Below are 115,343 nucleotides of genomic sequence, written 5' to 3'. Positions count from 1 at the left end.
CCACGGTGGCCGAGGTGCGCAAGGCGCTTAAGGACGTTGTCATCGTGGCCAAGGCGCCCAGCGAGGGCTATGGCGTGGCCCAGCTGCACTGGCTGGTAGGCGATGGGAAGGAGTCCATCGTCATCGAGTGCCAAGCCGACGGCATGCACGTGTACGACGACGGGCTGGACGTGCTGACCAACCAGCCGCCCTTCCCCTGGCATACCGAGAATGTGCGCAACTATATGCACATCGAGACCGCGCATCCCGAGCCGGTTGCGTGGACGCGCGACACCCTGTGCGCGTTCGGCAGCGGCGCGGGCATGATCGGGTTCCCGGGCGGCTACGATCCGGCCAGCCGCTTCGTGCGGGCCGCTTTCCTGAACGCGCATTATCCCGCAGAAGAGGGGGAGGCCGCCAATGTGACGCGCCTGTTCCGCACGCTTGAGGGCGCGTCCATGTGCAAGGGCGGCGCGCAGATGGCCGACGGTCGCTTCGAGTACACGATGTTCTCCGACGGCTACTCGGCGGCCACCAAGACCTATTACTGGTGCACCTACGACGAGCCGGCGCGCCAGAGCGTGTGCTTGGACGATTACGACCTGAGCGGCGCCGAGCTCATCCGCGTGGCGGCCTAGCGCCACGGCGCCTCGGCGGCTCGGGCGTGTCGGGCTGACGGGGCCGATGGTGCGGCTCTTGACAGGAGCGGCGCGCCCGCTAGAATAAATCGACAACCCTTAAAGGGGGCGACTGGTTTCGACATGGTAAGTTCGAAACGAGGAGCAGGCCGTGGTCTCCTCGCCACGCTAAACAGGGGTACCGTCAAGTTAATTGGCAAAAACACTTCTAAGACCGGCTACTACATGCCGGCCGCCATGGCTGCCTAACAGCAGTTCTGGTGATCACCGACCCCGGTGCTTCCCCGAACCGGGCAAGGTGTCATTTGAGGGGAATGCCCTGCGGCACGTAGTCGGTATGGCCGCGGGAAAGACTGAACCGACTAGGAGCGGCCACGTTGGTCTGCGAACCGATCCGCTCCGAAGCCCGATCGCTGACTAAGCCTGTAGCGCCTTGTGGACAATTTAGTATGGACCGGAGTTCGATTCTCCGCGCCTCCACCAAGCTTTTCGCGGCCGCTCTTCGGGGCGGCCGCTTTCCTCTCCTCGCGTGGCTTATTCCTTACGAAAACGGTCATGTTCTGGGGAAATGGGCTGAAAATCCTTTAAGTTCTGTGGGGGAGTCGTGGGGAATGGCGTGCAGGGTGGCGCGCGGGGCGCGGTCTGTGGGAAAGTAGCGCCGAACGACGTATCCGCCGACGGCCGCGGGCTCCTTGGCTTATAATGGGCCTAAGGCGCATCCGCCGACTTGCGCGGCGGCCCCAAAGTAAGTTGAATCGCACCACGGAAGCGCACTATGCCACGACACAGCACATCTGACAATCGAATTTCCGAAGCGGGCGCAAGCGCGACCCGCGGTTTCGTCATGCCCGAGGGCCGCTTCGGCGCGCCGAGGCCCGTGGGGCCCCAGGCCACGGGCGCGATGCCGCCCCAGCACGACCAGGGAACCGCCGCGATGCCCCCTCAGCCTTCGCGCCCCGCAATCAGCGGCACCGGCGCCATGCCCGTCGTGCCCCCCATGGGCCCGACGTCCGGCGGCTACGTGCCCGGCTACCAGGTGAATGCCCGGCCGCCCAAGAAGCATCGGGGGCTCAAGATCTTCGGCATCGTGATGGCCTCCATTCTAGGCGCCATCGCCCTTGTCTACTTCGCCGGCGTCATCGTGTTCTCCGGGCGCTTCTTCCCGCAGTCCACCATCATCGGCATGGACATCTCCGGCAAGACGCCCGAAGAGGTCCATCAGATGCTCGACGAGGTGCTGGGCGACTACACCTTCAAGGTGGAGGGCCCGGGTCTTTCCCTCACGCTGGACGCCACGGACATGGGCATGGCGCTCGACAGCCAATCTATCGCCGACGGCCTTCTGGCCGAGATGAACCCCTGGGCGTGGCCCTACGAGGTGTTTCAGCGCCACGACGACACCGATGACTTGGTCTCCACTCTGGAGAACTCGAAGCTGGCCGACACGCTGACCGCCGCCGTGGAGGAGGCCAACGCCCGCGGCACCGCTCCCAAGAACGCCACCGTGGCCTATGACGCCGACGAGGGCGGCTATGTCGTCGTGCCCGAGGAGGAGGGCAACACCCTTTTGGCCGACGTCGTCATCGACGAGGTGACGCGGGGCACGGTGAACTTCGCGCCGAAGGTGACGCTCTCCGACGCCGTGCTGGCCAAGCCCACGGTGACGCGCGACGACCCCGCGCTGGCCGAGGCGCGCGATGCGGCCAACAAGTACCTCGGCGGGGCGCTTTCCCTCACCATGGCGGGCGCCGAGAAGATGGCCATCACCGCCGACGAGATCGCCGAGCACATCACCTTGGGCGACGATCTCTCCGTGACCTTCGACCCTGAGCCTTTGGTGGCGGCGGTGAAGGAGAAGGTGAACGCCATGGACACCACGGGCGCTACCCGCACGTTCACGCGTCCCGACGGCAAGGCCGTCACGGTGAAGGGCGGCGACTACGGCTGGATCACCGACAGCCAGGCCACCGCCGACGCCGTGCGCGAGGCGCTCACCTCCGGGGCGGGCGGCACGCTGGAGATCATCATGAAGCAGAACGCGGCCCAGACCCCCGACGAGGGCGGCCGCGACTTCGGCACCCGCTACATTGACGTGGATCTCACCGAGCAGCACGCGCGCTTCTACGGCGAGGACGGCGCCATTATCTGGGAGAGCGATATCGTCAGCGGCAAGCCCGCCGACGGGCGCGACACGCCCCAGGGCACCTACTACATCAAGACCAACGACGGCAAGTCGGTGCTGCGCGGCTACAAGCCCGACGGCACCAAGGACTACGAGACCGAGGTGGAGTTCTGGATGCCCTTCAAGGACAACTCCGTGGGCTTCCACGACGCGGGTTGGCAGGAGAAGTTCGGCGGCGACTGGTACGTCGAGCACGGCAGCCACGGCTGCATCAACCTGCCTCCCGATAAGGCCGAAGAGCTCCACGGGCTTCTGTCGGTGGGCGACGTCGTCGTCGTGCACGAGTAGGGCGCTGTGGATACGGAGCATTTCGACAACCGCCCCATCGGGGTGTTCGATTCCGGCTACGGGGGCCTCACGGTGGCCCGCGCGCTGCAGAAGCGCCTGCCGGAGGAGTCCATCCTATACTTCGGCGACTCGGCGCGCTGCCCCTATGGGCCCCGCGATCAGGCCGAGGTGGACGGCTTCGTGCAGCAGATCTGCACGTGGCTCGTCGGCCGGGACGTGAAGATGATCGTCATCGCCTGCAACACGGCCACGGCCGCCGGCCTCGCCCATGCCCAGGAGAACTTCTCCGTGCCCGTCGTCGGCGTGGTGGAGCCGGGCGCCCGGGCGGCGGCCCATACGACGCTCAACCGGCGCGTGGGGGTCATCGCCACCAAGGGCACCGTGGATTCCAACGCCTACAGCGACGCCATACGCCACATCGACGCCGGCATCACCGTGTTCTCCACGGCGACGCCTCGGTTCGTGGAGATCGCCGAGATGGGGCTGAAGCTCTCCGACGGGCCCATTGAGGACTACATGGCCGACACCACCAAGGTCTACATCCGCCCGGAGTTCGAGGACATCGCCCGGCAGTACCTGGAGCCGCTGCGCCGCTGCGACATCGACACGCTCGTTTTGGGCTGCACCCACTATCCGCTTCTGAAGGCGCTCATCGGGGGCGTGGTGGGGCGCAAAGTCACGCTGGTGAACTCGGCCGACGAGACGGCCCGCGACGTCGATCACATCCTGCGCCGGCGCCGCGCCCACGCCCGCTCGGGCAACGTGCCCGTCCACTCGTTTTTCACCACGGCCGACGACGTGGAGGAGTTCCGGCGCTTCGGCGGCCGCGTGCTCGCCCGCCCCATGGACGTCGTCGCGCACGTGGATCTGCCCGCACTGTAAGCAACTGCCCGCACCGGCGAGGTGCCCGTCTGCAAGGAGGAGCCCGTGAAGGAAGTGCTCATCGCCACGAACAACGCCCACAAGGTGGAGGAGATCCGCACGGCCCTGAACTTCGAGGGCTGGACGTTCACGACGCTGGCCGAGGCGGGGGTGACATCAGATCCGGCCGAGGACGCCGACAGCTTCGAGGGCAACGCCCGCATCAAGGCCCGGGCGGCGCGTGCGGCGGCACGGGAGTCGCTGGGGCGCTTTGTGGCGGTGCTCGCCGACGACTCCGGTTTGGAGGTGGACGCCCTGGACGGCGCGCCGGGGGTCTTCTCGGCGCGCTACGCGGGACCCGACGGGGACGATGCGGCCAACAACGCGAAGCTTCTGGCCGAGCTTGCCGCCGTGCCGGACGCCGAGCGCACGGCGCGGTTCGTGTGCACGCTCGTGTTCATCGACGAGGACGGCACGGAATCGGTGGCCCGCGGCACCATCGAGGGTTCCATCGGGCGCGAACCCCGCGGCAGCGAGGGCTTCGGCTACGACCCGCTGTTTTTGCCCGACGAGTACGGCGGCATGCGGGCGCTGGCCGAGGTCTCCCAGGCCGAGAAGAACGGCATATCTCATCGGGGAAATGCCTTGCGCGTGCTCAAAAAGGCCCTTTCCCAAAGCGTTGACGAACGGTAAAAATGGGCTGTGTGCGGGGCTTTTCCGTGGGATATTATTTTGATCTATTGACTTATAGCATACTCCATATGGTCTAATGGACACGCAGGCTGCGCGAACGTGAGATGCGCAGCGGCGCGTTTCAAAGGGGACGGCATGAAGATTGCGGAAGTCAGCAAGCGCTACGGTGTTTCCACCGACACGCTGCGCTATTACGAGCGCATTGGCCTGTTGCGCCATGTGCCTCGCAACAAGAGCGGCATTCGCGATTACGACGAGGCCAGCTGCAATGCCGTCGAGTTCGTCAAATGCATGCGCGATGCCGGCATGTCCATCGAGTCTTTGGTGGAGTACATGGAGCTTCTGGAGCAGGGCGACGAGACGACGGCGGCCCGCAAGGAGCTTCTTTTGAGGCAGGGCGACGAGATCCGGGAGCGCATTGCCGGCCTGGAGCGGGCCTTGGCGCGGCTCGAGTACAAGATCGAGCACTACGACGAGGTCATGACGGCCACCGAGCGGACTCTGCGCACGGGGGAGTAACCGCCGCGAATGCGTTTGTTCCGTGGGCGTTGCCCTCGAGTCTTTTATTGGAGCTGACTCCAACATTTATCATGGCTTTCCGAGAAACCAACTGAGAACGAGTGAGGGCGTTCGTCGGAAAGCGGGGTGGCCGTGGCCTTTCACCAGAGCGAGAATTCTGAGAGCCTTTGCGGCGGAGCCGCGTTTGCGCGGCCCGACTACGACCGTGCGATGCGACAGGGCGCCGGCGAGGTGATTTACGGCGAGGGAAAGACCGCCGAGCAGATCGCCGCCATCGCCTCGTCGCTCATGGGCGCCGGTCAACCGCGCGTTTTGGCGACCCGCGTGGACGCGAAGAAGGCCGATGCCGTGGCCGCTCTATGGGGCGACGACGGCGGGATCGTCCCGTGCGCCTACTACGAGACGGCGCGGCTCGTCGTGTTCGGCGGCATGCCCGCGCCCGACGGGGACGGAGTGGTGGCCATCGCCTGCGCCGGCACGAGCGATCTGCCCGTGGCCGAGGAGGCGGCGCTCACCGCGGAGTTCCTCGGCAACGAGGTGCGGCGCTTCTACGATGTGGGCGTGGCGGGCATCCATCGACTCTTGGATGTGGCCGACGAGCTGCGCGCGGCCCGAGTCGTGGTGGCGGTGGCCGGCATGGAGGGCGCGCTCGCCTCCGTGGTGGGGGGTCTCGTCTCCGCGCCGGTGATCGCGGTGCCCACCTCGGTGGGCTACGGCGCCTCGTTCGGCGGCGTGACCGCCCTGCTCGCCATGTTGAACTCGTGTGCGAGCGGCGTGTCGGTGGTCAACATCGACAACGGCTTCGGCGCCGCCTTCCAGGCAAGCGCCATCAATCACTTGAATTCCCGACAGGGATAAACCTGCGGCGGTTCCCGCCGAACGCGGGCGCCTCGAGGGCGGCACCATCATGAAAGGCGATGCAATGACGAAACTTCTCTACTTGGAATGCACCTCCGGTATCAGCGGCGACATGTGCGCGGCGGCCCTGCTGGATGCAGGCGCGAGCGAGGAAGCGGTGCGCCGGGCGCTGGAGAGCCTGCCTGTGGAAGGTTTCGCTGTGGAGATATCCCGGGTGAAGAAGTCGGGCTTGGACGTCTGCGACTTCAGCGTCGTGCTGGATGCCGCCCACGAGAACCACGACCACGATATGGCCTACCTGCACGGGCAGGGGGGCGCAAGCGAGCACGGCCACGACCATGACCATGGTCACGCCCACGATCACGACCATGCCCACGGTGCCCCCGGTGGCCACCACCACCGCGGTCCTGCGGAAATAGCGCAGATCATCGACGGTGCCGCCATGGCCGACGGCGCCAAGGCCATCGCGCACCGCATGTTCGGCTTCGTGGCCGACGCCGAGGCGCGGGCTCATGGCGTACCTGTTGGGGAAGTTCACTTCCACGAGGTGGGCGCCGTGGATTCCATCGCCGACATTATTGCCATCGCCGTGGCGGCCGACGACTTGGCGCCCGACGGCGTTGTCGTGTCCGATCTGCCCTGCGGGTACGGCACGGTGCGCTGCCAGCACGGCCTCATCCCCGTGCCCGCCCCGGCCACGGCGTTCATCGCCGAAGCTGCCGGATTGACGCTTTCCCCGGTGGACGTGGAAGGAGAGCTCGTCACCCCCACGGGCGCCGCCGCGGCCGCCGCTCTGCGCACGGAAGCCGCCCTTCCCGAGCGCTTCTCCATCAAGGCCATCGGCATGGGCGCCGGCAAACGCGCCTACGACACTCCCGGCATCCTCCGCGCCATGATCATCGAGCCTGCGGAGTAATTCCAACCGTAGGCGAAAATCCCATTGCTTTAGCACTCTACTGTGATAAAGTACTAGCATCGATGCGAGATCCTCGTGCGTTCTTTGCGCGGGAACTCTGTCGATAATTCGCCGTTTGCCGTCCCGGTGCGTCGGGAGGGGAGAGGGCGTGTAACATGACAATCTCGGTAATCGAAGGCGCTTGCGACGAGACGAGCCAGGCGATGGCCTCGGCTGACTGCGAGCCAGGGCGAAAGCTCCGGCTGCATGCATGCCGGGTCACAGGTCTTGGGCCGTTCGCGCGTCGTTTGCGCCAGTGAGGAATGTGCGTTGAACGCTGTGACACCATCGGGCTTCCGCGACGTGCTCTCCGAGGAGGCGCGCGTCCGCGAGGCCATCACCCGGGCCGTGGCCGACCTGTTCGCCTCTCGCGGCTACGTGCCCATCGAGACGCCCACCCTGGAGGTGATGGACGTCCTGCGGGCCGGCGGACGGGTGCCGGCCACTCCCTTCAAGTTCTTCGACTCCCGGGGCGACCTTCTGGCCATGCGCCCGGACGTCACCCTGCAGATCGCGCGCATGTGCGCCACGCGCCTGGCCGGCGTGCCCGGCCCCTTGCGCTTCCGCTACACCCAGCGCGTCTTTCGCGAGGCCGAGACGGAGAACCAGGTGCAGGCCCGCGAGCTCACCCAGTGCGGCGTGGAATGCATCGGGGAAGTGGGACCGGCGGCCGATGCCGAAATCGTGACGCTCTTCGCCGAGGCGCTGCGGCTGGCCGGGGCGACGCAGTTCGTGCTCGCCATGGCCACGGTGGGGGTGCTCCGGGCGCTGCTCGAGCGCTCCGGCGCCGCCGAGCCGTGGAAGGCCGCGGTGCTGGACGCCTACCACAGCTCCGACTTCGTGGCCCTCGACCGTTTGTGCGACGTCGCCATGGGGTGCGTCGTGGAAGGGGAGACCGTTGATGCGGGGGCTGCGGCGCCCGCTTACACCGAGGCCATCCGGCAGCTCGCGCGCATTCGGGGCGCCCAGGACGCCATCGATGCGGTGCGCGCGCTCGTGACCCCACTTGGGTGCGTTGCTGACCTGGACGACTTCCAGGCCACCTACGACCTTCTGGGCGAGGCCGGTCTGGCCGACTCCGTGCTCGTCGATTTCTCGGTGGCCAGCTCCTTCAACTACTACACGGGCCTCGTCTTCGAGGCCTGCTCCCCCTATCTGGGCTCGCCTCTGGGATCCGGCGGCCGCTACGACCGCATGATCGGGGCCTTCGGGGCCGATCGTCCCGCTGCCGGCTTCGCCTTCTCGCTGGAGCAGGCCATGGCCGCCGCCTCTGCCGAGGCCGACGCCGCGGCCGCCTCTGGCCGCCCGTTGCGCATCGCCGTGCCCAAAGGCTCCCTGAACACCGAGGCCATCGCCTGTTTGGAAGAGGCCGGGCTCGACGTGACGGGACTTGCCAATCCAGGCCGCGCACTCGTCATTTCCAACCCCGGGGTCGACTACATCATCGTGCGGCCCTCCGACGCGCCCGTCTTCGTGGCCCTGGGCGCCGCCGACTGCGGCATCTGCGGCAAGGACTCGCTTTTGGAAGTGGGCGCGACCGTGGAGGAGCTGGTCGATCTGCGCTTCGGAGGCTGCCGCTTCGTCGTGGCGGAGTCGGCCGGCACGAGTGCGGCCATCGAGGAGCGCTACCGCAAGCTCGGAAGCATCCGCATCGCCACGAAGTACCCTTCCATCACCCGTGCCCACTTCGCGCGCACCGGCACCCAGGTGGAGATCGTCTACCTGCACGGCAACATCGAGCTGGCGCCCATCACCGGCATGGCCGAGCGCATCGTCGACATCACCGCCACGGGAACCACCCTGCGTGAGAACAACCTGGAGATCGTGGAAGAGGTGCTCGCCTCCACGGCCCGCTTCTTCGCCAACGGCTGCGCCCTGCGCACCGACGAGCGCATCGTGGCGCTGGCCCGCGTGCTCGCCGAGAACGCTCCCAAGCACACTTACGCGCCCATCGCCGGCGCTTCCAACCCTGCCCAACCGACCCTGTCCTAAGGAGTGCGCCCCATGACCATGAGACGAATCGACCTGCAACCCCTCGAGCCCTTCACGAGCGACTTCATCGACCGCACCGGCGCCTTCAACCCCGGTGCCCTTGAGGCGGCCACCGCCATCATCGAGCAGGTGCGCCAAGAGGGCGACGGTGCCCTGCGCGCGCTCACCGAGAAGTTCGACGGCGTGGCCATCGAGAACTTCCGCGTGCCGCGCGAGGCCATCGATGCCGCGATGGCGGAGGTGGATCCGGACACCCTCGAGGCCCTGAAGCACGCCGCGGCCCAGATCCGCGACTTCCACGAGCGCCAGAAGCAGCAGAGCTGGTTCTTCGCGCGTGAGGACGGGGCCATCGTGGGCTCGAAGGTGACGCCGCTCGAATCCGTGGGCATCTACGTGCCCGGGGGACGGGCGCTGTACCCCTCCACGGTGCTCATGAACGCCCTGCCCGCCCAGGTGGCCGGCGTGGAGCGCATCGTCTGCGTGACGCCGCCCACCAAGGACGGCACGCTGGACGCGGCCATTCTCGCCGCCTGCAAGATCGCCGGCGTGACCGAGATCTACACCGTCGGCGGCGCCCAGGCCGTGGCGGCGCTCGCCTACGGCACCGAGACCATCCGCCCGGTGGCCAAGATCACCGGCCCGGGCAACGCCTTCGTGGCCGCGGCCAAGAAGCTCGTCTCGGGCGATGTGGGCATCGACATGATCGCCGGGCCGTCGGAGGTCTGCGTCGTGGCCGACGAGACGGCCGACCCGCGGCTGGTGGCCATCGATCTCATGGCCCAGGCCGAGCACGATCCCCTGGCGGCCTGCTACCTCGTCACCTTCTCGGACGCCTACGCCGACGCGGTGGAGGCGGCCATCCAGGTGCACCTGGCCGATTCCACCCGCGCCGACATCACCCGCACCTCCCTTGAAGATCACGGGCTCATCGTCGTGTGCACTTCCATGGAGCAGGCCCTGGAGGCAGTGAACGTCATCGCGCCGGAGCACTTGGAGATGCACGTGGAGGGCGCCATGGAGTATCTGGGCGCCATCCGCAACGCCGGGGCCATCTTCTTGGGCGCGTGGACGCCGGAGGCCGTGGGCGATTACGTGGCCGGCCCCAACCACACGCTGCCCACCGGCGGCACGGCCCGCTACTCGTCGCCCCTTTCCGTGGACGACTTCGTGAAGAAGTCCTCCATCATCCAGTACAGCCCGGCGGCCCTGAAGAACGACGCGCGCGCCGTGGTGCAGATCGCTACCCACGAGGGGCTGTGGGCCCATGCCCGCTCGGTGGCCCTGCGTCTTAAGGCGCTGCTGGATGCCGAGCAGGCGAGCGTGGCCGGCTCGGCCGCGGCGGGCGTGGAGGACGGCGAGGCGCGCGGTGAATAAGGTTCGCGCGTCGGCGCCCCAGCTTGAGGGACTCGTTCCCTACGACCCGAAGTACCTGCCGGCCGAGGCGTACCTGTCGGCCAACGAGAATCCGCGCGACGTGGACGCCGAGGTGCGCGCCGCCATTGCGCGTCGCATTGCCCAGGTGCCTCTGAACCGCTATCCCGATCCTCTGGCCAACCGCCTGCGCGATCTCATCGCCGAGGCCAACGGGCTCGACCGCGCCAATGTCCTTCTGGGCAACGGCGGCGACGAGCTTTTGTTCGATGTGGCCCTCGCTTGGGGCGGCCCGGGGCGCAGCTTCCTGAACCTGCCCCCGACCTTCTCGGTGTACGCGGCCAACGCACGGCTCACGAACACCCGCTGCGTGGATGTGCCGCGTCGGGCCGACTTCTCCATCGACGAAGCGGCAGTGCTTGAGCGCGTGGGGAAGGGCGACATCGATTTCGTCATCGTGACGAGTCCGAACAACCCCACGGGCCAGAGGGCGTCCACGGCGTTCATCGAAGAGCTGCTCGACGCCACCGATGCGCTCGTGCTGGTGGACGAGGCCTACTTCGAGTTCTCGCGCGCCACGGTGCGCCCTTTGCTGGCGACCCACGAGAACCTCGCCATCCTGCGCACGTTCTCGAAGGCGTTCTCGCTGGCTGGTGCGCGCCTGGGCTACGTTTTGGCGAACGCGCCGGTCATCGAGGAGCTGTGCAAGGTGCGCCAGCCCTATTCCGTGGACGCCGTCTCCCAGGCCATAGGAGAGGTGGTCTTCGAGAACCGCGCCCGCTTCGAGCCGGGCATCCGCGAGATCATCGAGGAGCGGGGCCGCGTCATGGAGGCGCTGCGCACCCTGCCCGGCGTGACCGCCTACCCGTCGGATTCCAACTGGATTCTGTTCTCGATGGAAGATGCCGGGGCGGCCTGGCAGTACCTGTACGACCGCGGCGTGCTCGTGCGCGATTTCAGCAGCGCCCCCATGCTCGAGGGCTGTCTGCGGGCGACCATCGGCACGCCGGAACAGAACGACGCGTTCATCCGCGGGCTGCGCGACTTTCTCGCCGAGAGCCGTGCCCAGCGCGCGCGGGCTATGCAATAGGGAAGGAGAGCAATGACGAGAGAGGCCACCATCCTCCGCGAGACGGCGGAGACGCGCATCGAGGTCACGGTGAACCTGGACGGCGCGGGACGTGCGGACGTGGCGTGCGGCATCGGGTTCTTCGACCACATGCTATGCGCTTTTGCGCGTCACGGCCGTTTCGATCTGAAGGTGTCGGCGCGCGGCGACTTGCATGTGGACGGCCACCACACGGTGGAGGACACGGGCATCGTGCTGGGCCGCGCTCTGGCCGAGGCCTTGGGAGAGAAGGCCGGCATCGAGCGGTTTGGCAGCGCGTTCGTGCCGATGGACGAGGCGCTGGTGCTGGCGGCTCTGGATATCTCCGGACGCGGGCAGCTGCACTGGGACGTCGAGGCGCCGTTCGGCATGGTGGGCGATTTCGACACTCAGCTCGCCCGGGAGTTCTTCATCGCGCTTGCCGCTAACGCGGGCATCACCCTGCACATCCGGCAGCTCGCTGGCGACAACGTGCACCACATCTTCGAGGCCGCCTTCAAGGCGGCAGGCCGCGCCCTGCGCCAGGCCGTGGCCGTCGACCCGGCCCTGGGTGGCGCGGTTCCCTCAACTAAAGGCGTGCTATGAGCATCGTCATTGTCGACTACCATAAGGGAAACCTGCTCTCGGTGGAGCGGGGACTTGTAGGCGCGGGGGCAGACGTCGTCGTGACCGACGAGGCGGATGTCATCCGCGCGGCCGACGCCGTGGTGCTGCCCGGCGTGGGGGCCTTCGCCGATGCCGCCGCGTCCATGGAGGAGATGGGCCAGATGGAGGCGGTGCGCGCGGCGGTGGCCGGCGGCGCGCCGTTTTTGGGCATCTGCCTTGGGATGCACCTCATGTTCGAGGCGGGCACCGAGCACGCGCCCGCTGACGGCCCGCTGCCACGCGGCCTCGGCTTCATCGAGGGCGTGGTGGACGCCATGCCCCGCACCGACGCTGCCGGCCGCGCCTACAAAGTGCCCCATGTGGGATGGAACTCCGTGGAGTTCTCCGAGCCGAATTCGCTGTTCGATGGAATCGCGCCCGGCGAGTTCTTCTACTTCACCCACAGCTTCGTGGCGCCGCCGAGCGTGGCCACCATTGCCGAGACGGTGCACTCGGTGACCTTCCCCTGCGCCGTGCAGGTGCCGGGCCGTCCCGTCTTCGGCGTGCAGTTCCATCCGGAGAAGAGCTCGGATGCGGGCGCGCGCCTGCTTGCCAACTTCGCAACCATTGCACGAGCCGCGCGCGCCGGCAGCGCGCACGCTGATAAGGTGGCGGAAAACCCCGTCGCGTCAAAGGAGTAGCCATGTACCTTCTTCCTGCCATCGATCTTTTGGACGGGCGCGCGGTGCGCTTGGCCAAAGGAGACTACCACGCCGTCACCGTGTACAACGACGACCCGGCGTATCAGGCCCAGCTGTTCGAGGAGGCCGGTGCGACGTGGCTTCATGTGGTCGATCTGGATGGCGCGAAGTCCGGCAATCCCGACAACTTGGAACTGGTGCGCGCGATTTTGGCGCGCACGAGCCTGAAGGTGGAGGTAGGCGGCGGCGTGCGCTCCCTGGAAGCGGCCGACCGTCTGCTGGATGCTGGCGCGACCCGCGTCATCTTAGGCACCGCACTTGTGCGCGATCCTGATTTCGCCCAGGCTGCTATAGAGAAGTTCGGCCCCGATGCCCTGGTTGCCGGCATCGACGCGAAGGCCGGCGAGGCCGCTGTGGCCGGCTGGACTGAAGGGTCGGGCGTGGCCGCCGCCGACCTGGCCCGCCGCATGGCGGCGCTGGGATACGAGCACCTCGTCTACACCGACATCGCCCGCGACGGCATGCAGACCGGCGTGGAGAACGAGGCCTACGCGAAGATGGCCGCCGCCTTCGGCAATCCGGTCATCGTTTCCGGCGGCATCGCCACCGCAGCTGACATCCGGGCGCTGGCCCCCATCGCCGACGCCGTGGAAGGCGTCATTACCGGTCGGGCCATCTACGAGGGCACTCTTACCGTGGCCGACGGCGTTGCGGCGTGCGACGGCACCTTCCAGCTGTCCGACCAGCTAGAAGAGGAGGAGCGTCCCCTGACCATCGAAGAGCTGGAAAGCTAGCAAACAAGGAAGAGCAGCCCGGGCGACGCCGGGTGCCTTGACCGAGCGAGTTCCGCAGATGGTATCGAAGGCCAAAAGGGAAAGGGAGCAGTTGGCCTTGACGCCTTCGATACCAGCGAGGACTGTCTGAGCGAATCAAGGTACCCGGCGGCGCCCGGGCGGACGGGTTGAAGAGAGTATGTTAACAAAGAGAGTAATCCCCTGCCTGGACGTAAAGGACGGCCGCGTCGTGAAGGGCGTGAATTTCGTGGGCCTGCGCGATGCGGGCGACCCCATCGAGCTGGCCCGCGCCTACGACGAGCAAAAGGCCGACGAGGTCATCTTCCTGGACATCACCGCCACGAGCGACGATCGCGCCACCACGGTGGAGCTCGCGAGCCACGCTTCGGCCGAGCTGCATCTGCCCTATTGCGTGGGCGGCGGCTTCCGCAGCGTGGTCGACATCCGCAAGATGATCGCCGCCGGCGCCGACAAGGTGTCGGTGAACTCGGCAGCCGTGGCGAACCCCCAGCTCATCACCGATGCAGCTCGGGCCTTCGGCACGCAGGCGATCCTCTGCGCCATCGACGCGAAAGCGGTGCCCGGCAATCCCAACAAGTGGGAGGTCTACGTGGCCGGCGGTCGCAAGAACACCCATATCGACGCCATCGAATGGGCCCGCGAGGCGGCCCGGCGCGGAGCGGGGGAGATCCTGCTCACCTCCATGGACCGCGACGGCAGCCGCGACGGCTTCGACTGCCACTTGACGCGCTCCGTGGCCCGGGCCGTCGATATCCCCGTCATTGCCAGCGGCGGCGTGGGCAAGCTGGAACACTTCGCCGAGGGCATCATCGAGGGCGAGGCCGACGCCGTGCTCGCCGCCAGCGTCTTCCATTTCGGCGAGCTTACCGTGCGCCAGGTAAAAGAATCCATGCGCGCCGCCGGCATCCCGGTACGGCTTTAGGCGAGCTTAGGATTTCGCATAAAGAAGATTTCTGTCTTTCAGGTAGCGCTGTTGAGCGCGCGGGTGGAAGGAATTGCTGCCGCACACGACATCCACGGAGCGACCGAGGGCAGCCTCCAGAGCAACGCCGGGTCCTCCCAGGGAGAAGAGCGTGATGGAGTCGCCGCATTCGATGCAAATATCGACGTCTGATTCCTCGTCGGCCTCATTGCGAGCATAGGAGTCAAAAAGATAGGCTTCGGTGATGTCGTATCGCGGCATCACCTCACGAACGGCAGAGGAAATGGTATGTTCATCCAGCGTCTTCATAGTGCAAGTTTAGCATAACCAGCCAGGGGATCGTCGATGGGCAGGAAGTCGTTGTGGGATGCGACGAGGTTTCCTCTTTCAGATAGATGCTCGTGTTGTTGAGGTTGTTGCTGTTCGACTTTTGCCGCAGAGCTTCGTGCTTGGAGTGAGAATTCTCCCATGCTTGGATGAACTCGGGATCACGTTTACTTCGCTTCTGCACATAACGCTCAATGTCATTAGTCGTCATTCGCGCTTTCCGGCCTTTGGCCTTCCCGCTGGGGCGCGGGAGGCAAGGCGCGCGTCGATGCTGGCTTTGGTCACCCAGGTGTTGCGGCCGTCTTTCCAACCTTCTAGAAGGCCCGAATGCAGCATAGCCGTCACGCGGCTGCGGCTGACGCCGAGTAGTTCCGCCGCCTGAGCAGCGCTCACTTTCTCGATGTCGTCCAGTGTGACATCGACGGACACGATGAGTCTCACGCCTCCGTGAGAGGGCTCGTGGTCGAACGTTGCCTTGGGCGGTGTCTCGCCGCGCATCAGGTATTCCCGAGCGAGCTCCCTCAAAAGGTCGGCCGCCGACTCGCAGACATCTTCCACGTCGACGCCCTGGGTGATGCCCACAAGATCGAAAGGTGCAGCAATCCACGCGAACTCCCCGCGCCACATTTCGAATTCATAGGTATATTGCATCTCTTGCTCCTTGATCATCTGGCTGATCTTCTATAAAAGGCCTGCCTGCTTCTTCAACTCCCTGAATACCTCATCCTCGATTTCTCGGTGTCTCTTGATCATGATGGTTGTGCGGCCGTTGGTGAACTTCTCGTGCTTCGTGCCGCCGACGGACCAGAACCCGTGATTTTCGAAATACCTTATGACATCCCTTCTCTTTGTCATGCTCTCTCCTTAGTAAGATAATTATGAATTGAATTTATAAAAAGTCAACTGCTAACGTGGTTTCGCAACAAACTTGCGTTTGAATCGTAGTCGAACTATAATGCAACCATCGCTTTAGCAGATTACGAACTATAGTGCAATAGGAGATTTGAATGGCTAAGGAGAACAGCGTTATCGATTGGGAGGCCTACGGGACGTTGCTGAAGGCGGCGCGGCTGGCCAACGGGTACTCGCGAGGCAAGAAGCTCACCGACGCGGTGGAGGAGAAGACGGGCATGAGGATCTCGGAGCGCACGATTTACGCGCTGGAAGACGCCTCGCGCGCACCTTCCGCCGATATCTTCCTCGCGTTGCAGCAGGTGCTGCCCGAGCTGTGCGATCCGGAATACATGCGCCCGGCCTTCCGCAAGGCCGACATCAAGGTCATGCTCGTCACGCTGCCCTAGGAGGAGAGGTGGATCTTCCCGAGTTGAAGTACAACGAGGCGGGGCTCATCCCCTGCATTGTGCAGGACGCCGACACGGGCGAGGTGCTTATGATGGCATGGATGAGCGCCGAGTCGCTGGCGCTCACGTTGGAGCGCGGCGAGACCGTGTTCTGGAGCCGTAGCCGGCGCGAGCTGTGGCACAAGGGGGCCACGAGCGGCAACACCCAGAAGCTGGCGGATCTGCGCTACGACTGCGATGCCGATACCCTGCTCGCGCTGGTGCATCCGGCCGGCCCCGCCTGCCATACCGGCGAGCGAACCTGCTTCTACCGCTCGATGCTGGAGAGGTAGCTGGTTGCTCGCGTTTTGCGCTCGTCGAGCAAAGGCGCGAGGGGCGTTTTAGGTGGATGAGTCCAAGGATCAATGCTCAGAAGCTGGAAAGCTTGTCCCGCGAGGCTCGGTGATGCCGGGTGCGGCCTAGGCCGCGTGGTGCAGGACGCGACGCTGGGCGCGCACGAGGCGCACGTAGGCGCGGCGCATCCGGCGTCGCTGGGCAGCCGGCATCTTCACGCGCGCCTCGCCGACAAGCGCGCCGCCGATGATGCAGCAGGCACCGGCGAGCTGCACGGGCGTCATCATCTCGCCGAGCACGAGCGCCCCCAGCACCACGGCCGTGAGCGGCTCGGCGTAAGCGCACACCGACACGGTCTGCATGGGCAGCTGGTCGATGGCCCGGTAGTAGAGGAAGTAGGCCAGGGCGGTGAACACGGCGCCCAGGGCGATGACGGTGGGCCACGAGCTTGAGGGGATGCGGCCGATGAAGGCGAAGCCCTCGCCAGCCGCGGCCACGGCGAGGGCCACCGCCACCGCCGTGGCGAGTTGGATGGTGGTGCAGGGGATGCCGGTGATGTCGCGGGCGAGCTTGTTGAAGATGACCATGCCAGCGGTGCTGGCGGCCGCGGCGAGTCCCATGAGGATGCCGGGAACCGACAGCGTGCCCTCCAGAGCGGACGCATTCAGCAAAAGCAGGCCCCCCACCACGATGGCGAACCCGACCACCACGGGAATCCGCAGGTGCTCCTTGAACAGGAGGGGGGACAGCGCCATGGTGATGACCGGGGCCGTGGCGGCCAGAACGGCGCCGAGGCCCACGCCGAGCAAGCGGTAGGCAGCAAAAATGGTCATCATGGCGAGACCGAGGCAGGCGCCGGAGAGGGCCACGAACAGGTACTGGCGACGGCCGACGTGCCGGGGCAGTCGCTGGCGGGTGACGACGAAGATCAGGCCCATGGACAGCGCGCCAATAATGAGGCGCATGAGGCAGACCTCGAAGGCCGACAGCGGCAGCGTGCTGGCAACGATGCCCGACGATCCGAACATCATGACGGCTGCAATGAAGCACAGAAGGTACTTCATCGATGCGATCTTCGTGCGCATGGCAAGCCTCTCCTTCTCGGTGCAGGGCGCGGGGCTCGCAGGCTCAGCGCGCCGCCTCCTTCCTTTTGATGCAGCTGCATTATGGCGCTTGACAAATCCCTTGAAAAGCGAAACTATTTCATAGTTCACATGAGAAATTCTCATAATATGAGGCAATGAGGCACGAAGCAACGAGGGGAAGAGGGAGCTGTGGACGCCAACATTCAGAAGTACCAGGCCTTCGTGGAGGTGGCCGATGCCGGCAGCTTCACCAAGGCGGCCGAGACGCTGGCCTACTCCCAGTCGGGCATAAGCCACATGGTCTCCGATTTGGAGCGCGACTGGGGCGTGGCGCTGTTCGAGCGGAGCCGCCGGGGCGTGGTGCTGACCGGCGACGGCGCACGGCTTCTGCCTGAGGCCCGCGCCCTCTGCGAGAGCTTTCGAGCCCTGGAGGCCACCGTGGACGAGGTGCGGGGCCTCGAGACCGGTCTCATCCGCATCGGCGTGTTCCCGAGCGTGGCCGCCCATTGGATCCCGCGCATCATCAAGCGCTTCAACGCCGACTACCCGGGCATCGACTACAAGCTGCGGGTGAGCGATTACACCGAGATCGAGGAGTGGATCGCCGCTGGCACCGTGGACTGCGGCTTCGTGATGCTGCCGTTGCGCACCGATGCGCGGCTTGTCGTGCGGGCCTTGGAGGAGGACGAGTTTCTGGCCGTGCTCCCGCGCGACCATGAGTTGGCGAGCGCGGAGGTGTTTCCCGTGGAGCGCCTGGCCGAGCTGCCGCTGCTCTCGCCGGCATCGGAGTCCGACGACGAGCTTTTAGAGTTTCTGGAGCGGTGGGGCGTGCGGCAGAACCCGCATTTCACCTCATGGGACGATCGGGCCATCCTCTCCATGGTGGAGTACGGCATGGGCGTGAGCGTGCTGTCGCGCCTTATGCTGCGGGGCCTGTCCCAAAACGTGGTCACGCTGCCCTTGTCCGATCCGGTCTTCCGCACCATCGGCGTGGCCTATCGCAGCGCCGGTCACCTTCCTTTGGCCACCCGCCGCTTCCTCGATTACTTGGAATTTCGCAAAGAAGAGGAGTGAGCGCGGACGGCCTGAGCGAATTGGAATGCCGTCGGAACGCCGACTGGCTCCCCTCCGAGTTGAGTCGCGGGCAGTCTGTGCTTTTTCTTGTGCGGCGCGGTCGGTTGCGCTACTATGGTTCCAGCTCTGAATCTTGGGCGCGATGGCGCCCCACTTCCTTCCCATAGTCCCGTATCGCCCATTTTCAACGTTCTCTCGGTTCGGGTTCGCAGTGCGCTTTACCGCGGTCGATTCGAGCGCCATTCCCATTCCTTTGCCTGTAAACCTCAAGAAGGAGGATGAACGTGAAGTTCTTTCTGGACACGGCCGACCTCGCCGAGATCGAGGAGGCGGCCAGCTGGGGCGCTTTGGCCGGCGTGACCACCAACCCGACGCTGTACTCGCGCATCGGGGGCAAGCTGGACGACTTCCACGCGCACATCAAGCGCATCTGCGACATTGTGGGGCCGGATTGCCCGGTGTCCGCCGAGTCGGTGGCCATGACCCGCGACGAGATCGTCCGCGACGGCCGGGAGCTCGCCGCCATCGCGCCGAACGTCGTCGTGAAGATCCCCACCATGGTGGAGGGCCTGGCCGCCACGCGCGCGTTGGCCGACGAGGGCATCCCGGTGAACATGACCTTGTGCTTCACGGTGCCCCAGGCCATTTTGGCCGCTCGCGCCGGTGCCCGCTACATCTCGCCGTTCGTGGGCCGCTTCGACGACATCTCCGAGGACGGCCTGGCGCAGCTGGACGACGTCGTGCGCGCCATCGGCAACTACGACTTCTCCGAGGACACCGTGAACGGCGAGCAGATCGAGATCATCGCCGCCTCTATCCGCAGCGCCAACCATGTGACCCAGGCCGCTCTCATGGGGGCCGACATCGCCACGGTTCCCTTCGGCATTCTGAAGAAATGCGTGCAGCATCCGCTGACCGACCGCGGCCTTGAGTCGTTCCTCAAGGACTGGGAGAAAGTGCAGAACGCATGAGCGATACCCAAGAGACGATGACGACGGAAGCGGCCACCCCGGAGGCGACCCCCGAGAAGCCGAAGCGCGGCCGTCCCCGCAAGAAGGCAGAAGAGGCCCCGGCGCCGGCACCGACACCGGCTGCCGAAGGTGCCGAGGCGTCAGCCGCTCCGGCCAAGAAGACGACGCGCCGCCGTGCTGCGGCCAAGCCCGCCGACGAGGCCGCATCTCCCGCAGCCACCGAGGCGCCGACGGCCGAGGAGGCGCCGAAGCCGCGCCGCACCCGCGCCCGCAAGACGCCCGAGCCGGCGGCGGAGGAGGGGACGGGTGCCGCGACCCACACAGCACCTACGACTTCCGAGACTTCCGAAGAGGCTCCCAAGCCGCGCCGCGCCCGCGCCCGTAAGGCGGCATCCGAGCCGACGGCCGGCGCGGAGGAGAAGGCCCCGCAGGCCAAGGAGCCCGAGGGCGCCGAGGCGTCCGCAGCGGGCACCGGCACGTCCGAGGCGCCCGCGCCCGCCGATGCCCCCGAGTCCAAGGAGGCTCCTCGCCGCGAGCGCACCACCACGACGGTGATCCGCCGCCGCGACCGCGAGGAGCGCCGCCAGAACCAGAGCGGCCAGAACCAGAACGGCCAGGGCCAAGGCAAGAACAGCCAGAACAAGCAGAACGCCCAGAACAGCCAGGGCGGCAAGAAGAACAAGAAGAACCGCCACGAGAATCGCAACCGAGAGCCTCAGCCCTCCGTCTCCAAGGAGGAGCTGACAGAGCTCAAGGTGGCCGACCTGCGCGCTCGCGCCGCCGAGGCGGGGGTGGATGCCGCGGGCCTGAAGAAGGCCGAGCTGGTGGACGCCATCTACGAGGCCGTCTGCAAGGCCGAGGGCTTCGCCGAGGTCACCGGCGTGCTGGACATCATGGGCGACGGCTACGGCTTTTTGCGCACTTCCGGCTACCTGCCCGGCGAGAACGACATCTACGTGGGACTCGCCACCATCCGCAAGAACGGCCTGCGCAAGGGCGATATGGTCACGGGCACGACGCGCCCGGCGCGCCCCAACGACAAGTTCGCGGCCCTGCAGAAGGTGTCGGCCGTCAACGGCATGGCCCCCGAGATCATGGCCCTGCGGCCGAAGTTCGCCGACCTCACGCCGGTGTTCCCCGACGAGCGCCTGCTCATGGAGCACGGGAAGAACACCACCACGGCCCGCGTCATCGATCTGACGGCCCCCATCGGCAAGGGCCAGCGCGGCCTCATCGTCTCGCCGCCCAAGGCCGGCAAGACCACCGTGCTCAAGGACATCGCCGCCGCCATCACGGCGAACAACCCGGACGTGCACCTCATGTACCTGGGCATCGACGAGCGTCCCGAAGAGGCGACCGACATGGAACGCTCCATCCGCGGGGAGGTGGTCTCCTCCACCTTCGACATGCCCTCCGAGAACCATATCCAGGTGGCCGAGCTCGTCATCGAGCGCGCCAAGCGCCTGGTCGAGCAGGGGAAGGACGTCGTCATCCTGCTGGACTCCATCACGCGCTTGGCCCGCGCCTACAACCTGGCGCAGCCCGCGAGCGGCCGCATCCTCTCCGGCGGCGTCGATTCCACGGCCCTCTACCCGCCCAAGCGCTTCCTCGGCGCCGCCCGCAACATCGAGAACGGCGGCTCGCTCACCATCCTCGCCTCGGCCCTCATCGAGACCGGGTCGAAGATGGACGAGGTGATCTTCGAGGAGTTCAAGGGCACCGGCAACATGGAGCTGAAGCTCGACCGCTACCTGGCCGATCGCCGCATCTTCCCGGCCATCGACCCCATCTCCTCGGGCACCCGCAAGGAGGAGCTGCTCATGGATCCGCAGGAGGCCCCGCTCATCTGGGGCGTGCGCCGCATTCTGGCCAACACGAACTCCACCGAGCGCGCCATGGACATGCTCATCAAGTCGCTGAAGCAGACCAATTCCAACCAGGAGTTCCTGCTGCGCATGGCGAAGAAGATGCAGGCTCAGCAGGGTCGTGCGGACGATGGCATGGAACTGTAAGCCCGACGAATCCGGCCCGACGAAAGAGGCATCATGAGCGATCAAAACCAATGGCAGAACGCCGCCTGGGGCGCACCGCAGGAGGGCGCCCCGTCCTCGGGCGGCACGTCGGCGGGGCAGGGGCAGGGCGCCCCATCGCAGCAGGCCGCTCCCCAGCCTCCCTATCAGGTGGCTCCGCAGCCGCAGGCGCAGGCAAATCCCTACGGCTACGCCGCTGCCCAGCCGCGCCCGACTGCCGCCTATGCCGCCCAGTCTCAAGCCGCTTATGCCGCGCAGCCCCAGTCGCAGCCGGCTGCCGCCTACGCGGCGCCGGCCCAGGCTCCCTACGGCACCGCGGCTGGGGCCGTCCCGGCCCAGCAGCCCAAACGGCGCGGTTGGATCGTCGGTCTGGCCGCCGTGCTGACGGTGCTCATCTTGGGGGTGGCCACCATCGGGTCGTGCACCTCGGTGTTCACCAGTTCCATGGGGGCCTTCTCCTACGAGTCGCCCTCCTGGGCCGACACGGTTACCGGAGACACCGTGGGCATCATCAACATCAGCGGCACCATCCAGTACGACGGCACCACCTCAAGCCCCGAGGGGCTTAAAAGCCAGTTGGACGCCGCCGAGCAGAACCCGCATATCAAGGCGGTCGTGCTGCGCGTGAACTCCGGCGGAGGCGTGGCCACGGCCGGCGAGGAGATGAGCACCTACATCCGCGACTTCTCCAAGCCCGTGGTGGTCTCGAGCGCCTCCATCAACGCGAGTGCCGCCTACATGATCTCGTCCCAGGCCGACTACATTTTCACGGACAAGACGACCTCCATCGGCTCCATCGGCGTCATCATGTCGGTGACCGACCTGTCGGGGCTCTACGAGAAGCTGGGTATATCCGTCGAGAACATCACCTCGGCCGACGCCAAGGACTCCGGCGCCGGCAACCGCCCGCTCACCGAGGAGGAGCGCGCCTGGTACCAGGATCAGGTGGATCAGATCAACGAGGTGTTCATCAACTTCGTCGCCGAGGGCCGCGACATGCCGGTGGAAGACGTGCGCGCGCTGGCCACGGGCCTTACGTTCACCGGCATGGACGCCGTGGAAAACGGGCTGGCCGACGAGTTGGGCACCCAAGAGGCCGCCGTGGCGAAGGCCTGCGAGCTGGCCGGTATCGCCGATGCTGATACCGTGTATCTGCAGTCGTCCACGAGCGATTTGTCGCGCCTTCTGGATATCATGGGCACCGAAGATTCGCTGGATGTTTCCGGGACACTGAAGGAGTTGGAGAACCGTGTCGGACTTGAATAGCAGAGAGCGGGTCGAGTGGCCCGCCCGCGCCGTGGTGACGGCGGGCATGCCCTATGGGAACAAGCCCTTGCACTTCGGCCACATCGGCGGTGTGTTCGTGCCCGCCGACGCCTTCGCGCGCTTTCTGCGCGACCGCATCGGCGCCGAGAACGTCCGTTTCGTCTCCGGTACCGACTGCTTCGGCAGCCCCATCAACGAGGGCTACCGCAAATTGGTGGAGGCCGGCGAGTTCGACGGCACCATCGCCGACTACGTGCTCGCCAACCACGAGCGCCAGAAGGCGACCCTCGAGGCCTTCCAGGTGAGCCTGGACATCTACGAGGGCAGCGGCATCGGGCACGCGGGCGACGTGCACCAGATGATCTCCGACCAGTTCATCGAGCGCCTGCACGAGAGCGGCCACTTGAAGCTGGACTCCACCCTGCAGTTCTACGACGCTAAGGCCGGCACCTTCCTGAACGGCCGCCAGGTGCAGGGCCACTGCCCCGTGCAGGGCTGCAAGTCGGAGCACGCCTATGCCGACGAGTGCGATCTGGGACATCAGTACGCCCCGGTGGACCTCATCGCCCCGGTATCCACGCTCACGGGCACCGTCCCCGAGATGCGGCCCGTGGAGAACTGGTACTTCGATCTGCCCGGGTTCGAGGACTTCCTGAAGGGCTACGTGCGCGAGCTTGAGGCCGACGACGAGGTGCGCCCGGTGGTGACCAAGGCCATCGCCGAGTTTCTGGCGCCGCCCGTGATCTTCGTGAAGAACGAGCACTTGGAAGAGTACGAGGCCATGGCCGCCGAGCTGCCGCCCCACGAGTTCCGTCCCGCCGAGGGCAACAAGCAATCCTTCGAGATAGAGTTCGCCTCCATCGGCGAGCGCGATCGGGCCCGCGACGCGCTGGCCGCGGCAGGCCTGCGCTTCCGCACCTCGAAGACGCTCGTGCCCTTCCGCATCACCGGCAACATCGAATGGGGCGTGCGCGCTCCCGTCATCGACGGCGTGGAGGGGCTCACGGTGTGGTGCTGGCCCGAATCGCTGTGGGCGCCCATCTCGTTCACCATCACGATCAACGACGAGCAGGGGATGCCGCGCACGAGCTGGCGCGACTTCTGGTGCTCCGACGACGCTCGGGTCTACCAGTTCATCGGCCAGGACAACCTGTACTTTTACGGCGTGGCCCAGCCGGCGCTGTGGGAGGCTCTGCGCCCCGGCGGCCTGTTCGCCGAGGGCCCCGACTCCCAGATGCGCCAGACCACGCTCGTGGCGAACCACCATATGCTCTTCGGGAAAAAGAAGGCCTCCTCGTCGGGCGCGGTGAAGCCGCCCACGGGCGAAGAGCTGCTGGAGCACTACACGCCCGAGCAGCTGCGCGCCCACTTCCTGGCGCTCGGGCTCGACCAGAAGTCCGTCGGCTTTTCCCCGAAGCCCTTCGACCCGGACCCGGCCAAGCGCGACGATCCGCGCTACGCCGACCCGGTGCTCAAGGAGGGGGCGCTGCTCACCAATGTGTTCAACCGCCTCGCCCGCAGCTGCTTCTACGAGGCGCAGAAGAACTTCGACGGCTGCATGCCTTTGGGCGCCGTGACGCCCGAGGTGCGTCGTCGCGCCTTCGAGGCGCTGCTCGACTACGAGGAGCGCATGCACAAGGTGGAGCTGCACCGGGTGATGTCGGTGTGCGACGAGTTCATCCGCTGGTCGAACAAGTGGTGGGCCGACGGCATCAAGGCCGCCGAGGCGTCCGAGGACGCGGATGCGCGCCGCCAGGTGCTTGTGGACTCGTTCTACCTGCTGCGCGTGGCCTGCCTGCTCATGCATCCCGTCGTGCCCGTGGGCTGCGAGAAGATCTGCGACTACCTGAGCTTCGATTTCAACGACTTCTTCAGCTGGAACTTCGACTTCGACTCCAACGAAGAGCTCTGCCCGGCCATCGAGACGGATGCCGGCGCCCACCGCATCCACGAACTCCCTCCGCGCTTCGATTTCTTCCGCAAGCACGAGAGCCAGTACAAGTAAGGCTATCTTGCCAGAGCAATGATCCTCGAGAGCCCGCTTTTGCGCGGGCTCTTTTTCATCTGGCGCACTGGCCGCGCAAACGGGAGCGCGCAAGCGAGAACGCGAAGGCCGGGCATGGGCGGATCGGGTGAGGATGCGGGAGCGCGAGCAGATCGGGTGAGCAAACCAGGGCTCCGTTCAAGCCAGAGCTTCGGTTTGCGGCAAGCTCCCGTTTGCTTTGGTTTCGGGATTGTTGTGCGGTTGGGACGGTCGAGGATGCCGTGCCACGATTCCCGGCGATCAAAAAAGCACATTTTCCAAGTATTTTTGTTGCGCGATTGAGCTAGTCAAGATAGAGGTATGGAATAATACCAGTTCAACAAGGTGATTGAATAAGGCAATATATGATCCGCATTTGGCAGATTTGGAAAATGTGATATTTTGGTCAGCAGAAGTTGGAAAATGTGTTTTTCTGAAAGGCGAAATTGATGACCGCGCTGAAAGTGACCAAATTGGCACATTTTCCAAATTCGGCTCCGCGATGAGCTCCCGGTACTGCGGGTCCAATGTGTCGAATCGGGGGTCGTGGCCGTTGTTGCGTGTCGGATGTTGCTGACAGGGATGTTGCTGACAGGGATGTTGCTGACAGGGATGTTGCTGACAGGGATGTTGCTGACAGGGATGTTGCTGACAGGAGATTATGGCCCATCGTTGCGTGTCGGGCGCTGCCGACGGGAAGTCGTGGCCCGGTGCTGCCGACGGGAAGTCGTGCCCCGGTGCTACATGCCGGTTGTTGCGGGCTAAGAAGCGCGGCTGGGCTTCTTAGCGAAGGGGGAGAGGAATGGCTACGATTGTCGAGGGTCTTACGGCGGCGCAATGCTGGACATGCGATCGCTTTTATGGTTTGTTCTTCGGGGAAACTGTTAGCTTGGAGATGGGAAATCGGATTCCCAAACTGCGTCCTCCGCTGGGGAATCCCGACACTGAAGAGCGTGCATGGTGGCTGGCGAGCGATCGGCTGGGGGTTGTATACGAGGAAGCTCTGGCGTACGCAGAAGCTGCGGAATCCGGTATGGCGTTCAAGCCGTCGAAACCTGTGATCGAGAGGGTGCTCGAACAGGGTGCCGGCATGGTGGACGCGCCGATCCGTGTGATGGTGCCCAACAAGGCGTCGCGTCTGTCGGCGGCTGATTTGACGTGCTGCCTGAGCAGCACCGCGCCTGCGGAGGGCTCCTTCGTTCGCGGCCCTGGGGAAGGGCTGCTGATAGCCGGCCCCGAACTGGCGGTGCTCCAACTGGCCCTCAAGCTTCCGATGCCGAAGCTCGCCGAGCTGATTTGCGAGCTGTACTCCACCTATTACTACGATCTCGCCGAAGTGCCTCAGCTGAGTCGCAACGAGGACGGATTGCTCAGTCGGGTAGAAGTGCAGGAATGCGCGCGCAGCAACCGACCAGTTCCGGTCTCGTGTCTTCGCGCCATGGAGTGGTTTAGCGCGCAATCGGCTAGCTCGAAAGCGGGCCGAGCCATGGCCCGTGCGGTGCGCTACGCTGTCGACGGCTCCGCCTCTCCCATGGAGACCGCGTTGGCGCTCATGCTGTGCCTTCCGAAGACAGCCGGTGGTTACGGGCTTCCCAAGCCGCAGATGAATCGCGTGCTGCCTCTCGATGCGGAGACGGGGCGGGTGCGCGTGGCCGATCTATTTTGGCCCGAAGCTAAGATAGCGGTGGAATACGACAGTGATGCCTTTCATGCGGAAAAGGAGAAGTTGCGCCGCGACGCGCTCAGGCGCAATCAGCTGGAATCCCAGTCGGTGACGGTGCTCACGGCGACGGCGGAGCATTTGTCATCGCTTGCGGCGCTGGATGAGCTGGCGGGGCAGATCGCCCGCGCCTTGGGGCGCAGCCTGCATCGCGGACGCCTCGCGGCTGCGGGAGAGCGGGCGGCACTGCTCGCATCCTTGAAGCAGCGCAGCATAGAGGGACTTCGCTGATCGGCTGAGGATTTTCTTGCTGCGCGCGGGGACACCCGGCGACTGGGTTGAATTGCGCGTACTTTCTTTGCGCAATCCCTTGCATTGGCGGGGGATTGTGCTATTTTAGACAGGCTGTCTTCGCAGGCGTGCGATGGGCAGCGGCAACTATCACACATGCTCGGGCGACCGAACTTCGCGAGTGGCCACCGGAAAAGGCTGCGAAGGGGCGGGATGACCTCGGGCAGAGGACTAACGAATGGAGTGATCATGACGAAAGTCAGCATTACCACGCTGCTCGATGCCGGTGCGCACTTCGGGCATCAGACCCGCCGCTGGAACCCGAAGATGAAGCCGTACATCTTCGGCAATCGCGGCGATATCTACATCATCGACCTCAAGCAGACCCTCTACGGGCTCGATGCCGCCTACACCTTCGTGAGCAACCTCACCCGCAAGGGCGGCACCGTGCTGTTCGTGGGCACCAAGAAGCAGGCCCAGGAGGCCGTCTCCGAGGCCGCCAACCGCTGCGGCATGCCCTATGTGAACGCCCGCTGGCTCGGCGGTATGCTCACCAACTTCGCCACCATCCGCACCCGCGTGAAGCGCATGGAGGAGCTGGAGGCCATGGATGCCGACGGTCGCATGGCGCTGCTTCCCAAGAAGGAGCAGATCCTGCTGCACAAGGAGCTCGCGAAGCTGCAGACCAACCTCAACGGCATCCGCAACATGAAGAAGGTGCCCGACGCTATCTTCGTGATCGACACCAACCGCGAGGGCATCGCCCTGCACGAGGCTCATCGTCTGAACATCCCCGTGGTGGGCACGCTCGACACCAACTGCGATCCGGACGACGTCGATTACGGCATTCCGGCCAACGACGACGCCATCCGCTCCGTGCGCCTGCTCGCCGACTTCATGGCCGACGCCGTCATCGCCGGCACCGGTGCCGATGTGACCGCCGCCGAGATGGCCGGCGAGGCCGCTGCCGCCGACGCCGTGGCCGAGGTGGCCGTCGAGGCCGCCGCCGACGTGGCCGAGGGCGCTGGCGCCGAGGTCGTTGCCGACGTGGTCGCTGACGCCGAGTAACCGACTCAGTAAGATACTCATTCCCCAAAGGAGGAATTCATGGCTAACATCACCGCTTCCATGGTGAAGGAGCTCCGCGAGATGACCGGCGCGGGCATGATGGAGTGCAAGAAGGCCCTGGCCGAGGCCGAGGGCGATATGGAGAAGGCCGTCGACGTGCTGCGCACCCGCGGTCTCGCCGCCGTGGCCAAGAAGGCCGGGCGCGCCACCAACGAGGGCACCGTCATGGCCATCGTGAACGATGCGTGCACCACCGGCGCCGTGGTCGAGCTGAACTGCGAGACCGACTTCGTGGGCATGAACGAGAAGTTCAAGGCCTACGCCGAGAAGATCGCCAAGGCGGCCCTCGCCGCCAAGCCGGCCGACGTGGAGGCGCTCAAGGCCGCCGTCATCGATGGCGAGACTGTCGAGGACGTGGTCACCGACTGCATCCATGTGATGGGCGAGAACACGCAGCTGGCCCGCGTGGCCGTGGTGGACGCCCAGGCCGTGTCCGCCTACATCCACGGCGGCGGCAAGATCGGCGTTCTGGTGACCTTCAACGTTGAGGGCATCGATCCGGCCTCCGACGCCTTCCAGAAGTGCGGCCGCGACATCGCCATGCAGGTGGCCGCTCTGAACCCCGTGTCCGCCACCCGCGAGGACGTGCCCGCCGACGTGGCCGCCCACGAGATGGAGATCTACAAGGCCCAGGCCGCCGAGTCCGGCAAGCCCGAGGCCATCCAGGAGAAGATCGCGCTCGGCCGCATGGACAAGTTCTACAAGGAGAACTGCCTCGCCGAGCAGGACTTCGTGAAGAATCCCGACCTCACGGTGGCCCAGTACGCCGATGAGTGCGCCAAGGAGATGGGCGGGAAGATCGCCATCACCGGTTTCGTGCGCTTCGCTCTGGGCGAGTAGCCGCAACTGGATGGATTTATTTCCAAAAGGAGGAAAGCCCGCGCGGGTGCGCGGGCTTTTTTCTATAATAGGGGCACTTGTGAATATTTGCATGACGCGGGGCGCTCGGGCGTTCCGGCAAAAGGACTAGAAATGAACCAGGAAGTCATCATCGTTCGGGGAAACCATACCCTCAAAGGCGACGTGCGCGTCTCCGGCGCCAAGAACTCGGCCTTGAAGCTCATGGCCGCGTCCATTCTGGGGCAGGGGGAGACGATCCTGCACAACGTGCCGCTCATTTCCGATATCGAACTTATGAGCGAGGTGCTCGCGCGTCTGGGCGCCACCGTGGTGCGCGAGGGGCATACCCTGCGCATAAACACTGCCGACGTCGACAGCTGCGAGACGCCCTACGAGCTCGTCTCGAAGATGCGCGCCTCCATCTCGGTGCTGGGGCCGCTCATCGGGCGTTTCGGCGAGGCGCGGGTGGCCATGCCCGGCGGCTGCCAGATCGGCGCCCGCAAGATCGACATGCACCTGGTGGGCTTGGAGGCCCTGGGCGTTGCGTTCGACGTGGATCACGGCGTTCTGGCCGCCACGACGCCGAACGGCCTGCGCGGCACCCACGTGTACCTCGAGTTCCCCTCGGTGGGCGCCACGGAGAACATGCTCATGGCCGCCGTGACCGCCGAGGGCCACACGGCCATCGAGAACGCCGCCTGCGAGCCCGAGATCGAGGATCTGGCGAACATGCTCAACGCCATGGGCGCGCGCGTGGCCGGCGCCGGCACCTCGCTCATCGAGATCGAGGGCGTGCCGCTCTCGACGCTCCACCCCTGCGAGCATACGACGGTGGGGGACCGCATCGAGGCGGGCACCTTCCTCGCCGGCGGCGCGCTTACCGGAGGCCCCCTCACCGTGCACGGCATCGACCCCGCTTTTTTGCGCATGGCCATCATGAAGCTTCGGGCCATGGGCTGCGATGTGGAAACCGGCGACGACTGGATCACCGTGCGCCGCGAGGAGCCCCTGTCCTCCGTGGACATCCAGACGCTGCCGCACCCCGGGTTCCCCACCGATCTCCAGGCTCAGTTCATGCTGCTGGCGGCCCTGGCCGATGACGTGTCGGTCATCACGGAGAACGTCTTCGAGAACCGCTTCATGTTCGCCGCCGAGCTCATGCGCATGGGGGCCGACGTGACGTTGGACGACCACCACGCCATCGTGCGCGGCGTCGATCATTTGGAGGGGGCGCCCGTGTCCTCCACCGATCTGCGGGCGGGCGCGGCCCTCGTGCTCGCGGGTATCGTGGCCGACGGCGAGACGAGTGTGCATCACCTCGAGCACATCGACCGCGGCTATGAGGACTACGTGGGCAAGCTGGCCTCCCTCGGCGCCGACATCCGTCGCGTGTCCGCGGATTCTCTCCGCTAGGGGCGTCCATGGCACTGCATGGCAAAAAGGCCCCTTCGGCCTCCCAGACCCGTCGCGTCTCCCGACGCGTGAACGATTCCATGATTGGCTCCCATGTGGAGCGCGGCTCCTCCGCTCGGGGGCGGCACGCTGCCGGCGCCGACCGTCCGGCCCGCGTCGACTTCTCCGACGGACGCCGCAGCCGCCGAGCCGACCGCGGCATGGTGGACCAGGTGGACGTGGGCGCCACGAGCGGCGAGAGCGACTCCGATTACGCTCGGCGCCGCGCCCGGCGCAGCTACGCCGAGGAGATTCAGGCCAAGGGGCGCCGCCGCAAGATGATCTTCTTCGGGGCGGTTGCCCTGCTCGTAGTCGTGGTGGCCGTTGTGGCGGGCACGGCGGCGTTCTTCGCCTGGTCCGATTCTCAGCTGTCCTTGGGCGACTCGAACGCCAAAGAGGCGCTGGCGGCTCCCGAGGAGGGCGCGCCCTATTACGCGCTGCTCGCCGCCGATCTCGCCAAGAACACGGCGGCTCCCTCCGCGTCTGACGAGGCCTACCTCGCCGTGCGCATCGACGAGAGCGCCCGCACGCTTACGTTCATCTCGCTGCCGCCCTCGGTGTCCGTGGAGCTTTCCGACGGCGAGCGCCACGCCCTGCGCGACGCCGCGTCGGTGGGCGGCGACGCTGAGCTTCTCCGGGCCGCCGGGTCGCTGCTCGGGGTTCAGTTCGCCCACTTCGCGTCCACCGATGCCGAGGGTCTCGCCTCCCTGGTCGATCTGGTGGGGGGCGTGCCCGTGGAGCTGTCCGAGGAGGTGGACGACCCTCGGGCCGGTATCCATGTGCTGGCCGCCGGAGCCCAGACGCTCGACGGCGCCCAGGCGCTCACGCTTCTGAGGGCGGCCAACTACAGCGATGCAATGGGAACGCAGGCGAAGATGCGGGCCCTGTTCACGGTGAACCTGGCCGAGCGCGCCACCTCGGGCGAGGGCCTTTCCTTCCCGAGCGTGATAGCCGACGGCGCGCCCTTCGTCTCCACGGACTGGACGAGCGGCCAGCTCATTTCCTTGGGCGATGCTCTCAGCCCCCTCACGGAAGCGACGGTGTATGCTGCCGTGGTTCCCGGGCGCCTTACGACTTCCGACGAGGGCGAGGAAACCTACGAGGTGTCCGACGAGGATCTCGCCGCGATGATGGAGGCGGTGAATGCGGGCAACTCGCCGGAGAGCTTCGAGGGCAACCTTGCCAATGTCGATCGCAGCCTCGTCACCGTGGAGGTGCGCAACGGCAGCGGCATTCAGGGAGCGGCGGCCCGCTGCGGCGAGCTTCTGACCTCGGCGGGCTACGACGTGAAATCCGTCGGCAACGTGGACGACGGCACGGTGTACCCCGAGACGCTCGTCATCTACAAGGACGAGGCCTTCGAAATCGCCGCCAAGGCCATCGTGAGCGACCTGTCCGCGGGGCGGGTGGTGAACGGCGGCGACTTCTACACCTTCGACACCAACGTTTTGGTGATCATCGGCACCGACTGGATCGGCTAGGCGCCCTCTGTGTTATGATGCTGGCCGATATAAGAAAACCTCTCACGATAGGAGTGACTCATGGTTGAGAAGTCCGATGTGGCCGCGGTGCTGGAGCTGATCCGCCCGAGCCTGCAGGCCGACGGCGGCGACGTGCAGCTGGTGGACGTGTCCGACGACGGCGTCGTCACGGTGGAGCTGCAGGGCGCCTGCAAGGGCTGCCCCATGTCCCAGATGACGCTCGCCAATGGCGTTGAGCGCATCCTGAAGGAGCGCGTGCCCGGCGTTACCTCCGTGGTGCCGGCGATGTAGGCGGCAACAGATCTGGAAGATGAGCGGGCTCTGGCGGGCCCGCTTTTTTGCGAGAGAGGCTGGTGTATGGAAGGGTGCTGGAGCCGTCGCGGGTGCGATGACGAGATGCAGGGGCGCTGTCCGCACAACGTGCCGGGGGAGCCGTGCCCGGCAGACTGCCATTACGCGGCGTGCCATCGACCGACCCATGTGGTGTGCGAGGACTTCGGGGTGCTTCTAAACCCGAATCGCGATTACGACGCGGCGGTCAAGCAGGTGTGCCGCTTCTGCGAGCATTTCCTTGTGAACGGGCCGGATATCGATCCGGAGACCCGCACGCGCGACAAGTTCAGCGGCCGCAACCGCTTCCTTCTTTAGGGTTCAGCCGAACCCAGAACTCGATTTTGTGACCATTTTCTCTCGACTTTTTGCAAAGAACGAGAAGGCGGTTGGGTGAGAGGGCTTGCTTTTGCGTGATTGTCGAGGGGCTCTGCTACAATGCGGTTCGGTAAAGGTTCAAGCGCGAGCGAAGGCGGTGAGAGCGGTGAAAGCGAAGGTGACCTGTCCGGCCTGCGGGGCCGATGACGTCGATGTGCGATCCTACGAGTCGCTCATGGCCCTGCGCTCCGACCTGGCGCTGTTCACGCTGACCTGCCCCCATTGCGCCGCCCGCATCTCGGCGCTTCTGACCATTCCGCCCGAGTTGCGGGAGGAAGTTGTATTTGCCGCTATCGAGCTGGGTGCTGGTATGGGCGCCCATGAGGGAACATCGTAATGCTGAACGACATTTATCAGGGGCTCGACCCCATCGCCTTCTCGCTGGGGCCTCTGGTGGTGCGCTGGTACGGCCTGGCCTACGTGCTCGGGTTCGTCTGCGCCGCCGCCATCATCTACTTCGTGGCGAAGCGCTGGAAGCTCGGCATGAGCGAGGACAACCTGCTCACGCTCATGGTCTGCGCCATCGTCGGCGTGGTGCTGGGTGCGCGCATCGGATACGTGCTGTTCTACGGCGACGGCTACTACCTGTCCCATCCGCTGGAGATACTCGCGTTCAACCAGGGGGGCATGAGCTTCCATGGCGGTCTCGTGGGGCTGCTTATCGGCGGCGCCGTAGCTGCCCGTATGACGCGCATCCCGTTTCTCACGTTGGCCGACTTGGGATCCATTGCGGCGCCGATTGGCCTGTTCTTCGGCCGCTGCGCCAACTTCGTGAACGGCGAGCTGTGGGGCGCGCCCACCGACGGGCCGCTCGGCGTGGTGTTCGGCGGCGCGGCCGGCATGATGCCGCGGCATCCCAGCCAGCTCTACGAGGCGGTGCTGGAGGGGCTCGTCATCTTCTGCGTCCTGTTCGCGCTCTCGCGCAAGTACCCGCCGAGGCCCCAGGGCACCTTCCTCGGCGCATTTCTGGTGCTCTACGGCATCTTCCGCTTCCTCATCGAGTTCGTGCGCGAGCCCGACGTGCAACTGGGATACCTGTGGGGCGGCTGGCTCACCATGGGCCAAGTGCTCTCGGCGCCACTCATCGTGGCCGGCATCGCGTTGCTCATCTATGCGGCGAGGACGCGGCATCCCCAGGCCGGACCGCAGGAGATTCAGCCGCCGTCTGTCCCTGGCGATGCGGCTTAGGCGCTCCGTCGGGTTTTCTTGTAACGACGTGGTGTCACCCGGCGTTGCGGAAATCGGGGTGGCACTCCTTCCAGTACAATATTTCAAGGCCGCGGACAGCGCGTCTGCGGCTCTTTGTAACGAGCAGCTACAAGAGATATGAGGTAGAACATGGACGTGAAATTCTACAAGTGCATGCATTGCGGCAACATTGCCGTTAAGGTCTTCGACGCGGGCGTGCCGCTGGTGTGCTGCGGCGAGAAGATGGTTGAGCTGGTCGCCGGCTCCCAGGACGCCGCCCTGGAGAAGCACGTGCCCGCCGTCGAGGTCGAGGGCAACAAGGTCGTCGTGAACGTCGGCTCGGTGGATCATCCCATGCTGGAGGAGCACTGGATCCAGTTCATCTGCCTGGTGACCGACAAGGGCTACCAGATTCACCCGCTGAATCCGGGCGAGGCGCCCCACGCCGAGTTCGTCATCGCCGAGGGCGAGACGCCGCTCAAGGTCTACGAGCACTGCAACCTCCACGGCCTGTGGGTGACCGAGATCTAAACACCCGCTCGCGGAGCGAAATGAAAAAGACCCGTGTTGCGCGGGTCTTTTTTCTTGCATTCGGCGAAAACGGTGCTAATATAGACAAGCTTGTCTCAGGGCTTGGTCGGAAACCAAGCCGCATTCGGCCCCTTGGTCGGAAACCAAGGAAGTTAGGAGAACCCAATGAAGCAAGGTATTCATCCGGAGTACGTGGACTGCGTCGTGAAGTGCAGCTGCGGCAACACCTTCACCACCCGCTCCACCAAGCCCGAGCTGAAGATCGACATCTGCAACGCCTGCCATCCGTTCTACACCGGCACCCAGAAGCTCATCGACACCGGTGGACGCGTCCAGCGCTTCGCCGACCGCTTCGGCGCCGCTAAGGACGTCGTGGCCGAGCGCGAGGCCGCCAAGAAGGCCGAGCGCGCCGCTCAGATCGCCGAGCGCGAGGCCGCCAAGAAGGCCGAGCGCGAGGCCAAGGCCGCCGCTAAGGCCGAGCGTGCCGCCGCCTATGCCGCCAAGGCCGCCGAGGAGGCCGCCCGCGCCGAGGCTCAGGCCGACGTTGACGCCATGGAAGACGCCGCTGCCGCCGGCACCGCCGAGGAGGCTCCCGGCGTGGAGCTGACCGACGCCGAGGTGACCGAGGCCGTGGAGGCCGCCGAGTAGCACGTCATCGCATTCGGTGAACGCAAGGCCCGCTCGCACTCCGGTGCGGCGGGCCTTTTCTTTTGCCGTCCTGTGAATTCCCGCAAAGGGGAGCGGGCGCGGTTTTATAATGCTAGGGAGTTGAACGCAACGCGACCGATGGGAGTAGATATGGTTGCGAATCCGGAGCAGGACTTCGTCCTGAAAACGGTTGAGAGCAGAGATGTTCACTTCGTTCGCTTCTGGTTCACCGACGTCTTGGGCAACATGAAGTCCTTCGCGGTGGTGCCCGGCGAGCTGGAGAGCGCCTTCGAGGAGGGCATGGGCTTCGACGCCAGCTGCATCGAGGGCTTCTCGGCGGCGCAGGAGTCGGACATGCTGGCCTTTCCCGACCCTTCCACCTTCGAGATCTTGCCCTGGCGTCCCCAGGCCAACGCCGTGGCCCGCATGATCTGCGACATCCGCACGCCGGAGGGGGAGCCCTACGCGGGAGATTCGCGCCATGTGCTGGAGCGGGTGGTGCGCCGCGCCGCCGAGGACGGCTACTCGTTTATCGTAGGGCCCGAGCTGGAGTACTTCTACTTCAAGGACGCCGAGGGCACCGACGTGCTCGATCATGGCAGCTACTTCGACCTGACGTCGCTCGATTCCGCCTCCGATCTGCGCCGCGACACGGTGCTCACTTTGGAGAAGATGGGCATTCCCGTGGAGTACTCCCACCACGAGAAGGGCCCCTCCCAGCACGAGATCGACTTGCGCTACGCCGACGCGCTCTCCATGGCCGACGCCGTTATGACCTACAAGCAGGTGGTGAAGGAAATCGCCATGAAGCACGGGGTGTACGCCTCGTTCATGCCCAAGCCCATGGCGGATGCTCCCGGCAACGGCATGCACGTGCACCAGAGTCTCATGGATCGCTCCGGCAACAACGTGTTCTTCGACCCGGACGATCCGTCCGGGTACAACCTGTCGGCCACGGCGAAGAGCTACATCGCCGGCCTTCTGAAGTACGCGCCGGAGTACACGCTGGTCACGAACCAGTACGTGAACTCCTACAAGCGCCTGCAGCCGGGAGGGGAGGCGCCCACCTGCATCAGCTGGGGCGCGCGAAACCGCTCGACCTTGGTGCGCATCCCGGGCTATCGCCCGAACAGCGAGTCGGCCTGCCGGGTGGAGCTGCGCAGCCCCGACCCGGCGGCGAACCCCTATCTTGCCTTCGCCGTCATGCTGGCCGCGGGGCTTGCGGGTATCGAAGAGGGGCTTGAGCTTATGCCCCCGGCCGACGAGGCCGCGCCCATCGGCTGCACCCGCTACGAGCATCGCGCCCGGGGCATCGAGACGCTGCCGGAATCCCTCGGCGAGGCCGTGGAGCGCTTCGCGGAGAGCAAGCTGATGCGCGAGACCTTGGGCGAGCACATCCACGATTACCTCGTGCGCACCAAGCGCGAGGAATGGGAGGCCTACCAGGGCATCGTGACCGCGTGGGAGCTCGAGCGCAATTTGGCGGTGTTGTAGCATGCAGCGCAAAACGGTAATCTTCATCGCCGACAGCCTCGACAACGCCCACAAGTTCCAGCAGGTACTCTCGAAGTTGGACGTGGACGTGGCTGCGGGCTCGTCGGTGCAGTTCAAGAAGCTACTCGCGGCGCACCCGAGCCACGATCTGGTCATCTACGAGGCTCGGGGCGACGCTCTGGGCACGGTGGCCTCGGTGGAGGCGGCGCTTGCCGAGGAAGGTGCCACTGCCATGCTCGTCATCGTGAACGAGGACCAGCTGGCCCAGTTCCGTCTGCCGGTGTCCTGCAAGGCCGACTTCGTCGTGCACGGGGCGAGCGCCGCCGAGTGCACCACCCGCATTCGACAGCTGCTGTGGCCCGGCAACGAGGGCAGCTCGGCCGACTACATCACCGTGGACAACATGACCGTGAACCTTGCCACCTACCAGGTGAAGGTCGGCGGCGAGCCGGTGGACCTCACCTATTTGGAATACGCCCTGCTCGCTTTCCTCGTCACTCACCCGGGCCGCACCTACTCTCGCGACGCGCTGCTGCGCCGCGTGTGGGGCTTCGACTACTACGGCGGCAGCCGCACCGTGGACGTCCACGTGCGCCGCGTTCGCGCCAAGCTCGGCCCGGAGCTCGCTCAGCGCCTGGAGACGGTGCGCGGCGTCGGCTATTTGTGGAACGCCTAAGACTCGAAAGGCTCGAAATGTCAAAAAAGATTGCCGTTATCGACGGAAACTCGCTCATGCATCGCGCCTACCATGCAGTGCAGACGCCCATGACCGCCAAGGACGGCACCCCCACCAACGCCGTCTTCGGCTTCCTCACCATGCTCTGCAAGTTCATCGAGATGGCCTCGCCGGACGCGGTGGTGTGCGCCTTCGACGCCGGCAAGCCGGTGCACCGCATCGAGGCCATGGCCCAGTACAAGGCGCAGCGGCCGCCCATGGACGAGGAGCTACACGTGCAGTTCCCCGTCATTCAGGAGCTGCTCGAGTCCATGGCCATCCCTGTGGTGAAGGTGCCCGGCTGGGAGGGCGATGACATTCTGGGTACCATTGCCGCCCGCGACGAGGCGCTGGGATACGAGACCCTGCTCGTCACCGGCGACAAGGACGCCTATCAGCTGGCGAGCGAGCTGACGCGCATTGTGACCACGAAGAAGGGCATCACGGACGTGACCATCAACGGACCGGCCGAGGTGGAGGAGCGCTACGGCGTGACGCCGGCCCAGTTCATCGACTACCTGGGGCTTATGGGCGACAGCTCCGACAACATCCCCGGCGTGCCCGGCATCGGGCCCAAGACCGCCACGAAGCTTCTGCAGACCTACGGGTCGATGGAGGGCATCTACGAGCACGTGGGGGAGCTCAAGGGCAAGCAGAAGGAGAACATTGAGAACAATCGCGAGACGGCGTTTCTGTCCCGGGAGATCGCGACCATCGTGACCGATCTGGACTTCCCCCTCGACTTGGAGGCGGTGAGCTTTCCCGCCTTCGACGCGGCGGACGTGGAGGAGGTGTTCGGCAAGTACCAGCTGGCGAGCCCCTTGGCCCGGGTGCTGGCCATGATCGATGCCGAGCCGCCCTCGCGCGAGGCGAAGTTGGAAGTGGCGCCGGTGCTCGAGGGGGACGCCGGCGCGGCCGAGGTCGCCCGGGCCGTGAAGGCGGGGGAGACCATCGGCGTCGCCTTCGTCGATCCGGAGCAGGTGTCGTTGTTCGACGAGGGGGCGACCGGCGCGTTCGCCACCGACGAGGCAACGGTCGTCGCGGTGGGAGACGACGCGCTGGCGCTGCTCGCCCAGGTGGTTCGGGAAGGCTCGTTCGTGGCCCTGGATGTGAAGGCGGAGCTGCATCGGGTGTACCCGGCCGACACCGCCGAGCCGGCTCTCGTGAGCGATGGGGAGGTGCTCTCTGCCGACGGCTTCGACCTGTCCGTGGCGGGCTACGTGCTGAACTCGTCGCTTTCCGCCTACACCTACGACTCGCTCATGGAGGCCCTGGCCGCCTCCACGCTGCCCGAGGCCGAAACCGACGCCGAGCGCGCGGCCATCCGCGCCACGGCGGCTCGTCTGCTGAAGGGGCTCTTGGAGGAGGCGCTGAAGAAGGACGGCAGCTGGGACGCCTACGCCGACATCGACTTGCCGCTCGTGGGGGTGCTCGCCGTCATGGAGCGCGTGGGCGCCGCCATCGACGCGGAGCGCCTGGAGGCGCTGGGGCGCGAGGCCCAGGCCGAGGTGGACGGTCTCACGGCCCAGATTTACGAGCTGGCCGGCGAGCCCTTCAACTTGAGTTCCCCCAAGCAGCTGGCCCACATCCTCTTCGAGGTGCTGGAACTGCCCCCGGTGAAGAAGAACCAGCGCGGGTACTCCACCGACGCCAAGGTGCTCACGGAGCTGTCGGCCATCCATCCGTTGCCCGACCTCATCCTGCGCTACCGCGAGTTCTCGAAGATCAAGAACACCTACATTGACGCCCTGCCCCGTATGCGGGCCGCCGACGGCCGCGTGCACACCCAGTTCAACGAGACGGTCACCACGACCGGGCGCCTGTCGTCATCCGACCCGAACCTGCAGAACATTCCCGTGCGCACCGAGTTCGGCCGCCAGATCCGCAGTTGCTTCGTGCCGCTGCGGGCGGGCGAGCTGTTCCTGTCGGCGGACTACTCGCAGATCGAGCTGCGCCTGCTCGCGCATCTGTCCGGCGACGAGCACTTGGTAGCGGCGTTCAACTCCGGGGCGGATTTCCACGCCTCCACGGCCTCTCGCGTCTTCGGTCTGCCGGTGGAGGCGGTGACACCGGAGCTGCGCAGCCGCGCCAAGGCGGTGAACTTCGGCATCGTCTACGGCCAGCAGGCCTTCGGGCTCTCCCAGACGCTGGACATCCCCGTGGCCGAGGCCCGCGAGATGATCGACCGCTACTTCGAGGCGTACCCCGGCGTGCGCACTTACTTGGACGAGACCGTCGCCGAGGCCCGCGAGCGCGGCTTCGCCGAGACCATGCTCGGCCGCAAGCGCCACATTCCCGAGCTGAAGAGCTCCAACGGCCAGCAGCGGGCCTTCGGCGAGCGCACGGCCATGAACCATCCCATGCAGGGGAGCGCCGCCGACATCATCAAGATGGCCATGAACGAGGTGCAGCGCCGTCTTCTGGCCGAGGACTTTGAGGCCCAGCTCATGATCCAGGTGCACGACGAGCTGGACTTCTCGGTGCCGGCTGGGGAAGTGGAGCGGTTGGCCGCCATGGTGAAAGAGGTCATGGAAGGCGTCGTCAGCCTGAAGGTGCCCCTCATCGCCGACGTCAGCTGGGGCCCCACCTGGGCCGAAGCGCACTAGCGAGTCGATCGAGTCAGCCGAGTAATCCATGCGCCGGGAGGTCGGGAGGAGGTATCCCCAGACCTCTGCGCGCCCCCTGGAGAACGCGGCCGTTAAGAAATAGCTTCCACTTCAGCAGCAGCGATGCGGGGATGGTACCGGCCTATGTGCGTTCCTTCCGCTATTTCTTTTGCCGCGTTCGCAGGGGGATAAAGCGCGCAGCGGGCTGGGGATACCTCCTCCCGACCTCCCAGTCAGAGGAGTCCCTTACACCGTCTTCCAGGAATCCTGGATGAGCTCCTGGCGGTTGGTATGCCCCGTCTTTTGCAGGATGTTGTGCACGTGCACCTTCACGGTGGACGGGGAGAGCGACATCGCCGAGGCGATGTTCTGGTTGTCCTGATCGCGCAGGATGTAGTCGAGCACCTCCTGCTCGCGGGCCGTCAGCTGGTGGCGCTTGGCGTAGACGAGCAGATCCTCGGCTGTCTGACGATAGCGGAGGGTGTCGTCCACCACAGGCGCCTTGTTGGAGTGAATATCCAGCTGACGCAGGGCGAACCAGCAGGTCATGGCTGCGCAGACCATCATGAGTACGTTCTCGGCGTAGTTTCGCTCCGCCGAGAACGTGAACGGTCCTATTGTGAGCGTGTCGGTGGAAAGCACGAGGAAGAACAGCGCATCCTCGGCCACCATGACCATTCCGAGCAGGGCGAGAGCGATGCAATGGTTCTTGTAGCGCCCAAGCCGTTGCCGCTCGACCGGGTCTTTCGTACGCAGGTAGTGAACGGCGCCATAGGCCAGGATCCAGAACATGAAGGCGGCGCGGCAGCTGTAATAGCAGAACCTCAGCACCTTGCTCTCGCCGGAGATGGCGAGCAGGATCAGCGAGAGGATGGCATAAACGACGATGGGCGTGATGCGGATGCTGCGACGGCACTCACCGATGTACTCGCAGACCATGAACCAGAAGGCGCCGAGAAAGCCGGCTCCAGTGACCATCGTGTAGAGCGAGCGGATGAAATAGTACTCCTGGGTCAGCCCCGAGGCCAGCTCGCGCGCCGCATAGTCGTCCTGCAGGATGGAGGCCACGTCGAAGAAGTAGAACATGAACGCGATGCAGGCGAACAGCATCGTCTTCCGCTTCGTTACCAGATACGAGGAAAGGCAAACCGCCGCCGTCAGTGCCGAGACGAGAATAACCAAGAGCGTCTCGTAGAAAATCGCCAGTCCCATAGACCCCTTCGTTCCAGCCAGCCTGCATCAAACCCTCTTTTTAAGCTCATTATATCGCTTCGCGGGGAATTTCGAGGGCCGGGGGAAGCCATCGAGAGCGATGGGGGCCTGGATGGCGCTCTGCGTTCCCCGAATGCGTCGCTCGAAGGAGAGTTGTGGAGACGCGCCTGGGCGAAAACTCTTGAGCAGAAAGCTTACGAAACGGTAACAGCGCTTAATTGCCTGACGAAAAGTCAATAATCAGAGTTTTTAAAAAGCGTAAGTGACCTGCGGTTTAGGTTGGTTGTAGAAGGAACCCGAAGGAAGGCGCTTGGCTGATGGGGCCGAGCTACAACTGGTTTAGACCTTTCGCAAACTTCATAGTTCCTGCACATTGGATTCATGAAATCGCGAGCCAGTTCCTTCGGGACTCGCGTGGCCGTGGAGGGAAACCGCGGCAGCCGGCAATCGAGTGGCGCGGACGCGCCAGATCGGAGAGTCACATGCAAGGAGTAAACGTCAAGAGCGAGATCGGCAACCTCAAGAAGGTTATCCTTCATCGCCCGGGGAACGAGCTTTTGAACCTCACCCCGAACACGCTGGAGGAGCTGCTGTTCGACGACATCCCGTTCTTGGAGGTCGCTCAGGCCGAGCACGACGCCTTCGCGGGCATTCTGCGCGAGGAGGGCGTAGAGGTCGTCTATCTGGAGGACCTTATGGCCGAGGCCCTGGACACCGACCCGGGCCTGCGCGAGAAGTTCCTCGACCAGTGGATCTACGAGGCGGGCATCCGCACCGACCTGTACACCCAGATCATCAAGGATTACATCAATAGCGAGTACGCCGGCACCAAGGACATGGTCATGAAGACCATGGCGGGCATCAACCTGCAGGAGCTGCCGCAGCAGCACACCAACCTGCTCGTGGACATGGTGTCCGACCGCACGAAGCTCGTGTGCGCCCCGATGCCGAACCTGTACTTCACCCGCGATCCGTTCAACATGATCGGCAACGGCGTGGGCATCAACCGCATGTACAGCCAGACGCGCAACCGCGAGACCATCTACGGCGACTACATCTTCAACTATCATCCGGATTTCAAGGACGTGCCGCAGTACTACAGCCGCGAGAACACCTTCCACATCGAGGGCGGCGATGTGCTGAACATCAACGACCACGTGCTGGCCATCGGCATCTCCCAGCGCACCGAGCCCGACGCCATCGATCAGCTGGCCCACAACGTGTTCAGCGACGAGACCTCGACCATCGACACCATCCTGGCGTTCAACATCCCGGTGTCCCGCGCCTTCATGCACCTGGACACGGTGTTCACCCAGATCGACTACGACAAGTTCACCATCCATCCCGGCATCATGGGCCCGCTGACCGTCTTCGAGATCACCCCGGACGGCAACGGCGGCACCAAGATCCGCGAGCGCGACGAGGATCTGGAGTCCATCCTGACCGAGTACGTCGGCCAGCCCGTGAAGCTCATCCCCTGCGGCGGCGGCGACCGCATCGCGGCCGAGCGCGAGCAGTGGAACGACGGCTCCAACACGCTCTGCGTGCGCCCCGGCACCGTGGTGGTGTACCAGCGCAACAACGTCACCAACGACGTGCTGTACAAGAACGGCATCAACTGCCTGGTCATGCCGTCCGCCGAGCTCTCCCGCGGCCGTGGCGGCCCGCGCTGCATGTCCATGCCGGCCTGGCGCGAGGCTATCTAGGCTTTCTTCCTGTCCAAACGGCGGCCGATCTCCCTTATCGGCCGCCTCTCCCTTAAGGAGAAACTCCCATGGCTGATACTAAAAAGAAGAAGCGCGCGAGCCTCTCTTCGTTCACTATTTTGCTGATCATCCTGGTGGCGCTTGCGGTCATTACCGTTATCATGGCCGCCTGCGGCGTCGAGGGCATCGAGGGCGCTACGCTCTCCGGCGTGCTCACCGCGCCGGTCTTCGGCTTCCAGGACGCCATCGGCGTGTGCCTGTTCGTTATGATCCTCGGCGGTTTCCTCGGTATCGTCACCGAGACCGGCGCGCTCGATGCCGGCATCGCCGCGCTCGTGCACAAGCTCAAGGGCAACGAGCTCGTGCTCATCCCCATTTTGATGTTCATCTTCTCCATCGGCGGCACCACCTACGGCATGTGCGAGGAAACGGTGCCCTTCTACCTGCTGCTCGCCGCCACCATGGTGGCGGCCGGCTTCGACAGCCTGACCGGCGCGGCGGTCGTCCTTTTGGGCGCCGGCTGCGGCGTTTTGGGCTCGACCGTGAACCCGTTCGCCGTGGGCGTGGCCGTCGATGCGCTTTCCGGTATCGGCATTGCCGTCAACCAGGGCATCATCATCGCGCTCGGCGCTATTCTCTGGCTCACGACGACGATCATCTCCATCATCTTCGTGATGCGCTACGCCAAGAAGGTGAAGGCCGACAAGGGCTCCACCTTCCTGTCGTTGCAGGAGCAGCAGGACATGATGAACGAGTGGGGCATGACCGACTCCGAGGCCGAGGCTACTGACGGTCAGGATATGGCTCCGAAGATGACCGGTCGCCAGAAGGCCACCCTCATCGTGTTCGCGCTCACCTTCGTCATCATGATCGTCTCGTTCATTCCTTGGGAGGATCTGGGCTTCGACGGCTTTGTGGCCGGCCAGTCCTACGAGGAAGTGACGACGACGGTTGCGGGCGATGAGGTCATTGCCGCCTACGACGAGGCCAACGGCACCACCACCGAGGTTGCCGCTCCCTTCGAGGCCACCTCCGTTGCCGAGGAGGAGGTCACCCCGGCCTGGTCGAGCTTCCTGACTGGCATTCCTCTGGGCCAGTGGTACTTCGACGAGGCCTCCACGTGGTTCCTGCTCATGGCGCTCATCATCGGCGTCATCGGAGGCGTGTCCGAGAGCCGCTTCGTGAAGGCGTTCATCAACGGCGCCGCCGACATGATGTCGGTCGTGCTCATCATCGCGCTGGCCCGCTCCATCACCGTGCTCATGGCCTCCACCGGTCTGGACATGTGGATCCTGAACAACGCGGCCAACGCGCTCGCGGGCATGTCGGCGATCATCTTCGCGCCGCTGTCCTTCCTGCTCTACATCGTCCTGTCCTTCCTGATCCCGTCCTCCTCCGGCATGGCCACCGTGTCCATGCCCATCATGGGCGGTCTGGCCAGCCAGCTGAACTTCTCGGTCGAGACCATGGTCATGATCTACTCCGCCGGCAACGGCCTTGTGAACCTGTTCACGCCGACCTCCGGCGCCATCATGGGCGGCTTGGCCCTCGCCAAGATCGAGTACTCGACCTGGCTCAAGTTCGGCGCGAAGCTGTTCGTGGTCCTCGGCATCGTCTGCATGGTGATCCTTACCGCTGCGATGCTCATTCTGCCTGGAGCAGCCTAGGATGTACCGATAACAGCCTGCCGGCTGTCATCCTTCCGGGAGGGCGTCCCCTGCGCGGGGCGCCCTCCTCGTGTGTTCCGCCTGGCTCTTCCTCGTTTTGGAAAATGTGCCATTTTGGCCCAAATCTGGAAAACGTGCTATTTTGGCTCGCGAAATTTGGAAAATGTGCTTTTCTGTTTTCGGGAAACACCTAGTTTGACCTGGTATAACTCCAGATTTCCCAGGTCAGAGGCCTGAACAAAAAAGCACATTTTCCAGATGAAAAGCTCGCGGCTCGGTAGTTGCGCGCGATGGGCCGATGGGCTGCTGGGTGAGGAAAGAAGCTCGGCGAGGGTCGCAAGGCAACTCCGTCGTTTCCTGCATATGTAGATGCTCGGTGAACGGCGGGTTTTTGCGGGAGAAAATCATTGACTCGCGCGGGGGTGTCGGGTAAGATATCGCCTTGCGTTTAGTCACATTCAAGGAGAAACTTACATGTACGCAATCGTGAAAACGGGCGGCAAGCAGTACAAAGTCGCCCCCGGAGACAAGATCAACATCGAGAAGCTCAACGTCGAGCCTGGCGACAAGGTGGAACTTGAGGCCATCTGCGTGGTAGACGGCGACAAGGTGGAGGCCGACCCCGAGAAGGCCGCCAAGACCAAGGTCGTGGCCACTGTGCTCGAGCAGTTCAAGGGCGACAAGGCGCTGGTCTTCAAGTTCAAGAAGCGCAAGAACTACAAGAAGCTGCGCGGTCATCGTCAGAACCTGACCCGCGTGAAGATCGAATCCGTCGGTACGGCCAAGGCCGAGTAACGGGTTAAGGAGGAATCTCTCATGGCACACAAGAAAGGCTTGGGCTCTACCCGTAACGGTCGCGACTCCCACGCGCAGCGACTGGGCGTGAAGAAGTTCGCCGGCGAGGCTGTGAAGACCGGCAACATCATCGTCCGCCAGCGCGGCACCCACTTCCATCCCGGTGAGAACGTGGGCCGCGGCAAGGACGACACCCTGTTCGCCCTGTGCGATGGCACGCTGAAGTTCACGCGCGGCCAGAAGCGCAAGATTCACGTCATCCCGGCCGAGCAGACCGCCTAAACGCTTCAAGTCTCAACGACTGCGTAACATCAACGGTAACCCAATGCCCTCTGAAGTTCCAGGGGGCATTGTTGTATCTCTCCCAGTTGTGGTGCCGGGAGTGCGTGATCGCCGCCCGCTGATCGCTTCATCCCCTTCCGAACGCGGCAAAAGAAATAGCGGAAGGAACGCACATAAGTCGGTACCATCCCGACACACCTGCTGCTGACATGGAAGCTATTTCTTAACAGCCGCGTTCTCCAGGGGGCGATCTGAGGTCGTCGATCACGCACTCCCGGCACCACCTCGCGAGGTTCTTCGTCAGAGTGTGCGATAATCTGCACACTGACCAATAAGGAAAGGCTCCTATGTTCATCGATAAGGTTCGCATCAATGTGAAGGGCGGCAACGGCGGCGCCGGGTGTATGTCGTTCCGACGCGAGGCCCACGTGCCCAAGGGCGGCCCCGACGGCGGCGACGGCGGTCACGGCGGCAACGTCATCGTTGTGGCCGACGCCTCGGTCTCCTCGCTCATCGAGTACCGCTTCAAGCACCACTTCAAGGCCGAGCGCGGCACCCATGGCCGCGGCAGCCGCATGCACGGCGCTACCGGCGAGGATCTCGTGCTGAAGGTGCCCGTGGGCACCGTCGTGCGCGAGTATTTCGAGGAAGAGGGGGAAGTGGGCGAGATGATCGCTGATCTGACCCACGACGGCGAGTCGGTCACCGTGGCGCGCGGCGGCATGGGCGGCCGCGGCAACATCCACTTCGTCACCTCCACGCGTCGCGCCCCGGCCTTCGCCGAGCTGGGCGAGCCGGCCGAGGAGCGCTGGATCGAGCTGGAAATGAAGCTCATGGCCGATGCGGCCTTGGTGGGCATGCCGTCGGCGGGCAAAAGCTCGCTCATCGCGAAGATGAGCGCCGCGCGGCCGAAGATCGCCGACTACCCGTTCACCACGCTCGTTCCCAACCTCGGCGTGGCCACCTCCGGCGACCTCTCCTTCGTCGTGGCCGATATCCCGGGGCTCATCGAAGGGGCCTCCGAGGGCCGCGGGCTGGGACACGAGTTCCTGCGCCACATCGAGCGCACGGCCCTCATCGTGCAGGTCGTCGATTTGACCGGCGACTGGGAGGGCCGCGATCCTTTGGAGGACTACGAGATCATCAAGAACGAGTTGGCCCTGTACGCCGACGAGCTGGCGGCGCGGCCCCGCATCGTCGTGGCCAACAAGATCGACGTGCCCGGCACCGAGGAGGCCTGCGAGGCGCTGGCCGCCCGGGTGCGCGAGGACTCCATTGCCGCGGCCGGGGGCAACGAGTTCGTGGAAAGCCCCATCGATCCGAAGCTCTACCGCATAAGCGCGCTGACGGGCGCCGGCGTGGACTCGCTGAAGGCCGCCATCGCCACCAAGGTGCACGCCCTGCGCGAGGCGGCCCGCGAGCAGGCGGCATCCGACATGCAGTACGACCACGTGTGGGAGCTGCGCCGCGAGGCCCGCGAGAAGCGCTTCGACATCATCTCCGAGGGCCCCGGCGCCTGGCGCGTTTCCGGCGTGCAGGTGGAGCGCATGGTGGTGCAGACCGACTGGGAGAACGAGGAGGCCGTGGCCTTCTTCCAGCACCGCTTCAAGCGCATGGGGGTCGATACGGCCCTCGAGAAGGCCGGCGCCCGCGACGGGGACGAGGTGCGCATCCTCGGCTTCTCGTTCGCTTTCGAATCTCCCACGGCCGGTGCCGTGGACGTCTACCAGGAGCTGGATATCTGATGAGCGACGCGACGCACAGGCGCAAGCGCCTGGTGGTGAAGATCGGCTCGGCCACCCTCACCACCTCCGAGAGTTCTATCGACTACGGGTTTCTGAACGATCTGGCCGATCAGGTGGCGCGGGTTCGCGCGGCCGGATGGGACGTGGTCATCGTCACGTCGGCGGCCATTGCCTGCGGCCTGGAGGCACTGGGCATCGCCAAGCGCCCGACGGACATGCCGAGCCTGCAGGCGGCGGCCTCCGTGGGGCAGAGCGCCCTTTCCACGGCCTATGCCGAGGCCTTCGGGGCGCAGGACATGCTGACGAGCGTGGTGCTGCTCACCCGGCGCGACACGGCGGACCGCTCGGCCTACCTGCACGCGCGGGATACGCTTGACCGGCTTCTGGAGCTGTCCGTGGTGCCCATCGTGAACGAGAACGACACGGTGTCCGTCGAGCAGATCCGCTTCGGCGACAACGATACCTTGGCGGCGCTCGTGGCCTGCCTCATCGACGCCGACCTCATGGTGATCCTCTCGGATATCGACGGGCTGTACACGGCGAACCCGCAGATCGATCCGGCGGCCACGCTCATTCCCGTCGTGGATCGCGTCGGCCGCGACATCTTGGCTGCGGCCGGCGGCGCGGTGTCCGGCGTGGGAAGCGGCGGCATGATCACGAAGATCAAGGCGGCCCGGGTGCTCATGGCCGCAGGCATCCCCATGGTCATCTGCCAGGGGAGGCGCGCGGATTGCATCGCTCAGGCCGCTGCCGGAGAGGCAGTCGGCACGCTGTTCACGGCGCCGGATCGCCCCCACGAGATCACGGCCAAGAAGCTGTGGATCGCGCTCGGGGACTCCGTGCACGGCACCGTCGTCGTGGACGAGGGGGCCCGCGATGCTCTGGTGATGCGCGGCAAGTCGCTCCTTTCCGTGGGCATTCGCGCCGTGGAGGGCGACTTCGGGTTGGATGACATCGTGGACGTGGCCGACGAGACGGGGCACGTGTTCGCGCGGGGCCGTGCCGCGGCGGCGAGCGACCTTCTGAAGCTGGCCTGCGGGCGCAGCCGCGAGGAGGTGGCGAGCAACGCCATCCTGGCCGTGCTGGCCGACCGCCCCGTCATCCATCGCGACGAACTGGTTCTATTCGAATAGGAGAGGCCCATGACTTTGGAAGAGGAAGTGCGCGAGCTGGCGAAATTCGCAAAAGCGGCGAGCGTGAAGTTGGCTCAGGCGACGACCGAGGAGCGCAACGGGGCGCTGCTCGCCATGGCGGCGGCCCTGCGGGCGCAGGCGCCGGCCATCGTGGAGGCCAACGGCGAGGACATGGAGGCGGCCCGGGCGGCCGGCACCACCGAGGCGCTGCTGGACCGGCTCATGCTGGACGAGCCTCGCGTCTTTGCTATGGCCGACGCTTTGGAGGAGGTGGCGGCGCTGCCCGATCCGCTCGGCGTCGTGTCGCTGGAATCGACCCTCTACAACGGCATCGAGCTTCGGCGCGTGTCGGTGCCCCTCGGGGTGGTGGCCATGGTCTACGAGGCCCGGCCCAACGTGACCGCCGACGCCGCCGGGGTCTGCGTGAAGTCCGGCAACGCATGCATCCTGCGGGGCGGCAGCCTTGCGGCCCGCTCCAACGAGGTCATCGCCGACGTGCTGGCCGCGGCTGCCGTGGAAGCGGGGCTGCCGGAGGGCTCCATCTGCGCGGTGACCACCACCGATCGGGCGGCCACCGATGTGCTCATGGGGCTGCACGGCCTGGTGGACGTGCTCATCCCCCGGGGTGGCGCGGGCCTTATCCGCCATTGCGTGGAGCATGCCAGAGTACCGGTCATCGAGACGGGCACGGGCAACTGCCACGTGTACGTGCACGCCTCCGCCGACCCCGCGATGGCCCGCGCCATCATCAGGAACGCGAAGTGCCGCCGCTTTGGTGTGTGCAACGCTGCCGAGACGCTCTTGGTGGACGCGGCGGTGGCCGATGCGGTGCTGCCGTCCATTCTCGCGGACATGAAGAAGGCCGGTGTGCTCGTCCACGGCGATGCGCGCGTGCTCGCCATCGCCGAGGCGGCCGGGCTTTCCGTGGCCGGCGATGCGCCCGATGCCGTGCTCGCCGGCGAGGCCGACTGGGAGACCGAGTATCTGGGGCCCGAGCTGGCGGTGAAATGCGTGGAAGGGTTGCAAGAGGCCATCGACCACGTGAACCGCTACGGCACGAAGCACTCCGAGGCCATCGTCGCCTCCGACGAGGCGGCCCAAGACGCCTTCCTCGCCCAGGTGGACGCGGCGGCGGTGTACGCCAACGCCTCCACGGCCTTCACCGACGGCGGCCAGTTCGGCCTCGGCGCCGAGATCGGCATCTCCACCCAGAAGATCCATGCGCGGGGGCCCTTTGCCGCCGACGCGCTCACCTCTTACAAGTATGTGCTGCGCGGCGCGGGCCAGGTGAGGGCCTAAGGGCGATGGACGGTGCCGTGGACGCGCTGGCGCAGCGGGCGCGGGCGGGCACGCTCGCGCGGCTGGGTATCATGGGGGGCACCTTCGACCCTCCTCACCTGGGGCATCTCGCCTGTGCCGAGGAGGCCCTCGAGGCTTTTGGCCTCGATGCGGTGCTGTTCGTGCCCACGGGCCGTCCCGCCTTCAAGCAGGATCGTCCCGTGACCCCCGGCAAGGTGCGGCTGGCCATGGTGGCCGCCGCCGTGGCCGGCAACCCCGCCTTCGCCGTGAGCGCCCTGGAGGTGGAGCGCCCCGGCATCACCTACGCTGTGGACACGTTGCGCGAGCTGCGCGAGGAGCTGCCGGGGGTGGAGCTCGTCTTCATCGTCGGCGCCGACGCGGCCCTCACGCTGCCGCGGTGGTACGAGAGCGCCGAACTGGGCCGCCTCGCGATGTTCGCGGCCGCCACGCGCCCCGGCTTCGAGCTGGGGGAGGAGGCTCTGCGCGTCCTGCGAGAGCGTAGGTTCGATGTCCGGCCCTTCGTCGTGCCGGGTATCGACATTTCCTCCAGCGAGCTGCGCCAGCGCGTGGCCGAGGGACGAACCATCCGCTACCTCGTGCCCGAGGCGGTTCGCGAGATCATCGAGGAAGAGCAGCTGTACCGAAAGGAAGCCGACCATGGCCGATTGGCGTAGCGAGGAATTCTACAAGGAGCGCCGAGACGAGCTGGAGAAGCGGGTGGGCCCGCGTCGTTTCGAGCACAGCCTCGGCGTGTCGGAGACGGCCGAGGCGTTGGCTCGCGTCTACGGGGCCGATAAGACCGCGGCCCGGGTGGCCGGCCTTCTGCACGACTGGGACAAGGGCTACGATGACCCCGGCATCCTCGCACGGGCCGACGAGCTGGGGATGGAACTGGACGCCGAGCTTTCCGCCATGCCCCGAGTCCTGCACGGCCTCACGGCCGCCGTGGCCCTGGGCCGCGCCTTCCCGGAGCTGCCGCCTAAGGTACTCGCCGCCGTCGAGCGCCACACCTTGGGCGCGGTGGACATGAGCGATTTGGACATGATCGTCTATATCGCCGATGCCCTGGAGCCGGGGCGCAAGGGAAAGATGGTGCAGAAGCTGCGCGAGAAGGTCGGGGAGCTTGAGCTGCGCGATCTGTTCCTGGAGGTGTACGCCTACTGGGTCCAGCTCATCATGGAGCGGCGCCACCCTATGTACTCCAAGACCACCGAGATATGGAACTCATACATGCCCGAGCAGGAGGTCTACCGCGCCGAGGCCAACCCCGACCCGGTACCTTACGGGAGACCTTAGCCCAGCGAAGGCAACGTAGGGGAGAGCTCCGGAAGGGGCGCGCGGAGACCTCTGAGCGCTCCCGGAGAACACAGTTATTAAAGAAATAGCTTCCACTTCAGCAGCAGCAATGTTGGGATGGTACCGACTTATGTGCGTCATCTTCGCTATTTCCCTTAACTGTGTTCGCAGGGAGAGAAAAGCGAACCGGGCTCCGCGCGCCCCTTCCGGAGCTCTCCCCGGAGAGACTTGTGCTAAGGTATGCAAGCAAAATCTGATGTTCCCGAAAGTGAGGATAGCTATGACCGATGCTGTAGAGCAGCAGGCCGCCTTCTCGCGGAAGTGCGCGCTCATCGCCGCCAAGGCTGCCGATGAGAAGAAGGCCACCGATATCATGGTGCAGGAAGTGCGCGACCTTATCGGCGTGACCGACTACTTCGTCATCGCCACGGCCGCCAACTCCCGCCAGGTGGACGCCATCATCGACGAGATCGAGGACAAGCTGTGCGAGGAGGCGTCCATCAAGCCCACCCACCGCGAGATGTCCGCCGACGGAAGCTGGTCGCTTCTGGATTACGGCAACATCGTCGTGCATGTGTTCATGCCCGAGACCCGCGAGTACTACCGCCTCGAGGCGCTGTGGAACGACGCGCCGGTGATCGACCTGGCCGCCGAGGCGGGGCTTGAGAACCTGCAGTACTCCGATCGCATCGCCAAGCTGCTCGGCCGCGAAGCGGCCCAGGGCGAGGAGGCTTAAAGCTCCGAGGGCGTCCGACGGGCGATTGGGCCGGCGCGGCAGCGCGAAGAAAGGCAAGGGGCGCGAGGTGCGCGTCCCAAGAAGAGGGACCCTTCCGCAACGCGGAGGGGTCTTTTCTTATGCCCGCGTCGACCGCTTCGGTTTCGCGGAAGTGCTCTCGCCTGACGCCCGCGCCGACCCCCACGGTTTCGCGGGAACGCTCTCGCGCGAACCGTGGAGAAACCGTGGCGGCGTCCCGATTTCTTGTCGGCGCCGTCCCTCCTGGGGCGGCAATGGGCGCTGGCGGCTTTCTGCCGGTGGCGCGAGAGGAAGGCGAGGGCCCGTCGCGCGGGTGCCGTTCGACTGCTTGTCGCTTGCACGGAGCGCGAATGGCGCTGGAGCTTTTCCGCAGATGACTGGAGGCGCCTGCCACGGGCCTTCCTCGCGCGTTCCTTGTGCTTGCGGGTGCCTTTTGCGAGGCTGCCTGCATTTTGCGGGCGGTTTGTCTGGGCGGCAATGGAAGGGGATCGGCGGTCTTATGTTCCTTGCTGGTTGCCCGGACAGTCGGGGCCTCGTAAGGTGCGACCTGTTGTTAGCGAGGGCCGAAAGAAGAAGGAGATGCCCATGACCCGTTTCATCCAGCAGAGCGCTTGCGAGGGGAGGCGCCCCCACGGAGTGGTTCCCGACCGTCTGAGGAGCCGACCGCGCCTTCTGTCGCGGCTCCTCGAGGATCGCGGCGCCCTGCGCCTTGTCGTCGCGCCGCCGGGGTTCGGCAAGGCGACGCTCGCATTTGAGTACGCATCCGTGATGTTCCAGTTCGAACACGTATTCTGGCTGCGCGGCTCGTCGCCCTGCTTCCTGCGGGATTTGGATGCGGGGGTGCTGGCCGAGGCGGTGCTTGAAGCCGACGAGCACGCCGCGCTGATGGTGGTGGCCGATCTTCCGCTCCTTACCGATGATCGCGCCGAGGCCTTTGCGGAGGTCGTGGAGCGCTTGGCGGATGCAAGCTGCGAGGTGATTGCCACGACAACGCGGGCCGATGCGCCGATGGAGCTGTTCGGCAGACGCGTCGTCATCGAGGCCGCGGAGATGCTGGTAGCGCGGGAGGATTTGGAGGAGGAGCCCGAAGGGGTGACGGATCGGCGCCCCTTGGGGTTGGCCGAGCGCATTGCCGCCCTGCGATGGGGGTCTGCGACGCCGATCCAGCTGGTGCTCGGCGCGAGTCGGGCGGGATGCACTCCGGAAGAGGAGCTTGCCCTGTGGGCCATGACGGTGCTCGGAAGGGGCACGATAGACGACGTGCGAGCGCTACTCGGGGCTCGCCGAGCCGAGAAGGCCTGGGATGCTCTCGCCGCGCGCTGCCCTCTTGTGGGCATTTCCGCAGGCGAAGAGAGCTTCGCCGCACTTTCCGTATCCCTTGGGGAGGTGAGGGATCACGGGCGGGCGCGTCTTCAGGCGCTCGCCGAGACCTGCGGGTTCGCCGGCAGGGAGGAGGCGATAGAGGTTTTGGCGGAGCGCTTGATGGAGCGCGGGGAATGCGGGCGCGCCGTGAGCGCGATGACGCTGCTGGCGCGCCGGCGGGCCCACGGCCGGTGGCTGGCGGCGAACGGCTGGGCGGCCCTGTGGGGCGGCGCGGCCGTCGAGGTGTGCGAGCTCTACGAATCGGCGACCCGCACCCAAATGGCAGCCCGGGCGGATATCAACGCCATGATCGCCTGGGCCTGGGCGCAGCGGGGCGATCGCGCGCGGGCCGTTCAGTTCGCCCAGCGCAGCCTTGCCTCGGAGAGGAGCACGCCGCGAACGGTTCTCTCTGCGGCGTTGGCGGCCTGGGAGGTGGGCAACGCGGCCACGCGCCGGGCCATGGAGGAGACGGTCGCCTCCTGCCTGGCTGAACTGGATGGCGCCGGGGGAGTCGAGCGGGAGGACGGTCTGGCCGAGCTGGTCGTGGTGGCGCATGGAGTGCTGGCGCTGGGCCGTGGCGGCGACGTCCTGGCGGTCTGGGCGTCCCAGGTCGGCGAAGCGCTGGACTGGGGAGGCGGCTCGCGCATCGACGTGGAGCGCAGGCTGCTCGGCGCCGCGGCGGCGCTGGAGGGCCTGGAGGCGACCGGAGCGCTGGGCGCCGGCGCCGATACGGCCATTGCCGGCCGACCCGAGCTGGTGCGGCTCGTTGCTTGCAGCCATCGCGCCCTGGACGCACTCGTGGAGCGCGGCTGGAGCCTCGGCTTCGGAGCCTACCGGGCGGCCGCCGCACTGGAGCGGGCAGGGGAGGTGCTCGAAGGCCTCGGCCTGCCGCGGCTTTCTGCCCCTGTGGCCGCCGCATTATTTGCGGCTCACGTCGAGAAGGGGGCAGCCCGCTCGCGCCGCGAGAAGTCTTCTGGAGCCCCTGTCGTCGAGGATCCCGAGCGCGGGCGCAGTTTGCCGGTGCCCAGCGCGCCCCGGACGGCGATGGCCGTCGCGCCCGAGGTGTCCGTGGAGCCGCTGCGCCTGAAGTTGTTCGGCACAATGGAAGTCGCTTTGGGGCGCCGCGACATCACCTATCAGTTCGAGGGCCGCCCGAAGACCCGTCTTCTGCTAGCGCTGCTCGCCCTGCACCGCGGGCGCGAGCTGGGACGCGACCAGATCGTCTCCATGTTGTGGCCGGCCGCCGACAAGCGCACGGGGGCGAAGAGCTTCTACCGCGTGTGGGGAGATCTGCGATCCCTCCTTTCCCAGCAGGGGTCGTGCCCCTACCTCATCCGCAGCCGCTATGGCTGCCGGCTCGATCCCGATTTGTTCGAGAGCGACTTAGACGAGTTCGAGGAGCTGATTCGCTGCCTTCTGTTCGGCCCTGCCGACGATATGGCCTGGGAGAGGGCCATAGCGACGATCCAGGGCTCCTTCGGCAGCGTGCTTCTGCCCACCGAGCGCAAGTGCGAGGCCATCGTCGTCTTCCGCGATCGCCTCGACGCGGAGTTCGTGGACGGCCTGGTGGCAGCTTCGCGGCGTCTTCTTGTCCGGGGGGAGCTCCAGGGGGCGCTGTGGCTCGCTCGGGAGGCCTTTCAGCGCGATGCGGGGCGCGAGGACGCGGCAGCGGCCCTCATGCGCGCGCAGATGGCCACCGATCAGCGCTCGGCCGCCGTGCAGACGTTCTTCGCCTGCCGCGACCGCCTGTCGCGAACGCTGGGACTCGATCCCTCGCCGGCGTTGGCCGCGCTCTACCGGCAGCTGTTGGAAGGCGAGTTGTCTTTCGCCTAGGGGTGAGGCGGGCGAGGCGGCGAAACGGGCAGGAAGTGACACCAGGTTGACACGCTGCCTTCCGCAAAGAAGGAGTACCATGGAACCTGACCGTTCCGCTTAGGGATGGGAACGTATTCGATTGCGCCCAGGGGCGGCCGCATCTCGGCCGCGGGCGCGCAGAGAAAGGGGGTGTGCAATGGAGGCTTTCGCTGATGTGGCGGTGCTCTCGCGCATTCAATTCGCGCTGACGGTGGCGTACCACTTCCTGTTCGTGCCGCTGTCCATCGGACTCGGGCTCATTCTGGCCATCAACGAGACCCGCTATTACCGCTCGCGCAAACCTGAGGACGCTGCGGCGACGAAATTCTGGGTGAAGGTGTTCACCGCGACTTTCGCCATCGGAGTGGCCACGGGCATCACCATGGAGTTCTCCTTCGGCACCAACTGGGCGAACTACTCGCGGTTCGTGGGCGACATCTTCGGAGCTCCCTTGGCCGCTGAGGCGCTGTTCGCCTTTTTCCTGGAGTCGGTTTTTCTGGGCGTGCTCCTGTTCGGGCGCGAGCGGGTGAGCCCGAAGTTCTACATGGTGTCCTCGTGGCTCGTGTGGGCCGGGTCGTGCCTATCGGCGCTGTGGATCCTCATCGCGAACTCCTGGATGCAGACGCCGGCCGGCGCGGAGCTTAACGCCGACGGCACCGAGGCCGTCATCACCGACTTCTTCTCGGCGGCCTTCAACCCGTCCATCTTCGCCCGCTACACCCATACCGTGGACGCACTGCTCATCATGGGCGCGTTCGTGGCCATGGCCGTGGCCGGCTGGTATATGCTCAAGGGCCGCAACGCCGAGTTCGCCATGAAGACCATGCGCATCGCCGCCGTGGTGGGCATCGTGACCTCCTGCGCCATGATCGTGTTCGCCCACTCTTCGGCCGTGGTGGTGTGGAACGAGCAGCCCACCAAGCTCGCCATGATGGAGGGCATGTACGATTCCGAGGTGCCCCCGCTGTACGCCGTGGGCATTGTGGATGAGGACAACCAGGAGGTCATCGCTCCCTTCGCCATTCCCGGCGGTACGAGCTTTCTGGCCACGGGCAACTTCGAGACGGAGTATCCGGGCTTAAACGAGCTCGCCCAGACCGAGGAGTACGGCGACATGGTGGTGGAGGACATGCCCGTGGGGCTCGTGTTCCAGAGCTACCACCTCATGGTGGCCATGTACGGGCTCATCATGCTGACGAGCATTCTCGTGCTCGTGTTCACCTTCAAGGGCGGCCGCATCGCGAAGATGCGCTGGCTGCAGTGGGCGGCGGTGCTTTCGCCCATCTGGCCGTTCATCGCCATTCAGACGGGTTGGATCACCGCCGAGGTGGGGCGCCAGCCCTGGGTGGTGTACCCGTCGGTCACCGGCCCCGACGGCGTGTCGCTGCTGACGGCCGACGGCATCTCCATGTCGGTGTCGGCGCCGGAGCTGTGGCTGACGCTGGGCCTGTTCGTGCTCGTGTATCTGGTGCTGCTCATCGGGTGGGCGCGGGTCATCGGCCGCTTCATCAAGGAAGGGCCGGTTGCCGAGGGCGCTGCTGCCGCCGATGCGGCCGCAGTCGTCGTGGTCGCTGCCGACGCCGAGGGCGATGTCGTCGTTGCGAAGGCCGTCGCCGCCGCGGGCGATAGCGGGAAGGAAGGTGAGTAGCCATGATGGAGTTCTTAAGCGTGCTGTGGTTCTTCCTCATCTTCGTGCTCATCGCGGGCTATTTCGTGCTTGACGGGTTCGACTTGGGCATCGGCGTGCTGTCGCCCTTCATCGCGAAAAACGACGAGGAGCGCGCGGTGCTGCGCCGGGCCATCGGTCCTGTGTGGGACGGCAACGAGGTGTGGCTGCTCACGGCGGGAGGTGCGCTGTTCGCCGCCTTCCCGGACGCCTATGCCACGACGTTCTCCGGGTTCTACCTGGCCGTCATGCTGGTGCTGTTCGGCCTTATCGTGCGCGCCGTGTCCTTCGAGTTCCGTGCTGGCGATCCGTCCTGGGGAAAGCTCTGGGACGCGTGCTTCTTTGTGGGCTCGCTGCTTCCGGCGCTGCTGCTCGGCGTGGCGGTGGGCAACATCTTCGCCGGCATCCCCATGGACGCCGCGGGCGATTACGCCGGCGTGCCTCTGATCGGCCTCATCACGCCTTTCACGCTGCTGACGGGGCTTTTGGGCCTGGCGATGTTTTTGGCCGCCGGTGCCTGCTGGGCCGCGCTGAAGGCGCCGCTGCCCTCTTGCCTTCAGGCCCGCGCCGCACGGCTGCGCCTGCCCCTGCAAGTGATCGCGCTTGTTCTGTTCGCCGTGGTGTCCGTGTACGCCCTCGTTCTTGTCGGGCCCGAGATGGATCCGAACTTGGGCATCCTGCGGTGGCTGTTCGCGGCGCTGGTGGTGGTGGGGCTGCTGGCCTCGCTCGTCGTGGGCAAGACGTCCGGGGACGACCTGAAGGCGTTTCTGGCTCAGTCCGCGTCCATGATCGCGCTCGTGGCGCTTCTGGCCTGTTCCATGTTCCCCGTGCTCGTGAACGCCACGGCCGATTCCGTGGGGCCGGCCATCACCTTGGCCAACGCCGCATCGTCGGAGCTGTCGCTCACCTGGATGACCATCATCCTGTGCATCGGGCTTCCGCTCGTTCTCGTGTACCACGTGGTCATCTACCGCACCTTCCGCGGCCGCGTGAACCCCGCCGATCTGGAGGAGTACTAGTCTCTTCCGCGGCATTTACCGGGGCGTTGCGGGGTGCTCGCTTGCATGGGCCGAAGTCTCCGCCATCATGTTTCGGGAGGGGTTGCCGCGATGCCCGGGCCTTGTGGGTCTCACATTGGTGGGCGGCGATGTCTCGTCGGGAGAGGGGCCGCCATGATGCTTGGGTCTCGCAGGATGCTTCGTCTTTGTTGACGTACTTTCGGGGAGGACCTGCTATGGCGGGCCCTCCCCGTTTTTCCGTGGTTCTGTCCGGGCTACTTCGCACTTGTCTGCAGCTTGCGTTTGGCCTTGCCTGGCCCCCTCTGCCTGCAGCTTGCGCCCGGGCTGCCCCGGTTTCTCCTGCCTGCAGCTTGCGCCCGGATCCTTCTGGCCTATCTGCCTGCAGCCCGCGCCCGGGCTGCCCCGGTCCCGCTGTTGACTATTTTGCCTCTGGCGGTCTTGCTCCTGCCAACTCCCGCCAAATTCTCGGACGGTAATTTCGAGTTGTTAGACTTTTGTTCGGCGCTATGCCGAGGTAGGTCGCCATGACGTTCGTCAATGTATCCGAATATGGTGAATAGCCCCAGGTCAGAGATGTGATGTGGAAAACGAGACACCGTAGGGGGGGTGGGGCTGCTGTCTGCGAAACTCTAACAACTCGAAAATCTTGCGCCATTTTAGTTCACTGATTGAAATGCTTTGAGCCCAGATGGCATGGGCTTCCGCTTGCCCTTGTGTGCTTTGATCCCGGACGGAGTGGGCCTCCGTTTGTCCTTGTCCTGAGTTTGCCTCTGTGACCAATTGCTCGACTACCGCATCTTTCGCAGACGAATTTCCCTCTGGTATATTTCGCTCGATTGTGATATAGCATACAGTAATACACTACTAAGTAAAGGAGGGGAAATGCGGTGCATCTGCTTAAGTCATGAGACTGCTTTGGAATTCTGGAGGTTGTGGTCCGCTCGCAATGGCATTGCCTTGCATCTTTTCCATTGCCGTAAGACGATGCAGACCGATGATCTGCCTTTTCGGATCTTTCCGTCATCGGCCGTTCTGGTGGATTCGTCCTCAGCAAAACGCACCGTTGTCGAAATCATTGATGGTGCGCTAGAGGATGGTGTGCCGGAAGAACTCGCTGAGCTGCTTGGCGCTTGTCGCGTTGTCTTGTCGGAGACGCATTCGTCGAAGCGCTCGGAAGAGTCTGGAATCGCTGATAGTTCGAGTGGTGCCGGAAAAGTTCTCCATGTGCTCGGACATCGCAAGCCCGGGGTGCGTACTGCGGACGGGTTGACGTATCACCACAGCTCGGCAACATATCCGAAAGGGTCTTTCCTGAAAATCACGCGGGGTGTGTACGTTTGTGTTCCGGAACTCGTTTTTGCCCAGATGGCATCGTTGCTTCCCTTTGGCGCGCTTCTGTCATTGGGTTATGAGCTATGCGGTTGCTATCCTGTCGAGGCCAGCGAGTATCTTGTGCGGCATCCGCTCTGCTCGCCGAATCGGCTGGTTGCCTTCTGCAGCCATTTGCGTGGCTTCAAAGGGTCGGCGGCAGCGAAGACGGCTGCGCGATACGTTCTGGCAAAGTCGGCTTCGCCAGCTGAGACGTCCTTGGCGATCATAGCGACTGCGCCACGTAATTACGGCGGATTCGGCATGAGGGGTGCGCGTCTTAATGAGCCGGTCAAGTTGAGGCGAGAGGCGGAGCGCATTGCCCATGACTCGTCGTTGGTATGCGATGTGCTATGGCCCGAGCGCGGTGTGGCACTTGAATACGATAGCTCGCAGTTCCATGGGAGCAGCTTGAGCCTTTCCCGTGATTCGCGTCGCAGGAGCGCGCTGGCTGCTCAGGGATTGGAGATAAGATCAATCACGGCGAGTCAGCTTGAGAATGTTTTCGAATTCCAAGAGACAATTCTGCATGCATTTCGCGCAGCTGGTTGTGATTTCAAGCGGCTCAACGGAAAGCAACTCGATCGCCATATGAGGCTTCGCAGCGAACTGCGCAAGTGCGTGTGAGGAGGTGGGGCGAAGCGGGCGGCCGAGGCGAAAGGCCGAGATGCGAGGCTGAACCAAATGCACTAACGCCATGACTTTGTTCATTTGTCATACCTGAGACAATGTCTGGTTTGGTTTGAGGCAAAAATTTTGAGTTGTTAGACGTTTGCGGAGCTCGCATAAATCTGAAATCTAAACGACTGTATATGCTAAAGTATTTAAAAAATATCTTAATACGTATATCAATCTCAAAACCACTACGGGGTAGAGTGATGTGAATTGGCTCTAAACTCTAACAACTAGAAAAAAAGAAGCATCTGGTTAGGAGAGATTGGCCGGTGGTCGATTTCCAGCGATTTCCGCGAAGACTGTAAGGCTGTATGAGAGTGGGCTTTCGAGGGAGATGTCGTCGGGAAAAGCAGTGGCAACGATTGAAGAAGTGACGCGAAGGGCCGGGGTGTGACGGTGCAGGAGTGCGAAGGGGCCGGGGTGCGATGGCGCTGGAGCGCGAAGGGACTGGAGTGCGAAGGGGCCGGGGTGCGATGGCGCTGGGGTGCGAAGGGACTGGAGTGCGACGGGGCTGCGCCGCGAAAGGGGCCGGGTGCGACGGTGCGGGATGGTGCGGGACGGCACTGGACGGCACAACCGGGCGCAACCGGGCGCAACCGGGCGCAGAAGGGGGTCTCGCCGCCTTGCAAACCCTGTGAAATTGGGCGCGCCACCTGCGCTCTGTGGTAGAGTGGAGCAGATTTGCACCGAGGCGGCCCGCGCGGTCGCCCAATGAAGGCGACGGGAGTTGTTAAAAGGGAGGCGATCGCCGACCCCATGACCGCTCGCCGACCACAGAAAGAAGACGCAACCTATGGGATTTCTCTCCAAACTGCTCACGATGGGCGAGGGCAAGCAACTGAAACGCTACCAGGCCAAAGTCGATAAGATCAACGCGCTGGAGCCGGAGTTCCAGGCGCTTTCCGATGAGGAGCTGGCCGCCAAGACGCAAGAGTTCCGCGAGCGCTGCGCTGCCGGCGAGAGCCTGGACGACCTGCTGCCCGAGGCCTTCGCCGCCGTGCGCGAGGCTTCCGTGCGCACCATCGGGCTTCGCCATTTCGACGTGCAGCTCATCGGCGGCATGGCCCTAAACGAGGGGCAGATCGCCGAGATGAAGACCGGCGAGGGCAAGACGCTCGTCTCCACTCTGGCCGGCTATTTGAACGCCATTCCCGGGCACAACGTGCATATCGTGACCGTCAACGACTACCTGGCCCGGCGCGACTGCGAGTGGATGGGCCAGATCTACCGCTTCCTCGGCATGAAGACTGGCCTTATCCAGAACGGCATGCCGCCGGCGGCGAAGAAGCCCGCCTACGAGGCCGACGTCACCTACGGCACCAACTCCGAGTTCGGCTTCGACTACCTGCGCGACAACATGGTCACGCGCGGCAGCTCGCGGGTGCAGCGCGGGCACCACTTCGCCATCGTCGACGAGGTGGACTCCATCCTGATCGACGAGGCCCGCACCCCGCTCATCATCTCCGGCGCCGGCACCCAGGCCGCCGACACTTACAAGAAGTTCGCCCGGGTCATGCCCGGCCTCAAAGAGGGCGTCGACTTCGACATGGACGAGGCCAAGCGCACCATCAACGCCACGGAGAGCGGCCTTGAGAAGATCGAGGTCATGCTCGGCATCGAGAACATCTACGCCGACCCGTCCGGCCAGCTGGCGAACCACCTGCAGCAGGCGCTGAAGGCCCAGTTCCTCTTCCACCGCGATGTCGACTACGTCGTCATGGACGGCGAGGTGAAGATCGTCGACGAGTTCACCGGCCGCATCATGGAGGGCCGCCGCTACTCCGAGGGTCTGCACCAGGCGCTCGAGGCCAAAGAGCACGTGCTCGTGCGCGAGGAGAACCAGACGCTGGCCACCATCACGCTGCAGAACTACTTCCGCCTCTACGACAAGCTCTCCGGCATGACCGGTACCGCCATGACCGAGGACGCGGAGTTCCGCCAGATCTACAAGCTGCCGGTCATGGCCATTCCCCCCAATAGGCCGGTCATCCGCGTCGACGAGAACGATCTGGTGTACCGCACCATTGACGGCAAGTTCAACGCCGTGGCCGACGACATCGCCGCGCGCCATGCGAAGGGCCAGCCGTGCCTGATCGGCACCGTGTCCATCGAGAACTCCGAGAAGCTCTCGCGGCTGCTCGACAAGCGCGGCATCAAGCACGAGACGCTGAACGCCAAGCACCACGAGCGCGAGGCCCATATCGTGGCCCAGGCCGGGCGCCTCGGCGCCGTCACCATCGCCACCAACATGGCCGGCCGCGGTACCGACATCCGTCTGGGCGGCGAGCCGGATATGCTCGCCGAGGACCTGTTGCGCGAGCGCGGGTTCGACGTGGACGCCCAAGAGGGCGACGAGGAGGCGCGCGGTCCCATCCCATCGGCCGCCGACCGCGCCGACGCCCTCACCCGCGCCCGCGAGATCTGCGACGCGGAGCAGGAGCAGGTGCTCGCCGCCGGGGGACTCTGCGTCATCGGCACCGAGCGCCACGAGTCCCGCCGCATCGACAACCAGCTGCGCGGCCGTTCCGGCCGTCAGGGCGACCCGGGCGTGACCCAGTTCTACCTCTCGCTGGAAGACGACCTCATGCGTCTGTTCGGCGGCTCGAAGATGGACTCCATCGCGCACATGATGGAGAAGACCAACCAAGAGGACGACATGCCCATCCAGGCCGGCATGGTGTCGAAGTCCATCGAGAGCGCCCAGCGCCAGGTGGAGTCCATGCACTTCGCCGCCCGTAAGAACGTGCTGGAATACGACGACGTCATGAACCTCCAGCGCAAGGCCATCTACGAGGAGCGCAACGCCATCCTGGACGGCAAGTCCATGACCGAGCGCATTCCCGGCATTATCCGCGACGCCGTGGACGCCATCGTGGGGGAGTGCTGTCCCGGGGATTCCGCCAGCGACGACTGGGATGTGCGCGCCATCGATTTGTGGGCCGCGAACATGACCGGCTGCAACGATTTCTCCGTGGCGAAGGTGGACCACGAGGACGAGGCGGAAAACGTCGCCGAGGCTTTGAACGACTTCCTCACCTGGATTTACGAGCAGAAGAGCGAGCAGTTGGGCCACGACCTCATGGAGAACCTCTCCGCCCAGGTGATGCTGCGCATCATCGACACGCGCTGGATGGCGCATCTGCAGGAGATGGACTACCTGAAGACGGGTATCGGCCTGCGGGCCTTCGGCCAGCGCGACCCGCTCGTGGAATACAAGAACGAGGCCTACAATGCCTTCCAGAACCTGACGAGCTCGATGTACGACGACTACCTGCGCACGCTGTTGCGCCTGGAGATTGCCGCGAAGCCCGCGGCGGAGGACGCTCCTGCCGGCGCCGGCCGTCCGGCACCGGCGGCCCTGGCGGAGCAGGAGGACCCGCTGGCCCGCAAGATGAGCTACTCGGCACCGGAGCAGGCCCTGGAGGAGTCGAGCATTCGCGGTCGCCACGCTGCCGCGGCCCGCGCCGCCTCCGGCGTTCCCGCCGCGCCCCCGCGCCCCGCGGCCGGCAAGCCCCAGACCTACGTCAAGGACAAGGAAGACCCCTACGCCAACGTGGGCCGCAACGACCCGTGCCCCTGCGGCTCCGGCAAGAAGTTCAAGAAGTGCCACGGCCAGAACCTTTGACGCACACTCAACTATGGTTGAGCGAAGCGGGATGCGGGGTGCCGCTCACCAAGCGAGTTCCGCAGATGGTATCGAAGGCGGTAAGCGAAGGGGAGCAGTAGCCTTGACGCCTTCGATACCAGCGAGGACTGTCTGAGCGACTGAGCGGTACCCCGCAGCCCGCCCCCGGTGAGTTTCAAGGAGATTTAGATCAAGGCATGGAACTGAGAGACATTCAGAAGGAGATCGAGAAGGCACAGGGACGGGTGTCCGACGCCTTCTCGTTCTTGCGCATCGAGGAGCGTCGCGACGAGCTGGCCGCGCTGGACGAGCAGACGGCCCGTCCGGACTTTTGGAACGACGCGGCGGCCGCCCAGGCGGTCTCGAAGAAGGCGGCGGGGCTCCGCGCCACCATCGAGGACTACGAGCGTGCCTGCGGGCTTCTCGATGATGCGTCGGCGGCGTGCGAGCTGGCCGGCGACGATGCGGCCTTCGCCGAAGAGGCCGAGCGCACCGCCGCCGAGCTGACGGCGCTGCTCGACCAGCTGGAGATCGAGTCCTGGTTCTCCGGCGAGTTCGACGAGGGCGATGCCATCCTCACCGTGAACCCCGGCCAGGGCGGCCTGGAGGCCCAGGACTGGACCCGTATGCTCTACCAGATGTACGTCCACTACGCCGAGGACAAGGGCTGGAAGGTGACGGTGCTCGATCTCGTGCCCGGCGAGGGCATCGGGTTGGACAAGGCCACCATCCAGATCGAGGGGCGCTACGCCTACGGCATGCTGCGCAGCGAGATCGGCATCCACCGCCTCGTGCGCATCAGCCCCACCGACGCCAAGAAGCGCCGCCAAACCACCTTCGCCTCGGTGGAGGTGCTGCCGGTCATCGCCGACGACATCGAGGTCGACTTGAACCCCGCCGACGTGCGGGTGGACGTGTACCGCTCCAGCGGTCCGGGCGGCCAGTGCGTAAACACCACCGACTCGGCCGTGCGCCTTACCCACGAGCCCACGGGTATCGTGGTGACCTGCCAGAACGAGAAGAGCCAGCTGCAGAACAAGGAAGCCGCCTTCCGCGTGCTGCGCGCCAAGCTCTACGAGCTGGAGGAGCGCAAGCGGGCCGAGGAGCTGGACGAGTTGCGCGGCGAGCGGCGGGACAACTCCTTCGGCAGCCAGATCCGCAACTACGTGCTCTTCCCGTACCAGCTCGTGAAGGACCTCCGAAGCGGCGTTGAGACGGGAAATGTGGACGCCGTCCTTTCCGGCGCCCTGGAACCTTTCGTCATCGGGTATCATACGTGGAGAGTAGCCAACTCCTAGAAGCGAACGGGAAAGGGAAGCTTATGGATACTGCCGCCTTGCAGGCGAAGGCCACCGACATTCGCAAGGATATTCTGACCATGATCACGGAAGCGGGCAGCGGGCACCCGGGCGGGTCGCTCTCCTGCACCGACATTCTTACGGCGCTGTACTTCGGCGGCGTCATGGACTACGACGCGAATGATCCCGCGAAGGTCGGCCGCGACCGGTTCATCCTGGCCAAGGGGCACGCGGCGCCGGCGCTCTATGCGACGCTGGCCCACGCCGGCTTCTTCCCGACCGACGAGCTGCGCACCCTGCGCAAGCTTGGCACGCGCCTGCAGGGGCATCCCGACTCCAACCTTCTGCCTGGCGTGGAGGTGTCCACCGGCTCGCTCGGCCAGGGGCTTTCCGTGGCCGCGGGCCTTGCGGCCGGCCTGCGTCTGACCGGCGAGGACGGCCTCGTCTTCACGGTGCTCGGCGATGGCGAGTGCGAGGAGGGCCAGGTGTGGGAGGCGGCCATGTTCGCCGCCCATCAGAAGCTTGGGCGCCTCGTGGCCATCATCGACAACAACGAGCTGCAGATCGACGGCTGCATCCACGACGTGTGCGATCCGGGGGATTTGGGCGAGAAGTTCGCCGCCTTCGGCTGGGATGTGCAGCGGGTATGTGGCCACGACATTCCCGCGCTCATCGAGCTTTTCGGCCGCATCAAGGCCGAGGCGGCCGATACGGCCCGTCCGGTGTGCGTGATCGCTCGCACGGTGAAGGGCAAGGGCGTCTCCTTCATGGAAAATCAGGCCGGCTGGCACGGCAAGGCGCCGAAGCCCGAGGAACTTGAGAAGGCTCTGGCGGAGCTGTCCGCCGACGCGGAATAGGAGGCCCGCCATGGTGAAACTCGCAAACGCCGAGACCGCTGCCCAGAAGAAGGCCACGCGCGCCGCGTACGGCGCCACGCTGGCGGAGCTCGCCGCCGAGGGCGTGCCCGTCGTGGCGGTAGATGCCGACCTGACCGGCTCGACCACCACCAAGAAGCTCGCCGACGCGGGATACGCCGGGCGCCTGTTCAACTGCGGCATCGCCGAGCAGAACATGATCGACGTGGCAGCGGGCCTCTCGCTGGCCGGCAACATCGCGTTCACGGGCTCGTTTGCCGTGTTCGGCACCGGGCGCGCCTACGACCAGATCCGCAACACCGTGTGCTACTCGAACCTGAACGTGAAGATCGCCCCCACCCATGCGGGCATCTCCGTGGGCCCCGACGGCGGCTCGCACCAGATGCTCGAGGACGTCTCCCTCATGCGCGGTCTTCCCGGCATGCGGGTGCTCGTGCCTGCCGACTACGCTGCCGCCCGCGCCGCCCTGCGCCTCGCTGCCGCCACGCCCGGCCCCGTCTACGTGCGCATGGGCCGCGCCGCGGTGCCCTGCGTCTACGACGACGACGTGGAGCTTGAGATCGGGGGCGCCTACGTGCTGCGCGAGGGGACCGATGTGACCATCGTGGCCAACGGCGTGGAGATCCGCGAGGCGCTCGCGGCCGCCGACACGCTCGCTGCCGAAGGCATCTCCGCCGAGGTCATCGACGCGTTCTCGGTGAAGCCGCTCGATGGGGCGACCATCCTCGAATCGGTGGCGAAGACCCGTTGCGTCGTGACGGCTGAGGAGCATTCCGTCATCGGAGGCTTGGGCTCGGCGGTCTGCGAGCTTCTGGCCGGCGCCGACCCCGTGTGCGTGGAATGCGTGGCCGTGCGCGACCGTTTCGGCAAGTCCGGCGAGTTCGAGGAACTGCTCGGCTATTTCAACATTGACGCTACGGCCATTGTTGAAGCTGTGAAAAAGGTTCGTGAGCGCGTGGGCCTTTGCTAAAATACTTCAGTCTCAGTAACGAACAACCTGAACGGAGCAAGCTGTGACGAACGAACGGAACCAGGGAATTCCTGGTCATGCCGGCCGTCACGCCGGCGCGCCGGCCCAGGGCAACAACCCGCGCGCCCGCGCGGCGGCGCCCCAGCCCGGCCACGCCCAGAAGGCGTCGATGACCTCCCAGCTGTCCCAGGCTTTGCCTATGCTCGAAGTGGACGAGATGGCCGCCCCCATGGGCGCGCCGGTCATCACCTTCGATCATGTGACCAAGACCTACCCGGCCCAGCCGAAGAAGCCCGCCTTAAGCGATGTGACCCTGCAGATCTTCGCCGGCGAGTTCATCTTCCTCGTGGGCCACTCCGGATCCGGCAAATCCACCTTCATCCGCCTGCTCACCCGCGAGATCAAGCCCACCTCGGGCAAGATCTACGTGGCTGACGAGGATCTGACCACCATGCGCAATTGGCGCGTGCCCTACCTGCGGCGCAATATCGGCTGCGTGTTCCAGGACTTCAAGCTCCTGCCGAACAAGACGGTCTTCGAGAACGTCGCCTTCGCCCTGGAGGTTATCGGCAAGAGCCGGCACGTCATCAAGACGCAAGTGCCGGAGGTGCTGCGCCTCGTGGGCCTCTCCGACAAGCTGAACAGCTATCCCGATCAGCTTTCCGGCGGCCAGCAGCAGCGCGTCTCCATCGCGCGCGCCATCGTGAACCGGCCGCCTCTGCTCATCTGCGACGAGCCCACGGGAAATCTGGATCCGCAGACCTCCCGCGGCATTATGGATCTGCTCGAGCGCATCAATCGCACGGGCACCACGGTGCTCGTGGCCACTCACGACCGCGAGATGGTCGACAACATGCGCCGTCGCGTCATCGCGCTCGACCGCGGGCATCTCACTCGCGACCAGGACCGGGGGGTGTACGGCTTCGATGTCTAGTCTCTTCTACTTCTTCAAGGAGTCGCTCCAGGGCTTCGCGCGCAACCTCTCCACGACGCTCGGCTCCATTATCACCATCTTCCTCTCGCTGCTCATCATCGGCGTGTTCCTCGTGGGCGGCACCATTGTGGAGCGCCTCGTGTCCTCCATCGAGGACGAGGTCTCCATCACCGCCTACGTGGCCGACGATGCGCCGCAGGAGTCCATCGACGCCGTCACCGCAATGATCCAGGGCATGGACGGCGTGGAAAGCGTCGGCTTCACCACCAAGGAGCAGGCGCTGGAGAACTTCAGCAACTCCATGACCACCAACCCCGAGATCATCGAGCAGCTGGACGGAACGAACCCGCTGCCCGCCTCCATCGACGTGAGCCTCGCCGACCCGCAGAAGGTCGACGAGATCGCCGCCGCCATCGAGGCCGACGAGACGTTCCGCTCCATCTGCGACGAGCCCGACAACCCGGCCGATTCGCTGAAGTACGGCCAGAAGACGGTGGATCGCCTGTTCTCGGTGACCAAGTACGTGCGCTATTTGGGCGTGGCCCTGGTGCTGCTGCTCGTGTTCATCGCGCTCGTGTTCATCAACAACACTATCCGCCTGGCCATCATGGCCCGGCGCAAGGAGATCGCTATCATGCGCCTGGTGGGCGCCTCCAACGGGTTCATCCGCGGGCCCTTCCTCATGGAGGGCGCCCTGCACGCCCTTATCGGCTCGCTTCTGGCCGTGGGCGTCCTGCAGGTGCTGCGCATGTACGGCATCCCCAAGCTGCAAAGCGCCCTGTCCTTCCTCTCGCTGGACGTCTCGGGCAACACCTACATCATGATCTACATCGTGCTGGTGGTAGCCGGTCTCGTAATCGGCCTTCTCGGCTCCGCTTTCGCCATGAGGCGGTACCTGAAGGTGTAGAATCTTCCTTAAAGGTTTGGAACGTCGGCGCGACCCCCGCGGCACTGATGAGCCGAGGGGGTCGCGCTTTTCAGATTGACGGAGTCACGTGCAAGGAGCGGCCATGGCCAAAGAACGCAACGGGCGGCATCTCACCCCCAACCCCCGGGCCCGCAGCGAGCGGCGGGTCGATCAGGCGACGAGCCACGGTCTGCTCCGCGTGTTCCTCGCGGTCATCCTCGTCGCCGTCTCCTTCGTCGGGGGCTTCGCCCTGCGCAGCCAGACCGAGCTGGTGGCGAGTTGGGGCATCCCGGTTTCCGATGGCGAGCGGGAGGCGCTTGCGGCTGCGGCGGCCAACAACACCTTCGAGTCCGTCTCGGCCCGGGTGGGCGATGTGGAGGACATCCTCTCCACGTACTCCATGGACGAGATCGACCTTACGGCGGCCACCTATTCCATGCTCGACGACTTGATGAAGTCCACGGGCGACCCCTACGCCACCTACTACAACCCCGATCTGTACAACACCTACATCAAGGAGACCACCGAGCGCAGCTACGCCGGCATCGGCGTGGTGTTCGCCGACTACAACGGGCGCGCCTACGTGTCGGATGTCTTCGAGGGCTCCGAGGCCGAGGCCAAAGGCGTGCAGCAGGGCGACTTCCTCACCTCCATCGACAGCGAGGACGTATCGGCCTGGTCGATGACCGAGGTGGTGAACGCGCTGGCCAAAGACGAGGGCGCGACGGTGTCGGTGACCTGGATGCGCCCGGCGAGCCTGGACGCCCAGACCGGCGAGCAGTTCACCACGACGCTCACTTGCAAGGTCTACGAGGAGGCGAACCTCACCACCGCGCTTTCCGACGGCGTGGGCGTCGTGAAGGTGCGCCAGATCTCGAGCAACGCCGCGGAGCTGGTGGACCAGGCGACGAAATCGCTCATCGAGCAGGGGGCCGGGGCCATCGTGCTCGATCTGCGGGACAACGCCGGCGGATACCTCACCCAGGCCGTCGATATCGCGAGCCTGTTCGTGAACTCCGGCGTCCTCGTGCAGATTCAGGGCAACGATGGGCCGGCCACCACCAAATCGGCCGCGGGCGACGCGCCGTACAAGGACGTGCCGCTTGTCGTGGTGGTGAACCGCTACACGGCCGCCGCCGCCGAGGTGCTCGCCGCGTCGCTGCAGGACAACGAGCGGGCCGACGTGGTGGGGGAGACGAGCATGGGCAAGGGCTCGGTGCAGGTGGTGCGCGAGCTGGACTTCGGCGGGGCTGTGCGCTACACCGCTGCCTACTACCTCACGCCCCAGGGCGAGCCCATCGACAACGTGGGTATCGTGCCCCAGGTGGGGGTGGTAAACGGCGAGGGGGAGGATGGAGCGGACTCCCAGCTGGCCACCGGCATCGACATCGCCCGCTCGCTCATTCCGGCGGCCTAGGATCGGCCGCGCAACGTGCACGGGCGCCTTCGCGTCTCGTAAGGGAAGGGAGATAGGGTGAGCCGCAACAGGAAGCACACGCGCCGCCGCCCCAAGGCGAATCCCCGGGGCGTTCTCACCGTGAGCGCCGGCGGCTTCGGTTTCGTGCAGACGGCCGAGGGGGAGTACTTCATCCCCGCCTCGGGCCTCGCCGGCGCCTTCGACGGCGATCTGGTGGAAATCGCGCCTCTGCGGGCCGGGGCATCGAAGGGGCGGCGAGTCGCGGATGACGACGGGGATATGACAGGTCGTCCCGCCGCCCGGGTGCTCTCGGTCGTCGACCGGGCCCACGACACGCTGGTGGGGCGCTACGAGGTGGCCGAGCCCTTCGGGGTGGTGGTCCCCGCCGATCCGCGCATTCCCTACGACGTGTTCACCATGCGCGCCGAGTCGCCCGAGGTGCCCGACGGGGCGCTCGTGCGCGTGCGCATCGCCCAGTTCCCGACGCGCCGCAGCGCCGCAACGGGCTTTGTGGAAGAGGTGCTCGCCGATACCTCCGACGCGCCGGGGGCCGGCATCGACCTCATCGTCGGCCGCCACAAGCTGGAGACGGTGTTCTCGGAGGGGGCTCTGGCTGACGCGGCCGCGGCGACCTTGGATGCGGAGGGGGCCCTGGCCGCCGGCTACCGCGACTTGCGCGACCGCTTCACCTTCACCATCGATCCGGCCGACGCCAAAGATTTCGACGATGCGCTGTCCTTGGATTATCTGGAAGGGGAGGGGCTGTGGCGGCTCGGCGTGCACATCGCCGACGTGAGCCACTACGTGCCCTGGGGCTCCTCGGTCGATTTGGACGCGCGTCGGCGCGCCACGAGCGTGTATCTGGCCGACCGCGTCATCCCCATGCTGCCCCCGGCTCTTTCCGACGAGCTGTGCTCGCTCGCGCCCGGCGCCGAGCGGCGTTCCATGACGGCCGACCTGTTCCTGAACGATGAGGGAGAGCTCGTGCGCTTCTCGCTGTACCCGGCCCTCATCCGCTCGGACGCGCGCCTTTCCTACGGCGAGGCCGACGACATCCTCGTCGACTACAAGGCCGCCATCGCCGCCGGGGGCGATATTGCCTGGCGGCTCGTGGAATGCTCGCGGCTCGCCCGCGCCCGGGAGGCGGCCCGCGCCCGGGCCGGCGGCATCGACTTCGCCACGACCGAGGCCAAGGTGATCCTCGATGCGGAGGGACGGCCGACCGACATCGCGCTGCGCCGCAAGACCGACGCCACGCGCCTGGTGGAGGAGGCCATGATCCTGGCCAACGAGACCGTGGCCGGCTACCTGGAGCGGCGCGGCTTTCCCTGCCTGTACCGCGTCCACGAACCTCCGGCCTCCGATGCCTTGGGCTCGCTCATTCCCGTGTTCCAGGAGTTCGATTGGTTCGAAAAGCCCATGGAGGCGCGGCTGGTGGCGGGGGATCCGAAGGTCATCCAGGAGATTTTGACGGCAAGCGCGCCCCGCAGCGAGGGGGAGCTTGTCAGCTCGCTTCTGCTGCGGGCCATGAAAAGGGCCGACTACCGGCCCGAGAACCAGGGCCATTACGGGCTTGCCAGCGAGGCGTACTGTCATTTCACGAGCCCCATCCGCCGCTACCCCGATTTGGTGGTGCACCGTATGCTGCGCGCCGCGCTCACGCGCCGTCCGGAGAAATTCGACCAGGAGGTGGCGGCACTTCCCTGGATCGCCGAGCACTCCTCGGCCATGGAACGGGTGGCCGAGGCGGCGGCCCGCGAGTCCCAGGAGCTGAAGATGGTCGAGTACCTGGCCGCATTCGTGGGCCAGTCCTTCTCGGCCGTGATCTCCGGCGTGGCGGCCTGGGGGCTCTACGTGCGCCTCGATTGCACGGCCGAGGGCGTCCTTCCCGTGCGGGCCTTGGGCGACGAGTACTTCGTCTTCGACCCGGTGCGCTACACGCTTGTGGGCGACGAGTCGGGGAAGGTCTACCGGCTGGGCCAGCGCGTCGCCGTCACGCTGAAGAGCGCTGACGCGACCACCGCCTCCCTGGAGTTCGTGCTGGCCGGAAGACGCTGAGGGATGGGGTTGTTGAGGGAGCTGCGAGGGGGAAGGGAAATCGAGTATGGTAAGCATTTACATCGCGCTGTATCTGTTTCTCGCTGGCACGGGGGCCGGCGCGTTTCTTATCGGTGCCGTCGTCGATATGGTTCTGCGCTTTCGTCCTCGTGCAGCGGGAGGATGGTTTGCGCGTGTGAGCGCTGTTACCGATGCCGGTTTGATCCTCGGTCCGGTGCTTGTGGCGGTGAGCGCGCTTTTTCTTTTTCTCGACTTGGGTGTGCCCGATCGGGTGTTTCACCTCTTTCTTGCTTCGACCTCCAGTCTTCTTTCCATGGGTGCGTGGGCTATTCTGGTATTTTGCGTGATGGCGACGCTCGCATTGGTCCTGGGGTCACTTGCTGACGGCGAAGGGGATGGCTATGAATACGAGCTTGCTCCAGGGAAGGTTGTTCTGCGTGTGTGCGAGTTTGCCTGCAGTTTGGTGGCCATGGGAATGGCATTGTTCGTGGTGGTGTATTCTGGCATCTTTCTCGCCATGTATCCTTCGCTCCCCTTTCTTCACACAGGATGGGTTCCCGTGCTTTTCGTGGCTTCAGCGTTGGCGTGCGGGCTCGCGGCGCTCATAGTGACGGCGTTTTTCCGCTTGGCTTCGCCTGGCATGCAGCTGGCTACCAATGCGCTGCTGCCGCTCGATATGGTCTTCGTCATCGTCGAAGCGCTTGTTTTAGCGGGTTTTCTTGCCAGCTGCTTTGCCTCGGATGGGCCAGCGGGCACCTCGGCCCAGTCGCTAATGAGCGGGAGCATAGCACTGCTGTTTTGGGCTGGGGTAGTGATGATGGGGCTTGTTGCGCCTTTCTCCGTTGATGCTGTCTGTCGCCGTCTGCCCGCGCCGGTGGCTGTGGTGCTAGGGAGTACTTGTGCGTTGGTGGGAGGTTTGTGCCTTCGAATGGCGCTGCTCATGGCTACCGAAAGATTTAATCTTGTCTTCATGAGCGCGCTGGGCTTCTGGAGCTAACGGGTGGCTTTCTCCTTCGGCGCCATAGAGGCCGAGAGGGTGCTTTGCTGTCGTCGTCCTCTGTGATACTATGACGCTATCACTTAGAGAAGGACGATACCATGAGCATGGCGGAGACAGCATCGAATATATCAGCACAGGCGGAAGCCGATCCTATTAGCGACTTTCGCATTAACGAGAAGAGCGTCGTCCCTATCTGGATTCAAATTCGCAAGCGGTTGGTGTACTTGATATCGTCAGGCAAGTTCGAGCGAGGTGAGAGACTGCCATCGGTTCGAGAGCTATCAGTGCAGCTGGGAGTCAATTACAATACTGTGAACAAGGTGTACCAGGATCTTGAGCGCGATGGCTACATCTACACCCAACGTGGCCGCGGAACATACGTCTCCGACCTCAAGAACGCTCATCTTTCGGTTGTTGATGGCGACGTGGAAGCGCTCGCCGTTGATTTTGTCCAGCAGGCGCTCACGGCAGGGATGTCGGCGGAGGATATCCATGATCTTGTGTCCGAGCAGCTCATTCTGCTCGGTGGAGTAGCCTAGCACCAGTTCAAGGGGGAGAAGGGTGAGAAGTAAGGCGAAGCAGGCGCGAGAGGCCGAGCAGGTTCCTGCGCGCGTTAAGGCATTGACGGGGTCTATGGCGGCGCCGACGGCGAAAAAGACGTCGCGTAACAGCGTTTACCTGTTCGCTATAGCGCTCTTCTTGACTTCCGGCGGTCTGTTCGCGTTCCTTGTGTGGAACGCATCGCTGCCCGTGGCCCTTTTGGGCGGCGTAGCAGTGGGCCTGGTGGCCTCGAGTACCGTTCGCATCGCTCCGCAGTGGGAGCGTGTCGTGGTTCTGCGCCTAGGGAAGTTCAATCGCATCGATGGACCAGGATTATATGTGGTTGTTCCTATTGTCGAATCAGTGGCTGCGCGAGTTGACCAGCGCATTATCACCACACCGTTTTCGGCCGAGGAGGCTGTGACGGCCGACCTTGTGCCGCTGGGCATCGATGCGGTGCTGTTCTGGATGGTTTGGGATCCCAAAGACGCCTGCGTGGAGGTGGAAGATTATTCATCAGCGGTATGGTGGGCTGCTCAAACCGCCCTGCGCGATGCGGTGGGTCGCATCAATCTCGCCGAGGTGGCGACGCGCCGCGAGCAATTGGACAACGAAGTGAAAGAGATTCTCGAGGAGAAAACGCGTGCGTGGGGCATCACGGTTGTTTCGGTGGAGATTCGCGATATCGCTGTTCCGTCAGAATTGCAGGATGCTTTATCTAAAGAGGCCCAGGCTGAGCGAGAGCGTAACTCGCGTTTGCTTCTCGCCGAGGTGGAAAAGGACATCTCTGAGATGTTTGTAGAGGCGGCAGCTGTTTACGAGCGCAATGACAAGGCGCTTCAGTTGCGTACGATGAACCTTATTTACGAGTCGGTGAAAGAAAAGGGCGGCCTTGTTATCGCCCCAAGTGCCTTCGGCGAGGCTTTCAACAACATCGATGGTTTCTTGAAATAACTCACGGTTATTCAGTTCCGATCTAATTTCGTCGGTGTCAGAGTTACGGACTGGATGCGTCCTGTGCGATGTTTGATTTACGGCGTGTGCAAACACCGCAGTTTCCCGCATTCAACTGCGAGAAGGCGCATCGTCTCGAAAAGAAATGCATTATTTCCTAAATAGGATAGTCTAAGTTATTGATTGTCATAGTTGAGTAGTGTACCCTGACAATAGGCATTTGAGGGTGCCAGGGGAATGTCCTCTGCAGAGGGCAGGGGAATCCCTTATATTTTGAGGGAGGTACACCATGAGCGAGAACGGCTTGAACGTCAGTCGCCGAGGGTTCGTGGCAGGAGCCGGCGCTGCGGCTCTCACTGCGGGACTGGCGGGATGTGCGTCGGGCACGGCAGAGAAGGAGGGGACTGATCTGGCGAGCACTTCGCCGGAGAAGACGGCTTACGATCCGAACGCGGGCGAATGGATTCCCACCACTTGCAACATGTGCTTCAACAACTGCTCGATCAAGGCGCATGTTATCGATGGCGTGATCGTGGAGTTGACGGGCAATCCGGATAGCCCTATCGGCTATGGCCACATTTGTGGAAAAGGTGCCGCAGGCATCATGCAGCAGTACGATCCGAACCGTATCACCAAACCCATGAAGCGCACGAATCCCGAAAAGGGGATCGACATCGATCCGGGCTGGGTCGAGATCAGCTGGGACGAAGCGTACGATCTTGTCGATGAGGCGTTCTCGAAGGCAGTTGCGGAATATCCCGGAGCTCTTGGGAGCATGTCCATGGTCGCTAGCCAAACGGGCAGCTTGGTCAAGGGCATGGCGCTCGGTGCGCTCTACGGCGCCTATGAGCCGGCTAATGCCATTGCCGATTTGTGCGGCACCGGCGTTCACCAGGTAAGCTACATCTATACGGGGGCGGGCAACGCGAAGCCCGATTACGAGTATTGCAACTACCTCATTCAGTTCGGCACCAATGCTGGCGTTGCCACGCGTCACGGCTTCAATATGACGGCCGAGCTTTTCTCCAAGCGTCGCGCGGAGGGGATGCGTCTCGTCAACTTCGATCCTCATATGTCGGCGGGCGCCGAAGCCGCTGACCTTTGGGTGCCGATACGTCCCAGCACCGACGCCGCTGCTGCGCTGGCAATGGCGAACGTTCTTGTGAACGAGCTGGGGATCTTCGATGCCGAGTATCTAACGAACCGCACGAACGGCCCGGCTCTCGTCAGCGATGAGACGCAGCGCATCTTGCGTCATCCCGAGTCGAACAAGGCGCTCTACATGGATGCGTCCGACAACACTGCCAAGCCCTACGACGAGTGCGTGCAGCCAGTGCTGGAAGGCACGTTTGAGGTTGATGGCGCTGCTTGCACAACGGCGTTTACCCTTTACAAGGCCCATATTTCGCGCTATACACCTGAATATCAAGAAGAGATCACTACGGTTCCCGCCGCTACTATTCGTCAGATCGCCAAAGAGTTTGGCGAGGCTGCCCATATCGGCGAGACCATCGAGGTCGGCGGGGTGACGATGCCTTACCGCCCTGTTTGCGTCGATCTGTTCTCCGGTCTGACGCGGCACAAACATGCTTACCATGCCTGCTGGTCTGTCATCATGCTGAATGTTATCGTGGGTGCCGCGAACTCGGTGGGAGGCCTTATCGGATTCGATCCCGCCTGCAACGGCATTACCGATGACCCTGAGAACGTTGTTCAGTTCCGTCCCTCAATTTGGGAGGAAGACGGCTTCATGAACGACGTTTCGCTGCTCATGGCCTATCCCGGCTCGTACTACGAGCGCGTGCGCAAGCCGATTGAGGAGTACAAGCCGACCGATATGAGTATGCTCGCCCTCCAGCCGCTCGGAGAGGACGCGCATTTCTTCAACCTGGCCCAGTGCGATCCCGATTTGTACGGCACTCAGCCTATCAAGGCCGCGCTTGTTTACGGCTGCAATCCCATCAAATGGTGGGGCAACCATGACGAGCAGATCGAAATGCTGAAGAATCTCGATTTCATCGTGGGCGTCGACCTGTTCCTCAACGAATCCTCCTACTTGTATGATGTGTTCCTTCCTGAGGCGAACTATCTCGAGCGAATCGATCCTTTGCCTCACATGTTCTTCAACCACCGGGTGATCTGCGGCTTGGATGTGCCGTGGGCATATCCGATCATGCAGCCGGTTGTCGAGCCGAAGGACGGCGTGAAGTCCATTTTCGAGATAATGGGCGATCTTGCCGACCGCAGGGGCATGACCGCGAATTACGTTGGGCTTATGAACATGGTGTACCGGGTTAAGGATGAATACTCTGTTCCCATGGATCAGCCTTTCGACCTCGAGGCGTTCGCGAATTCCGTTGCCAAGAGCCTCGTCGACGAGGAGCATGACTTCGAGTGGTTTAAAGAGCATGGCGTCTACACGCATCCGCGCGACGTTGATGAGGTGTACATTTGGGCTAACAATGCGCCCGGTAAAGTTCCGTTGTACTGGGATTTCATGTTTGAAGCGAAGGAGAAGGTTGAAAAGACCGTTGAGGAGCTCGGTATCTATTGGGAAACTGATGACTATCAGCCGTTCCCGGATTGGAAGCCTTGCACGGAATGGGAGGTGACCGATCCCGATTTCACCTTGTTCCCCATTTACTACACCGATTCCATCAATGTCGACTCGTGGGGCCTCGGCAATCCCTATATCAACGAGGTTAACGAGTCCAACCCTTACGCTTACGCTGTGGAAATGAACGCTGCCGTGGCTTCGGAAAAGGGGCTTGCCGATGGCGATAAGATTCGTCTCGTCAGCCAGCACGATTCCTCCGTTGAGGGCATCCTCATGACTTCGGAGAAGATCCATCCCGAATGCATGGCCGTCATCTGCGGATCATGGGGCTCCCATTCGGAGTTTATTCCGAGCAGCAAGGGCAAGGGAACGCCTATCGCCCACCTCGCGCCAGGCCATGATCCCAAGCGTTTTGACTACATTTGCTCGGCGCTCGATCAGACGGTTCGCGTCAAAGTTGAGAAGATTTCCTAGGGAGGGATAAGCTATGACGTATGGAATGCTCATCGATCTTAAGAAGTGCATTGGCTGCCATGCCTGCGCCGTTGCGTGCAAAGAGGCCCATGGGACACCGCCCAAGGTAACGCGCGCCCATGTGGAGATCGAGTACGTCGGCAACTATCCCGACGTTCGCATGACGGCCTATCCCATGCTGTGCATGCATTGCGAGAACGCTCCGTGTGTTGAGGTGTGCCCAACCGGGGCCTCGTTCAAGCGCGAGGACGGCATTGTCGCGATCAACAAGGACGAGTGCATCGGCTGCAAGTCGTGCATGAGCGCTTGCCCCTACGGAGCTCGTTATTACCGCGAGGACGAGAACGGGTATTTTGGTGAAACGCTCAACGAGTACGAGGAGGTTATGTATCCCACGATGCCCAAGGGCACCGTTGACAAGTGCACGTTCTGCGCTGATCGCATCGATGCGGGTGACGGGCGCGTTCAGGCTTGTGTTGCCGCTTGTCCCGCTGGCGCTCGCGTATTCGGAGAACTTGACGATCTTCGCTCCCAGGCCGAGGCAGCCGAGGGCTTCCAGCTATTGTCCGAGGAGGGCACGAACCCGTCGGTGTGGTATCTGCCGAAGAAGGTGAATGCATAAGCAAGAGGGAGCACGTCTTAACTGACCTCTCCCAGATGGCGTCCGTTCTTTGCGGACGCCATCTTTTTTTTCAGCGATCTGCAAATAAGGGGGGGAGAATAGGGCGTCTGGCGCAGATGACCGCAGCTTAACAGGTCGTCAAGGGGTCATCGTCGGATGGGATCATCGCGAGGCGGCGACGGCTGCGGCACGGTATGGTGGATGCACGCGCAAGACCCGATGAAGGGAGATTCACCATGAGTTTCATCGATAAGATGAAGGAAGCCGGCGAGGACATCAAGGAGGCGTTCCAGGATGGCGCCCACGATTTGGCCGATAAGGCGGGCGACCTGAAGGACGCCGCTGCCGAGAAGGCCGCCGACTTGAAGGATGCTGCCGCCGAGAAGGCCGGCGATCTGAAGGACGCCGCCGCCGACGCCGCCGAAAAGGCCAAGGATGCGGCCGATACCGCCAAGGAGAAGGCTGCCGATGCCGCCGATGCCGCCAAGGACAAGGCTGACGACGCCAAGAAGGCCGCCGAGGACAAGTAACGCGCCGGACGCTCCGGGCCACAGTGTTCGGGGCGCTTGGATGGAAAAGGGAAAGCCCGCTGCTTGGAAATCCCCGAGCAGCGGGCTTCTCTGTTCTGTTAGCATGATCTCTCGTGAAAAATCAGCGGTCGTGCTCGTCGGGGCGCGGCTCGTTTAAAGGAGACGTTATTGGAACGTGAGCGATTCGGCAGCCGTCTGGGGTTCATCCTCATCTCCGCTGGCTGCGCCATAGGCCTCGGCAACGTCTGGCGCTTCCCCTACATCACCGGCGAGTACGGAGGCGCGGCCTTCCTCGTCATGTACCTGGTCTTTCTGGTGGTCTTGGGCCTGCCCATCATGGTCATGGAGTTCGCTGTGGGCCGCGGTTCCCAGCGCTCCATCGCCCGCGCCTTCAACGTGCTGGAGCCGGCGGGCACTCACTGGCACAAGTACAAGTGGGTGGGCATCGCCGGGTGCTATCTGCTCATGATGTTCTACACCACGGTGGCCGGGTGGATGCTTGCCTACGTGCCGAAGTTCGCCTCCGGGCAGTTCGTGGGGGCCGACTCGCAGGCCACCTCGGCCGTCTTCGACGCGATGCTGGCCTCGCCGGTGGAATGCGTCTTCTGGATGGTAGTGGTGTGCGTCGTCTCCATCCTCATCTGCTCGCTGGGGGTGCAAAAGGGCGTGGAGCGCATCACCAAGGCCATGATGCTCGCCCTGCTCGCCATTTTGGGGGTGCTCGTGGTGCGCGCGCTCACCCTTCCGGGGGCGGCCGACGGCGTGGCCTTCTACCTGCTGCCGGACTTCTCGAAGATCTTCGGTAGCCCGGATATGTTCTTCGAGGCGGCCTACGCGGCCATGGGTCAGGCCTTCTTCACCCTGTCCATCGGCATGGGCTCCATGACCATTTTCGGCAGCTACATCGACAAGCACCGCTCGCTCATGGGCGAGGCGGCCACGATCGGCGTGCTCGACACCGGCGTCGCCCTGGCCACGGGGCTCATCATCTTCCCGGCCTGCTTCGCCTTCGGCGTGGCGCCGGACTCGGGCCCCGGTCTTGTGTTCATCACGCTGCCGAGCGTGTTCGAGCAGATGTGGGGCGGACAGGTGTGGGGCACGCTGTTCTTCGTGTTCATGTCCTTCGCGGCGCTCTCCACGGTCATCGCCGTGTTCGAGGGTATCCTGCGGTTCTCGATGGACCAATGGGGATGGTCGCGCAAGCGGGCCGTCACGGTGAACCTCATTGCCATTCCTCTCTTGTCGCTGCCCTGTGCGCTCGGGTTCAACGTGCTTTCGGATGTGGTCATGCCGGGAGTGGGCGACATCCAGACGGTGGAGGACTTCCTTGTGTCCAGCAACATCATGCCCTTGGGCTCGCTCGTTTTTGTGCTGTTCTGCGTGTCCCGGCGCGGCTGGGGCTGGAAGAGGTTCCTTGCCGAGGCCAACGAGGGCGAAGGACTCAAGTTCCCTCGGTGGTTGCGCCCGTGGATGCGCTTCGGCGTGCCGGTGCTCGTGGTCATCATCCTCGTCATGGGCTGGGTTCCCATCGTCAGCTCGTGGTTGTGATTTGTCGCCTGGCCGCCGTGCGTCTCGCCCGGCCCTCGATGGGGTAAACTTGAGGAAATGTCATTTTGATTTCGAAGGAGTGCCCGATGGGCTTTTTCGATCGCATCAGCGAGGGGCTTTCCCGCTCGCGCGACAAGTTCAAGGAGTCGATGAACGTCCTTTTGGACCGTGGACCCGATTTGGACGAGGAGTTCTGGGAGGGCTTGGAAGAAACCCTCATCCTGTCGGATGTGGGCGGGGCGGCGGCCAGCGACATCGTGGAGAACCTGCGCGACCAAGCCACCCGTAAGGCGCTGCCCGACGCCTATGCGGTGCTCGACCTCTTGAACGACGAGATCGCCGGTGCCTTCACCGAGCCCGGGGCCGACATCTTCGGTGGCGATGAGGCCGTGGTGCTGTTCGTGGGCATCAACGGCACGGGCAAGACCACCACCGTGGGCAAGCTCGCCAAGGCGGAAACCGATGCGGGTCGCGCGGTCATCCTGGGCTCGGCCGACACCTTCCGCGCCGCCGCCATCGAGCAGCTTGAGGTGTGGGCGCGCCGCGCCGGGGTGGAGATGGTTACCCGAGAGCGCGGAGCCGATCCGGCGAGCGTGTGCTACGACACGCTGGAGCGCGCCGAAGCGACCGGTGCCGAGCTCGTGCTCATCGACACGGCCGGGCGCCTGCACACCTCCGCCGACCTCATGCGCGAGTTGGAGAAAGTAGTGAACGTGGTGCGCAAGCGCTCGAAGCTGCCGGTGTACACGGTGCTCGTCATCGACGCCACCACGGGTCAGAACGGCCTGCAGCAGGCCCGCGAGTTCAACCGCGCGCTGGATTTGGACGCCCTTATCGTCACGAAGCTCGATGGCACGGCCAAAGGCGGCATCGCGCTGGCCGTGAGCCACGAGCTGGGGCTGCCCATCGTGAAGATCGGCGTGGGCGAGGGCATCGACGACTTGCGCGACTTCGACGCCCGCGAGTTCGCCTCGGCGCTCGTCGGCACTTTCGACGAGCGCTTCGATGCGGACGAGGACGGCCTGCGCGGCGAGAACGCCAAGGAGGCGGCCGTCACGGCCGGCGAGCGCCGTCGGGACGTGCTGGAGGGCGCGCCGGCGTGCGCGGCCGAGGCCGAGAAGGCGGTCGAGGGGTCTGCCGGGGAGACGGTCGAGGACGCGACCGTGGAGGCCCTCGCGGAGATTGAGGATGGCGAAGCGCCCGTGGTGGACGCGCAGGGCGATGCGGAAGAGGCCTTCGCCGATGCCGCGGAGGAGGCGGCAGCCGAGCCCGACAATGCCGATCTGCTGGAAGCCGCTTTGGGCCGGCGCACCCACGACACCCTCGTCCTGGAAACCGAGGAGGATACCTCCGCCGGTCTTGAGGCCGCCGAGCTGACGGAGCTCGACCGCAACGCCGAAGCCGTTGCGGAGGCGGCCGAGGAAGGAGTCTTCGACGATGCCCCCTTCACCGACGACGAGCTGGCCGAGCTCGCTATGGCCGCCGTCGATGAAAACGCCGAGGACGAGCCCGAGGGCGAGCCTGAGGGCGAGCCGGCCCCCGAACCCGAAAAGAAAAGCTTCTGGAAGCGCCTGTTTGAATAGATAAGGAACCCCCATGCTCGAGAACCTCTCCGAACGCCTTCAGGGCATCTTTTCCGGCCTGCGCAGCAAGGGCCGTCTGACTGAGGACGACATCAACGCCGCCATGCGCGAGATCCGCCTGGCGCTCTTGGAGGCCGACGTCAACTTCAAAGTGGTGAAGAGCTTCGTTGCCCGCACCAAGGAGCGCTGCCTTTCCGCCGAGGTGCTGGACTCGCTCACCCCGGCTCAGAACGTCGTGAAGATCGTGCTCGACGAGCTGACCGAGCTGCTCGGCCGCACCGATTCCCGGCTCGTGCTCTCAAGCCGCATCCCCAACGTCATCATGCTCGTGGGCCTGCAGGGCTCCGGCAAGACCACGGCGGCGGCCAAGCTCGCCTACCGGCTGAAGCAGGAGAATCACTCGCCGTTGCTCATCGCCGGCGACGTGTACCGTCCCGCGGCGGCCGACCAGCTGCAGACCTTGGGCGACGAGATCGGCGTGCGGGTCTATCGCGGCGACGGGCGCGACCCGGTAGCCATCGCGCGCGAGGGCATCCAGGACGCCATCGACAACCTGCGCGACGTGGTCATCATCGACACGGCGGGTCGTCTGCACGTGGACGCCGACATGATGGAGGAGGCCCAGGCCATCAAGGACGCCACCCACCCCGACCAGATCCTCATGGTGGTGGACGCCATGACCGGCCAGGACGTCGTCAACGTCGTGGAGGCCTTCGCCGAGTCGGTCGACTTCGACGGCGTCATCATGTCGAAGATGGACGGCGACGCCCGCGGCGGCGGCGCCCTTTCCATCCGCGAGGTCACGGGCAAGCCCATCAAGTTCATCTCCTCGGGCGAGAAGCCCGATTCCCTGGAGGTCTTCCACCCCGACCGCATGGCCAAGCGCATCCTCGGCATGGGCGACGTCGTCTCGCTCATCGAGAACGCCGTGCGCGTGCAGCAGGCCGAAGAGGAGGAGCTGGAGGCCGAGCGCATGATGCGCGGCCAGCTCACTTTGGACGACTTCCTCATGATGAACAAGCAGGTGCGCAAGATGGGCGGCGTCTCCAAGCTCATCAGCGCGCTGCCCGGTGGCGACAAGGCCTTGGGCTCGGGCCAGGTTGATGAGGGGGCGCTCGACGCCATGGAGGTTATCATCAACTCCATGACCAAGGCCGAACGCGCCAAGCCGGAGCTTCTGAACGGCAGCCGCCGCGCCCGCATTGCCAAGGGCGCCGGCGTCACCGTCACCGACGTGAACCAGATGATGAAGAAGTTCAACGAGACGAAGAAGATGGTGAAGCAGGCCACGGCCGGCATGGAGCAGCAGGCCTCGCGCAAGGGCAAGAAGGGGAAGAAGGGCAAGCGCCGTCGCGGCCTGGGCATTCCCGGCATGGGCGGCATGTCCATGAGCGACCTCAAGAAGATCCAGGACATGATGGGGCAATAGTTCGTTCCGCTGTTGCTGACGGCCTCTCGCTGACTTCCTTGGGCGCACCTGGGGGTCTTTGTCTATTTACCTTTCGCATCGGCCATTCGTCTTACGAATTGAAATTTCGTAACACTAGCGTCTTACCTATGGTATTGTTACGCGTTGAAGAGACGTAACACCAACAGGAGGAGAAGCTATGACCCTGACGAGAAGGAACTTCGTGCGTGCAGCGGGACTTGCCGGAGCGGCGGGGAGCGTCGCGCTTTTAGCGGGGTGTGCGCAGGGAGCGGCAGACTCGGGCGCGAACGAACCTGCGGATGCCGGCGCGGCGGGTGCCGGTGTCGGTCCCGACGGCGTAAGCCAGGTGGTAATCACCATGACGCCCTCCTCGGAGCCGGCGGCCGGCTTCGATCCGCTCGTGGGCTGGGGGGCCGGCGAGCACGTGCACGAGCCGCTCATCCAATCGACGCTCATCGTCACCGACAACAATCTGGAGTTCGTGAACGATCTCGCCACCGATTACAGCTGCTCCGAGGACGGCCTCACCTGGACGTTCCATATCCGTGATGACGTGATGTTCACCGACGGCGTGCCGCTCACGGCCGAGGACGTGGCCTTCACCATCAACGGTATCGTGAATGGGGAAGCGGCTGAGGCCGACCTGTCCATGGTTGAGGCGGCCCGCGCCACCGATGCCATAACCTGCGAGATCGCCATGAAGCGTCCCAATAACGCGCTTCTGTACACACTTGCCGTAGTGGGCATCGTACCGGCCCATGCCTATGGCCCCGATTACGGCACTCACCCCATCGGCAGCGGCCGCTATATGCTGGAGCAATGGGATCGCGGCCAGCAGGTGATCCTGCGCGCCAACCCCGACTATTACGGCAACAAGCCGCTCATGGACCGTGTTGTGGTGCTGTTCATGGAAGAGGACGCGTCGTTGGCCGCCGCCCAGTCGGGCACGGCGGACGTGGCCTACACCTCGGCGGCGCTGGCCGGGGCGGTTCCCGCGGGTTACACGCTGCTCAACTGCGCGTCGGTGGATTCCCGCGGCATCTCGCTGCCCTGCAACCCCTCGGGCGCCGATGTGACCGTGGAAGGCGACATGGTCTATGCCGGCGGCAACGACGTCACGAGCGATATCGCCGTGCGGCGTGCGCTCAATTACGGTATCGATCGCAACCAGATGATCGAGCATGTGCTGGCCGGCTTCGGCCGGGAGGCCTATTCGGTGGGCGACGGCATGCCCTGGTCAAGTGAGGCCATGCGCGTGGAAACCGACGTCGCGGCGGCCGAGCTCCTGCTAGATGAAGCCGGCTGGGCACGAGGCGGCGACGGGATGCGCGCTCGGGACGGGCTGCCCTGCGCTTTCGACCTGTACTACGCTGCCGGCGATTCCACGCGCCAGGCTTTGGCCTACGACTTCGCCGACCAGGCGGCGGCCCTCGGCATCGCTGTCGAGCCGAAGGGGGCCAGCTGGGACGACATCTACCTGCGGCAGTACGCCGACCCGGTGCTGTGGGGCTGGGGCTCCAACTCGCCGGTGGAGCTGTTCGAGCTCACTTACTCCACCGGTTGGGGCAACTACGCCCAGTACATGAACGACACGGTGGACGCGAACTTGGAAGCGGCCCAGGCGGCGCGCACCGTAGAGGAGTCCTATCCCTTCTACCAGGCCGCCCAGTGGGATGCGGCCACGGGAACCGGCGTGGCGCCGGAGGGGGCGGCCACCTGGGTGTGGCTCGCCAACGTGGACCACTTGTATTTCGAGCGCGAGGGCTTGAAGGTGGCCGAGCAGAAGCCGCATCCCCACGGGCACGGGTGGTCTTTGGTGAACAACATCGACCAGTGGTCTTGGAGCTAAGAATGTTGAGCATCGCCGGACGCGAGCTTCGAGCAGTGCTCAGTCGCTCAGACAGTCCTCGCTGGTATCGAAGGCTGCGCGAGCGCCTCGTCCCCTGGTCGCTGCGCCTTCGATACCATCTGCGGAACTCGCTTGGTGAGCACCGCCCAAAGCTCGCTGCTGCGAGATTGACGGGGCTGCGCCATGGCTAGGTACATCGCGTCGCAATTCGGGCGGTTCCTGCTGTTGATGGCGGCGGTGGCGGTGGTGACGTTCACGCTGGTCAGCCTCTCGCCGGTGGATCCTCTGCAAGCGAACGTGGGGCAGGCGGCGCTGCTTTCCATGAGCGAGGAGAAGCGGGCGGCGCTGGCGGCCTACTGGGGTGCCGACACGCCCATGCTCGAGCGTTTTCTCGCTTGGGCCGGCGACCTTCTGCACGGCGATTTGGGGATGTCGCTGCGCTACAACGCGCCGGTGGCCGAGGTCATCGCCTCGCGGGCGGCCAACTCGCTCGCCCTCATGGGGGTGGCGTGGGTCGCCTCCGGCGTGCTCGGTTTCGTCCTGGGCGTGGCGGCGGCCCTGCGCGAGGGGCGGCTGCTCGATCGCTTCGTGCGCGGCTACTGCTTCGTTCTGGCCGCCTCGCCGACGTTTTGGGTGGGGCTGCTTTTGCTCATAGTGTTCTCCGTGTGGCTCGGGTGGTTCCCCCTCGGCTTCTCGGTGCCCGTGGGAGTGGCGGCCGCCGATGTCACCTTCGCCGATGCGCTGCATCACATGGCGCTGCCGGCCATCACGCTATCGGTGGTGGGGGTGGCCAACGTGGCGCTGCACACCCGGGCCAAGGCCATCGATGTGCTGAACAGCGACTACGTCCGCTTCGCCCGGGCCCGCGGCCTCACGCGGCGCGAGGCGCTCATCCGCCACGGCCTGCGCAATCTGGCGCTCCCGGCCATCACGCTCCAGTTCTCCCAGATCGCCGAGATCTTCGGCGGCTCGGTGCTCGTGGAAGAGGTGTTCAGCTATCCCGGCCTCGGCCAGGCCGCCGTCACGGCCGGCCTCGGGGGAGACGTGGCCCTGCTCGCCGGCATCGCACTTGTGTCGGCGGCGCTCGTGTTCGCGGGGAACTTGGCCGCGAACCTCATCTACGGCCTGGTGGATCCCCGTATGCGCCCGGTGCGTCGGCAGAAGGAGGTCGCTGATGACTGATGCGGTTTCCGTCAACCCCGAAGCTCCCGTGCTCTCGGCGCCGCGGCGCCGCCGGCTGCCCAACCGCCGCTGCGCCTTCGCGCTCGCCTTGGGCGGGGCGCTGCTGCTGGCTGCCGTTGTGGTGGCCGGCCTTGTTGCGGGGCCGGCCGCCCAGGCGACCGATTTCGCCGCCAAGAGCCTGCCCCCGTCGCTCATCCACCCGTTCGGCACCGACTGGATGGGCCGCGACATGCTCCTGCGCACGTTGGCCGGCCTTTCCACCAGCGTGCTCGTGGGCCTCATGGCGGCTGTGGCCTCCTCGCTCATCGCGCTCGCGCTGGCGGCCGCGGCGGCGCTGGGCCCCCGCTGGGCCGACCATGCGGTCAGCTGGCTCATCGACCTCATGATGGGCATTCCCCATATCGTGCTGCTCATCCTCATCTCCTACGCTTTGGGCAAGGGGTTCTGGGGCGTCACCATCGGCGTGGCCCTCACGCACTGGCCGAGCCTCGCCCGCATCCTGCGCGCGGAAATACTCCAGTGCGCATCCTCCGATTTCGTCGCGGCCGCCGCCCGTCTCGGTGCGGGCCGGCTCGCCATCTCCGCACGGCACATGGTGCCCTATGTGCTGCCGCAGTTCGTCGTGGGGCTCGTGCTGCTGTTTCCCCACGCCATCCTTCACGAGGCGGCCATCACCTTCCTCGGCTTCGGGCTGCCGCCGGAGATGCCGGCCATCGGCATCATCCTCTCCGAGGCCATGGGCTACCTGTCGGCGGGGCTGTGGTGGCTCGCGGTGTTCCCGGGGCTGGCGCTTGTCGTCTGCGTCATGTTGTTCGATGTGGTGGGAACGAGCCTGCGCAAGCTCGTCGATCCGGCCTACGCCCAGGAATAGGAGGGGAGTATGGAAGAGAAGCCTGCCGTCGCCCACGAGGCCGTCGATCACGGTGCTCAGCCGGTGCATCATCACCACTCCCACGCGGCCACGTCGCGCCACGGGCACGGCCATCACCTGCTGACGGTGGAGGACCTCTCCGTGTCGTTTCTCATGTACGATGAAGAAGCGGCGGCGACGAGGGCGCAAGGGGATTCGCGCGCAGATCGGGGACGGCTGGGGCGCTATTTGGACGTGCCCCAGCGGGAAGTGGAGGTCATCCGCTCCCTGAGCCTTTCCGTGCACGAGGGGGAGATCGTCGCCGTGGTGGGCGCCTCGGGCTCGGGCAAGACGCTTCTGGCCGACGCGGTGCTGGGCCTGTTCGAGTCCAACGCGCTCGTGCGCGGGCGCATCTGGTTCGACGGCCGTCCCATGGACGCGGCGGCCCTGGCCGCCGAGCGCGGGCGCGGCATTGCCCTTGTGCCCCAATCGGTGGCAAGCCTCGATCCGCTCATGCGGGTGGGGCGCCAAGTGGAAGGCATGCCGCGGGGACGCGGTGCGGCCCGTCGCGCCGATGCCGCCCGCCGCCGCGCCCGGCGCGCCGAGTTGTTCGCCCGCTACGGCCTTGCCGAGGAGGTCGCGCGCCTGTACCCCCACGAGCTCTCCGGCGGCATGGCCCGACGCGTGCTTCTGTGTTGCGCGCTCATGGACGCGCCAAAGCTCATCATCGCCGACGAGCCCACGCCCGGCCTCGATCTGTCGCTGGCCCAGGCGGCGCTCGCGGATTTCCGCGCCTTTGCCGACGCTGGCGGCGGCGTCATGCTCATCACCCACGACATCGAGCTGGCGCTCACCGTGGCCGATCGCGTCGCCGTCTTCCGCGACGGCACGGTGGTGGAGGAGACCTCGGTCGCCGCCTTCGCCTCGCCCGATACCCTGGGCCACCCCTTCACCCGTCAGCTCTGGCACGCCCTGCCCGAGCATGGATTTGTCGTGCCCACCGAAGGAGGTCCGCTATGCTAGAAGGCCGGCACCTCTCCGTCGCCTTCGACGGTCGTCCCGTTCTCGATGACGTCTCCCTCGCCGTTGCCCCCGGCGAGCGCGTGCAGCTGGCCGCGCCCTCCGGCACCGGTAAGACGACGCTCTGCCGCGTGCTGGCGGGCTATCTGGCGCCCCGGACGGGCGAGGTGCTCGCCGATGGCTCCCCGCTGCCGAGGCGTGGCCCGTGCCCGGTGCAGCTCATCGGGCAGCATCCGGAGCTGACGTTGGATCCGCGCATGCGCATGGCGGCGAGTCTCGCCGAATGCGGCGCAAGCGAGGAGGAGCTGGGCCGTCTGCGGGAGCTTTTGGGCATCCGCGACGCATGGCTCTCGCGCTATCCCCACGAGCTGTCCGGCGGCGAGATGCAGCGCTTCTGCATCGCCCGGGCCCTCGGCGCGCACCCGAGCTATCTCATCGCCGACGAGGTCTCCACCATGCTGGACGCCGTGACCCAGGCGCAGATCTGGCGGGCGCTCGTCGCCGAGGCCGAGGCGCGCGCCATGGGCCTCATCTTCGTCTCCCATTCCCCGGCCCTGGCCTCCCTCCTCGCCACCCGCGTGGTGGAGTTGCCAGCCGTTCCGGGTGCCGTCCGTGGATAGTTCGTGGATGGGCGCTTGCCTTTCCTGCGCTCAAGCCGTAATATAAGCAATTGCTGTTTTCGCCGCACTGTGCGAGCAGTGCTTGCGTATAGAGAATGAAAGTACAAGAAGGAGTTCCATTTCATGGCAGTCAAGATTCGCCTCGCTCGCCACGGCGCCAAGAAGCGCCCGTACTACCGCATCGTCGTCGCCGATTCCCGCTCTCCGCGCGACGGCCGCTTCATCGAGGAAGTGGGCCGCTACAACCCCTGCACCCATCCGCACCTGATCCAGTTCGACATGGAGAAGGTCGACCGCTGGATCGCCGACGGCGCCCAGCCCACCGATCGCGTTGCGAAGCTGCTGACGATCGCCCGCGAGAACGCCTAGCACCATGGCCGATCTCACGGAAGATCTCGCCGGCCTCACCGACGCCATCGTCCGTCCGCTCATCGACGAGCCCGATGCCCTGGACATCGCGGCCGCCGAGACCGAGGACGGCAACATCATGGTGGAGATCCGCGTGGCCGCCGACGACGCCGGCAAGGTCATCGGCCGTCAGGGCCGCGTCATCAAGTCCATCCGCACCCTGGCCCGCGCCGCCGCGTCGAAGTCGGGCAAGCTGGTCGATGTGGAGCTCATCGACTAAATGCGCGGCTGGATGTCTATCGCCTATCTGGCGAAACCGAAGAATTTGAACGGAGGGCTCGTCGCACGAGGTGCGTCGGGCCTTCCCTTTGTGCTGCACCCCGGTCTCACGCTGGCCGTCGTGCCGCCCCAGCTGGATGCGCCCCGCACGCTCACCGTGCGCGAGGTGACGGAGCGGGCCGAGAACGAGGCGCTCGTCTTCTTCGACGAGGTGTCCGATCTGAGCGGTGCCGAGCTTCTGGCCGGCTGCGAGCTTCTGGCCCGCGAGGAGGACATCGACGCCTCGGTGCTGGAAGAGGCCGAGGCGCTGCCCGCCTGGGAGGGCTGGTCGGTGCACGACGAGCGCGCGGGATACGTGGGCGAGGTCGTGGAAGTCGCCGAGCGCGCGACCCAGCCTTTGCTCACGGTGCGCCGCCCCGAGGGGGGAGAGGCGCTCATCCCGCTGGTGGACGAGTTCATCGTTGGCATCGACGAGGCCGGCCGCCGCATCGATGTGTCCCTGCCCACCGGCCTGCTCGATCTGTAGGACGCCCCGCGCGTCGTCTTCTTTCCGCCCGTCCTCGCCACCCATCGACAAGGGATCCTATGCTCATCGAAACCCTCTCCACGTTCCCGCATATGTACGACTCGGTCATGGGCGAGTCCATGATGAAGCGCGCCCAGGAGAAGGGCATCTTGGAATTTCGCGCCCACGACTTGCGCGACTGGACGCACGACCGCCACCGCACCACCGACGACGACCCCTACGGCGGCGGCGCCGGCCTCGTCATGAAGTGCGAGCCCATCTTCGAAGCCGTAGAAGCCATTCTGGGGAAAGAGTTCGTGGAAGCGAAACTTGCCTCAGCCATGGGGGAGCCTGGCGGGATTTCGGGTGGTGCTCACCAAGCGAGTTCCGCAGCGAACGAAACAGCTCAGTGGGCTGTTTCGCAGAGCGAGGACTGTCTGAGCGAATCAGGATACCCCGCAGTCCCGCCCCAGGGGGAGTCGCAACAACGTTCTTCCGCAGCCCCCCAGATCGTCTTCCTAGCCCCCCAGGGCCGCCCCTTCGACGACGCCTATGCCGATAAGCTCGCCGCCGCCGATCACCTGCTGTTCATCTGCGGCCACTACGAGGGCATCGACGAGCGCGTTTACGCCCTGGCCGACCACGTCATCTCGCTGGGGGACTACGTGCTCACCTCCGGCGAGCTGGCCTCCTTGGTGGTCATCGATGCCGCCGTGCGCAAGCTGCCCGGCGTGCTGGGGGCGGCCGACGGCCCCGTGGACGAGTCCTTCACCAGCGGCCTTCTGGAATATCCCCAGTACACGCGTCCGGCTGACTTCCGCGGCATGAGGGTGCCCGAGGTGCTCACGAGCGGCAACCACGCCGCCATCGCTCGCTGGAGGCGCGAGCAGTCCCTCGCCCGCACGGCCGCCGCCCGCCCCGACCTCATCGCCGCCGCCGAGGCCGCGGACCTTCTTACCCCCGCTGACCAGAAATTTTTGAAGTTGTTGGAACCAGCGCCGACGGGCGCGGCCGAAGGGGTATCATAGCGTTTCCGACAATTGTGAGCGCAGACGTGGAAGGGGCATCGCGAAGATGTACGACAACGGCTATGGGACCGATCCTTACGGCTACCAGCCGCAGCCCCAGCCCCGTCCCTCGCGCGCCTCGAGCTTTTTGCGCACGGTGCTCTCCGTGCTCGTGCTCGTGGTGCTCGTGGTGCTGCTCTCCTGGGGGCTGCGCACCTTCGTCTTCCAAGCCTATGAAATCCCTTCCGGCTCCATGGAGGAGACCATCATGCCCGGCGACATGGTCTTCTCCGAGAAGATCACCTACTACGGCAGCGACCCGGCCCCCGGCGACATCGTCACCTTCCAAGACCCCGATCCGGAGCAGGGCGGCCGCATCCTCATCAAGCGCGTCATCGCTGTGGGCGGCCAGACCGTCGATCTGCGCGACGGCCGCGTCTATGTAGATGGCGTGCTGCAGGACGAGCCCTACACCCGCGGCGAGCCGTCCTATCCGCTAACGCCCTACTACGGGCTTACCATCGACTACCCCTACACGGTGCCCGCCGGCGGCCTGTGGGTTATGGGGGACAACCGCACCAATTCCCAGGATTCCCGTTACTTCGGCGCCATCAAGGAGTCGAGCGTCACGGGCAAGGCGATATTCATCTACTGGCCGCTGACCGACGTCGGCCCGCTGTAATTCGAGCAAAGGAGACCCATGGCACAAGACATGCCCGGGAAGGCCGGGAAGGCGACGCCCCCCACCTTCCAAGACGTCATCATGAACCTGCAGCGCTACTGGGCGAGCACCGGTTGCGTGGTGCTGCAACCCTACGACAACGAGGTGGGCGCCGGCACGAACGCCCCGGCCACCACGCTGCGCTCGCTGGGGCCCGACACCTGGCGCACCTGCTACGTGCAGGGCTGCCGCCGTCCCACCGACGGCCGCTACGGCGAGAACCCCAACCGCGGGCAGTTCTACTACCAGTTCCAGGTGCTCATCAAGCCCTCTCCCGACAACATTCAGGACCTGTACCTGGGCTCTCTTGAGGCCATCGGCATCGATGTGGCGGCCCACGACGTGCGCTTCGTGGAAGACGACTGGGAGAGCCCGACGCTGGGCGCCTGGGGCCTGGGCTGGGAGATCTGGATCGACGGCATGGAAGTGACCCAGTTCACCTACTTCCAGCAGGTGGGCGGCTTCGAGTGCAACCCGGTGCCCGTGGAGATCGCCTACGGGCTTGAGCGCCTCACCATGTTCGTCCAGGGCGTCGACAACATGTACGACATCGTGTGGGCCCGCGGCGACGACGGCGTGGAGTTCACCTACGGCGACGTGTACCTGGAGAACGAGCGCGAGTACTCCAAGTTCAACTTCGAGGTGGCCGACACCGACTTCCTCTTCCAGGAGTTCGCCGACCGCGAGGTTGAGTGCCTGCGCACCCTGAAGGCGTCCCTGCCGCTGCCGGCCTACGACTCGGTGCTGAAGTGCTGCCATGCCTTCAACCTGCTCGACGCCCGCGGCGTCATCTCGGCCACCGAGCGCATGGCCTACATCCTGCGCGTGCGCACCCTGGCCAAGGCCTGCTGCGCCTCCTATATGAAGAACGTCGTGGGCATGGATGTGGACACGTCCGATTTGGACGCCCTGCTCGCCGATGTGCCCGATCCGTTGGCGAAGCCGGCTGCCGAGGCAGCGTCCAACGTCGTGCCGGCGTGCCCCGAGCCTGCGCCCGGCGGCGGATGCCCCGGCGCCGCAGCCGCTGCGGGCGATCACTCCGAGCGCGCCTTCGAGTTCGTGACCATCGCCGATGACGCCGTCTCCGCCCCGTCCGAGACGTCCGAGAAGGAGGCCTAGAAGATGTCCGATACCGCTACCCTCGCCTTCGAGATCGGCACCGAGGAGATCCCCGCCTTCGATTTGAAGCGCGCCACCGAGCAGCTCGCTGAGCTCGTACCCGCCGCCCTGGATGCCGTGCGCATCCCCCATGGGGAGGTGGCCATCTACACGAGCCCGCGCCGCCTCATCGCCATCGTGGCCGACGTGGCCGCCCGAACCGAGGCCCTGGAAGAGGTCTTCCGCGGGCCCGCCGCCAAGATCGCCTTCGACGAGGCGGGCAACCCCACCAAGGCCGCCATCGGCTTCGCCCGCGGCAAGGGGCTCGACGTGGACGCGCTTGAGCGCCGCGACGAGAACGGCACCGAGTACGTCTACGCCGTGCGCCAGGTTCCCTCCCAGGATGTGGCGGCCCTGCTGCCCGAGGTGCTGCGCGGCGTCATCGACGGCATCTCCTGGCCGAAGTCCTGCCGCTGGGGCACCACGACCGAGATGTTCTCGCGCCCGGTGCGCTGGCTGGTGGCGCTTCTGGGCGATACGGTGATTCCCGTGGAGTACGCGGGGCTCGTGGCCGATCGCGAGACGCGCGGCCATCGCTTCCTGGCCCCCGGCCCGCACACCGTGGCCTCGGCCGACGACCTCGTGTCCGTGGTGGAGGGCGCCTTCGTCGTGCCCACCCAAGAGGCCCGCGAGGCGGTCATCTGCAAGGGCGTGGCGGCCATCGAGGCGGCCACCGGCTTCACCGCCGATTTGCCGGCCAAAACGCTCACCGAGGTCATCAACCTCTCCGAGTACCCCACCCCCATGGTGGGCACCTTCGACGAGGAGTTCCTGAAGGTTCCCGAGGAGATCATCGTCGACGCCATGCTCATGCACCAGCGCTACTTCCCGCTGTACGACGCCGATGGCAAACTCACCAACAAGTTCATCATCGTCTCCAACGGCGACCCGGCCCACGAGGACACCATCGTCGACGGCAACGAGCGCGTGGTGGCCGCCCGCCTCTACGACGCGAAGTTCTTCTACGACGAGGATCTGAAGATGCCGCTGGATGCCTACGTCGATCGACTCGATGAAGTGGTCTTCCAAGAGGCGCTGGGCACCATGCGCGACAAGACCGCTCGCGTGGTGAAGCTGTCGGCCCGCATCACGTCGGCCGCCGGCATCGAAGCCGCCGAGATGCGCGACATCGCGCGATCCGCTTACCTGGCCAAGGCCGACCTGGTGACGAGCGCCGTCATCGAGTTCACGAGCGTCCAGGGCATCATGGGCAGCTACTACGCCACCGCCGCCGGCGAGCCGCCTCGCGTGGCCCGCGCCATCGCCGAGCACTACCGCCCGCGCTTCTCCGGCGACGCCATTCCCACCGACATCATCGGCCAGGTGGTGGCGCTCTCCGATAAGATCGACACCATCTGCGGCCTGTTCGCCGTGGGCCAGGCGCCCACCGGCTCCTCCGACCCCTTCGCGCTGCGCCGCGCCGCCTTGGGCGTGCTGGCCATCCTGGAGGAGACGGGCCTGCCGATCAGCCTGGTGGAGACCATCGACGGCTCGCTCATCATCTACCGCGAGGCCGGGCTTCAGTTCGACAACGCCGAGGTGCGCCGCGAGATCATCGACTTCTTCATCACCCGCGAGAAGGTGGCCCTGCGCGATGCCGGCGTGAAGGCCGACACCATCGACGCCGTGCTCGCCTGTGGCATTGAGGAGCCGATCGTGCTCGCCCGCCGCGCCCGGGCCCTGGAGGCCGCCCGCACCGAGAACCCGCAGGTCTTCGACGACTTGGCCACCGCCTTTGCCCGTGCGAACAACCTGCGCGAGATCGGCCTGGGCACCGGCTACAAGAAGGCCGAGCTCACCGCGGTGGAAACGGCGCTCGCCGAGGCCGTGGCCACCGCCGAGGGCGACGTGGCCGCCGCTCTCGCCGACGACCGCTACGCCGACGCCCTCGTGGCCCTGGCGGCCCTGCGCGCGCCGGTGGACGAGTTCTTCGACACCACCATGGTCATGGACGAGGATCCGGAGGTTCGCGCGAACCGCCTGAAGCTCTTGAACCGCTTCGCCAACGTCTTCGCCCACGTGGCCGACTTCTCCCAGATGGCGAAGAAATAATGCATAACAAGACGCCGGCTGAGCGCGCGGCTCGCGTGCCCACCATCCACATCATCTCCGATTCCATCGGCGAGACGGCCCAGGTGGTGGCGCGCGCCGCCGCGGCCCAGTTCGGCGTCACGAGTCCGCATCTGGAGATCTTCTCGAAGGTGAAGAGCTTCGAGGAGGTGCGCGGATACCTGCTGGAACATGCGCGGCACCACGAGGAGGTGCTCGGCGATGACCGCATGCTCGTGATGTACACGCTGGTCAACGCCGATATCCGCGAACCGTTGCAGGGCTTTCTGGCCGAGCATCCCAACATTGTGGCGGTGGACGTGCTCACGGCTGCCGTCGCCGCCGTCTCCGAGATGAGCGGCATGGAGCCGGTGGGCAAGCCCGGCATGCTGCGCGTGGTGGACCACAACTACTTCAAGCGCATCGGTGCCTTGGAGTTCACCATCGCTCACGACGACGGTCAGAACCCCGAGGATCTCACAAAGGCCGACATCGTGCTTCTGGGTGTCTCGCGCTCCTCGAAGACGCCGCTTTCCATCTACCTGGCCCAGCAGGGGCTGAGGGTTGCCAATGTGCCGCTGGATCCCACCACCGAGCCGCCCTCGCAAATCTACGATGTCGATCGCACGCGCCTGTTCGGCCTCATGATCACGCCGGAGGTGCTGCTGGACATCCGTCGCAAGCGCATCAAGAAGGCGGCAGGGAAGGCCGGCGGCGGCCAGTTCGCCATGCTCGCGAAGAACTACGCCGATCCCGAGTACATCTACCGCGACCTGGAAGCCAGCCGCGCCCTCATGCGCCGACTCGGCTGCATCGTCGTGCACACCGAGGGCCGCGCCGTGGAGGAGACCGCCCAGGAGATCCTCCGCTACTACGAGCGCAGCCACCCCTCCAATACCGACATCATCGACTAGCCCCCGCTACGCCGCCTTGCCCGCGCCCGCGCCTCGCCTTGCTCGACTTTGTTCCCAATGCTGGTCAAAAAAGTGGCGGAAACTGCTTTTGCGGAGGCTTTGAGGGCAGGTTCTGGCCAAAAAGGAGCCGCTGGCTGCATCAGCTTCACGCTGGGCTCAATCGGAGTACTAACTGCGCGCTCCTGAACAGGGAAAACTTTAGTCTGCTATAGAGCTCTTTTCGGAAAAACAAATTAGTGGGCAAAATAAGGGCGATAGCTGCCAGCTAGCGTGGCATTTTTGGCCAAAAGAATTCATGAGGCGCGCCAGAGGATCCTGATTTGTCGGTCGCGCTCTGCTGCATGTGTTGCCGGGCACGCTCCTCTTGTGTCTCGTCGAGCCCTGCGCGCCTTGCTGCTCGCGCCCCGCCGCAAGCTTCGTCGAGCGCACCCCGCTGCGGATCCAGATATCTCAGAGCAATTGCGTGGAATGCCGTGAATGTGCGGATCTTGTGCAGTGGGTGCTCGCCGAAGAAGAGCAACGAGAAATTTGTTCCTGAAGTATTTTGCGTTTTGGGAACGGCACGACGATCGGCTTGCGTGGTTGTTGATAACTCCCCTCATGTGACCTCGTGCTTTGAAAACTTCAACGCAATGTCTCGTTTCATTCCCGATGGAGTCCCGACTGGCGCCGGGGATGACGGCAAAATGCACCCCTAGTCAATTGCCTGCTTCTGGCATAGAGTACGCGGAACACTTTCCTCTCGCCCGTTGCGTCGGATCGCTCAAGCTGCGCGCTGCGGAGGCGAAACGAAGCGAGAGGCGGTTGTTCAAACGATGGGAAGGGGAGGTTCATGCGCGTTGCTCTCTACGGCGAGTCGGCATTCGCCTACTATCTCGTTGCGGGCGATGCGCCTTCTGCGGTGGCGCCCCCCAGCGTCCTTGATAAATCCTGCTACCCTACGCAGGCTACCCTGGACTATGTGCGTGAGCGAATGCCTTACCTTACGCGCCCCGTGCATTGCTTGGTTCCTAAGTGGGAGCGCTGCACCCTCGATGATGTGCATCTGCATGGCTCGTCGTATCCCTATCGATCGGGATCCTTTTTGCGCATCGATCATGGCGTTATTGTTTCGTGTCCCGAATTATGCTTTCTTCAGCTGGCCCAGAGCCTCGATCTTCTCCCGCTGATTCAAGCGGGATGCTTTCTGTGCGGGACTTTCGGCCTCGATCCCTCGGTGCCGTCGGGGCTTATGGGACGAACCCCGTTGACAAGCCCTCGACGCATCGGCGCCTATCTCGAGCGATGCCCAGGTCACGATGGCCTTGCACGTGCACGGGAGGCTCTGCGGTTTGTCTGTGCCGAGGCAGCATCGCCGCCTGAAGTGTTCATGCGACTTGTGCTCGGACTCCCAGCACGGTTGGGCGGTTTCGGATTGAGCGGGTCGGTGATGAACAGGCGCATTAAGCCGTCGAAGCGGGCAAAAGCGCTTGCTGGACGGGAGAGCTTGGTTCCAGACCTGTATTTGCCGGACTGCAAGCTCGACATTGAATTCGATTCGAATGCCGAGCATCTTACGGCGCGCCAGGCGACGCTTGACGCGACAAAGCGCATGGCGCTGGAAAGTGACGGCCAGAAGGTAATCACCGTTACAACTTCGCAGTTGGCCAGCGCTTCGGCTATGCGCCACGTCGCCCAGGAGGCGCACGCAAGACGAGGCACGCGATTACGCTTGCGCTGCAAGAACTTCGCATTAAGGCAAAAACGACTCTATCAGCTGAGATGGTCCATGGACGATTATCTCGACGAGGGGTGGGTTGCGGCGCAGCGGTCTTGCTGTCGGTCAAGCGCGCTGCACGTAGAGGTGTTTTAGCGGGGGTGCCCAGCCACGGGCTCTGATCGCTAGCGTTGCTCGGGTACTTTCTGGACAAAAAAGCATTGCGAACTGGCAGTTAAGACGGGAAAATTGACCACTGTCTTCAGCTGGGAAAAGAAGGGTTATCAAAAGGCCAGGTCACGGGCTTGTGGTAGAGGACGGAGATGCGATTTGCGCGTCGCTTTTGCAGCTGAGGAATGCTTTTTGGCCAAAACCCACGAAGATGGCTTGCCAAAATGCAGTCAGCGCCACTTTTTTGGCCCGTGATGCAGTTAACGCCGATTTTCTGGCCGTGGAGGGCTTGCATCGAAATGCGGCTGTATGCCACTGTGTCTATTTCCTAGACTGTTCAGACTGTCGTGTGCCGCTGTGCTCGTTGTCCAGAGTGTTTTTCCTGCTGCGTTTCTTGAGCGCCATTGTCTCGGGCGAATGATGCACCATCGGCAGATGAGCGGGGAGAGTTGGGGTTGCAAACGACCGCTTGTGAGATTTTGGGGTACTGCGGCCTGATGGGGGAGGGGAATCGCGAAATAGGCGAGATTATCCCTTATAATTGAAGCCAACTTGTTTCGTTTCGGTGTTCAGGCAACAGGGATGTCCGCGATTCGGGGATGTCCGCGATGTTCGGGATATCCACGATGCTCGGGGATGCCCGCGATGTGCCTGCGGCTAAGCTCGGAACGAAGCGGGGCGCCTTGTCCGGCTCGGCTGGCATGGCGGGAAAGGCAGCTGCGGCAATCGCGCGCTGTCGGCAGGGGCGCTCGCGTCGCCGCGAAGGCGAAGCGGGGCGCATCGGCCGGCGTCGCGGGCGGGGTTCGCGGTAAGGCAATCGCGGCGCGCACAAGGGGCGTCGCTTAAGCTTTAAGGAGAAGTAAGGTGACAGAAGCAGTGAAGCGCGTCTACGCCTTCGGCAAGGACGCCAACGGGAACAATGTGACCGAGGGCAACACCGAGATGAAATGGGTGCTCGGCGGCAAGGGCGCGAACCTCGCCGAGATGGCCAACATCGGGCTGCCGGTGCCTCCCGGATTCACCATCACGTGCCAAACCTGCATGGAGTACGCCAACGCCGGCAACGTTTGGCCGGAAGGCGCGCTCGACACCATCGCCGAGTACCGCGCCGACCTGGAGGAGCGCATGGGCAAGCGCCTCGGTGACGCCGAGGATCCGCTGCTCGTGTCCGTTCGCTCCGGCGCCCCCTTCTCCATGCCCGGCATGATGGACACCGTGCTGAACCTCGGCCTTAACGACGAGTCCATCAACGGCCTCATCAAGCAGACCGACAACCCGCGCTTCGCTTGGGACTCCTATCGCCGCTTCATCCAGATGTTCTCCAACGTCGTGATGGGCCTCGACGGCGATCTGTTCGAGAACGCCATCGTCGCCATGAAGAACGACCGCGGCGTCGCCTCCGACACCGATCTGACCGCCGAGGATCTGCAGGAGCTCGTCGACGAGTTCAAGGCCATCTTCGCCGAGAACGTCGACGGCGAGGCCTACCCGTCGCTCGTCGTCGATGGCGCCGTTGCCTTCCCGCAGGATCCCATGGTGCAGCTGCAGCTGGCCATCGAGGCCGTCTTCGGTTCTTGGAACAACCCGCGCGCGGTCCTCTACCGCCAGAAGGAGAAGATCGCCGACGATCTGGGCACCGCCGTCAACGTGCAGTCCATGGTGTTCGGCAACAAGGGCGACACATCCGCCACGGGCGTGGCCTTCACCCGCAACCCCGCCAACGGCGAGCGCGAGTTCTACGGCGACTACCTGGTGAACGCCCAGGGCGAGGACGTCGTGGCCGGCATCCGCAACACGAGCCCCATCGCCGATCTGAAGACCGTCGAGGGCTTGGAAGAGGCCGGCGCCCAGCTCGAGGAGATCTTCGACGTGCTGGAGAACCACTTCCGCGATATGTGCGACATCGAGTTCACCATCGAGCAGGGCAAGCTGTGGATGCTGCAGACGCGCGCCGGCAAGCGCACCGCAGCGGCCGCCCTGCGCATCGCCATCGAGATGGAGAAGGAAGGCCTCATCACCAAGGAAGAGGCCATCATGCGCGTGGCCCCCGACCAGCTCGACCAGCTGCTGCACCCGCAGTTCGACAAGAACGCCACCTACGACGTGGTGGCCCGCGGCCTGAACGCCTCCCCGGGCGCCGCGGTGGGCGAGGCCGTCTTCTCCGCCGCCGACGCCGTGGCCGCCGCCGAGGCCGGCCGTAAGTGCGTGCTCGTGCGCTGGGAGACCAACCCCGACGACCTCGCCGGCATGATCGCCGCCGAGGGCATCCTCACCTCCCATGGCGGCAAGACCAGCCATGCAGCCGTCATCGCCCGCGGCATGGGTGCGCCGTGCGTGTGCGGCGTGGAAGCGCTGAAGATCGACGCGGCCAAGAAGGAGGCCGCCATCGCCGGCACTGATCTGGTCATCCGCGAGGGCGACATGATCTCCATTGACGGCACCACGGGCATCGTGGTCTTGGGCGCGGTGGATCTGGTCATGCCCGAGCTCACCGGCGACTTGGACACCATCCTGGAGTGGGCCGACGAGGTTCGCACCCTGGGCGTGCGCGCCAACGCCGACAACCCCGAGGACGCCCAGCTCTCCCGCGACTTCGGCGCCGAGGGCATCGGCCTTTGCCGCACCGAGCACATGTTCCTGGGCGATCGCAAGCAGATCATCCAGACCTTCATTCTGAACGACGACGAGCTCATCCGCGAGAAGGCCGTCGCCGATCTGTTCGAGGCTCAGGTGGGCGACTTCTACGGCATGTTCAAGGCCATGGACGGCCTGCCGGTGATCGTGCGCCTGCTCGACCCGCCGCTGCACGAGTTTTTGGAGAGCCCGCGCGAGCTGGCTGTTGAGATCGCCAAGATGGAGGCGACCGGCGCCGCCCCCGACGCCATCGCCGAGAAGCGCGACCTGCTCGAGAAGATCGACGGCTTCGCGGAGCAGAACCCGATGCTCGGCATGCGCGGCTGCCGTCTGGGCATCGTGTACCCCATCCTCCCCGAGATGCAGGTGCGCGCCATCGCCACGGCCTGCGCTCGTCTACAGAAGGAAGGCTTCTCGCCGAAGCCCGAGATCATGATCCCGCTCGTGTCCGTGCTGCCCGAGCTCGCGAAGCTGCGCGGCGTGGCCGAGGCCGTCATCGCTGACGTGTCCGCTGCGGAGGGCGTCGAGCTGGATATCCCCGTTGGCACGATGATCGAGCTGCCGCGCGCGGCCGTCACCGCCAACGAGATCGCCACCGAGGCCGACTTCTTCTCCTTCGGCACCAACGACCTCACCCAGACCACCTTCGGCTTCAGCCGCGACGACGTGGAGGGCGAGTTCGTCCCGCAGTACCTCAACGAGCACCTGCTGCCGTACAACCCCTTCGCCACGATTGACGCCGGTGTGGCGAAGCTCGTGGAAATGGGTGTGGCGCTGGGGCATGAGGGCAACCCCGATCTCGTCTGCGGCGTCTGCGGCGAGCACGGCGGCGACCCGGAGAGCATCCACACGTTCAACCGCATCGGTCTGGACTACGTGAGCTGCTCGCCCTATCGCGTGCCGGTGGCCCGTCTGGCCGCTGCCCAGGCAGCCATCAAGCAGCGCTAGGCGTCTGCTGAACAAGCTTGAGTCCCGAGGGCCGCTCCGCACGACGGGGCGGTCCTCTTTTGCTTGACAGCGCGAACGAGGGCGCTATAATCGCAACTGAAATGGCAGGTGGACACCTTGGGTAGGACGGCCGCCTCTCATTGTCACATTACGTGAAGAGGGGCCGTTCCGCTGCTGGTGGGACGGCTCTTCTACTCTTTTCTTCGACTCAAAAGGTCTACCGTCAAGCGTATGAGCTCAATTACTATTAAGCAGAACGCGAATAGCTCTTGCAAAGAAACCATGGTAGCTCCTTCCGAAGAAGAGGCGACCACACCACCTGCCACGATTAATATAGCACAATAGTATCATGCACGAAAGTGCTAATATGAAAGATATGACATGAATCTTGATTTGGGGAACCTGCCGCGGACGATCTGGGTTGAGAAGAGCGAGGGAGGGCCCGTGGTGGGGTTCGTGGACCAGCGGCTTCTGCCAGATGATCTGGCTCTTGTGCGCACCGCGGACTGGCGCGAGGTCGTGGATGCCGTGAAGACGCTGGCCGTTCGCGGCGCGCCGGCTATCGGCGTGGCGGGGGCGGCGGCGGTGATGCTGGCCGCCTTCGAGTGCGCGGCGGACGAGAGCGCCGCCAACCTCGTGAGGCAAGGCGATCCGGAGGCAGGTGGCGGTTTCGGGAGGGAGGGCGCTCGTGCCGATTTCGACCGTCGCTTGGAAGAGGCTGCCCGCGTGATCACCGGGGCGCGGCCGACGGCGGTCAACTTGTCCTGGGGCGTGCGCAGGGCCGTGGAGGCGGCCCAGGAGGCCCGCAGCGCCGGCAAGACGGCCGCAGAGGCGGCCGAGGCGCTCTACGGGCTCGCAGGGGCCCTCATTGCCGAGGACGAGGCGGTGAACCGCCGTATCGGCGCCCATGGGGCCATGCTGCTGCGCGAGATTGCGGATAAACGGGACGGGAGGGGAGACGCCCCGGAGGCCTCCCATGGCATCGACGGCTCTTCGCGCGTGGCCGCACCTGTTCGGCGGCAGGGTCTCAACATCCTCACGCACTGCAACGCGGGCAGCTTGGCGACGGCTTTCTACGGCACGGCGCTCGGCGTTGTTTATGCGGCTGCGCAAGAAGGGCTTATCAACCGCGTCTATGCCGACGAGACGCGCCCGGTGAACCAGGGGGCGCGCCTGACGGCGTGGGAGTTGGCGCGCGCTGGGGTGCCGGTGACGCTGCAGTGCGACGATATGGCGGCGTCGCTTATGGCCGAGGGGAAGGTGGATGCCGTGATCGTCGGGGCCGACCGCATCGCCGCCAACGGGGATACGGCCAACAAGGTGGGCACCTTGGGGCTGGCGATCATGGCTCGTCATTTCCAAATTCCGTTTTATGTGGCTGCCCCAAGAAGCACCATCGATTGCATAACGAAGACAGGCGACGACATCTCCATTGAGGAGCGCGATTCGTCCGAGGTGCTCGCCGAACCCCTCTTCGGCGTTACGGTGCGCAACCCGGCTTTCGATGTGACGCCCTACGCCCTCGTCACGGCCATCATTACCGAAGATGGGATTTGGAAGCCCCTTGAACTCTAGAACCCTATAGACAACATAACATTATATGTAATAGTACGTCCCATAGAGAACGGCGCAGTGGGGCGAGGCCTCGTCGCGGCAGTAAGGGAAGGCTATGATCACACTGGCGGCCGCCTCTCAAAAGGGCGGCGTTGCGAAGGCGACGACCAACTTGGCCATCGGGGCGAAGCTGGTCGAAGACGGGGCGCGGGTGCTCTATATCGACCTCGACCCCCAGATGAACCTCTCCACCACGCTGAAGGCTCAGACAGGCGGCGTTCTGTCGTCGCTTGACGTGCTCACGGGCGAGGCGGGCGTGGCCGCTGCGGCGCAGACCATCGATGGCTACGATGCCGTGCCGGCCAGCCGCCTGAACGGGAAGGCCGACGACCTCATGCCCTCGGTGGGGAAGGACTACCGCTTGCGCAAGGCGCTGGAGGCCGTCTCCGATCGCTATGACTTCGCGATCCTCGACACGCCGCCGGCGCTCGACACGCTCACGGTGAACGCGCTCACGGCGGCCTCCTGGGTAGTCATACCCGCTCAGGCCGATGCCTATTCCCTGGACGGCGTCACCGATTTGGCGGCCACCATCCAGGCCATCCGCGAGTACACCAATCCCGATCTCAAGATAGCCGGCATCCTGCTGATGCGCTACAACCCGCGCACGCCCATATCGAAGATCATCCGTGAGGACGCCGAGGCGATGGCGGCCGAACTCGATACCAAGGTGTTCCGCGCCTGTATTCGCGAGGCCACCGTCATCAAGGAGTCCCAAGCGGTGAAACAGTCACTTTTCGCGTACGCCCCCTCGGCGAAGGTGGCCTACGACTACCGGTTCTTCATCGAGGAGCTGCTGGAGGACATCAATGGCTAAGAAGGATCTGCGCGCCCAGATGGATGCGGCGCGCGCGGCAGCCGCCTACATCGGCGCCGCCCAGGAGGATCTGGCGGCGCCCGAGAGGGGGATCTCCCCTTCGGGCAGCTCGGCGAGATCGTCCGAGAAGGACGGCGCGAAGGCGGCGCCGAGACGGTCGCGAACCCATGAGGTGAGAAGCGCCTCCCTTGATGTGACCCAGGCCGCCGCGATGCCCGATTTTTTCGCCGAGGACTATACGGAAGAGCCTCGGTGCGAGGCAATCCCATCGGTCTCCTACGGCATCGCCTCAGTGCTAGCGGCATCTGACGCGGCGGGGACGGCCGAGGCCGCCGATGCGGCGGGGATGGTCGAGGCCGCCGATACGGCGGGGATGGTCGAGGTCGCCGGTGCGGCGGGGACGGCCGAAATCGCCGGTGCGGCGGGGACAACTGAGACCGCCGATGCGGCGGCTGCTGCGGTGGAGGATGCGGACGCGCCTTCCCGGGCCGCCGGCGCGTCTAGGGCCGCTGCCCGTACGCGCAAGCCGCGCAAGAAAAGCGTTGAGGCCGAGCCGCCGGTCCAAGCCGGAGAGGGGACGAGCGGACGTATGACCGCTCAGGTGCGGGTGCCCATGACGGCCGAGCAGAGAGAACACGCCGACCTTTTGGCGTCGGTCATGAAGATCACGCGAGCCGAGGTTATGCGCCAGGCCCTTGACGAGTACTGGGAGAGCCACAAGTCCGACCTTCAGGCGGCAGTCGCGGCCTGCGAGGCGCTCACCAAAAGCTCATGAAGTAAAACCGCTCGCCCTCGATTGAAAAGAGGGGCGGATCGCTTCGTTTGCGCCAAGGTTGAAGCACCCGACCAACGGATTCGAATGCTGAGTCCGTTGGTCGGGTTTTTTGCACGGAAATCTCCTCGACGAAAAAATTTTTCCGAAGTTTCTCCTCTGTTACCTAGCAAGGGCCAGGACGTTGAGCTCGCCCAGTGGTTCTACCTTGAGGGCACGGGTACCGTGGCCGAGGTGACCGAGGGCGAAGGCGAGGCGAAGCGCACCTACAGCAAGGTGACTTTCACCGCTGCCAACGTTGTGAACAACAAGGGCACCGAGCTGCGTCCCGCCAAGACGTTCACCGGCGAGGAGTACTACGAGATCGAGCTGGTGCGCGACGACGCGAACGCGGTCGTGGGCGCCTGGATCAAGAACCCGGCCTTCGGCGACAAGGTCACCGAGACTGTGACCGACGAGGCCTCCGGCACCACGGCCACCGTGGTCACCGGGCATACCGGCTTCTACACCATGAAGACCGACGCCGATGGCGCCTTCGCCTTCAACGACGACAACACCGCCGGGCTTCTGCCCTACGTGCAGTTCGACACCAACGACAACCCGGTGGCGGCCGGCGATGCCGCGGCTACCGACGACACCCTGGCCATGGCGTCCTACCGCCTGCCCGAGCCGAACCTGCCCGAGGGCCACGTGCTCACGGTGTTCCACAACGGCGACAAGAGCTCCTCGCCGGTGTGGGCCACCAACGCCGACTCGGATGCCAAGCGCGACATCCACCGCTCGGCCATGGTGGACGGCTACGACACGGCCATCGTGACGAGCTACCCGCAGTTCGCCGCTACCGACAAGAACGGCGCCATCACCGGCGCCGATGGCAAGCCTGTGGAGCAGGACGGCAAGGGCCTGGCCGAGAAGACTGGCTTCATCGTGACCGCCAACTCCTCCACGCCGGCCGCCAACACCCCCTACACCTTCTCTATGGAAGGCGTGGCCTACGACGTGGCCAACCAGGTGTTCAAGCGCGAGCACGTGAACACGGGTCTCTTCAAGGCGCCTACCTCCCAGATCACCGGCATCGTGTGGGACGACACCGAATCCGACGACAACACGGCTCCCGATGGCGTCCGCGCCGATGACGAGCAAGGGCTTGTCGGCGAAACGGTGCTTGCCACCCAGTGGCACTACGTGCCCAAGGGCGCCGCGGCCTTCGCCCAGATCAAGACCGGCGATGACGCTGGTCTCGTGGAATGGGTCGCCGCTGACGGCACCAAGTCCACCGACGATACGGCCAAGGCGTCTGCCGTGGGTGCCTGGGTGCAGAACATCGGCTTCGGTTCCGACTGGGTGACCACCAAGGCCACCATCGTCAAGGATCCGACCGACATCACCGACCAGGGCAAGGTCGTCTGCATCCCGGTTGTGAGCAACGGCGAGAACCGTGCCGATGCCCGCAACAAGATGGGCGTGGTGGCCGTGAAGACCTATGCGGCCGGAGGTGCCCAGAAGGTCGTGGCCGACGCGAAGGAGGCCGCCGGCTACAAGCTGGTGGACGTGGTCGACGGCGAGTACGTCTTCGACAACCTGCCCACGGCCGTGGTGGTGCTCGACGCCAACAGCGGCATCGACGAGTACTTCCTTGCCGCCTACCGCGTGGAGCTGGCGGCCCCCAAGAACTACCTGAAGAGCGGCTACGTGAAGGGCGAGCGGGACCCCTGGCACATCACCACGCCGCATCAACCCGTAAGCTTCGCCGACGCTGACGCGACCGCCAAAGGGCTCGCCGTCGACTCCGACGTGCCCGGCACCAAGGCGGGCGTGGCCGGCAACGCCGATGAGCTCGACATCACCGATGGCGCCATCAAGGCCCTGTACCAGAGCTGGCCCATCCAGCACCGCTACGCGGCAGACGGCTCGGTGCGCGCCAACGACGGCCAGGTCATCCTGGCCGAGGTGAACAACGGCAAGACTGATGGCATCCAGGCCAGCTTCGCCGACATCCCGGTATCCAACGCCATGGACACCGCCGATGCGGCCACCTACCAGTGGACGCATCCGGTAGTGACCGAGGTGGCCGGCGACGTGGGCGAGATCGCTCCGGCCTACCGCGCCATCGGCGGCTACGTGTGGAAGGACAACGACTACAAGGACGGCATCTACAACCTTATTCCCGGCACTTACGAGGATATGGTCAACACTGGCATGACCATCGAGCTGAAGAACCCCGAGAAGCAGCCGGTGCCCGATCGCCCGACGAGGCTGTACCTGCGCCAGTGGTACTACGATCCCGACCGCACCAACGGCGGCAACGCGAACCCCGAGGCGGACGCCCCGGCCGACCACTGGTTCCCGGTGCCCCAGGGCGCGTTCACGGAGTACGGCAACGATCGCGACTGGAGCCCGACCGAGACGACCAAGGCGCCCTTCTACTACAAGACGGTGACCACCCGCAACAAGAGCGTTACCGGCAAGGAAGCGGACAGCTACTACCAGTTCGACGACCTGCCCGTGCGCGTGTTCACCAACGGCAAGGAGTACCTGGCCGGCTACACCGTGGCCATCCGCGGCAACGCCGACTTCAAGCCGGGCAACTACGAGGTGCAGACCTCCGACTACCCGGTGAAGAACAAACTTGCTGCCCCGAACTACCTGGTTGATCAGTGGAGCTCCAAGGGCAAGGCCAACGTGCGCGGCACCTCGTCGTTTGCCTACCGCTACGGCCCCGAGACCTTCCCGCTCGTCCGCAGCCAGAAGTTCAGCTCCAACGGCGACATCCATACCATGGACTCCGTCATCGTGCTGGCCGGCTCCACCACCGCCGATGCCAAGGGCGCCCGCACGGGCAGCACGCCGTATGTGGTGAACTCCGCCGAAAAGAACGGCGACGCGCCGCTGGCCTCGTTCGATCTGGCCTTCGGCAAGAACGAGACCCGCATGAACGGCGGCTACATCGTGCCGCCCTCCGCTCCCATTGAGGGCTACATCTGGGAGGATGCCAACTACGACGGCATCCGCCAGGAGGATGTCTACGATAAGGACGGCAACCTCGTCTCCGAGGGCGAGCGCGGCATCGGCGGCGTGCGCATCCGCCTGACCAAGTACTACCTGGACGACACGGACAAGACCGGCGGCCCGGACGGCACGTGGAAGCGCACCTACAGCCTCGACGAGGACGGCAACCGTGTGCTCGACCCGTACTATCCCTTCACCACCTCCTACGGCACCGACCCTGAGGAGGATCTGGAGCTGGGCCAGTACCGCACCGACCTTGTGCCCACGAGCTTCAAGAAGCCCGATGCCCAGAAGCTGGGCGAGGCGAGCGACCGCGAGTATCTGTGCGGCTACACCGTAGCCGTGGCCGACACCAACCCGGCCGACCTCTACCAGCAGGTGCCTAACGAGGCCATCGCCGGCTACACCCTGACCCGTCCGCACGTCGCGGGCGACCTGGACGACGTGGTGGCGGCGGGTGACGCCGAGGGCATGCGCACCGAGTCCGATGCCTTCCGCTACTACACCTCCGAGGGCCTGGACGCCCTCGACAGCACCACCAAGGCCTTCGGCCTGGTGAACCGCTTCATCGATATGCAGGACTCCGTGCCGGCGATGGGCGATACCGACACGAACGCGGCCTTCAAGAACCGCGTGCCGGCCGGCCGCGCCGACGGCATGGTCATCGTAGCCCACGAGGCGGTGGAAAGCTCCACCAACAGTAGGACCCGGAAGAAGTACAAGGGCGTCACCTACGACACCGACGAGAACGTTCAGGTGCAGCAGGGCGGCGACGGCGGCTTCATAAAGATTCCCGAGACCTCCGTCACCGATGTGGTGTGGGACGACTCCTACAGCGACCAGTGGGCCGCCAGCAACCCGGTGCTCGACCGCGCCGAGCGCGAGCGCTCCTACGACGGCATCTACCAGCCTGCCTTCGAGAACGGCCTGCCCGGTCGCACCGTGGCGCTGACCCAGTGGCACTACGTGACCCACGACCTGTGGAAGAGCTTCGCGTTGCGCCATGCCCATCTGGTCTACAACCTGCTGACCAAGGAGGATCTTGAGAAGCTGGGCATCGACAAGATGGATCCCATCGAGGCCATGAAGACCATCGACAAGTCCACCGACGCGACGCTCGAGCTCGCGTGGCAGCTGCTGTACGACCGCGCCGAGCAGGGCGCGGCGGGCGATGTGCGCGCGGCTCGCGGCGACGAGGGTTCCCTGGGCTTCTGGGTGCGCACCCGCGCCTTTGGCGGCGATGTCACCTGGAAGAACAACGGCACCGCCGAGAATCCCGATTGGGAGCGCGTGGTCACCTACAATCCGACTAAGACCGAAACAGTACGCGACGGGAAAGTCCAGTATGTCATCAACGGCGACGGCGACCGCACGGTGACTACCGGTCCTCTGGGCCTCGACTACCTGGGCAATGTGGTAGACGACCTGGATCCGGGCACCTACGCCTTCTACAACCTGCCCACCAGCTGGGTGGGCTGCGGCGACGAGGTTCACAAGGAGATCGAGCTCGCGCCGCGCTACGTCGGCAAGGCGGACGCCGCGGATGCCGGCACCACGCTGGTGAACGCCGATAAGGCCACCGACTACCCGGCCGGCTCGGCCCCGATGTACGGCGATACCTATTCGCTGGCCAGCTACGAGGTGGAAGTGGACGGCCTGGCCCACGACGGCTCCGACGTCGAGGCCAACGGCACCAGCTGGATGCTCACCCGCTACCACGCCGGCAAGGCCGATGAGGTGGAGTCCGACGTGGCCTCTACCGACCGCTTCGGCGTGGTGAACTTCGCAAAATACGAGGGCGACGGCAAGACCGTGCGCCTGGGCCGCACCGTTACCGACCGCACCGTCATTGCGGCCGAGGGCGGCCTTGAGATCGCTGGCACGCGCACCTCGGTGGGCGATGTGGACGGAGAGGAGCACGGCGGACGCATCGTGGTGGCCAGCGAGGGCGTGACCGAGGGAGAGAATAAGACAAAGCTTGCTCACGCGAGCGACTTTGCCCGCGTGAGCACCGAGCAGCTGGTTCGTCCGGACGCGCCGCTGTACGGCGTGGCGGCCTACGACTGGCTCACGGTGGACATGGAAACGGTCGTGGTGGATTCCATTCCCGACGGCAACGGCGGCGCGTGGGAGCATAAGGTGCCGCTGCCCAAGGTTGTCCAGGGCGGCGACATGGGCATGGTGCACCCCACCCTGCAGTCCATCTCCGGCGTGCTGTGGAACGATGAGAACAACAACGGCATCCAGGACGTGACCTTCGACGAGAACGGCAACGTCGTCGAGGAGGAAGAGGCTCTCGACGGCTACGAGGTCACGCTCGAGCGCTACTACTTCGATGGCGCGAACTGGGTGCCCGACACCACGAAGTGGGCTGCCGGCAACACGGCGTCTGCAGCCGTGACCACGACCGATCGTGTGCTCATCGAGCGCGATACCGACAAGACGAAGCCCACCGAGCTCGGCGAGGACATCGACGGCGCGCTGACCGGCACGCCCGATCTGTACCGCTCGGGCACCTACCGCTTCGACAATCTCGAGACGGCGGGCCTGCGCAACGTGAACGGCACCGACACGTGGGTGGCCTACGGCTACAAGGTGCGCGTGAGCGATCCGCGCGTCACCGAAAACGAGCTCTTCCGCGCGAAGTACCACCTGACCGGCGCCGGCTATCGCGAGAACTCCGACCTTGCCGGCGACAACAAGCTGGTGGAGCCCGACGAGTACATCATCCTTCTGGAGACGGTGGCCGACGACGGCACCACGCCCGATGGCTTGGTGTCCCACGAGTCGAACATCGTCTACGCGCCGGCGTCGAACAACGACGACCAGACGCCGAATCTGGTGCTGGACGAGAACGGAAACCCGGTGCTGGATGCCGACGGCAAGGTGCAAGTGAAGGACCCGATGACCGCCACCGTCGGTGGCAAGACGCTCGTGGCCTACGACCTCATGATGGGCGCGAGCCGCGACCACAACGACGGCGGCCTCATTAAGCCTCCCGCCTACGCCATCGACGGCTACGTCTGGGAGGACGCCGACTACGACGGCCTGTACAACTACAACACCGAGACGCGCGTGACCACCGAGAAGGACGGCACCAAGACCGAGGCCGACTACCTCGAGTACGGCTACAACGACAAGCAGGTCATCCTGAAGCAGTACGTGCTCGGCGCCGACGGAACCTGGAAGCTCAACCCGCACTTCGGCAACGACGGCAACGTCATGGCCGAGAAGGTGGCCGACGGCGTGACCGAGGCGAAGACCGACACGCTGAACCCGACCTCTGGCACCTACAAGGTGCGCAACGAGGCGGGCCAGATGGTGGACGCCTCCCCGGCCGAGCGCCTCACCTTCACGGTGCCGAACTCCACCTACCTGGGCGGCGGCAAGGTGGCCGTGCTGACCGGTGACAACGAGAACCTGAAGGCGCTCGCCAAGGACGGTACGACCGAGCTGCACGACGTGTCCGGCTACTACCTGTTCGATCAGCTGCCCACGGCCGTGCGCACCTGGAACTCGACGGCGAAGAAGTACGAGTACGCGCTTGCCTCCTATACGGTGGAAGTGAACGGCGAGAAAGCCGCCGACGGCATGTCCTCGCTGCTTGTGACCACCTTCGAGGCCGAGACGACCGCCCACGACGTGGTGAACTCCCGCGTCCAGCCCATGGTGACGGCCGAGGAGCAGCACGAGGACACCAACACCGACGGCATGGCCGAGGTGTGGAGCCGCTACGAGACCAACAACTACCCGGTGTTCCTGGACGAGCAGAACATCCAGACCGCCGATGCGACGCACTCCGATGGATCGTGCACCATCAAGGAGTGCGAGACCGTCGAGGGCGAGATCTCGAAGAACAACGCCGCCTGGCGCATCGTGCTGGCCGGCTTGGTCGATGGCGCCAGCTGGGCGAACCAGCGCACCGCCTACGGCTGGTCCGAGAAGCACGAGGCTGTCGACGCCAACGGCCGTCCGACGACGGAGACGGTGACCGGCACCTTCGATTACGACTTCGCCATCGGCCAGAACCAGAACGCCATGAACGCCGGCTTCGTGCCGCCCGACCGCTCGAGCCTGGTGGGCCAGGCGTGGTACGACGAGGACTACGACGGCAAGAACGATTCCGACACTTCCGACGACCGCATCGACACCGACGACCGCGACAAGACCGAGCAGGGCGTCGAGGGCCTGCGCGTCATCCTGACCCAGTACTACTTCGTGCCCACCTACGACAACCACGGCAACCAGCTGCTGGAAGACGAGGACAACAACGTCTTCTTCCTCGACCGCGACCGGGCCAACGACGACTACCCGGACGGCCAGCTGCATCTGGTGGAGTCGCGCGGCGGCAACGTGGTGTCCGGCGCCGACGACAAGGTGTACCTGGTTCGCTCCGGCCGCACCTACGACTACGACGCCCTGTACAAGGCCGGCGTGCGCGAGCTGAAGGACTCCGGCTACTGGGTGGAGAACACCAACCTCAACGGCGGCCGCCAGTACAAGGACGGCGAGGACGTCGAGGTGCCCGAGACCCCGGTCGAGCCGGAGAATCCGAACCCGACCGACCCGGAGAACCCGGGCGAGACGACCGATCCCGAGAACCCGAGCCCCGTGGAGCCGGGTACCGGCGAGGATGCGGGCATCCGCATCGTGGCCGAGCCGGCCATGCGCAGCTTCTCGCTGGCGCGGATGGCACTGGCCGCCACCGAGGAGACCGAGGGCTTCGCCGACGGCGAGAGCACCGAGGTGACCGACCCGGGTGAGGAGACCTGCACCCACGAGAACAAGACCTATACGGGCAACAAGAACGGCACCCACGACTGGACGTGCGACGCCGAGGGATGCACCGCCTCGGCGACCAACGAGGCCTGCTCCGACGGCGATGGCGACGGCCGCTGCGACGGCTGCGGCGACTGCCTGCACCTGCACGACCGCACCTACACCTACAAGGATGCCGACGTCCACACCGTCACCTGCGCCGACTGCAACGAGGTGCTGGGCGAGGAGCCCCATGCCGACGCCAACGGCAACGGCATGTGCGACGGCTGCGGCGCCGATGTGTGCAAGCACACCGAGCTTGAGTGGAAGGACAACTTCGACAACACCCATACCTCTGTTTGCAAGATCTGCGGCAAGCAGACGAGCACGGCGGCCCATGTGGACGCCAAGCACAACGACGAGGCCGGCACGGAAGGCCCCGACGGGCGCTGCGATGTCTGCGGCGGCCTCATTATCGAGGATCACCAGCTGTGGACCTACACCGACGCCGAGGGTGTCTATGACTTCGACAACCTGCCGGGCTACGTGCTCGTGAGCAGCGAGGTCGACCATCCGGCCGCTCCGGGCGAGGACATCGACAAGGTGTTCCAGCCCTACGGCGTGGCCAACGCCAACGGCACGGCGCTTTCCACCTCCGACCTGGTGGCCCTGCAGAAGCGCCCCGTGTCGGTCGGCATGATCCGCCAGCTCTCGGCCTCCGAGATCGTCTCGCTGTCCGCCAGCCAGGTGGAAGCCATCAAGGCCGATGCCGACATGATGGCCGCCTATGAGGCGCGCCAGACCGAGCTCGCCACCAGCGATCCGGCCTTCACGTCGGCCACCCCGTACCTGACCGGCTACGCCATCAAGGTGGTGGACGACTCCGGCGAGTACGTGGCCAGCCGCTTCCATGTGGAGGGCGCCGGCACCGGCGACAACTCCGACCTCACCTCCTTCGAGTCCTCGCTGACCGACAACGTCAACGCCGAGAACGAGAAGGTCAACGAGGTGTACGCCGTCGTGGCCGAGAAGATCGCCGACGACGCCGACCTCACCGGCGGCATCCTGTCGAGCGCGTACGCGGTCCGCTACCTGAAGACCAACTACGACCTGGCCAACCGCATGTACTACAAGCGCGCCTTCGACGCCGGCCTCACCAAGCAGCTGCCGGTGCTCATCGACGGCAACGTGTGGAACGATGTGAACTCCGACGGCCTCATGGACGAGGAAGAGGAGCGCATCGAGGGCGCCGTCGTGCGGCTCGTGCGCTACTGGTACGACGAGACCGGCATCGGCTACTGGGAGCAGGTGCCCGGCCAGACCCCCGGCGGCGACGGCAGCTTCGAGAACTCCGGACTCACCCGCGAGGAGTACGACGAGATCGTCGCCATGGCCGACCCGTTCAAGCCGGACGAGGGCGAGACCATGACCTCCGAGGAGCAGAAGGCCGCGGCCGACGCCATGACGGCCTACATCAACGAGCTGTACGCGTCTGTGGCCGCCATGCCCGAGGGCGCGGCGCGCGCCGAGGCCGCCACGAAGAACCTGATGAAGCTGAACGTGCTGTACCACAACCACACCGAGTTCCTCACCAGCTACATGGAGGTCGTGCCCGGCGAGGATACCGACGATACCGATAACACCGACAATACCGGCAATACCGACAACACCGGCAATGGCGGCGAGCCGACGACTCAGGCCGACGACGATGCCGCTGGCGACGGCACTGGCGGCGGCACTGGCGACGGCGACGAGCCGGCCGGCGTCGAGGAGCTGGTCATCTACAGCGCTTGGACTAACGCCGAGCGCGACCTGACCATCCTCGTGGGCGCCGAGACGCCGGAGGACGAGAAGGGCGTGTGGCGCCGCGACTGGACCTTCACTCAGGATATGCTGGAGGATCTGACCGGCCGCCACGACCTGTCCAAGGACGGCCTGGGCACGAACTACCCGTACCTGCCGCTGACCGCCACTCAGGCGCTGGACGTGGCCGATGACGACGAGAAGTTCTTCGATCAGAACGGCTACGAGTACGTGCCCGGCGCCGGCTTCGACGTGACCGACGAGAACGGCCACTGGCAGTTCCTGGCCTATGGCACCGGCCTGCACCAGGCCTCGTCCGATTCCGCCGCCTTCAAGGTGCTGTTCTCCTACCGCGCCGAAATCGTGAGCTACCCGGACGAGGACGTGTGGGCGCCCACGCTGCAGCACATCGGCACCGAGGACAACGACTGGGTCAACTCCGACTTCGACGACGAGACCCAGGCCCTGGCGCCGAACGTGGAAGATGCTGCCGGCCACGACGGCGACTACACCCTGCCGGCCACAGACAACCTGGACACGGCTCTGGCGAAGGCCGGCGACCTCATCGTGCTGACCCGTTTGGCCGATGGCTCCGAGTCCTCCACGACCTCCGGCGCCTACGCCACCTACGCCTCCCAGCCGGGCGGCGACGAGGACGTGAACTGCGACCACGTGGACGAGGACACCGCCGCCGCGGCGGCAGACGGCCTGTGCGACAAGTGCGGCCTGTGCCTGCACGAGAAGGACGAGAACGGCCTGTGCACGGTGGAGGATTGCAGCCATGTCGGCATGGAGTGCTGCGGCACCGTCACCGGCTCGACCGACTCCGACGAGGACGACAAGCCCGTCATCGACGTCACCAAGCCCGAGGGCGGCGACACCACCCAGCCGGGCGAGGGCGACGGCGGCGAGTCCGAGACCTTCACCACCCGCGTCATGACCGCCAGCGCCTCGGGTGCCCGGGCCGACGCCGGTGCCAGCGAGGGTAGCGGCAACGGCATCTACAGCGACGACTATGTGACCGAGATGCTCGCTTGGATCGCCACGGCCACCCAGGAAGACCTGGAGAAGATGGACGCGGAGCGCCACGACGCCATCTTCGGCAAGCACCAGAAGGACAACGCCGGCAACCTGCTGTACCTGGAGACGACGATCGAGGACGGCAAGGAGGTCGAGAAGGTCGTCACCAACGCGACCAACTCCGTCACCGGCGAGCCGAACCTGCCCTATTACGATAACACCGGCAGCCAGCGTCTCTACGAGGCCTACCAGGCCCGCATGGCGTCGCTCGTCGGCGACAACCAGTGGTCCGACCTGAACTGGTTCAGCTCCCTGGCCCACGGCTACGGCCTGTTCCGCATCGCCCAGGCGCACATCGCCGGCGTGGTGTGGCAGGACGACAACTACAACGGCATCCAGGATGCCGGCGAGAACGTGCGCATCCCGAACGTGCCGGTGAGCCTGAAGCGCTACTGGTTCGGCACCGACGCGACCGGCACCGGCTGGCATCTGGACGAGACGCTCAACCAGACCACCGTGTCGGACGGCCAGGGCCACTGGATCTTCGACAACCTGGACGTCGCCGGCAAGCGCATGGTGGGTGGCAAGGAGACCACGGTGCTCTACGGCTTCGAGGTGACGGTGGACGACCTGCCGAAGGGTTACGGCGTCACCCATATGAACCGCGGAAGTGCCACCACCGACTCCGACCTGAACGAGGACACCAAGCTCATCGAGCCGGGCGACCCGCAGGGCGGCCTCATCGTGCTGGCCCAGTCCTCCGACCGTCGCGATCTGGTGGGCAACGGCGCCGCCTACATCCTGGGGCCCGCCGGCACCGTGTGGG

The 115,343-nt window shown here is 65.0% G+C and carries 90 protein-coding genes and 1 other RNA gene (2 of these 91 only partly in view); 86 read left to right on the top strand and 5 right to left on the bottom strand.

All coding sequences use genetic code 11. From position 1 onward, the window contains the following. The 15 genes from bsh to hisF all read left to right on the top strand — a co-directional run. Positions 1-617, top strand: the 3' portion of a protein-coding gene (bsh, locus tag ACYVRU_RS01655) for a choloylglycine hydrolase (RefSeq protein WP_461185659.1). Its footprint begins 337 nt before the window's first position; 617 of the gene's 954 nt are visible here — the last part of the coding sequence; the start codon falls outside the window, past its left edge; it ends in the stop codon at positions 615-617. A 104-nt stretch (positions 618-721) separates the two neighbouring features. Then, positions 722-1,100: a transfer-messenger RNA gene (gene ssrA, locus ACYVRU_RS01650) on the top strand. A gap of 292 nt (positions 1,101-1,392) precedes the next feature. Beyond that, entirely contained in the window at positions 1,393-3,087 is a 1,695-nt protein-coding gene (locus tag ACYVRU_RS01645; protein WP_302783175.1) for a L,D-transpeptidase family protein, read from the top strand. Positions 3,088-3,093: 6 nt separating this feature from the next. Further along, on the top strand, positions 3,094-3,969 hold the full coding sequence (gene murI / locus ACYVRU_RS01640; RefSeq protein WP_022740204.1) for a glutamate racemase: 876 nt from the start codon (positions 3,094-3,096) through the stop codon (positions 3,967-3,969). A gap of 45 nt (positions 3,970-4,014) precedes the next feature. Then, on the top strand, positions 4,015-4,641 hold the full coding sequence (rdgB, locus tag ACYVRU_RS01635) for an RdgB/HAM1 family non-canonical purine NTP pyrophosphatase (RefSeq protein WP_117284354.1): 627 nt from the start codon (positions 4,015-4,017) through the stop codon (positions 4,639-4,641). A 135-nt stretch (positions 4,642-4,776) separates the two neighbouring features. Then, on the top strand, positions 4,777-5,160 hold the full coding sequence (locus tag ACYVRU_RS01630) for a MerR family transcriptional regulator (RefSeq protein WP_223900265.1): 384 nt from the start codon (positions 4,777-4,779) through the stop codon (positions 5,158-5,160). A gap of 132 nt (positions 5,161-5,292) precedes the next feature. Next, positions 5,293-6,018, top strand: coding sequence for a nickel pincer cofactor biosynthesis protein LarB (gene larB, locus ACYVRU_RS01625; protein ID WP_223900266.1), 726 nt, complete (start codon positions 5,293-5,295; stop codon positions 6,016-6,018). Positions 6,019-6,082: 64 nt separating this feature from the next. Beyond that, positions 6,083-6,934 carry a nickel pincer cofactor biosynthesis protein LarC gene (gene larC, locus ACYVRU_RS01620; protein ID WP_223900267.1) on the top strand — a complete coding sequence of 284 codons (852 nt, stop codon included), beginning with the start codon at positions 6,083-6,085 and terminating at the stop codon, positions 6,932-6,934. Between the two features lie 318 nt (positions 6,935-7,252). Further along, positions 7,253-8,965 (top strand): ATP phosphoribosyltransferase, encoded by a 1,713-nt coding sequence (hisG, locus tag ACYVRU_RS01615; protein WP_461185666.1) that lies wholly within the window; start codon positions 7,253-7,255, stop codon positions 8,963-8,965. Positions 8,966-8,977: 12 nt separating this feature from the next. Next, complete coding sequence (hisD, locus tag ACYVRU_RS01610) at positions 8,978-10,339, top strand: histidinol dehydrogenase (protein WP_461185658.1); 1,362 nt, start codon at positions 8,978-8,980, stop codon at positions 10,337-10,339. Next, positions 10,332-11,426: a histidinol-phosphate transaminase gene (gene hisC / locus ACYVRU_RS01605; protein WP_418381806.1), complete on the top strand. Its 1,095-nt coding sequence runs from the start codon at positions 10,332-10,334 to the stop codon at positions 11,424-11,426. Before hisD ends, hisC begins: the two co-directional genes overlap by 8 nt. A 12-nt stretch (positions 11,427-11,438) precedes the next feature. Then, positions 11,439-12,029, top strand: coding sequence for an imidazoleglycerol-phosphate dehydratase HisB (hisB, locus tag ACYVRU_RS01600; RefSeq protein ID WP_302404271.1), 591 nt, complete (start codon positions 11,439-11,441; stop codon positions 12,027-12,029). After that, positions 12,026-12,730 (top strand): imidazole glycerol phosphate synthase subunit HisH, encoded by a 705-nt coding sequence (gene hisH, locus ACYVRU_RS01595; protein WP_114540500.1) that lies wholly within the window; start codon positions 12,026-12,028, stop codon positions 12,728-12,730. The genes hisB and hisH overlap by 4 nt, the downstream gene beginning before the upstream one ends. A 2-nt stretch (positions 12,731-12,732) precedes the next feature. Then, positions 12,733-13,524 carry a 1-(5-phosphoribosyl)-5-[(5-phosphoribosylamino)methylideneamino]imidazole-4-carboxamide isomerase gene (gene hisA, locus ACYVRU_RS01590; RefSeq protein WP_461185657.1) on the top strand — a complete coding sequence of 264 codons (792 nt, stop codon included), beginning with the start codon at positions 12,733-12,735 and terminating at the stop codon, positions 13,522-13,524. Positions 13,525-13,702: 178 nt separating this feature from the next. After that, positions 13,703-14,467: an imidazole glycerol phosphate synthase subunit HisF gene (gene hisF / locus ACYVRU_RS01585; protein WP_461185656.1), complete on the top strand. Its 765-nt coding sequence runs from the start codon at positions 13,703-13,705 to the stop codon at positions 14,465-14,467. Positions 14,468-14,473: 6 nt separating this feature from the next. On the opposite strand, the gene ACYVRU_RS01580 is transcribed toward hisF, so the two are convergent. From ACYVRU_RS01580 to ACYVRU_RS01570, 3 genes are all read right to left on the bottom strand, one after another. Continuing rightward, positions 14,474-14,776 (bottom strand): nucleotidyltransferase family protein, encoded by a 303-nt coding sequence (locus tag ACYVRU_RS01580; protein ID WP_114540497.1) that lies wholly within the window; start codon positions 14,774-14,776, stop codon positions 14,474-14,476. A 225-nt stretch (positions 14,777-15,001) separates the two neighbouring features. Beyond that, positions 15,002-15,445: a helix-turn-helix domain-containing protein gene (locus tag ACYVRU_RS01575; protein ID WP_173112611.1), complete on the bottom strand. Its 444-nt coding sequence runs from the start codon at positions 15,443-15,445 to the stop codon at positions 15,002-15,004. Between the two features lie 30 nt (positions 15,446-15,475). Next, the gene (locus ACYVRU_RS01570) at positions 15,476-15,649 is read right to left on the bottom strand and encodes a type II toxin-antitoxin system HicA family toxin (RefSeq protein WP_114540495.1); all 174 of its coding nucleotides are present in this window, start codon (positions 15,647-15,649) and stop codon (positions 15,476-15,478) included. Positions 15,650-15,801: 152 nt separating this feature from the next. On the opposite strand from ACYVRU_RS01570, the gene ACYVRU_RS01565 reads away from it, so the two are divergent. Continuing rightward, positions 15,802-16,095 (top strand): helix-turn-helix domain-containing protein, encoded by a 294-nt coding sequence (locus tag ACYVRU_RS01565; protein WP_114540494.1) that lies wholly within the window; start codon positions 15,802-15,804, stop codon positions 16,093-16,095. Positions 16,096-16,103: 8 nt separating this feature from the next. Continuing rightward, the gene (gene hisI / locus ACYVRU_RS01560) at positions 16,104-16,427 is read left to right on the top strand and encodes a phosphoribosyl-AMP cyclohydrolase (protein WP_114540493.1); all 324 of its coding nucleotides are present in this window, start codon (positions 16,104-16,106) and stop codon (positions 16,425-16,427) included. A 126-nt stretch (positions 16,428-16,553) separates the two neighbouring features. Here the strand turns inward: hisI and ACYVRU_RS01555 are convergent, their stop codons facing one another. Further along, entirely contained in the window at positions 16,554-17,513 is a 960-nt protein-coding gene (locus ACYVRU_RS01555; RefSeq protein ID WP_461185655.1) for a DMT family transporter, read from the bottom strand. A gap of 189 nt (positions 17,514-17,702) precedes the next feature. Here ACYVRU_RS01555 and ACYVRU_RS01550 point away from each other — a divergent pair, with 189 nt between their 5' ends. From ACYVRU_RS01550 to polA, 19 genes are all read left to right on the top strand, one after another. Further along, on the top strand, positions 17,703-18,587 hold the full coding sequence (locus ACYVRU_RS01550; RefSeq protein ID WP_114540491.1) for a LysR family transcriptional regulator: 885 nt from the start codon (positions 17,703-17,705) through the stop codon (positions 18,585-18,587). 284 nt (positions 18,588-18,871) lie between these two features. Then, positions 18,872-19,558 carry a transaldolase family protein gene (locus tag ACYVRU_RS01545; protein ID WP_022740185.1) on the top strand — a complete coding sequence of 229 codons (687 nt, stop codon included), beginning with the start codon at positions 18,872-18,874 and terminating at the stop codon, positions 19,556-19,558. After that, positions 19,555-21,570 (top strand): transcription termination factor Rho, encoded by a 2,016-nt coding sequence (gene rho, locus ACYVRU_RS01540; RefSeq protein ID WP_461185654.1) that lies wholly within the window; start codon positions 19,555-19,557, stop codon positions 21,568-21,570. Before ACYVRU_RS01545 ends, rho begins: the two co-directional genes overlap by 4 nt. 33 nt (positions 21,571-21,603) lie before the next feature. Continuing rightward, positions 21,604-22,854 carry a signal peptide peptidase SppA gene (gene sppA, locus ACYVRU_RS01535; protein WP_288220459.1) on the top strand — a complete coding sequence of 417 codons (1,251 nt, stop codon included), beginning with the start codon at positions 21,604-21,606 and terminating at the stop codon, positions 22,852-22,854. Continuing rightward, entirely contained in the window at positions 22,838-24,859 is a 2,022-nt protein-coding gene (locus ACYVRU_RS01530) for a class I tRNA ligase family protein (RefSeq protein WP_461185653.1), read from the top strand. Before sppA ends, ACYVRU_RS01530 begins: the two co-directional genes overlap by 17 nt. Positions 24,860-25,679: 820 nt before the next feature. Continuing rightward, positions 25,680-26,828 (top strand): hypothetical protein, encoded by a 1,149-nt coding sequence (locus tag ACYVRU_RS01525; RefSeq protein WP_461185652.1) that lies wholly within the window; start codon positions 25,680-25,682, stop codon positions 26,826-26,828. A 249-nt stretch (positions 26,829-27,077) separates the two neighbouring features. Continuing rightward, positions 27,078-27,896 carry a 30S ribosomal protein S2 gene (rpsB, locus tag ACYVRU_RS01520; RefSeq protein WP_022740179.1) on the top strand — a complete coding sequence of 273 codons (819 nt, stop codon included), beginning with the start codon at positions 27,078-27,080 and terminating at the stop codon, positions 27,894-27,896. Between the two features lie 39 nt (positions 27,897-27,935). Next, positions 27,936-28,796: a translation elongation factor Ts gene (tsf, locus tag ACYVRU_RS01515; protein WP_022740178.1), complete on the top strand. Its 861-nt coding sequence runs from the start codon at positions 27,936-27,938 to the stop codon at positions 28,794-28,796. A 132-nt stretch (positions 28,797-28,928) separates the two neighbouring features. Beyond that, positions 28,929-30,209, top strand: a complete 1,281-nt coding sequence (murA, locus tag ACYVRU_RS01510; RefSeq protein ID WP_022740177.1) for a UDP-N-acetylglucosamine 1-carboxyvinyltransferase — start codon at positions 28,929-28,931, stop codon at positions 30,207-30,209. A gap of 8 nt (positions 30,210-30,217) precedes the next feature. Further along, positions 30,218-31,729 carry an LCP family protein gene (locus ACYVRU_RS01505; RefSeq protein WP_418686936.1) on the top strand — a complete coding sequence of 504 codons (1,512 nt, stop codon included), beginning with the start codon at positions 30,218-30,220 and terminating at the stop codon, positions 31,727-31,729. Between the two features lie 60 nt (positions 31,730-31,789). Continuing rightward, positions 31,790-32,020 carry a NifU family protein gene (locus tag ACYVRU_RS01500; RefSeq protein ID WP_022740175.1) on the top strand — a complete coding sequence of 77 codons (231 nt, stop codon included), beginning with the start codon at positions 31,790-31,792 and terminating at the stop codon, positions 32,018-32,020. Positions 32,021-32,086: 66 nt separating this feature from the next. Further along, positions 32,087-32,377 carry a hypothetical protein gene (locus ACYVRU_RS01495; protein WP_041714575.1) on the top strand — a complete coding sequence of 97 codons (291 nt, stop codon included), beginning with the start codon at positions 32,087-32,089 and terminating at the stop codon, positions 32,375-32,377. A gap of 166 nt (positions 32,378-32,543) precedes the next feature. Next, positions 32,544-32,774, top strand: a complete 231-nt coding sequence (locus tag ACYVRU_RS01490; protein ID WP_022740173.1) for a CpXC domain-containing protein — start codon at positions 32,544-32,546, stop codon at positions 32,772-32,774. Further along, positions 32,774-33,625: a prolipoprotein diacylglyceryl transferase gene (lgt, locus tag ACYVRU_RS01485; protein WP_461185651.1), complete on the top strand. Its 852-nt coding sequence runs from the start codon at positions 32,774-32,776 to the stop codon at positions 33,623-33,625. Before ACYVRU_RS01490 ends, lgt begins: the two co-directional genes overlap by 1 nt. 150 nt (positions 33,626-33,775) lie before the next feature. Further along, positions 33,776-34,156: a desulfoferrodoxin family protein gene (locus ACYVRU_RS01480; protein WP_270357797.1), complete on the top strand. Its 381-nt coding sequence runs from the start codon at positions 33,776-33,778 to the stop codon at positions 34,154-34,156. Positions 34,157-34,321: 165 nt separating this feature from the next. Further along, the gene (gene rpmE, locus ACYVRU_RS01475; RefSeq protein ID WP_022740170.1) at positions 34,322-34,804 is read left to right on the top strand and encodes a 50S ribosomal protein L31; all 483 of its coding nucleotides are present in this window, start codon (positions 34,322-34,324) and stop codon (positions 34,802-34,804) included. 150 nt (positions 34,805-34,954) lie between these two features. Beyond that, complete coding sequence (locus ACYVRU_RS01470) at positions 34,955-36,298, top strand: glutamine synthetase family protein (protein WP_022740169.1); 1,344 nt, start codon at positions 34,955-34,957, stop codon at positions 36,296-36,298. Position 36,299: 1 nt separating this feature from the next. Beyond that, a complete protein-coding gene (locus tag ACYVRU_RS01465) occupies positions 36,300-36,974 on the top strand; it encodes a winged helix family transcriptional regulator (RefSeq protein WP_418686932.1) in 675 nt (224 codons plus the stop codon). Between the two features lie 17 nt (positions 36,975-36,991). Next, complete coding sequence (gene polA / locus ACYVRU_RS01460; RefSeq protein WP_461185650.1) at positions 36,992-39,619, top strand: DNA polymerase I; 2,628 nt, start codon at positions 36,992-36,994, stop codon at positions 39,617-39,619. A 246-nt stretch (positions 39,620-39,865) separates the two neighbouring features. Here the strand turns inward: polA and ACYVRU_RS01455 are convergent, their stop codons facing one another. After that, entirely contained in the window at positions 39,866-40,831 is a 966-nt protein-coding gene (locus ACYVRU_RS01455; RefSeq protein WP_461185649.1) for a helix-turn-helix transcriptional regulator, read from the bottom strand. 482 nt (positions 40,832-41,313) lie between these two features. Here ACYVRU_RS01455 and arcA point away from each other — a divergent pair, with 482 nt between their 5' ends. From arcA to ACYVRU_RS01205, 50 genes are all read left to right on the top strand, one after another. Next, positions 41,314-42,537, top strand: coding sequence for an arginine deiminase (gene arcA / locus ACYVRU_RS01450; RefSeq protein WP_270357790.1), 1,224 nt, complete (start codon positions 41,314-41,316; stop codon positions 42,535-42,537). A gap of 68 nt (positions 42,538-42,605) precedes the next feature. Then, positions 42,606-44,204, top strand: a complete 1,599-nt coding sequence (locus tag ACYVRU_RS01445) for a YfcC family protein (RefSeq protein WP_278572304.1) — start codon at positions 42,606-42,608, stop codon at positions 44,202-44,204. 474 nt (positions 44,205-44,678) lie between these two features. After that, complete coding sequence (rplU, locus tag ACYVRU_RS01440) at positions 44,679-44,999, top strand: 50S ribosomal protein L21 (protein WP_022740162.1); 321 nt, start codon at positions 44,679-44,681, stop codon at positions 44,997-44,999. A gap of 21 nt (positions 45,000-45,020) precedes the next feature. Continuing rightward, positions 45,021-45,281 (top strand): 50S ribosomal protein L27, encoded by a 261-nt coding sequence (gene rpmA, locus ACYVRU_RS01435; protein WP_022740161.1) that lies wholly within the window; start codon positions 45,021-45,023, stop codon positions 45,279-45,281. Between the two features lie 347 nt (positions 45,282-45,628). Further along, positions 45,629-47,026 (top strand): GTPase ObgE, encoded by a 1,398-nt coding sequence (gene obgE / locus ACYVRU_RS01430; protein ID WP_117284948.1) that lies wholly within the window; start codon positions 45,629-45,631, stop codon positions 47,024-47,026. Further along, entirely contained in the window at positions 47,026-48,159 is a 1,134-nt protein-coding gene (gene proB / locus ACYVRU_RS01425; RefSeq protein WP_114548744.1) for a glutamate 5-kinase, read from the top strand. The genes obgE and proB overlap by 1 nt, the downstream gene beginning before the upstream one ends. Positions 48,160-48,168: 9 nt before the next feature. After that, on the top strand, positions 48,169-49,458 hold the full coding sequence (locus tag ACYVRU_RS01420) for a glutamate-5-semialdehyde dehydrogenase (RefSeq protein WP_461185648.1): 1,290 nt from the start codon (positions 48,169-48,171) through the stop codon (positions 49,456-49,458). Positions 49,459-49,463: 5 nt separating this feature from the next. Further along, the gene (nadD, locus tag ACYVRU_RS01415; protein WP_461185647.1) at positions 49,464-50,132 is read left to right on the top strand and encodes a nicotinate-nucleotide adenylyltransferase; all 669 of its coding nucleotides are present in this window, start codon (positions 49,464-49,466) and stop codon (positions 50,130-50,132) included. Next, on the top strand, positions 50,116-50,754 hold the full coding sequence (gene yqeK / locus ACYVRU_RS01410; protein ID WP_461185646.1) for a bis(5'-nucleosyl)-tetraphosphatase (symmetrical) YqeK: 639 nt from the start codon (positions 50,116-50,118) through the stop codon (positions 50,752-50,754). Before nadD ends, yqeK begins: the two co-directional genes overlap by 17 nt. A gap of 280 nt (positions 50,755-51,034) precedes the next feature. Continuing rightward, positions 51,035-51,490 (top strand): ribosome silencing factor, encoded by a 456-nt coding sequence (rsfS, locus tag ACYVRU_RS01405; RefSeq protein WP_461185645.1) that lies wholly within the window; start codon positions 51,035-51,037, stop codon positions 51,488-51,490. A gap of 603 nt (positions 51,491-52,093) precedes the next feature. Further along, positions 52,094-54,703 (top strand): BTAD domain-containing putative transcriptional regulator, encoded by a 2,610-nt coding sequence (locus tag ACYVRU_RS01400; RefSeq protein WP_461185644.1) that lies wholly within the window; start codon positions 52,094-52,096, stop codon positions 54,701-54,703. Positions 54,704-54,881: 178 nt separating this feature from the next. Beyond that, on the top strand, positions 54,882-56,372 hold the full coding sequence (locus tag ACYVRU_RS01395) for a cytochrome ubiquinol oxidase subunit I (protein WP_223900291.1): 1,491 nt from the start codon (positions 54,882-54,884) through the stop codon (positions 56,370-56,372). A 5-nt stretch (positions 56,373-56,377) separates the two neighbouring features. Then, positions 56,378-57,409 (top strand): cytochrome d ubiquinol oxidase subunit II, encoded by a 1,032-nt coding sequence (gene cydB / locus ACYVRU_RS01390; protein WP_041715197.1) that lies wholly within the window; start codon positions 56,378-56,380, stop codon positions 57,407-57,409. An 882-nt stretch (positions 57,410-58,291) separates the two neighbouring features. Then, positions 58,292-59,404 carry a hypothetical protein gene (locus ACYVRU_RS01385; RefSeq protein ID WP_412668810.1) on the top strand — a complete coding sequence of 371 codons (1,113 nt, stop codon included), beginning with the start codon at positions 58,292-58,294 and terminating at the stop codon, positions 59,402-59,404. An 841-nt stretch (positions 59,405-60,245) separates the two neighbouring features. Then, entirely contained in the window at positions 60,246-63,077 is a 2,832-nt protein-coding gene (secA, locus tag ACYVRU_RS01380; RefSeq protein ID WP_461185643.1) for a preprotein translocase subunit SecA, read from the top strand. 197 nt (positions 63,078-63,274) lie between these two features. Beyond that, on the top strand, positions 63,275-64,375 hold the full coding sequence (gene prfB, locus ACYVRU_RS01375; protein WP_461185642.1) for a peptide chain release factor 2: 1,101 nt from the start codon (positions 63,275-63,277) through the stop codon (positions 64,373-64,375). Between the two features lie 23 nt (positions 64,376-64,398). After that, positions 64,399-65,232: a transketolase gene (locus tag ACYVRU_RS01370; RefSeq protein ID WP_461185641.1), complete on the top strand. Its 834-nt coding sequence runs from the start codon at positions 64,399-64,401 to the stop codon at positions 65,230-65,232. Positions 65,233-65,242: 10 nt separating this feature from the next. After that, on the top strand, positions 65,243-66,220 hold the full coding sequence (locus ACYVRU_RS01365) for a transketolase family protein (protein ID WP_461185640.1): 978 nt from the start codon (positions 65,243-65,245) through the stop codon (positions 66,218-66,220). Positions 66,221-66,389: 169 nt separating this feature from the next. Beyond that, a complete protein-coding gene (gene ftsE / locus ACYVRU_RS01360) occupies positions 66,390-67,154 on the top strand; it encodes a cell division ATP-binding protein FtsE (protein ID WP_231699616.1) in 765 nt (254 codons plus the stop codon). Beyond that, the gene (gene ftsX, locus ACYVRU_RS01355; protein ID WP_022740139.1) at positions 67,147-68,061 is read left to right on the top strand and encodes a permease-like cell division protein FtsX; all 915 of its coding nucleotides are present in this window, start codon (positions 67,147-67,149) and stop codon (positions 68,059-68,061) included. Before ftsE ends, ftsX begins: the two co-directional genes overlap by 8 nt. A 103-nt stretch (positions 68,062-68,164) precedes the next feature. Beyond that, a complete protein-coding gene (locus ACYVRU_RS01350; RefSeq protein ID WP_114540014.1) occupies positions 68,165-69,478 on the top strand; it encodes a S41 family peptidase in 1,314 nt (437 codons plus the stop codon). A 57-nt stretch (positions 69,479-69,535) separates the two neighbouring features. Next, the gene (gene rnr / locus ACYVRU_RS01345) at positions 69,536-71,536 is read left to right on the top strand and encodes a ribonuclease R (protein ID WP_114540015.1); all 2,001 of its coding nucleotides are present in this window, start codon (positions 69,536-69,538) and stop codon (positions 71,534-71,536) included. Between the two features lie 46 nt (positions 71,537-71,582). Continuing rightward, positions 71,583-72,533, top strand: a complete 951-nt coding sequence (nrfD, locus tag ACYVRU_RS01340) for an NrfD/PsrC family molybdoenzyme membrane anchor subunit (protein ID WP_461185639.1) — start codon at positions 71,583-71,585, stop codon at positions 72,531-72,533. 101 nt (positions 72,534-72,634) lie between these two features. Continuing rightward, positions 72,635-73,075: a GntR family transcriptional regulator gene (locus tag ACYVRU_RS01335; protein ID WP_231699607.1), complete on the top strand. Its 441-nt coding sequence runs from the start codon at positions 72,635-72,637 to the stop codon at positions 73,073-73,075. A gap of 94 nt (positions 73,076-73,169) precedes the next feature. Beyond that, positions 73,170-74,030, top strand: a complete 861-nt coding sequence (locus ACYVRU_RS01330) for a slipin family protein (RefSeq protein WP_022740134.1) — start codon at positions 73,170-73,172, stop codon at positions 74,028-74,030. Positions 74,031-74,319: 289 nt separating this feature from the next. After that, a complete protein-coding gene (locus ACYVRU_RS01325; protein ID WP_173112674.1) occupies positions 74,320-77,061 on the top strand; it encodes a molybdopterin-dependent oxidoreductase in 2,742 nt (913 codons plus the stop codon). 13 nt (positions 77,062-77,074) lie between these two features. Further along, a complete protein-coding gene (locus tag ACYVRU_RS01320; RefSeq protein ID WP_173112677.1) occupies positions 77,075-77,683 on the top strand; it encodes a 4Fe-4S dicluster domain-containing protein in 609 nt (202 codons plus the stop codon). Positions 77,684-77,919: 236 nt separating this feature from the next. Further along, positions 77,920-78,213: a hypothetical protein gene (locus tag ACYVRU_RS01315; RefSeq protein ID WP_181869717.1), complete on the top strand. Its 294-nt coding sequence runs from the start codon at positions 77,920-77,922 to the stop codon at positions 78,211-78,213. Between the two features lie 168 nt (positions 78,214-78,381). Beyond that, the gene (locus ACYVRU_RS01310; protein WP_461185638.1) at positions 78,382-79,761 is read left to right on the top strand and encodes a sodium-dependent transporter; all 1,380 of its coding nucleotides are present in this window, start codon (positions 78,382-78,384) and stop codon (positions 79,759-79,761) included. Positions 79,762-79,847: 86 nt separating this feature from the next. Continuing rightward, a complete protein-coding gene (gene ftsY, locus ACYVRU_RS01305; RefSeq protein ID WP_461185637.1) occupies positions 79,848-81,344 on the top strand; it encodes a signal recognition particle-docking protein FtsY in 1,497 nt (498 codons plus the stop codon). 13 nt (positions 81,345-81,357) lie between these two features. Then, the gene (gene ffh / locus ACYVRU_RS01300; RefSeq protein ID WP_461185636.1) at positions 81,358-82,773 is read left to right on the top strand and encodes a signal recognition particle protein; all 1,416 of its coding nucleotides are present in this window, start codon (positions 81,358-81,360) and stop codon (positions 82,771-82,773) included. Between the two features lie 178 nt (positions 82,774-82,951). Then, on the top strand, positions 82,952-84,622 hold the full coding sequence (locus ACYVRU_RS01295; RefSeq protein WP_461185635.1) for an ABC transporter substrate-binding protein: 1,671 nt from the start codon (positions 82,952-82,954) through the stop codon (positions 84,620-84,622). A 183-nt stretch (positions 84,623-84,805) separates the two neighbouring features. After that, on the top strand, positions 84,806-85,804 hold the full coding sequence (locus tag ACYVRU_RS01290; protein ID WP_461185634.1) for an ABC transporter permease: 999 nt from the start codon (positions 84,806-84,808) through the stop codon (positions 85,802-85,804). After that, positions 85,797-86,675 carry an ABC transporter permease gene (locus ACYVRU_RS01285; RefSeq protein ID WP_461185633.1) on the top strand — a complete coding sequence of 293 codons (879 nt, stop codon included), beginning with the start codon at positions 85,797-85,799 and terminating at the stop codon, positions 86,673-86,675. Before ACYVRU_RS01290 ends, ACYVRU_RS01285 begins: the two co-directional genes overlap by 8 nt. 9 nt (positions 86,676-86,684) lie before the next feature. After that, a complete protein-coding gene (locus tag ACYVRU_RS01280; RefSeq protein ID WP_114540023.1) occupies positions 86,685-87,677 on the top strand; it encodes an ATP-binding cassette domain-containing protein in 993 nt (330 codons plus the stop codon). Further along, complete coding sequence (locus ACYVRU_RS01275; protein WP_461185632.1) at positions 87,671-88,294, top strand: ABC transporter ATP-binding protein; 624 nt, start codon at positions 87,671-87,673, stop codon at positions 88,292-88,294. Before ACYVRU_RS01280 ends, ACYVRU_RS01275 begins: the two co-directional genes overlap by 7 nt. A 123-nt stretch (positions 88,295-88,417) precedes the next feature. Further along, a complete protein-coding gene (rpsP, locus tag ACYVRU_RS01270; protein ID WP_022740122.1) occupies positions 88,418-88,663 on the top strand; it encodes a 30S ribosomal protein S16 in 246 nt (81 codons plus the stop codon). A gap of 4 nt (positions 88,664-88,667) precedes the next feature. Then, positions 88,668-88,922, top strand: a complete 255-nt coding sequence (locus ACYVRU_RS01265; RefSeq protein ID WP_302234502.1) for a KH domain-containing protein — start codon at positions 88,668-88,670, stop codon at positions 88,920-88,922. A 12-nt stretch (positions 88,923-88,934) separates the two neighbouring features. Further along, complete coding sequence (locus ACYVRU_RS01260) at positions 88,935-89,447, top strand: ribosome maturation factor RimM (protein ID WP_461185631.1); 513 nt, start codon at positions 88,935-88,937, stop codon at positions 89,445-89,447. Between the two features lie 59 nt (positions 89,448-89,506). Continuing rightward, complete coding sequence (gene trmD, locus ACYVRU_RS01255; RefSeq protein WP_461185630.1) at positions 89,507-90,454, top strand: tRNA (guanosine(37)-N1)-methyltransferase TrmD; 948 nt, start codon at positions 89,507-89,509, stop codon at positions 90,452-90,454. Positions 90,455-90,500: 46 nt separating this feature from the next. After that, positions 90,501-91,115, top strand: coding sequence for a signal peptidase I (gene lepB / locus ACYVRU_RS01250; RefSeq protein ID WP_173112702.1), 615 nt, complete (start codon positions 90,501-90,503; stop codon positions 91,113-91,115). Positions 91,116-91,133: 18 nt separating this feature from the next. Further along, positions 91,134-92,273 (top strand): glycine--tRNA ligase subunit alpha, encoded by a 1,140-nt coding sequence (locus ACYVRU_RS01245; protein ID WP_368044494.1) that lies wholly within the window; start codon positions 91,134-91,136, stop codon positions 92,271-92,273. A gap of 3 nt (positions 92,274-92,276) precedes the next feature. Beyond that, positions 92,277-94,364, top strand: coding sequence for a glycine--tRNA ligase subunit beta (gene glyS / locus ACYVRU_RS01240; RefSeq protein WP_461185629.1), 2,088 nt, complete (start codon positions 92,277-92,279; stop codon positions 94,362-94,364). Beyond that, positions 94,364-95,275: a pyruvate, water dikinase regulatory protein gene (locus ACYVRU_RS01235; RefSeq protein ID WP_114540029.1), complete on the top strand. Its 912-nt coding sequence runs from the start codon at positions 94,364-94,366 to the stop codon at positions 95,273-95,275. The genes glyS and ACYVRU_RS01235 overlap by 1 nt, the downstream gene beginning before the upstream one ends. Positions 95,276-96,107: 832 nt before the next feature. Then, entirely contained in the window at positions 96,108-97,127 is a 1,020-nt protein-coding gene (locus ACYVRU_RS01230) for a hypothetical protein (RefSeq protein WP_461185628.1), read from the top strand. Positions 97,128-98,006: 879 nt separating this feature from the next. Beyond that, entirely contained in the window at positions 98,007-100,724 is a 2,718-nt protein-coding gene (gene ppdK, locus ACYVRU_RS01225) for a pyruvate, phosphate dikinase (RefSeq protein ID WP_161128072.1), read from the top strand. 381 nt (positions 100,725-101,105) lie between these two features. Then, positions 101,106-102,299 (top strand): S-methyl-5-thioribose-1-phosphate isomerase, encoded by a 1,194-nt coding sequence (mtnA, locus tag ACYVRU_RS01220; RefSeq protein WP_114540032.1) that lies wholly within the window; start codon positions 101,106-101,108, stop codon positions 102,297-102,299. Between the two features lie 94 nt (positions 102,300-102,393). Beyond that, positions 102,394-103,155: a ParA family protein gene (locus ACYVRU_RS01215; protein ID WP_461185627.1), complete on the top strand. Its 762-nt coding sequence runs from the start codon at positions 102,394-102,396 to the stop codon at positions 103,153-103,155. Further along, positions 103,148-103,930 (top strand): hypothetical protein, encoded by a 783-nt coding sequence (locus tag ACYVRU_RS01210; RefSeq protein ID WP_114540034.1) that lies wholly within the window; start codon positions 103,148-103,150, stop codon positions 103,928-103,930. Before ACYVRU_RS01215 ends, ACYVRU_RS01210 begins: the two co-directional genes overlap by 8 nt. 222 nt (positions 103,931-104,152) lie before the next feature. Next, positions 104,153-115,343, top strand: partial view of an SdrD B-like domain-containing protein gene (locus tag ACYVRU_RS01205; protein ID WP_461185626.1) — the 5' portion only. The gene runs 824 nt beyond the window's last position; the window shows 11,191 of its 12,015 coding nt (coding positions 1-11,191); it begins with the start codon at positions 104,153-104,155; the stop codon falls past the right edge of the window.

This window comes from Adlercreutzia sp. CNCM I-6216 (genome assembly GCF_977113345.1).
The sequence above is the reverse complement of the archived record's forward strand: the minus strand, read 5'-3'. Positions and strand labels throughout refer to the sequence as shown.

Excerpts from the sequence above, each read along its gene's own strand:
- ffh (WP_461185636.1), top strand. The coding sequence starts at position 81,358 with ATGCTCGAGAACCTCTCCGAACGCCTTCAGGGCATCTTTTCCGGCCTG.
- ACYVRU_RS01395 (WP_223900291.1), top strand. The coding sequence starts at position 54,882 with ATGGAGGCTTTCGCTGATGTGGCGGTGCTCTCGCGCATTCAATTCGCG.
- sppA (WP_288220459.1), top strand. The coding sequence starts at position 21,604 with ATGAGCGATCAAAACCAATGGCAGAACGCCGCCTGGGGCGCACCGCAG.
- hisB (WP_302404271.1), top strand. The coding sequence starts at position 11,439 with ATGACGAGAGAGGCCACCATCCTCCGCGAGACGGCGGAGACGCGCATC.
- ACYVRU_RS01555 (WP_461185655.1), bottom strand. The coding sequence starts at position 17,513 with ATGCGCACGAAGATCGCATCGATGAAGTACCTTCTGTGCTTCATTGCA.
- rpsP (WP_022740122.1), top strand. The coding sequence starts at position 88,418 with ATGGCAGTCAAGATTCGCCTCGCTCGCCACGGCGCCAAGAAGCGCCCG.
- ACYVRU_RS01570 (WP_114540495.1), bottom strand. The coding sequence starts at position 15,649 with ATGACAAAGAGAAGGGATGTCATAAGGTATTTCGAAAATCACGGGTTC.
- ACYVRU_RS01495 (WP_041714575.1), top strand. The coding sequence starts at position 32,087 with ATGGAAGGGTGCTGGAGCCGTCGCGGGTGCGATGACGAGATGCAGGGG.
- arcA (WP_270357790.1), top strand. The coding sequence starts at position 41,314 with ATGCAAGGAGTAAACGTCAAGAGCGAGATCGGCAACCTCAAGAAGGTT.
- lgt (WP_461185651.1), top strand. The coding sequence starts at position 32,774 with ATGCTGAACGACATTTATCAGGGGCTCGACCCCATCGCCTTCTCGCTG.
- murA (WP_022740177.1), top strand. The coding sequence starts at position 28,929 with ATGAACCAGGAAGTCATCATCGTTCGGGGAAACCATACCCTCAAAGGC.
- ACYVRU_RS01580 (WP_114540497.1), bottom strand. The coding sequence starts at position 14,776 with ATGAAGACGCTGGATGAACATACCATTTCCTCTGCCGTTCGTGAGGTG.
- ACYVRU_RS01280 (WP_114540023.1), top strand. The coding sequence starts at position 86,685 with ATGGAAGAGAAGCCTGCCGTCGCCCACGAGGCCGTCGATCACGGTGCT.
- secA (WP_461185643.1), top strand. The coding sequence starts at position 60,246 with ATGGGATTTCTCTCCAAACTGCTCACGATGGGCGAGGGCAAGCAACTG.
- hisF (WP_461185656.1), top strand. The coding sequence starts at position 13,703 with ATGTTAACAAAGAGAGTAATCCCCTGCCTGGACGTAAAGGACGGCCGC.
- nrfD (WP_461185639.1), top strand. The coding sequence starts at position 71,583 with ATGGTAAGCATTTACATCGCGCTGTATCTGTTTCTCGCTGGCACGGGG.
- prfB (WP_461185642.1), top strand. The coding sequence starts at position 63,275 with ATGGAACTGAGAGACATTCAGAAGGAGATCGAGAAGGCACAGGGACGG.
- ACYVRU_RS01330 (WP_022740134.1), top strand. The coding sequence starts at position 73,170 with ATGGCGGCGCCGACGGCGAAAAAGACGTCGCGTAACAGCGTTTACCTG.
- ACYVRU_RS01335 (WP_231699607.1), top strand. The coding sequence starts at position 72,635 with ATGAGCATGGCGGAGACAGCATCGAATATATCAGCACAGGCGGAAGCC.
- hisD (WP_461185658.1), top strand. The coding sequence starts at position 8,978 with ATGACCATGAGACGAATCGACCTGCAACCCCTCGAGCCCTTCACGAGC.
- ACYVRU_RS01455 (WP_461185649.1), bottom strand. The coding sequence starts at position 40,831 with ATGGGACTGGCGATTTTCTACGAGACGCTCTTGGTTATTCTCGTCTCG.
- rpmE (WP_022740170.1), top strand. The coding sequence starts at position 34,322 with ATGAAGCAAGGTATTCATCCGGAGTACGTGGACTGCGTCGTGAAGTGC.
- hisH (WP_114540500.1), top strand. The coding sequence starts at position 12,026 with ATGAGCATCGTCATTGTCGACTACCATAAGGGAAACCTGCTCTCGGTG.
- rpmA (WP_022740161.1), top strand. The coding sequence starts at position 45,021 with ATGGCACACAAGAAAGGCTTGGGCTCTACCCGTAACGGTCGCGACTCC.
- ACYVRU_RS01525 (WP_461185652.1), top strand. The coding sequence starts at position 25,680 with ATGGCTACGATTGTCGAGGGTCTTACGGCGGCGCAATGCTGGACATGC.
- trmD (WP_461185630.1), top strand. The coding sequence starts at position 89,507 with ATGCTCATCGAAACCCTCTCCACGTTCCCGCATATGTACGACTCGGTC.
- ACYVRU_RS01295 (WP_461185635.1), top strand. The coding sequence starts at position 82,952 with ATGACCCTGACGAGAAGGAACTTCGTGCGTGCAGCGGGACTTGCCGGA.
- ACYVRU_RS01565 (WP_114540494.1), top strand. The coding sequence starts at position 15,802 with ATGGCTAAGGAGAACAGCGTTATCGATTGGGAGGCCTACGGGACGTTG.
- obgE (WP_117284948.1), top strand. The coding sequence starts at position 45,629 with ATGTTCATCGATAAGGTTCGCATCAATGTGAAGGGCGGCAACGGCGGC.
- ftsE (WP_231699616.1), top strand. The coding sequence starts at position 66,390 with ATGACCTCCCAGCTGTCCCAGGCTTTGCCTATGCTCGAAGTGGACGAG.
- ACYVRU_RS01210 (WP_114540034.1), top strand. The coding sequence starts at position 103,148 with ATGGCTAAGAAGGATCTGCGCGCCCAGATGGATGCGGCGCGCGCGGCA.
- nadD (WP_461185647.1), top strand. The coding sequence starts at position 49,464 with ATGGACGGTGCCGTGGACGCGCTGGCGCAGCGGGCGCGGGCGGGCACG.
- ACYVRU_RS01630 (WP_223900265.1), top strand. The coding sequence starts at position 4,777 with ATGAAGATTGCGGAAGTCAGCAAGCGCTACGGTGTTTCCACCGACACG.
- ACYVRU_RS01275 (WP_461185632.1), top strand. The coding sequence starts at position 87,671 with ATGCTAGAAGGCCGGCACCTCTCCGTCGCCTTCGACGGTCGTCCCGTT.
- rsfS (WP_461185645.1), top strand. The coding sequence starts at position 51,035 with ATGACCGATGCTGTAGAGCAGCAGGCCGCCTTCTCGCGGAAGTGCGCG.
- polA (WP_461185650.1), top strand. The coding sequence starts at position 36,992 with ATGTCAAAAAAGATTGCCGTTATCGACGGAAACTCGCTCATGCATCGC.
- ACYVRU_RS01285 (WP_461185633.1), top strand. The coding sequence starts at position 85,797 with ATGACTGATGCGGTTTCCGTCAACCCCGAAGCTCCCGTGCTCTCGGCG.
- ACYVRU_RS01365 (WP_461185640.1), top strand. The coding sequence starts at position 65,243 with ATGGTGAAACTCGCAAACGCCGAGACCGCTGCCCAGAAGAAGGCCACG.
- rplU (WP_022740162.1), top strand. The coding sequence starts at position 44,679 with ATGTACGCAATCGTGAAAACGGGCGGCAAGCAGTACAAAGTCGCCCCC.
- cydB (WP_041715197.1), top strand. The coding sequence starts at position 56,378 with ATGGAGTTCTTAAGCGTGCTGTGGTTCTTCCTCATCTTCGTGCTCATC.
- ACYVRU_RS01235 (WP_114540029.1), top strand. The coding sequence starts at position 94,364 with ATGCATAACAAGACGCCGGCTGAGCGCGCGGCTCGCGTGCCCACCATC.
- mtnA (WP_114540032.1), top strand. The coding sequence starts at position 101,106 with ATGAATCTTGATTTGGGGAACCTGCCGCGGACGATCTGGGTTGAGAAG.
- ACYVRU_RS01400 (WP_461185644.1), top strand. The coding sequence starts at position 52,094 with ATGACCCGTTTCATCCAGCAGAGCGCTTGCGAGGGGAGGCGCCCCCAC.
- ACYVRU_RS01480 (WP_270357797.1), top strand. The coding sequence starts at position 33,776 with ATGGACGTGAAATTCTACAAGTGCATGCATTGCGGCAACATTGCCGTT.
- ACYVRU_RS01320 (WP_173112677.1), top strand. The coding sequence starts at position 77,075 with ATGACGTATGGAATGCTCATCGATCTTAAGAAGTGCATTGGCTGCCAT.
- glyS (WP_461185629.1), top strand. The coding sequence starts at position 92,277 with ATGTCCGATACCGCTACCCTCGCCTTCGAGATCGGCACCGAGGAGATC.
- ftsY (WP_461185637.1), top strand. The coding sequence starts at position 79,848 with ATGGGCTTTTTCGATCGCATCAGCGAGGGGCTTTCCCGCTCGCGCGAC.
- ACYVRU_RS01215 (WP_461185627.1), top strand. The coding sequence starts at position 102,394 with ATGATCACACTGGCGGCCGCCTCTCAAAAGGGCGGCGTTGCGAAGGCG.
- ACYVRU_RS01290 (WP_461185634.1), top strand. The coding sequence starts at position 84,806 with ATGGCTAGGTACATCGCGTCGCAATTCGGGCGGTTCCTGCTGTTGATG.
- lepB (WP_173112702.1), top strand. The coding sequence starts at position 90,501 with ATGTACGACAACGGCTATGGGACCGATCCTTACGGCTACCAGCCGCAG.
- ACYVRU_RS01265 (WP_302234502.1), top strand. The coding sequence starts at position 88,668 with ATGGCCGATCTCACGGAAGATCTCGCCGGCCTCACCGACGCCATCGTC.
- ftsX (WP_022740139.1), top strand. The coding sequence starts at position 67,147 with ATGTCTAGTCTCTTCTACTTCTTCAAGGAGTCGCTCCAGGGCTTCGCG.
- larC (WP_223900267.1), top strand. The coding sequence starts at position 6,083 with ATGACGAAACTTCTCTACTTGGAATGCACCTCCGGTATCAGCGGCGAC.
- ACYVRU_RS01505 (WP_418686936.1), top strand. The coding sequence starts at position 30,218 with ATGGCACTGCATGGCAAAAAGGCCCCTTCGGCCTCCCAGACCCGTCGC.
- ACYVRU_RS01445 (WP_278572304.1), top strand. The coding sequence starts at position 42,606 with ATGGCTGATACTAAAAAGAAGAAGCGCGCGAGCCTCTCTTCGTTCACT.
- hisA (WP_461185657.1), top strand. The coding sequence starts at position 12,733 with ATGTACCTTCTTCCTGCCATCGATCTTTTGGACGGGCGCGCGGTGCGC.
- ACYVRU_RS01350 (WP_114540014.1), top strand. The coding sequence starts at position 68,165 with ATGGCCAAAGAACGCAACGGGCGGCATCTCACCCCCAACCCCCGGGCC.
- rho (WP_461185654.1), top strand. The coding sequence starts at position 19,555 with ATGAGCGATACCCAAGAGACGATGACGACGGAAGCGGCCACCCCGGAG.
- tsf (WP_022740178.1), top strand. The coding sequence starts at position 27,936 with ATGGCTAACATCACCGCTTCCATGGTGAAGGAGCTCCGCGAGATGACC.
- ACYVRU_RS01465 (WP_418686932.1), top strand. The coding sequence starts at position 36,300 with ATGCAGCGCAAAACGGTAATCTTCATCGCCGACAGCCTCGACAACGCC.
- ACYVRU_RS01575 (WP_173112611.1), bottom strand. The coding sequence starts at position 15,445 with ATGCAATATACCTATGAATTCGAAATGTGGCGCGGGGAGTTCGCGTGG.
- ACYVRU_RS01420 (WP_461185648.1), top strand. The coding sequence starts at position 48,169 with ATGACTTTGGAAGAGGAAGTGCGCGAGCTGGCGAAATTCGCAAAAGCG.
- proB (WP_114548744.1), top strand. The coding sequence starts at position 47,026 with ATGAGCGACGCGACGCACAGGCGCAAGCGCCTGGTGGTGAAGATCGGC.
- ACYVRU_RS01315 (WP_181869717.1), top strand. The coding sequence starts at position 77,920 with ATGAGTTTCATCGATAAGATGAAGGAAGCCGGCGAGGACATCAAGGAG.
- ACYVRU_RS01500 (WP_022740175.1), top strand. The coding sequence starts at position 31,790 with ATGGTTGAGAAGTCCGATGTGGCCGCGGTGCTGGAGCTGATCCGCCCG.
- ACYVRU_RS01470 (WP_022740169.1), top strand. The coding sequence starts at position 34,955 with ATGGTTGCGAATCCGGAGCAGGACTTCGTCCTGAAAACGGTTGAGAGC.
- ACYVRU_RS01245 (WP_368044494.1), top strand. The coding sequence starts at position 91,134 with ATGGCACAAGACATGCCCGGGAAGGCCGGGAAGGCGACGCCCCCCACC.
- ACYVRU_RS01645 (WP_302783175.1), top strand. The coding sequence starts at position 1,393 with ATGCCACGACACAGCACATCTGACAATCGAATTTCCGAAGCGGGCGCA.
- ACYVRU_RS01325 (WP_173112674.1), top strand. The coding sequence starts at position 74,320 with ATGAGCGAGAACGGCTTGAACGTCAGTCGCCGAGGGTTCGTGGCAGGA.
- ACYVRU_RS01230 (WP_461185628.1), top strand. The coding sequence starts at position 96,108 with ATGCGCGTTGCTCTCTACGGCGAGTCGGCATTCGCCTACTATCTCGTT.
- yqeK (WP_461185646.1), top strand. The coding sequence starts at position 50,116 with ATGGCCGATTGGCGTAGCGAGGAATTCTACAAGGAGCGCCGAGACGAG.
- rpsB (WP_022740179.1), top strand. The coding sequence starts at position 27,078 with ATGACGAAAGTCAGCATTACCACGCTGCTCGATGCCGGTGCGCACTTC.
- ACYVRU_RS01260 (WP_461185631.1), top strand. The coding sequence starts at position 88,935 with ATGTCTATCGCCTATCTGGCGAAACCGAAGAATTTGAACGGAGGGCTC.
- ACYVRU_RS01385 (WP_412668810.1), top strand. The coding sequence starts at position 58,292 with ATGCGGTGCATCTGCTTAAGTCATGAGACTGCTTTGGAATTCTGGAGG.
- ACYVRU_RS01370 (WP_461185641.1), top strand. The coding sequence starts at position 64,399 with ATGGATACTGCCGCCTTGCAGGCGAAGGCCACCGACATTCGCAAGGAT.